Source organism: Methylovirgula ligni (assembly GCF_004135935.1).
Lineage (GTDB): Bacteria > Pseudomonadota > Alphaproteobacteria > Rhizobiales > Beijerinckiaceae > Methylovirgula > Methylovirgula ligni.
In genome coordinates this window covers 3137545-3247004 of the sequence record NZ_CP025086.1, presented here as the reverse complement: position 1 = coordinate 3247004, position 109460 = coordinate 3137545, and the positions used below count along the sequence as shown (strand labels likewise).

Sequence of the window (109460 nt, the reverse complement as noted above, 5' to 3'; positions counted from 1 at the left end):
CCTGAATCGTCGTTGCATCCCAAATGGGCGAAGCTCGAGATCGCGCTAGGGTTCCTGATCTCGGGGATAGATGTCCTGCTGATTGATTGCGACGCGGAAATCGCCCGCGATTGCCCACCCTTCACCGATGTTCTCGCGACATCGGCGGAGCACGATTTCTTTTTTGTCCGCGGCATCTCGGGGCGCGTGAACTCCGGCGTGCTCATCTTGCGCGGCGGCGCAGACAGGGCCTCCTCGGCGCTTCTGCGCGATTGTCTTGCCCATCGTCTGGATAAGGTGCCGCCGGAGGACTTCGTATCCGAAGAAGGCGAGAACGGCCACATAATCCATTTTGCCAAAAAAGAAGCCTACGCGCGGTTCGGCAAAGAGCTCGGGCTGGAATGGAACTGCTCAAACCCGGCCCGGGCGCGAGATGCGTTCATTCGGCATTATACCAATCGCCTTCGCGCGGCTCTCGAAGCCGGCGAATTCAGGCCGCCCGGGGATGAAGATCACATCGATCCACGTGGGCCCGAGCCTCGCCCGGCCGGCGCCGGACGAGGGTGATGGCTCCGCCGTTACGGCTTGGCGAAGGTCAGCGCCGGCGCCTCGGGCCGTGGCACCAGCGGCGCCGAGACGATGGCCGGCGCGTCGAGATTCTGGGTCTTGAGGTCGATGCTGCGCAAAACCTGATCGTCATAGGCTTTGACGTAATAGACGAGGTTGGTGAGATCGGCGACCGCCGACCATTCGGTGAACTCCCACTCGCTTTCGCCGCCGCTGTCCGGCCGAATCCAGCCCTTTGGAATGTCGAAATTGTTGAGGATATGTTCGGCGGCGCGCACGCTGGCAATGCCGTCGGGCTGGCGCTCCGCCGAGGCCGCATAGCCCAGCGCGCGGACGAAGCGGGAAGGGGGAGTCGGATCGCCGGGGATGCCGAGCAGACCAGAGCCCTGGCCGAACGATGCCACCGTCTGGCCGCCGATCTGCAGCGGCGGCGCATTGACCGGCGAAATCTTCACGTAGTTCCGAAGGTTCGTCACCTGCCAGTCGAAAGGCGGCGAATTGGTCATGACGCCGAAGGGATTGTCATAGACTTTCAGCGTGCCGTCGATCGGCTCGATCACCAGCGACCCGCCGGAGGCGTCGTGCAAGGTATAATGCACCGGCGGCGCGAAGCCGAGATGGATTTCCTTGATCCCGACCACCGCGATCCCGGACAGCGCCGCCTTAACCTCGGCGACGGTGGCGAAATTGGTCAGCGCCCAGGTCAGGAAATCCCAAGGGGCAAGCGACTTGGCAGGGTCTGTTTTCGAGGCGTCGGCGTAGCCCGCATAACCGGGGAAATAGAGTATGCCGCCGGCGAGGCCCTTCTCGTTCAATCCATCGACCAGGATCGGGTCGCCAACGCCATTGAGTCCAACAGCCGCATATTTGCTCGTCCACTTCATCGCGCCCGGTTTGCCGTCGGCGCCGGTGGAAGCGAGCGCAAGGTGGCGCGGAATAAGAAGCGCGGCAGATTTCAAGTCGAAGCCGAATTCCATCGTGCGCCCGTAAACGATGCCGCCGCTCTGGGTACGGATGACGAAGCTGGTGCAGGCTTGCGCACCTGTACCCAATGTGAGGGTCGCGGCCAGCAGGGCTGCCGTGCAGCGGCGGGAAATTTTGGAAAACAGATCTGCTTTCGAACGCATCGAATGTCTCCTGTGGCCCCCCGCCATGCGAGTTCCGCGGCCTTCTGGAGAACAGCAAACGTGCTCGCCATTATTCGAACAATGGGCGCGCATGCCTTAAGAGCGGCTGACTGGATCGGGCGCTGACCCGCAACCTGTTGCGATATCCCGATATTTCCTTAACTGGCGCTTTCGCGCTTAGGTCAAAACGATGGAATGAGAGAGCGGGACTTAAGAGCCGGCTGACGGCTTCGAACCCTCAAAGCGCACAACCGGGATAATCATTTGTTCAGCCTTTCTCCCTAGCGTGTGCCGATTATTGGCGAGGCCGGTTTAGGCACTTCCGCCGGCTTTTAAGTATCGAGATTTGAGATGGAAATTTACATCGTCGTATGTAAGCTCCGCTCGAAGCCTGTGTACGAGAGCTTTTGCGAGAGCATCAAGGCGCTCAGCGATGCCTGGTGGCATTGCGGTGAGCCCACTTGGCTCATCAGAAGCGCCCTTCATCCCCGGCAAATCAAAACGAAGCTCGCGGCGCATCTGCTGTCCGATGAGCAGCTCCTCATCCTCGCTTGCAAGGAAACAGCAGTCTGGGATGGGTTCGACGACGTTTCGGCTATGTGGCTGAAGGCAGCGTTCAAGCAAGCCTCCGCCGCAAGGTCAGGCCGCCAGTCTCCTCACTACGCCGCCGAATAATCGCCCCACCTGGATCAAACGGCAGATCATCCCGTCGACGAACTTCGTTGTTCCCTAACCGGCGCTTTCGCGATTGCATCAAAACGCGGGGAGGTCGCGCCGGTATCGCGAGCGGTGCGTTTATGTCGCCGCGGGCTCGACATCTGACATTCGCCGGCTTAGAGGCCGCGCGAATTATATTTGAGGGAGAAGTGATGCCGTCGGTCTTTTCCTGGCAGGTTTGGGCCGGGCTTTCGGCCTTTTTCGCCGCCCTGACGGCGATCCTGGCCAAGCTCGGCGTGGAAAACATCAATTCGAATTTTGCGACCTTCATTCGAACGGGGTTCGTGCTGCTTCTCACGCTGGCCGTCGTCAGCGTGGCGCGGCAATGGCAGCCGCTGAATTCGATCTCGGGCCGCAGTTTTCTCTTCCTGGCGCTCTCGGCGCTGGCGACGGGCGCGTCGTGGCTTTGCTATTTTCGCGCGCTCCAGCTTGGCGAGGCGGCCAAGGTCGCCCCGATCGATAAGCTCAGCGTCGTCCTCGTCGCGCTATTCGGCGTCGCGTTCTTGGGGGAGAGGCTCAGCTTCGCGAATTGGCTGGGCGTTGCCTTCATGGCGCTAGGGGCGATTCTGGTGGCTTTTAAGTTTTAAGACCCACCGGCAGGCGCCCGCGTGCGGGCGCGCCAGAGGGCGAGACGATTTTATCCCGTGCCAGCAAGCTTATCTGTTTATTGCCGAATTTCATTGTATATAAAAATTATAGACATAGTCGTTGACTTCGTTTCAGAAACTCGCTTCTTTTGGCGCTCGCGAAGCCGTGAACACAGCAGTCGGCGGTCGTTTTGGTGTCTCCTTGAAGGGGGTTTTATGCGTATTCCTGGTTTTAAGACATTGCTCGCGGTCGGCTTTGCAGGCGTTGCCCTGACTGCCGGCGGCTGGAGGGCTGCGCAAGGCGGCCAGTCCAATACTTTGCTCAATGTTTCCTATGATCCGACCCGCGAACTTTATGATGCGATCGACGACGCTTTCGCGGCCGATTACCTGAAGAAGACCGGTACGAAAGTCACGATTCAGCAGTCGCACGGCGGCTCTGGCAAGCAGGCGACGGCTGTCGTCAACGGCCTGCAGGCCGATGTGGTCACGCTCGGCCTTGCCCAGGATATTCTCGCGATCCAGAAGGCGGGGCTTATCAAGCCCGGCTGGCAGGCAAAATTCCCCTATAATTCCGCGCCTTATACGTCGGCCGTGGCCTTCCTCGTGCGCAAGGGCAACCCCAAGCACATCCATGATTGGAAGGATCTGCTGCAGCCGGGCGTGCAAGTGATCACCGCGAACCCGAAAACGAGCGCCGCCGGGCGCTGGGCTTTCCTCGGCTTCTGGGGCGCGACGGCCGGCGCCAAGACCTATGACCTTTCGACCAAGGAAGGTCTGGCGGCTTCGATCGCGGATGGGCAGGCGGCGAAGACCTTCCCCGTCTACGACAATGCGGCGGCGCGCGCGTCCATCGCCGACCTCTACAAGCATGTGCCGGTTCTCGACACCGGCGCGCGCGGCGCCACGATCACCTTCGCCCAAAAAGGCCTCGGCGACGTGCTGCTGAACTGGGAGAACGAGCTTTATCTCGCCACGGACGAATTCGGCAAAGACAAGTTCGAAATCGTCTATCCGTCGACCAGCGTTCTTGGCGAGCCGCCGGTCGCCGTCGTCGATTCAGTCGTCGACAAGAAGGGCACCCGCGATGTGGCGACGGCCTATCTCAAATATCTTTATACGCCGGAGGCGCAGGACATCATCGCGCAATGGCATTACCGGCCCCGCGACATCGACGTCTACAAGAAGTATATCGACTCCTTCCCGGCGCTGAAGCTGTTCACCGTGGATCAGACCTTCGGCGGCTGGCCGAAGACCAACAAGGCCTTTTTCGCCGACGGCGGCGTGTTCGACCAGATCTACAAGCCGACGAAATAGGGCTTGGAAATACAGCGTGCAGCCGGCCGGAGCCCAACCCCGGCCGGCTGCCGCGCGACGTGAAAGGATGTCTCTTGTAGCCGAGGGGCCTCGGATCATGCGGGGTGACGGCCCCCGGTTTTGGTGAGAGTTTGAGATATGGCTGTTACGCATCGAGTCGTTCCGGGATTCCGGCTGACGCTTGGCTATACGCTCTTCTATCTGTCGCTCCTCGTTTTGCTCCCGCTCGCCGGCCTTGTCCTAAAGACGTTTCAGCTCTCGTGGTCGCAATTCGTCGCGACGCTCACCGATCCGGTCGTCGTCGCCGCCTTTCAACTCACCTTTTCCGCCTCGGCCGCGGCGGCGATCATCAATGGCGTTTTCGGCCTGATCGTTGCCTGGGTGCTGGTCCGCGAGCCTTTCCCCGGCCGGCGCTTTTTCGACGCGCTCATCGATTTTCCCTTCGCGCTGCCGACGTCGGTCGCCGGCATCACCTTCTCCAACCTCTATCTCACCGATGGCTGGATCGGCGGATTCGGTGACCACACGGTGGCATTTCTCAACGGGCTCGCGGGCCATTTCGGCCACCCCGATCTGCTGCCGGACAGCGCGCTGTCCTGGCTCGATTTTCCGTTCAGCAACACCAATATCGGCATCGTCATCGTGCTGATCTTCGTCGGACTGCCGTTCGTCGTGCGGTCGGTGCAGCCGGTGTTGCAGGAATGGGACCCGGAATACGAGCAGGCGGCCTATAGCCTCGGCGCCGGCGGCGTGCTGACGTTCCGGCGCGTGATCTTTCCGGAGATTTTTCCGGCCTGGCTCAGCGGCGTTGCGTTGGCTTTTGCACGCGCCATCGGCGAATACGGCTCGGTGATCTTCATCGCCAGCAATATCCCGGGCAAGTCGCAAATCGTGCCATTGCAGATCGTCACCAAGCTCGACGAGTTCGAGCCGGCGCAGGCGACCGCGATCGGCGTCGTCCTGCTGTTCTTCTCGCTGTTGATTCTGCTGAGTATCAACGGCATCGAATATTGGTCGCGGCGGCGTTCGCTGGCGGCGGCTTGAGGGCTAATCCATGTCAAGCGTAGCCACGTTTCAAATCCCTGCCGCTCCGGCTTCGGCGCACAAGGTCAAACACTCCGCCGTCGGTCATCTGCTGGTCGCGATCACGATTCTCTTTCTCACCTTGTTCATCGTCCTGCCGGTTGCCAATGTCTTCAGCCAGGCCCTGTCGAATGGTTTTGCGGCCTATTGGCATGCGTTCTTTCCGCCGGCGGTCGATCCTGCCGCGCATCTGAGCGTATATGAGAAGCACCGGGTGGTTGCCGCGGTCGATCAAGCCGCGCGCACCTGGAGCGCGATCCGCTTGAGTTGCGGCATCGCCCTCATCGTCGTGCCGCTCAATATCGTCTTTGGGCTGGTGGCCGCTTGGGCGATCACCAAGTTTCGCTTCCACGGCCGCGTTTTCCTCCTGACCCTGATCGATCTGCCGTTCTCGATCTCGCCGGTCATTGCCGGCCTCGTTTTCGTGCTTTGGTTCGGCCGCGGCGGGATTTTGGGCGACTGGGGGACGAATGTCACCTGGCCCAATCCGACCTCGCTCGCCTGGCAGGGATTCTCCGGCCACTGGTGGCCGCTCACCTTCACCGACACTTATACCGGCATCATCTTCACGCCCCTGGCGATCGTGATCTCGACGGCCTTCGTCACCTTTCCCTTCGTAGCGCGCTCGCTCATTCCGCTGATGGACACGCAAGGCTCGGATGAGGAACTCGCCGCCTTGTCGCTCGGCGCTACCGGCTGGCGCACTTTTCGGAAGGTGACGCTGCCGAACATCAGATGGGGGCTGCTCTACGGGGCGATCCTCTGCACGGCGCGGACCTTTGGCGAATTCGGCGCCGTATCGGTCGTCTCCGGCCATATCGATTCCAACGATACGATCCCGCTCAGAGTCGAAAAGCTCTGGGACGGCTATAATATGCAGGGATCGTTCTCGGTCGCGACGCTGCTCGCGCTTCTCGCCGTCGTAACCTTGGTGATCAAGGGCGCGGTCGAATTCAAGACCAAACATGCCGAGGTGGGCACCACCGTGGCAAAAGAGGTGAAGCCCGGATGAGCATCGAAGTTCGTAAGATCAGCAAGACCTACAGCGCATTCCAGGCGCTGAAGGATGTGAATCTTAAGGTCGAGTCGGGCGAACTCGTCGCGTTGCTCGGGCCGAGCGGCTCGGGCAAGACGACGCTGCTGCGCATTATCGCCGGCATCGAGGCGGCTGACCTGGGCGGCGAGGTGCTGTTCGACGATGTCGATGTCTCCGATACCGACCTCGGCAAGCGCCGGATCGGCTTCGTCTTCCAGTCCTATGCTTTGTTTAAGCAGATGAGCGTGTTCGAGAATATCGCTTTCGGCCTGCGCGCCAAGCCCTGGCGCGAGCGTCCCTCGAACGCGCAGATCAAAGCCAAGGTGGAGGAGCTTTTGTCGCTCGTCCAGCTCAGCAATTTCGCGCAGCGTTATCCCTCGCAGCTTTCCGGTGGCCAGCGCCAGCGCGTCGCGCTCGCCCGCGCTCTTGCGGTCGAGCCGCGGGTGCTCTTGCTCGACGAGCCGTTCGGCGCACTCGATGCCACGGTGCGGCGCGAACTGCGCCGCTGGCTGCGCAAGTTGCACAACACGATCAAGATCACGACGATCCTCGTGACCCACGATCAGGAAGAGGCGCTTGAAGTCGCTGACCGCATCGCGGTTATGAACGGCGGGCATATCGAGCAATTTGATTCGCCGGAGGCGGTCTACGAGCGTCCGGCGAACCCCTTCGTCTTCCGCTTCCTCGGCAATTACAATCTGTTCCACGGCCGGCTGGCGGCACGCACGCCCGTGGAGGCGGCGCCCGAATCTGTGGTGGCGCAAGGCGAGAAGGCCGTCACCTTCGTGCGCCCGCACGATGTCGAAATCTCGCGCGCCAATGGCGGCGGATCGATCGCTGCCAAGGTCACCCATGTCGGCTTTGCCGGTGCGGCGGTGAATGTCGAGCTTGTCCGGCTCGACGATCAGCAGCTGATCGATGCCGAGTTGAGCACGCAGACCTACCGCGACCTGGCGCTGAAGGTGGAAGACCAGGTCTTCGTCCGCCTGCGCAATGCTCATTCCTTCGCGGACGATTACACGATCTGATTTCGGGGGCAGGGGCGTCCGCGAGAATTCGCTTGGCCTCGTCCGCAGCCTGGACTATATAACCAAGGTGTGGCGCGTGGCCGGTTGGCTCCGCGCCGCGACTTTTTTTGCCTGGGCGAACGCGGGCAGGGCGGCCTCAGCCCCTGACGCCGCCGATCCCCGGATAGGGCGAAAAAAACTTCAGTAAATCAGGTAGTTGAGCGACAATGGCTGATCCGTTGCAATTCATTCAGGAAGTTCGTCAGGAGGCCACGAAGGTCACCTGGCCGACCCGGCGCGAGACGATGATCACGACCGGTCTTGTTATTGTGATGGTCATTCTGGCGAGCCTGTTTTTCCTCGCCGTCGATGAAGTCTTGCAGTTGGTCGTCCGCTTCGTCCTCAATATCGGGCATTGAACCGCAGCGTTGATTTAGGAGCTTTCCGGATTCATCATGAGCACGCGCTGGTATATCGTTCACGCCTATTCCAATTTCGAGAAGAAGGTCGCCGAATCGATCCGCGAACAGGCGGCTCAGCGCAATCTCGCTGACAAGTTCGAGGAAATCCTCGTGCCGACCGAGCAGGTCGTCGAGGTGCGCAAAGGCCGCAAGGTAAGCTCGGAGCGGAAGTTCTTTCCGGGCTATGTCCTCGTCAAAACCGACCTCACGGATGAGATCTACCATCTCATCAAGAACACGCCCAAGGTGACGGGCTTCCTCGGCGCCGACAAGAAGCCGATGCCCATTTCCGACGCCGAGGCGGACCGGATCAAGGGTCAGGTCGCTGAGGGTGTCGAGCGGCCGAAGTCCACGATTACCTACGAGATCGGCGAGACGGTGCGCGTCGCCGATGGGCCGTTCGCTTCGTTCAACGGCACGGTCGAGGAGGTTGACGAGGCCCGCTCGCGGGTCAAGGTCGCGGTTTCGATCTTCGGCCGCGCGACCCCGGTCGAACTCGAATATTCGCAGGTCGAGAAGGTTTAAGCCCCGATTCGTGTCCGGCGGCGTGTCATCGCGCGCCGGTGGCTCTCTTTGTCCGGCAGCCGATCCCCGGCTCCGGCCGCACCCGGAAATTTTTGGATTGCTTCGTCGCTTCCCGCGCGCCATGAGGGCGGGGCGGCGAGAGGTTCGTCAACGTGTGAGACCCGCATGACCAAGAAGCTTCTGTTCCTTTTCGACACTGATCCCGTTGCCAGCGTCTTCGATACGGTCGTCGGCTATGACGGTGGGGCCGACAACGTTATCGGCTATGGCGGCGTGACGACGGAGAATGTCGGCGCCCTCGTGGACGGCTGCATCTATACGCGCGGCCCCAAGGAGAAGCAGAACACCGCGATTTTCGTCGGCGGCGGCTCGATGGTTTCGGGCGAAGCCGTGTTCAAGGCGGTGAAGAAGCGCTTTTTCTCCAATTTCCGCGTCTCGGTCATGCTCGATTCCAACGGCTCGAACACAACGGCCGCCGCGGGCGTTGCGCTGCTTGCCAAGGCGGCCAATCTCAAGGGCAAGAAGGCCGTCGTGCTTGCCGGCACCGGCCCGGTCGGCATGCGCGCCGCCGCCATGCTGAACATCGAGGGTGCTGAAGTCACGATCACCGCGCGCGATCAGGCCCGCGCCGACGCGGCCGCCAAGGCCATTCAGGAGCGCTTCGGCTTCACGCCCAAGGCGGTCGAGGCGAAGGACAATGCCGCCCGCGCCGCCGCCGTCAAAGGCGCGCAGGTTGTCTTTTCGGCAGGCGCCATCGGCGTCACGCTGCTCGACGAGGCCGATTGGCAGAACGATCCGACGATCGAACTCCTCGCCGACGCCAACGCCCAGCCGCCGCTCGGCATCGGCGGCCTTGAGGCCACCGACAAGGCCAAGGAGCGCCACGGCAAGATCGTCATCGGCGCGCTCGGCCTCGGCGGCCTTAAGCTGAAGCTGCATCGCGAATGCGTCAGCAAGCTCTTCGAGAGCGCCGACAAGGTGTTCGACTGCGAGAACATCTACGCTCTGGCGAAAGAGCTGGCCTGATGAGCGCGAAGACGGAAACGATCGGCAAATTTCTCGACGACCTCGCGAGCGAGGCTCCGACCCCCGGCGGCGGCGGTGCCGCTGCGCTCTCGGGCGCCCTCGGCGCGGCGCTGGTGTCGATGGTCTGCAATCTCACCATCGGCAAGAAGAACTATGAGGCGGTCTCCGAGGATCTGAAAAAGACCCTCGCCCGGGCAGAGGCCCTCCGCGCCGAGCTGACGAAAGGCATCGACGAGGATGTCGTCGCCTTCAACACGCTGATGGGCGCCTACGGCCTGCCGCGCGCGACCGACGAGGACAAGGCGGCCCGCTCTGCCGCGATCCAGGAGGCGCTGAAGGTTGCGACCCTGGCGCCGCTGCACACATGCAATATCTGTTACGAAGTGATCGCCCTGTCGAAGGATGCCGCCGACGAGGGCAATCTCAACGTCATCAGCGATGCCGGCGTCGCCGTGCTCGCGGCCAATGCCGGGCTGCGGAGCTGCGCGCTGAACGTCTTCATCAACGCCAAGTCGATCAAGGACCGCGACTTCGCCGAGAAGCGGCTTGCGGAGGTCAATGCGCTGCTCGCCAAGGCGGCGGCCGAGACCGAAGCGGTCTATGACGTCGTGCGCGGCAAGATCGGCTGACACCAAAGTTCGGCGGCTGGCGCATGAAACGCCTTGCCGCCGCAGACATTTCGGCGCTTGCGCCGAAACGGGCGATGCCTTAAGCACCGCCCTTCCGCTGTGGGAGAAAGGCCCGGTTGCCGCCGGGAGTCCCTTTCGCACCACGATCCGCAATAAACCGGGCTGTGAGGTCCGGCTTGTAGGAGTTTGAAATGGCAAAGAAAGTTGCCGGCTACATCAAATTGCAGGTGCCGGCCGGCGCCGCCAACCCGTCGCCGCCAATCGGCCCGGCGCTCGGCCAGCGCGGCCTCAACATCATGGAATTCTGCAAGGCTTTCAACGCGAAGACCGCGCAGATGGACAAGGGGACGCCGATCCCCGTCGTCATCACCGCCTATCAGGACCGCTCCTTCACTTTCGAGATGAAGCTGCCGCCGGTTTCCTTTTTCCTGAAGAAGGCGGCTGGTATTACCTCGGGCTCCAAGACCACTGGTCGTGGCTTTGTCGGCAGCGTGACGCGGGCGCAGATCAACGAGATCGCGACCAAGAAGCTGCCCGACCTCAACTGCGCGACGGTCGAAGCCGCCGCCAAGATGATCGAGGGCTCCGCCCGTTCGATCGGCCTCGAAGTGGTGGGGTGAAGCCATGACCCATATTGGAAAGCGCGTCGTCAAAACCCGCGAGGGCATTGAGCGGACCAAGCTCTACCCGATCGTCGAGGCGGTGAAGCTCGTCAAGGAACGGGCGAACGCCAAGTTCGACGAGACGGTCGAGATCGCCATGAATCTCGGCGTCGATCCCAAGCATGCCGACCAGATGGTCCGCGGTGTCGTCAACCTGCCGAACGGCACGGGCCGGACCCTGCGGGTCGCGGTTTTCGCCCGCGGTGCCAAGGCTGATGAGGCCAAGGCCGCCGGCGCCGACATTGTCGGGGCCGAGGATCTGGTGACCATCGTGCAGGGCGGTACGATCGATTTCGACCGCTGCATCGCCACCCCGGACCTGATGCCGCTCGTCGGCCGTCTCGGCAAGGTGCTGGGCCCGCGCGGCCTGATGCCGAACCCGAAGGTCGGCACGGTGACGACGGATGTCGCCGCGGCGGTAAAGGCCTCGAAAGGCGGCGCGGTCGAATTTCGTGTGGAAAAGGCCGGCATCATTCAGGGCAGCGTCGGCAAGGCTTCGTTCGACGAGGCCAAGCTTGTCGAGAACATCTCGGCCTTCGTGGATGCCGTGAACAAGGCCAAGCCTCAGGGCGCGAAAGGCACCTATATTCAACGGGTTGCCATTTCTTCCACGATGGGGCCGGGGGTCAAGGTCGATCCCGCCACGGTGCGCGTGTAAGACGGCCGGGACCGGCGTCCTTCGCGCCTGTCTTGACAAGTTGAAAAAAAGCGGAATCAGCCCTTGGCATTCCGGGGCCTTACCGTTAAATAGATAGACCGGGGTTGCGGCAAAAGCTGCAACCCCGAACCCATTTAGCTTCCGTGTCTGGAAATTACCGCAAGAGGCCTTGCCTCGACGGTGTGGAAGGACGCGGCGGATTGGCCGGTGAACCGGGCTTTGGCTTCCGCCACGGCGTGGTTCAGTTCGGCCAAGTCCTGTCCGAGACTGCCGGTGCCCGCGCGGGTCTGACCCGCAAAGGCTTAATGTCCAAGGCGCGTTTCCGGTTCCGGTGACGCGCGGCGGAGGCCAGCATAGACGGGGTCAGAGCGGAATACGAAGCGCAGGTGCGGCAGTTCCTGCAGCCTTTGATTTTGGTCGAATCCCTCTGTCCGGGGCCGATGCGTTCCGGAGGACAGGCGTAACGCCGTGCGATGAGCCGGCTGACGCAACCAGCGGGCAGAAATTGCCCGCGAGACAGAGAGAGTATTGTGGACAGAGCTGAAAAGAAAGCCAGTGTCGCCGCTCTGAGCGAGGTCTTTCGTACGACCTCGGTTGTGGTGGTGGCGCATTATTCCGGCTTGACGGTCGCCCAGATGCAAACTCTGCGCAAGCAGATGCGCGATGCTGGCGCCACGGTTCAAGTCGCCAAGAACCGCCTTGCCAAGATCGCCCTGGAAGGAACCGACACAGCCTCGATCTCGAGCCTGCTGAAGGGTCCGACGTTGCTTGCCTATTCGCAAGACCCGGTGGCGGCGGCCAAGGTTGCTGTCGGCTTTGCCAAGGATAACGAGAAGCTCGTCATCCTCGGCGGCGCGATGGGAAAAACCGCGCTCAATTCGGAGGCGATTAAGTCGCTCGCGACTCTGCCGTCTCTGGACGAATTGCGGGCCAAGCTCATCGGCCTCATCCAGGCGCCGGCGACAAAGCTCGCACAGCTCTCGACCGCGCCGGCCGCCAAGCTCGCGCGCGTCATTTCAGCCTATGCAAACAAGGATGCCGCCTGACGGCGCGTCCCGGACTTTCAGCAATTCACGACCAATTTCGAAGGAAGACATCACATGGCCAATCTGGAAAAAATCGTTGAAGACCTTTCGAGCCTGACGGTGCTCGAGGCGGCCGAGCTCGCCAAGCTGCTTGAAGACAAGTGGGGCGTTTCCGCCGCTGCGGCGGTGGCCGTTGCCGCTGGCCCGGCTGCCGGTGCTGCGGCTGCTCCGGCCGAAGAGAAGACCGAGTTCACTGTCGTCCTGGCTGCCGTCGGCGACAAGAAGATCGAAGTCATCAAGGAAGTCCGCGCCGTTACCGGCCTGGGCCTGAAGGAAGCCAAGGACCTCGTCGAAGGCGCGCCGAAGCCTGTCAAGGAAGGCGCGACCAAGGAAGAGGCCGAAAAGATCAAGGCGACCCTCGAGAAGGTCGGCGCCAAGGTCGAGCTCAAGTGAGTTTTGGCGGAATCGCTCGCGCGATTCCGTTTTCCCGATCGAACGGCTCCGAGGCTTTGCTTCGGGGCCGTTGAGCCGTTCCAATTCCGGCCGGTCAGTGACGCTTTTTGAAGGGGAAGGGCGCGAAACCCCCTGCGGCCGCTAGGCCGCGCAATGTTTCTGGGATGCAGGCGGCGTCCCGCGCAAACTAACCTGCGAGGAGCAAGATGGCCCAAGCCATAACGCAAACATTTTCTGGCCGGAAGCGGGTTCGCAAGTTTTTCGGGCAACTCCGCGAAGTGGCGGAGATGCCAAACCTCATTGAAGTTCAGAAGGCGTCCTACGATCAGTTCCTGCTCGTTGACGAGCCGGCGGGCGGCCGCCCGGACGAGGGCCTCGAAGCGGTGTTCCGCTCGGTCTTCCCGATCTCCGATTTTGCCAGCGTCTCTCTGCTCGAATTCGTCAAATATGTCTTCGAGCCGCCGAAATACGATGTCGACGAATGCCGCCAGCGCGGCATGACTTTTGCCGCACCGCTGAAGGTTACGCTGCGCCTTATCGTGTTCGACGTCGACCCTGAGACCGGGGCCAAGTCCGTCAAGGACATCAAGGAGCAGGACGTCTATATGGGCGACATGCCGTTCATGACCTCGAACGGTACCTTCGTCGTCAACGGCACCGAGCGCGTCATCGTCTCGCAGATGCATCGCTCGCCGGGCGTTTTCTTCGATCACGACAAGGGCAAGAGCCATTCGTCGGGCAAGCTGCTGTTTGCCGCGCGCATCATTCCCTATCGCGGCTCGTGGCTCGACATCGAGTTCGACGCCAAGGACATCGTCTATGCGCGTATCGACCGCCGCCGCAAGATTCCGGTGACGTCGCTGCTCTATGCGCTTGGCATGGACGGCGAGGAAATCCTCAGCACGTTCTACAACACCATCACCTATACGCGCGATGGTGAAGGCTGGCGTGTGCCCTTCGATCCGGAGCGGATGAAGGGCGTCAAGGTCAGCGAAGACCTGATCGATTCCGATACCGGCGAAGTCGCGGTCGAGGCGGGCAAGAAGCTCACGATCCGCTCGGCCCGGCAATTGGCCGAGAAGGGCCTGAAGGCGATCCGCGCCCAGGATGCGGACCTGAATGGCCAGTACATCGCCACCGATCTCTATGATCCCAACACAGGCGAAATCTTCGCCGAGGCGGGCGACGAGATCACGCCGAAGACCCTGCCGGCCTTGATCGAGGCAGGTTTCGCCGAATTGCCGATTCTCGACATCGACCACGTCAATATCGGGCCGTACATCCGCAACACGCTCGCGGTGGACAAGAATTCCTCGCGCGAGGAAGCTTTGTTCGACATCTATCGCGTGATGCGCCCCGGCGAGCCGCCGACGATCGATACGGCGGAAGCGATGTTCCATTCGCTGTTCTTCGATGCGGAGCGCTACGACCTTTCGGCTGTTGGCCGCGTCAAGATGAACATGCGCCTCGATCTCGATGCGCCCGATACGATGCGCGTGCTGCGCAAGGCCGACATCCTCGCGGTGGTGAAGGCGCTTGTTGATCTGCGTGACGGCCGCGGCGAGATCGATGACATCGATCACCTCGGCAACCGCCGTGTGCGCTCGGTCGGCGAATTGATGGAGAATCAATATCGCCTCGGCCTGCTGCGCATGGAGCGTGCGATCAAGGAGCGCATGTCCTCGGTCGATATCGACACGGTCATGCCGCAGGATCTCATCAACGCCAAGCCGGCGGCGGCTGCGGTGCGCGAGTTCTTCGGCTCGTCGCAGCTCTCGCAGTTCATGGACCAGACCAACCCGCTCTCCGAGATCACCCATAAGCGGCGTCTCTCGGCGCTCGGCCCGGGCGGTCTGACGCGCGAGCGCGCCGGCTTCGAGGTGCGTGACGTCCACCCGACGCATTACGGCCGCATCTGTCCGATCGAGACGCCGGAAGGCCCGAACATCGGCCTCATCAATTCGCTGGCGACCTTCGCCCGCGTCAACAAATACGGCTTCATCGAAGCGCCTTACCGGCGCGTGAAGGATGGCCAGGTGACCGATGAGGTCATCTATCTGTCGGCCATGGAAGAGTCGAAGCATTACGTCGCCCAGGCCAATGCGCCGATCGATGGCCAGCATCGTCTGACCGAAGACCTCGTCGTCTGCCGCCATGCCGGTGACGTGATCATGGTGCCGACCGAGCGCGTCGACTTCATGGATGTGTCGCCGAAGCAGCTCGTCTCGGTCGCCGCGGCGCTGATCCCGTTCCTTGAGAACGATGACGCCAACCGCGCGCTCATGGGCTCGAACATGCAGCGCCAGGCCGTGCCCCTCGTGAAGGCGGATGCGCCCTTCGTCGGCACGGGCATGGAAGCTGTCGTTGCCCGCGACTCGGGTGCTGCCATCGCGGCACGGCGCGCCGGCGTCGTCGATCAGATCGACGCGACCCGTATCGTCGTGCGTGCGACGGAGGAGCCCGATCCGAGCAAGCCCGGCGTCGATATTTACCGGCTGCTGAAATTCCAGCGCTCGAACCAATCGACCTGCATCAACCAGAAGCCGCTGGTGCGTGTCGGCGATTACGTCCGCAAGGGCGACATCCTTGCCGACGGTCCTTCGACCGACCTCGGTGATCTGGCGCTCGGCCGCAACGTGCTCGTCGCCTTCATGCCGTGGAATGGCTACAACTTCGAAGATTCGATCCTGCTCAACGAGAAGATCGTCAAGGACGACGTCTTCACCTCGATCCACATCGATGAATTCGAGGTGATGGCGCGCGACACCAAGCTCGGGCCGGAAGAAATCACGCGCGATATTCCGAACGTTTCGGAAGAGGCGCTGAAGAATCTCGATGAGGCCGGCATCGTCTATATCGGTGCGGAAGTGCAGGCGGGCGACATCCTGTGCGGCAAGATCACGCCGAAGGGCGAGAGCCCGATGACGCCGGAAGAAAAGCTGCTGCGCGCCATCTTCGGTGAGAAGGCGTCTGACGTGCGCGATACCTCGATGCGCGTGCCGCCGGGCGTCCAGGGCACGATCGTGGAAGTGCGCGTCTTCAATCGCCACGGCGTTGAGAAGGACGAACGCGCCCAGGCGATCGAGCGCGAGGAAATCGAGCGGCTCGCCAAGGACCGCGACGACGAACTCGCGATCCTCGACCGCAACGTCTACAGCCGCCTTTCGGAGCTTCTCATCGGCAAGACGGCGATCTCCGGTCCCAAAGGCTTCAAGAAGGACACGGTGCTGACGAAGGATGTCCTTGAGGGCTATCCGCGCTCGCAATGGTGGATCTTCGCGGTTGAGGACGACAAGCTCCTCGCCGAGACCGAGGCCATGCGCAAGCAATACGACGAAGCGAAGAAGGGGCTCGAGAGCCGCTTCCTCGACAAGGTTGAGAAGCTGCAGCGCGGCGACGAACTGCCGCCCGGCGTGATGAAGATGGTCAAGGTCTTCGTCGCGGTGAAGCGCAAGATTCAGCCGGGCGACAAGATGGCCGGCCGTCATGGCAACAAGGGTGTCGTCTCCAAGATCGTGCCGTCGGAGGACATGCCCTTCCTCGCGGACGGCACGCCGGTCGATATCGTGCTCAATCCGCTCGGCGTGCCGAGCCGCATGAATGTCGGCCAGATTCTTGAGACGCATCTCGGCTGGGCCTGCGCCGGTCTCGGCCGGCAGGTGAGTGAGGCGGTCAACGCCTATATGAGGACCAAGAATGCGGCGCCGCTTCGCGGCAAGCTCATCGAGATCTACGGCTCGAAGAAGGAGATCGACGCGCTGCCGGAAGAGACCCTGCTCGAGGTTGGCGAGAATCTGCGGCGCGGCGTTCCGATCGCGACGCCGGTCTTCGACGGTGCGCACGAGAAGGACATCGTCGAGATGCTGCACCAGGCCGGGCTCGACAGCTCCGGCCAGGTGACGCTGCACGACGGGCGCACGGGTGAAGCCTTCGACCGCAAGGTGACGGTTGGCTACATCTATATGCTGAAGCTGCATCACCTTGTGGACGACAAGATCCACGCGCGCTCGATCGGACCTTACAGCCTCGTCACCCAGCAGCCTTTGGGCGGCAAGGCGCAGTTCGGCGGCCAGCGTTTCGGCGAAATGGAGGTCTGGGCGCTCGAAGCCTATGGCGCTGCCTATACGTTGCAGGAAATGCTGACGGTGAAGTCGGACGACGTTGCGGGCCGCACCAAGGTCTACGAGTCGATCGTGCGCGGCGACGATGCGTTCGAATCCGGCATTCCGGAAAGCTTCAACGTGCTCGTCAAGGAGATGCGTTCGCTTGGCCTCAATGTCGAACTGACCATGACGCCGAAGCCAGAGCCGGAAGAGCTGCCGCCTGCCGAGGCGGCCGAATAGGCCATATCGTTGCGAACCAGGCGAAGCAATCCTGCGGTGGATTGCTTCGTCGCAAGGCTCCTCGCGGTGACGAGCCATGCAAGCGTTAAGCGTTGAAAGATATTCGCCCGCGGTCCGGTGACAGCCCGCGCGGGTAGATCAGGAGAAGACCATGAATCAAGAGGTCACGAATCTCTTCAGCCCGGTCGTGGCGCCCCAGGCGTTCGACCAGATCCAGATTTCGATCGCCAGCCCCGAGAAGATTCTGTCTTGGTCGTTTGGCGAAATCAAAAAGCCCGAGACCATCAACTACCGTACCTTCAAGCCGGAGCGTGACGGGCTGTTCTGCGCCCGCATCTTCGGCCCGATCAAGGACTACGAGTGCTTGTGCGGCAAGTACAAGCGGATGAAGTACAAGGGCGTCATCTGCGAGAAGTGCGGCGTCGAGGTCACCCTTTCGCGCGTGCGGCGCGAGCGCATGGGCAATATCTCGCTCGCGGCGCCGGTGGCGCATATCTGGTTCCTGAAGTCGCTGCCCTCGCGCATCGGCCTGCTGCTCGATATGGCGCTGAAGGATCTCGAGCGCATTCTTTATTTCGAGTCCTACATCGTCATCGATGCAGGTCTCACCCCGCTCAAGGAGCGCCAGCTCCTGAACGAGGACGAGTATCTGCGCGCGCAGGATGAGTATGGCCAGGATTCCTTCACCGCCCTGATCGGCGCCGAGGCGATCCGCGAGCTGCTGCGGTCGATGGACCTCGCCAAGATCGCCGAGCAGCTCAAGGTCGAGATCGCCGAATCGACGACCGAGCTGAAGCCGAAGAAGCTCGCCAAGCGGCTCAAGATCATCGAAGCGTTCATCCACTCCGGCAACAAGCCGGAATGGATGATCCTGACCGAGATTCCGGTCATCCCGCCGGATTTGCGCCCGCTTGTGCCGCTCGATGGCGGCCGCTTCGCGACCTCGGACCTGAACGATCTCTATCGCCGCGTCATCAACCGCAACAACCGTCTGAAGCGGCTGATCGAGCTGCGCGCCCCGGACATCATCATCCGCAACGAGAAGCGCATGCTTCAGGAAGCGGTCGATGCCTTGTTCGATAACGGGCGCCGCGGCCGCGTCATCACCGGCGCCAACAAGCGTCCGCTGAAGTCGCTCGCCGATATGCTGAAGGGCAAGCAGGGCCGGTTCCGCCAGAACCTGCTCGGCAAGCGCGTCGATTATTCCGGCCGTTCGGTCATCGTCGTGGGTCCCGAGCTCAAGCTGCATCAGTGCGGGCTACCGAAGAAGATGGCGCTCGAACTCTTCAAGCCGTTCATCTATTCGCGCCTCGACGCGAAGGGCTTCTCCGCCACGGTGAAGCAGGCGAAGAAGCTGGTCGAGAAGGAGAAGCCGGAGGTTTGGGATATCCTTGACGAGGTCATCCGCGAACATCCGGTGATGCTGAACCGCGCCCCGACGCTGCATCGTCTCGGCATTCAGGCTTTCGAGCCGAAGCTGATCGAGGGCAAGGCGATCCAGTTGCATCCGCTCGTCTGCGCGGCGTTCAACGCCGACTTCGACGGCGACCAGATGGCCGTGCACGTGCCGCTGTCGCTGGAGGCGCAGCTTGAGGCGCGCGTGCTGATGATGTCGACGAACAACATCCTGCATCCGGCCAATGGTCAGCCGATCATCGTGCCGAGCCAGGACATTGTTCTCGGCCTCTATTATTCGACGCTGATGCGCGACGGCGAGCCGGGGCAGGGCATGGCCTTCTCCGACATCGGCGAGATCGAGCACGCGCTCAACGCCAAGGCCGTGACGCTGCACACCAAGATCAAGGGCCGCGCCTGGACCTTCGACGAGGACGGCAAGCGCGTCTCGAAGATTTTCGAAACGACGCCGGGCCGGATGCTGCTTGGCCAGCTCGTGCCGGATCACAAGAAGATTCCCTTCGATGTCATCAACAAGCTGATGACGAAGAAGGAGATCTCCAACATGATCGATGTCGTCTACCGCAATTGCGGGCAGAAGGAGACGGTGATCTTCTGCGACAAGATCATGGCGCTCGGCTTCCGTGAGGCGTTCAAGGCGGGCATTTCGTTCGGTAAGGACGACATGGTCGTGCCGGAGACGAAGAAGAAGATCATCGAGCAGACCACGGCGCTCGCCAAGGAATATGAGCAGCAGTACAACGACGGCCTCATCACCCAGGGCGAGAAGTACAACAAGGTCGTCGATGCCTGGGCGAAATGTTCCGACAAGCTCGCCGAGGAGATGATGGCGCGCATCTCGGCCGTGCATAAGGACGACAACGGCCGCGATAAGCCGATCAACTCGATCTACATGATGAGCCACTCGGGCGCGCGCGGTTCGCCGACGCAGATGAAGCAGCTTGCCGCGATGCGCGGACTCATGGCCAAGCCCTCGGGCGAGATCATCGAGAGCCCGATCATCTCGAACTTCAAGGAGGGCCTGACCGTCCTTGAATACTTCAACTCGACCCACGGCGCCCGCAAGGGTCTTGCCGATACGGCGTTGAAGACGGCGAACTCCGGCTATCTGACGCGGCGTCTCGTCGACGTGGCGCAGGATTCGATCATCACCACGGTGGATTGCGGCTCGCAGAAGGGCATCCGCATGCGGGCGATCGTCGACGCCGGCCAGATCGTCGCTTCGCTCGCCACGCGTATCCTCGGCCGCACCGCGGCGGAAGACCTGAAATCGCTCGACGGCGAGATCATCGTTCCCGCCGGAACGATGATCGAAGAATGGCATATGGACAAGATCAACGCCGCCGGCATCCAGGAGGTGAAGATCCGTTCCGTCCTCGTCTGCGAGGCCAAGAACGGCGTCTGCGCCACCTGCTACGGACGCGATCTTGCCCGCGGCACGCCCGTCAACATGGGCGAGGCGGTCGGCGTTATCGCGGCGCAGTCGATCGGCGAGCCGGGCACCCAGCTCACCATGCGCACGTTCCACATCGGCGGCGCGGCGCAGATCGCTGACCAGTCGTTCCTCGAGTCGAATTTCGACGGCACGGTGAAAATCCGCAATCGTCACGTCGCGCGGAATTCGGAAGGCGATCTGATGGTCATGGCGCGCAACGTCGCTGTGGTCATCGAAGGGCCGGACGGTGTCGAGCGGGCGGTGCAGCGCGTGCAATATGGCGCGCGGCTCAAGGTCGACGAAGGCGACAAGATCAAGCGCGGCCAGCGGATTGCCGAATGGGATCCCTATACGCGCCCGATCCTCACCGAGGTCGACGGCGCCGTGGGCTTCGAGGATTTGGTCGAAGGCGCCTCGCTCTCGGAGACGGTCGACGAATCGACCGGTATCGCCAAGCGCGTGGTCGTCGATTGGCGGCTCAACCAGCGTTCAGCGACGCTGAAGCCGGCGATCGTGTTGAAGGGTGCTGACGGCAAGATTCTCAAGCTGCCGCGTGGCGGTGATGCCCGCTACACGCTGCCGGTGGAAGCGATCTTGAACGTCGATCCCGGCACCAAGATCAAGGCGGGCGACATCGTCGCGCGTATCTCGATGGAATCGGCCAAGACCCGCGACATCACCGGCGGTCTGCCGCGTGTTGCCGAACTCTTCGAGGCACGTCGGCCGAAGGATCATGCGATCATCGCCGAGGCTTCGGGCACGGTGCAGTTCGGCCGCGACTATAAGAACAAGACGCGGATTTCGATCGTTCCGAACGAGGAAGGTGCGGAGCCGATCGAATATCTGATCCCGAAGGGTAAGCACATCCACCTTCAGGATGGCGACATCGTCGAGAAGGGCGATTACATCGTCGACGGCAATCCGGCGCCGCACGACATCCTGGCCATCAAGGGCGTCGAGGAACTCGCCGCCTATCTCGTCAACGAGATCCAGGAGGTCTACCGGTTGCAGGGCGTCAACATCAACGACAAGCACATCGAGGTCATTGTCCGGCAGATGTTGCAGAAGGTCGATATCGTCGATCCGGGCGATACGGACTTCCTGTCCGGCGAGCAGGTCGATCAGCTTGAGATGGACGAGGCGAACGAAAAGGCGCTTGCCGAGGGTGGTAAACCCGCGACCGGCACCCCCGTTCTGCTCGGCATCACCAAGGCCTCGCTGCAGACGCGCTCGTTCATCTCCGCCGCCTCCTTCCAGGAGACGACGCGGGTGCTGACCGAGGCAGCGGTCAACGGCAAGACCGATACGCTTGAGGGCCTGAAGGAAAACGTCATCGTCGGCCGGCTGATCCCGGCCGGCACCGGCGCGGCCATGGCGAAACTGCGCCGAATCGCGACGACGCGCGACGAGCTCATCCTCGCCCACAAGGCGAGCGAAGTGCCGCTCGCCCTGCCGCCGGCGGAAGCCGCCAAGGAGGAAGTTGCCAAAGAGGCAGCCAAGTAAATTCGGGAGTCGCCCCTCTCTCGCTTGCGGGGGAGGGGCGACATCCGGTTTCCCACCGTGAAAATCCCTCGGAAAGGGGTTGACGCGTCTCGGGCGTATCATTAAGTTCCGCCCACTTCGACAGGTCGTAGGTTCTTTTGTTCGGGGCGTCGCGTCCTGAACCCAGTGGGCCTAAACGCTGTCGGTCTCATCGACTGACAAGTCACATCGGGTCCTGGCCGGCCCTCAGGTTGGCCGCAGACCTCCCGGAGGCAAGACCGAGGCTCCGCCACGGTCCTCTGCGATGTTCCAGCGCCGGAAGCCCCGTGGGGCCGAAGGCGCTGATTTGTTTGCGCGGATGCATGGCGCCTGAGGGTCCGGATTCGGGCCATACCAGATGCTGAAACAAGGGTTTAAGTGCCGCTCGCGCGGCGCGCTGTTGGGATTTGAAGGGCGAATATGCCGACGATCAGCCAGTTGATCCGCAAGCCGCGGCAGGAAAAGATCTATCGCGAGAAGGCGCGCCATCTGCAGGGTTGCCCGCAGAAGCGCGGCGTCTGCACCCGCGTCTATACGACGACCCCGAAGAAGCCGAACTCGGCGCTGCGTAAGGTCGCCAAGGTGCGCCTGACCAATGGCTTCGAGGTCATCGGCTACATCCCCGGCGAGGGCCATAACCTCCAGGAGCACTCGGTGGTCATGGTCCGCGGCGGTCGCGTCAAGGATTTGCCGGGCGTGCGCTATCACATCCTGCGCGGCGTGCTCGACACGCAAGGCGTCAAGAATCGCAAGCAGCGCCGTTCGAAATACGGCGCCAAGCGGCCCAAGTAAGACATTCGTCCGGGCGCGCGGAAGCGGGTCCGGGTTGGTTAAAGGCTTTAACGGATGGCCGGTGCGCCGGCCGACGCAGAGAGAGTGAAGCAATGTCGCGACGTCATCGCGCCGAGAAACGGGAAGTCATTCCGGATGCCAAGTTCGGCGATGTCGTTCTTGCCAAGTTCATGAATTCGATCATGTACGACGGCAAGAAATCGACCGCTGAAACGATCGTCTATGGGGCTTTTGACGCCATCGAGAACAAGCTGCGGGCCGAACCGTTGCCGGTTTTCCGCCAGGCGCTCGAGAATGTTGCGCCGGCGATCGAGGTGCGCTCCCGCCGCGTCGGCGGCGCCACCTATCAGGTGCCGGTCGAGGTTCGGACGGAGCGCCGTCAGGCGCTCGCGATTCGCTGGATCATCACGGCCGCCCGCGGCCGCAACGACAAGACCATGGTCGACCGCCTCTCGGCCGAGATCATGGACGCTGCAAACAACCGCGGCAATGCCGTGAAGAAGCGCGAAGATACGCACCGCATGGCGGAAGCGAACCGCGCCTTCTCTCATTATCGCTGGTAATTTTTCGAGTCTCCTAAGGAATCCGTCCGATGCCCCGCAGCCATAAAATCCAGGACTACCGAAACTTCGGTATTATGGCGCATATCGATGCGGGTAAGACCACGACGACCGAGCGCATTCTCTTCTATTCCGGCAAGTCGCATAAGATTGGCGAGGTCCATGAGGGCGCCGCCACGATGGACTGGATGGAGCAGGAGCAGGAGCGTGGCATCACGATCACCTCCGCCGCCACCACGACATTCTGGAACGGCTATCGTCTGAACATCATCGACACGCCCGGCCACGTCGATTTCACCATCGAGGTAGAGCGCTCGCTGCGTGTGCTCGACGGCGCGGTCTGCGTCCTCGACGGCAACCAGGGCGTTGAGCCGCAGACGGAAACCGTATGGCGTCAAGCCGACAAATATAACGTGCCACGCGTCGTCTTCGTCAACAAGATGGACAAGGTCGGCGCCGACTTCTTCCGCTGCGTCGAAGAAATCAAAACAAAGGTTGGCGGCCGTCCGGTTTGCATCCAGCTGCCGATTGGCTCGGAGTCGACCTTCAAGGGCATTATCGATCTCGTGCGTATGAAAGCCGTCGTCTGGGAAGACGAAGCTTTGGGCGCAAAATATCACGACGAAGAAATTCCCGCGGACCTGCGCGAGCAGGCTGAGAGCTATCGCGAGACGCTTGTCGAGGCGGCCGTCGAGCTCGACGATGATGTTATGTCCGCTTATCTCGACGGCACGCCGCCGGACGAAGCGACGCTGAAGCGGCTCATTCGTAAAGCGGTTCGGCATATTACCTTCATTCCGGTCCTCTGCGGCTCGGCGTTCAAGAACAAGGGCGTGCAGCCTTTGCTTGATGCTGTTGTCGATTATCTGCCGTCCCCGGTCGACCGCGAGGCGATCAAGGGCGTCAATCCCGACACCGGCGAGGAGATGGTTCGCATCGCCAGCGATGAAGAGCCGTTCTCCATGCTTGCGTTCAAGATCATGGACGATTCGTTCGTCGGTTCGCTGACCTTCGCGCGTATTTATTCGGGCAAGATCGAATCCGGCACGACCGTGCTCAATTCGACTAAGGACAAGCGCGAGCGTATCGGCCGCATGTTGCTGATGCACGCCAACAACCGCGAAGACATCAAAGAAGCCTACGCCGGCGATATTATCGCGCTTGCGGGTCTGAAAGAGACGCGCACCGGCGATACGCTTTGCGATCAGAACAAGCCGGTGATTTTGGAGCGGATGGAGTTCCCCGAGCCGGTCATCGAGATCGCGATCGAGCCGAAGTCCAAGGCCGATCAGGAGAAGCTTGGCGTTGCTTTGTCGAAGCTCGCTGCGGAAGATCCGTCGTTCCGCGTTTCGACCGATCAGGAATCCGGTCAGACGATCCTGAAAGGCATGGGTGAACTACATCTCGACATCAAGGTCGATATCTTGCGGCGCACCTATAAGGTCGATGCCAATATCGGCGCGCCGCAAGTTGCCTATCGCGAGAAGCTGACGCGGCGTGTCGAGAAAGAATATGTGCATAAGAAGCAGACCGGCGGTACGGGCCAGTTTGCGAAAGTGGTCATCATCTTCGAGCCGGCCGAGCCGGGTGCGGGATCGAGCTTCGAGTCGAAGATTGTCGGCGGCGCCGTTCCGAAGGAATTTATTCCCGGCGTCGAAAAGGGCATCAACAGCGTCATGGGTTCCGGCGTGCTTGCCGGCTTCCCGGTCGTCGATGTCAAGGCGACGTTGATTGACGGCGGCTTCCACGATGTCGATTCGTCGGTTCTTGCCTTCGAGATCGCGTCGCGCGCCGCCTTCCGCGAGGCGCTGCGTGAGGGCGGCTCCGTGCTGCTCGAGCCGATCATGAAGGTCGAGGTGACGACGCCGGAAGACTACACTGGGTCCGTGATGGGCGATCTGCTCGGCCGGCGCGGACAGGTGCAGGGCCAGGACATGCGCGGCAATGCGGTCGTCATCAATGCGATGGTGCCGCTCGCCAACATGTTTGGCTATGTCAATCAATTGCGGTCCTTCAGCCAGGGCCGCGCGAACTACACGATGCAATTCGATCACTACGAACAGGTGCCTGCGGCGGAAGCCGCCAAGGTACAGGCGAAGTTCGCCTAGAGACCGGGAAGGGTTAAAGGAGCCGAGTCATGGCCAAGGAAAAGTTTTCGCGCAACAAGCCGCATTGTAACATCGGAACGATCGGTCACGTCGATCATGGCAAGACGTCGCTTACGGCGGCGATTACCAAGGTCTTGGCAGAGACCGGCGGCGCGACGTTCACGGCCTATGACCAGATCGACAAGGCGCCGGAAGAGAAGGCGCGCGGCATCACCATCTCGACGGCGCATGTCGAGTATGAGACGAAGGCGCGCCATTACGCGCACGTCGATTGCCCCGGCCACGCCGACTATGTGAAGAACATGATCACCGGCGCCGCGCAGATGGACGGCGCGATCCTGGTCGTCTCGGCCGCCGACGGCCCGATGCCGCAGACCCGCGAGCACATCCTGCTTGCGCGTCAGGTCGGCGTGCCGGCGCTCGTCGTCTTCCTCAACAAAGTCGACATGGTCGATGATCCGGAATTGCTCGAACTCGTCGAGCTCGAAGTTCGCGAGCTTCTGTCGAAGTACGAGTTCCCCGGCGATGACATTCCGATCACCAAGGGTTCGGCCCTTTGTGCGCTCGAGAATCGCAGCCCCGAGATCGGCCACGACGCCGTCCTCGCGCTGATGCAGACGGTTGATGATTACATTCCGCAGCCGGAGCGTCCGATCGACCAGCCCTTCCTGATGCCGGTCGAAGACGTGTTCTCGATCTCCGGCCGTGGTACGGTCGTCACCGGCCGTGTCGAGCGCGGCATCATCAAGGTTGGCGAGGAAGTCGAGATCGTCGGCCTCAAGCCGACCGTGAAGACGACCGTTACCGGCGTCGAAATGTTCCGCAAGCTACTCGATCAGGGCCAGGCTGGCGACAACATCGGCGCGCTGCTCCGCGGCACGAAGCGTGAGGAAGTCGAGCGCGGCCAGGTGCTGTGCAAGCCCGGCTCGGTTAAGCCGCACACCAAGTTCAAGGCGGAGGCTTACATCCTCACCAAGGACGAAGGTGGCCGCCACACGCCGTTCTTCACCAATTACCGTCCGCAGTTCTATTTCCGCACGACCGACGTGACTGGCGTCGTGACGCTGCCGGAAGGCACGGAAATGGTTATGCCGGGCGACAACGTGACGATGAGCGTCGAGCTGATCGTGCCGATCGCGATGGAAGAAAAGCTGCGCTTCGCTATCCGTGAAGGTGGCCGCACCGTCGGTGCCGGCGTCGTCGCTTCGATTCAGGAATAAGGGCAAACCGGCCGGACGCGGGCTTTAAGTCCGCGTCCGATCGTCAGGGAAAAAAGAAGATGAACGGCCAAAACATTCGCATCCGCCTCAAAGCGTTCGATCACCGGATTCTCGACTCCTCGACCAAGGAGATCGTGTCGACGGCGAAGCGGACGGGTGCGCAGGTGCGCGGCCCGATCCCGTTGCCGACCAAGATCGAGAAATTCACGGTCAACCGCTCGCCGCACGTCGATAAGAAGTCGCGCGAGCAGTTCGAGATCAGAACCCACAAGCGGGTCCTCGATATTGTCGATCCGACGCCGCAGACGGTCGATGCTTTGATGAAGCTCGATCTTGCCGCCGGTGTCGACGTGGAGATCAAGCTCTAAAGCGTCGTTGCGGGAAGGGCGGAAGCCTCTCCAAGTTATGACGCGGAATAAGCATTGTCGTGTGACGGTGCTGTGAAAAGATGAACCGGGTCAGCGGCGCAAGCTCTGGCCTTGAAGGACGAAGAACATGCGGTCAGGTGTTATCGCACAGAAGCTGGGCATGACCCGCGTCTTTACAGACGGCGGTGAGCATGTGCCGGTCACGGTTTTGAAGCTCGACGGCTGCCAGGTCGTCGCGCAGCGGACCAAGGAAGTTAACGGCTACACCGCCGTGCAGCTCGGCATTGGCCGCGCCAAGGTGAAGAACGTGCCGAAGGCCGAGCGTGCCCGGTTCGCGATCGCCAAGGTGGAGCCGCGGCTGAAGCTCGCTGAGTTCCGCGTTGCGGAAACGGCGTTGCTGCCGGTGGGCGCGGAGATCACGGCGGACCATTTCATAGTCGGCCAGTTCGTCGACGTCACCGGCACGAGCATGGGTAAGGGCTTTGCCGGCGGTATGAAGCGCTGGAATTTCAGGGGTCTCCGCGCGACGCACGGTGTCTCGATCTCGCATCGTTCGTTGGGTTCGACCGGCGGCCGTCAGGACCCTGGCAAGACCTTCAAGAATAAGAAGATGGCCGGTCACATGGGTGTCGACCGTGTGACGACCTTGAATCTGCGTGTCGTGCAGACGGATGTCGAGCGTGGCCTCATCCTGGTCGAAGGCGCGGTGCCCGGCACCAAGGGCGGCTGGATTTATATCCGCGACGCGGTGAAGAAGGCTCTGCCGAAGGATGTGCCGCAGCCGGGCAAGTATCGCCTGGCGAACGAAGCACAGCCCGAGGCGCCTGCTCAAGTTTCCGCTGAGGCCCCCGCCACATCCACGGAAGGAGCCTCGTCGTGAAGATCGAGATTACCTCTCTCGACGGCAACAACGCCGGCGAAATTGAATTGAACGACGCGATCTTCGGTCTGGAGCCCCGCGCCGACATCATCGCGCGTATGGTACGCTATCAGCTTGCCAAGCGCCGCGCCGGCACGCATCAGACGCAAGGCCGCGCCGATGTCGCCCGCACCGGCAAGAAGCTGTACAAGCAGAAGGGCACAGGCAGCGCCCGTCACGGTGCGGCGCGCGCGCCGCAGTTCCGCGGCGGCGGTCGCGCCTTCGGTCCGGTGACGCGCTCGCATGCGCATGATCTGCCGAAAAAGGTGCGCGCGCTCGCGCTGAAGCACGCCTTGTCCGCGAAGGCCAAGGATGGCGGCATCATCGTCTGGGCGAATACTGATCTTGCCGATGGCAAGACGAAGGGGCTGCTGGCGCATTTCGCCAAGCTCGGCCTCACCAACGCGCTGATTATCGATGGTGCCAGCGTCGCCGAGAATTTCGGCCATGCCGCACGCAACATTCCTTCGATCGACGTTCTGCCGGTGCAGGGCATCAATGTTTACGACATCCTTCGCCGTGAGAAGCTCGTTCTCACCAAGGCGGCGGTCGATGCGCTGGAGGCGCGATTCGCATGAGCACGTCGAAAACTTTCGCCGACGCGCGCCACTACGATCTGATCGTCGCTCCGGTCATCACCGAGAAGGCGACGGCGGCGTCGGAGCATAACAAGGTGATCTTCAAGGTCCGCAAGGACGCGACCAAGCCGCAGATCAAGGCGGCGATCGAGAAGCTGTTCGACGTCAAGGTCGAGGCGGTGAACACGCTTGTCCGCAAGGGCAAGAAGAAGATCTTCCGCGGTGTGCGCGGCTCGCAGTCCGACGTCAAACAGGCGATCGTGACGCTGGCTGAAGGCCACAGCATCGACGTGACGACGGGGCTCTGAGGGTAGGATCATGGCACTCAAGACATTCAAGCCCATCACGCCCGGCCTTCGCCAATTGGTGATTGTCGATCGTTCGGAGCTCTACAAGGGCAAGCCGGTCAAGCAGCTCACCGAGGGTAAATCCTCGAGTGGCGGCCGCAACAACAATGGCCGCATCACGGTGCGGTTCCGCGGCGGCGGGCACAAGCAGTCCTATCGCATCATCGATTTCAAGCGCCGCAAGTTCGATGTCGCGGCGAAGGTCGAGCGGATCGAATATGATCCGAACCGCACCTCGTTCATCGCGCTGATCCGCTACGCCGATGGCGAGCAGGCCTATATCATCGCGCCGCAGCGCATCGGCGTCGGCGACGAGGTGATCTCCGGCCAGCAAGTCGACGTGAAGCCGGGCAATGCCATGCCGCTCGCCTCGATGCCGGTGGGCACGATCATCCACAATATCGAGCTGAAGATCGGCAAGGGCGCCGCTCTGGTGCGCTCGGCCGGCAATTTCGCGCAAATCGTCGGCCGCGATCAGGGCTATGTCATTGTCCGCCTCAATTCCGGCGAGCAGCGCCTGGTGCACGGCCAGTGCTTCGCGACGGTCGGCGCGGTGTCGAACCCGGACCACATGAATGCCTCGCTCGGCAAGGCGGGGCGCAAGCGCTGGCTCGGCCGCCGCCCGCATAACCGCGGCGTCACCATGAACCCGGTCGATCATCCGCATGGTGGTGGCGAGGGCCGCACCTCCGGCGGCCGTCATCCGGTTACGCCGTGGGGCAAGCCGACCAAGGGCAAGAAGACCCGCTCCAACAAATCCACCGACAAGTTCATCGTGACTTCGCGTCACAAGAGCAAGAAGAAGGCTTAAAGCGATGGCACGTTCGCTTTCCAAGGGTCCGTTCGTCGACGGCTATCTGCTCAAGAAGGCAGATGCAGCGCGTACCTCGGGCCGTAACGAAGTCATCAAGATCTGGAGCCGCCGCTCGACGATATTGCCGCAATTCGTCGGCCTGACGTTCGGCGTCCACAACGGTCACAAGCATATCCCCGTCTCGGTGAGCGAGGACATGATCGGCCACAAGTTCGGCGAGTTTTCGCCCACCCGCACGTTCCACGGACATGCGGGCGACAAGAAATCCAAGAGGGCCTGAGGCGCATCATGGGCAAGCAACAAACGCCGCGTGCGTTGAAGGACAATGAGGCCAAGGCGGTGACGCGGATGATCCGTGTCAGCCCGCAGAAGCTGAACCTCGTTGCGCAACTGATCCGCGGCAAGAAAGTGGAGCGGGCTCTGGCCGAGCTTCAATTCTCGCGCAAGCGTATCGCCGCCGACGTCAAGAAGACGTTGGAGAGCGCGATCGCGAATGCGGAAAACAATCACAGCCTCGATGTCGACGATCTTGTCGTCGCCGAGGCGTTCGTTGGCAAGGGCCTGGTGCTCAAGCGGTTCTCGCCGCGGGCGCGCGGTCGCGCCGGGCGGATCGAGAAGCCGTTTTCGAATTTGACGATTGTCGTGCGCGAAGTCGAAGCGCCGGCGCAGGCCGGGGCCTGAGGAGCGAGCAATGGGACAGAAAGTCAATCCAATCGGGCTGCGCCTCGGCATCAACCGGACGTGGGATTCGCGCTGGTACGCCAATAAGGGCGAATACGGCAAGCTGCTGCACGAGGACATCAAGATCCGTGAGCTTCTGCTCAAGCTGTTGAAGCAGGCGGCGGTGTCGAAGATCATCATCGAGCGGCCGCACAAGAAATGCCGCGTGACGATCTATTCGGCGCGCCCTGGCGTCGTCATCGGCAAGAAGGGCGCCGACATCGACAAGATCCGCAAGGCGGTGTCTAAGCTTACCGACTCGGAAGTCGTCATCAACATCGTCGAAGTGCGCAAGCCCGAGATCGATGCGACGTTGATCGCCGATTCGATCGCCCAGCAGCTCGAGCGCCGCGTGGCCTTCCGCCGCGCCATGAAGCGCGCCGTGCAATCGGCGATGCGTCTCGGCGCCGAGGGCATCCGCATCAACTGCTCCGGCCGTCTTGGCGGCGCGGAGATCGCGCGTCTCGAATGGTATCGTGAGGGCAGGGTGCCGCTGCATACGCTGCGCGCCGATGTCGACTATGGCACTGCGACGGCGCACACCGCTTATGGCACTTGTGGCATCAAGGTGTGGGTGTTCAAGGGCGAAATCCTTGAGCATGACCCGATGGCGCAGGATAAGAAGCTGGCCGAGCAGGATCATGGCGGCGGCGGTGGTGGCGGCGATCGTGGTCGCCGGCGCGACCGCGACGCGGCCTGAGACTTTGCGAAGAGAATTTTGAAAGACTGAACCATGTTGCAACCCAAGCGCACGAAGTTCCGCAAAGCTTTCAAGGGCCGTATCCACGGTGCCGCGAAGGCGGGCTTCAATCTCGACTTCGGCGAATACGGCCTGAAGGCGCTGGAGCCCGATCGCGTCACCGCGCGCCAGATCGAGGCGGCACGCCGCGCCATGACGCGCCATATGAAGCGCGCCGGGCGTGTCTGGATCCGCATCTTCCCCGATCTTCCGGTGTCGAAGAAGCCGGTCGAAGTGCGTATGGGTAAAGGCAAGGGCGCGCCGGAATTCTGGGCTGTGCGCGTCGCGCCGGGCCGGATCATGTTCGAAATCGGCGGCGTACCGACGGAACTCGCGCGCGAAGCCTTGACGCTGGCAGCGGCCAAGCTGCCGATCAAGACGCGCTTCGTGCAGCGTATCGCGGAATAGGAAGAGCGCAATGAAGAGCAAGCAACGCCTTTCGGACTTGCGCGTCATGTCCGACGATCAGCTGGAACAGGAAGCCTTGGGCCTCAAGAAGGAGCAGTTCAACCTGCGCTTTCAGCGGGCGACCGGGCAGCTTCAGGATACGACGCGGGTGCGCATCGTGCGTCGCGACATTGCGCGGGCGAAGACGATCGCTACCGAACGCGCCAAGAAAAAGGTTTGAGACTATGCCGAAACGCGTTCTCCAGGGCGTCGTCGTCAGCGACAAGCAGAATAAGACCGTTGTGGTGAAGGTCGAGCGTCGCTTCACCCACCCGCTGCTCAAGAAGACGGTGCGGCGGTCGAAGAATTATCACGCCCATGACGAGGCCAATAACTCGAAGGTCGGCGATACCGTGCTGATCGAGGAGACCCGGCCGATCTCGCGGCTCAAGCGCTGGATCATCGTCGATAGCGCGGCGGCTCCGACGAGTTAAGGCATGGTCCCGCAAGGGATCGTGTAAGGAATAAGGCAAACTCAGGCGAAGTCCGGTGACGGAAACCTGTCTGATAGGAAAGGCTGAAGGCCATGATACAGATGCAGACCAACCTCGACGTCGCCGATAATTCCGGCGCGCGCCGCGTGATGTGCATCAAGGTGCTTGGCGGTTCGAAGCGGAAATATGCTTCGGTGGGCGACATCATTGTCGTCTCCATCAAGGAGGCTATCCCGCGCGGCCGCGTCAAGAAGGGCGACGTCATGAAGGCGGTCGTCGTGCGCACCGCGAAGGACATCAAGCGGCCCGACGGTTCGGTCATCCGTTTTGATTCCAACGCGGCGGTACTGATCAACAATCAGTCCGAGCCGGTCGGCACCCGCATTTTCGGGCCCGTGCCGCGCGAGTTGCGCGCGAAGAACCACATGAAGATCATTTCGCTCGCGCCGGAGGTTCTGTAATGGCCGCGAAGATTAAAAAGGGCGACAAGGTCGTCGTGCTCGCTGGCCGCGACAAGGGCCGTGCGGGCGAGGTGCTGCAGGTGCTGCCGAAGGATGGCCGCGCGGTCGTGCGCGGCGTGAACATCGTCAAGCGCCACCAGCGCCAGACGCCGAGCCAGGAAGGTGGCATCATCTCCAAAGAGGCCACGATCCATTTGTCCAACCTCTCGATCGCCGATCCGAAGGACGGCAAGGCGACGCGGGTTGGTTTTAAAATTCTCGACGACGGCCGCAAGGTCCGCGTTGCCAAACGTTCGGGAGACCTGATCGATGGCTGAGCCGAAGACCGAAAAAGGCGCGCCGAAGGCCGCCAAGAAGGACGCCAAGAAAGACGTTAAGTCGGCCAAGGGCGGCGAGGGCGCGTCGGCGAAGGCGCGTGGCCGCGACGCAGCGCCGGCGCAGGATTTCGTTGCGCCGACGGATTATGTGCCGCGGCTCAAGAAGCATTATAACGAGGTCGTGCGCGACCAGCTCATCAAGGAATTCGGCTATAAGAATCCCCTTGAAGTGCCGGTGATCGACAAGATCGTGCTCAATATGGGCGTCGGCGAAGCGGTCAACGACACGAAGAAGGTTGCTTCCGCCGCAGCCGATCTTGGGTTGATCGCGGGCCAGAAGCCGATCGTGACCCACGCCCGCAAGGCGATCGCGACCTTCAAGGTGCGCGAGAACATGCCGATCGGCGCCAAGGTGACGTTGCGCAAGACGCGGATGTATGAATTTCTCGATCGTCTCGTCACGATCGCGTTGCCGCGGATACGCGATTTCCGCGGCTTGAACCCGAAGAGCTTCGACGGCCGCGGCAATTATGCGCTCGGCATCAAGGAGCATCTCGTGTTTCCGGAAATCGATTACGACAAGGCGGAGAGTCTTCTCGGTCTCGACGTCATCGTCTGCACGACCGCTAAAACCGACGAAGAGGCGCGCGCCCTTTTGCGCGCATTCAACTTCCCGTTCCGGCAGTGAGGCCAATTTCTCGTTTGACTGGCCTCAAACGCGGGACCAAGAGGTAGACCACATGGCTAAAAAGAGTTCGATTGAGAAGAACAAGCATCGCGAGAAGCTCGTCAAGCAATATGCGGCGCGCCGTAAGCGGCTGAAGACCCTGGCCGAGGATCAGACCCTCACCGCCGAGGAGCGTTTCGCCGCGCGGCTGAAGCTGGCGGAATTGCCGCGCAATTCGTCGGCGGTGCGCATTCGCAACCGTTGCGAAGTTTCCGGCCGTCCGCGTGGCTTCATCGGCAAGATGAAAATGTCGCGTATCGCGGTCAGGGATTTGGGCTCGCGTGGCCAGATCCCCGGTCTTGTGAAGTCGAGCTGGTAAGGAGCGCCGCATGTCTGTGAACGATCCGCTCGGCGATATGCTGACCCGCATCCGCAATGCGCAATTGCGCCGCAAGGGCAAGGTGAACACACCGGGCTCGCGGCTGCGCGCCCACGTGCTCGATGTGCTGACCCAAGAGGGCTATATCCGGGGCTATTCCTCGACGGAATATGGCAACGGCCGCACCGAGTTCGAAATTGAACTCAAGTATTACGATGGTGAACCGGTCATCAAGCAGCTTGATCGCGTCTCGAAGCCTGGCCGGCGCGTCTACGCGGCGGTGGCCGAGATGCCGCAGGTCGCCAACGGCCTCGGCATCACCATCGTCTCGACATCGAAGGGCGTGATGGCCGACCACTCGGCGCGCGATGCGCATGTGGGCGGCGAAGTGCTCTGCAAAGTCTTCTGATTAAGCTAGGATTGAGATCATGTCCCGCGTCGGAAAAAAGGCCGTGGTTCTACCGGCTGGCGTTACCGCCAAGGTCGAAGGCCAGACGATCGCCGTCAAGGGCGCGAAGGGTGAATTGCGCTTTGTGGCTCCGGGCGATGTCAACGTCAGCTTCGCTGATAATCAGATCACTGTTGACCCTCGCAACGAGACCAAGCGCGCCCGCGCGCTTTGGGGCACGACGCGCGCGCAGGTGAACAGCCTGGTCGTCGGCGTCACCAAGGGTTTCGAGAAGAAGCTCGAAATCAACGGCGTCGGCTACAAGGCTGCCGTCGCCGGCAAGAATCTGCAATTGTCGCTCGGCTACAGCCACGACGTGACCTATGCGATCCCGCAGGGCATCGCGATCACGACGCCGAAGCCGACCGAAATCACCATCGTCGGCATTGATAAGCGCCAGGTCGGGCAGGTCGCTGCGGAAATCCGTGCGTTCCGTCCGCCGGAACCCTATAAGGGCAAGGGCGTCAAATATTCCGACGAATTCATCTTCCGTAAGGAAGGCAAGAAGAAGTAAGGCAATTTTTCGCATGAGCCTGCCGGGGTCATGCGCGAGGAGCGGATTATGGCGAAGGATTTAAAGACAGAAGCGCGTCGCCGCGCCCGTGTCAGGCGTGCGGTGAAGGCACGGGCTTATGGTAAGCCCCGCCTGTCGGTGCATCGTTCGTCGAAACAGATCTATGCTCAGATCATCGATGACGGCGCCGGGCGCACGCTCGCTTCAGCCTCGACGCTGGAGAAGACCAATCGCGAGGCGCTGAAGACCGGGGCCTCGATCGAGGCGGCCCGCGAGGTCGGCAAGCAGATTGCGGCCCGCGCCCTCGAGGTGGGGGTCAAGGAGGTCGTCTTCGACCGCGGCGCTTACGTCTATCATGGCCGCGTGAAGGCGCTGGCCGAAGGCGCCCGCGAGGCAGGACTGACGATTTAATCCATTCGGAAGCGAGCGGCGGCATAGCGCCGGCCGCGCAAGTGACGAAAGAACGGAAAAGAATATGGCACGCGAAGGTGAAGGCGGCGGCCGCGGCCGCGAGCGGGATAGGGAAGACAGCGAATTCGTGGATCGTCTGGTCCATATCAATCGCGTCGCCAAGGTGGTGAAGGGCGGGCGTCGCTTTGGCTTCGCCGCGCTCGTCGTTGTCGGCGATCAGAAGGGCCGCGTCGGCTTCGGCCACGGCAAGGCGCGCGAGGTTCCGGAAGCGATTCGCAAGGCGACGGAAGCCGCCAAGCATTCGTTGATCCGCGTGCCGCTGCGCGAAGGCCGCACGCTGCATCATGATGTGACCGGCCGCCACGGCGCGGGCCGCGTCGTTCTGCGCGCCGCACCGGCCGGTACCGGTATCATTGCCGGCGGCCCGATGCGCGCCGTGTTCGAGACGCTCGGCATGCATGACGTCGTTGCCAAGTCGCAGGGTTCGTCCAATCCCTACAACATGGTCCGCGCGACCTTTGATGCGCTTCAGCACGAAGATTCGCCGCGTGCCGTCGCTGCCCGCCGCAGCCTGAAGGTTTCGACCTTGCAGGCACGCCGCGTGGGTGGCGAGGCCGAAGCCGCAGCCGAGGCGTAAGGAAGTTCGCTATGACCAACACTGCGAAATCAAAGCTCGTCGTCGAGCAGATCAAGAGCCCGATCGGCCGTCCCGCCGTGCAGCGCACGACGCTCATCAGCCTCGGCCTCAACAAGCTCGGCCGCCGCGCCGAACTCGCCGACACACCGGCGATCCGCGGCATGATCGATAAGGTCGCGCATCTCGTGCGCATCGTCGAGAACGCGTGAGGACAATCATGAAACTCAACGAAATCACCGACAATCCCGGCGCCACGAAAGCGCGGATTCGCGTCGGCCGCGGCATCGGCTCGGGCAAGGGCAAGACCGGTGGGCGCGGCGTCAAGGGCCAGAAGGCGCGGACCGGCGTCGCTATCAAGGGCTTTGAAGGCGGCCAGATGCCGTTGCATCGTCGCTTGCCGAAGCGCGGTTTCACACCGCCGTCCAGCAAGAATTATAACGAGGTCAACCTCGGCCGCATCCAGGAAGCGGTCTCCGCCGGCAAGCTCCCGGCGGATGCTGCGGTGACGATCGAAACGCTGCTCGCAGCGGGCGTCGTCACCAAGCGGCGCGACGGCGTGAGGATTCTTGGCGTCGGCGAAATCAGCGCCAAGCTCGCCTTCGAGGTTGCCGGAGCGTCGAAATCGGCTGTCGCCGCCATCGAAAAGGCGGGCGGTTCAGTCAAGCTTCTCAATGTCGTGGCTGAGGCCGCGGCTGAGGCCTAAGCGTCGGTTGCGGGGGAGCCTCGGGCTCCCCACATCTCGGGCTTAAGGTCATTCTCGGGATTGGGCGGCGCCGGGCGCGCCAGCGGAGTACCTCATGGCATCGGCCGCGGAACAGCTTGCAGCTAACGTCAATTGGGGCGCTTTCGCCAAAGCCGACGAACTGAAGAAGCGTATCTGGTTCACACTCGGCGCGCTGATCATCTACCGGCTCGGCACTTATATTCCGCTGCCGGGTATCGACCCCGAAGCTTTCGCGCGCGCCTTCAACGGCAATAGCCAGGGCGTCCTGCAGCTCTTCAACATGTTCTCGGGCGGCGCTGTGCAGCGCATGGCGATCTTCGCCCTGAACATCATGCCCTATATCTCCGCCTCGATCATCATCCAGCTTCTGACGAGCGTTTTTCCCTCGCTCGAATCGCTGAAGAAGGAGGGCGAGGCCGGGCGCAAGATTCTCAATCAATACACGCGCTATCTCACCGTGGTGCTGGCTGCCTTCCAGGCCTATGGCATCGCGGTCGGCTTGCAGGGGCAGGCCGGCATTGTCACCAATCCCGGCATCTTCTTCACGCTGTCGACGACGATCACGCTGACCGGCGGCACCCTGTTCCTGATGTGGCTTGGCGAACAGATCACCTCGCGCGGCATCGGCAACGGTTCCTCGCTCATCATCTTCTCGGGCATTGTCGCGGCTTTCCCGGCGGCGATCGTCCATACGCTCGAACTCGGGCGGCAGGGCCAGCTTTCGACCTTCTTGATCCTCGCTGTCCTGGTGGTGGCGATCGCGGTCATCGGCTTCATCGTCTTCATGGAGCGCGCGCAGCGGCGGCTCATCATCACGTATCCGAAGCGCCAGCAGGGCAATAAGACGTACGACCGGCAGACCTCGTTCTTGCCGCTGAAGCTCAATACGTCGGGTGTCATTCCGCCCATCTTCGCCTCTTCGCTGCTGCTGTTGCCGACGACGATCGCCAATTTCTCCAGCCACGGCGGCGCCGGCGGCGGAATCCTCGCGACGATCTCGCTTTATCTCGGCCACGGCCGGCCGCTCTATATGATCCTTTATGTCGTGCTGATCGTCTTCTTCGCGTTCTTCTACACGGCGATCGTCTTCAATCCGACCGAGACCGCCGAGAATCTGAAGAAACATTCCGGCTTTATCCCCGGCATCAGGCCCGGTGAGCGCACTGCACAATATATCGACAAGGTCTTGATGCGGATTACCGTTCTCGGCGCCGGCTATCTCTGCCTCATCTGTATCCTGCCGGAGCTTCTGGTCTCCTATGCCGCCATGCCGTTTTATTTCGGCGGCACCTCGCTCCTGATCGTCGTAAGCGTTATGATGGACACCGTGGCGCAGATCCACGGCCACCTTCAGGCGCATCAGTATGAAGGTCTGGTCAAGAAAGCCAGATTGAGAGGGAAGAAACGATGAGGCTGATTCTGCTCGGACCGCCCGGAGCAGGCAAGGGGACGCAGTCGGCACGCCTCGTAGAGAAATATTCCATCCCGCAACTTTCGACCGGTGACATGCTGCGTGCGGCTGTCGCGGCCGGTACGCCCATCGGCCTTAAGGCCAAGGCGGTGATGGATGCAGGTGGGCTCGTCTCCGACGATATCGTTCTCGGCATCATCGCCGACCGGATCGACCAGGCGGATGCGGCCAAGGGCTTCATCCTCGACGGGTTTCCGCGCACGGTGAAACAGGCCGAGGGACTGGACAGATTGCTCGCCGACAAGGGGCTACGGCTCGATGCCGTAGTCGAGCTCAAGGTCAACGAGGCCGAGCTTCTGGGCCGCATCGGCAAACGGGTCGAGGAAACGCTTGCGGCGGGCGGGAAAGTCCGCGCCGACGACAATCCCGAGGCCTTCAAGACACGGCTCGATGCCTATCGTGAGCTGACCGCGCCGGTCTCGGCCTATTATGCCAAACGGGGCGAGTTGAGAGCGGTCGATGGCATGGCGCCGATCGCGGCGGTCAGCGGGGCGATCGACGAAGCCATCGCGGCGAGCCAGAGGGTCTGAAGCGGTGCGAAATTGGCGGTTAAAGCGCTGATTTCGCCGCAATTTGGTGTTGACGGGGCGGTCGCGAGCCACTAGGTAGAGCGTTCCAAGCCGAAATGATCGGATCCGGTCCGCGTGGGCAACCATGCAAGGGCCGGTTTTGCATTATCAGCTTCCCCGCAAGGGCCGGCCTCCACCGGACGCGGGAATTTCCTTCGCCGCCATAGCGCGGCAGACATGGAGAACATTGTGGCACGTATTGCCGGCGTAAACATTCCGACGAACAAGCGCGTCGTCATCGCCCTTCAATATATTCACGGGATCGGTCCCAAGAAGGCGCAGGAAATCATCGAGAAGGTGCATATTTCGCCGGAGAGGCGCGTGCACGATCTGACCGATGCCGAAGTTCTGCAGATCCGCGAGACGATCGATCGCGATTATCAGGTCGAAGGCGATCTGCGTCGCGAAGTGTCGATGAACATCAAGCGGCTGACTGACCTTGGCGCCTATCGCGGCTTGCGTCATCGCCGCCAGTTGCCGGTCCGCGGCCAGCGCACGCATACCAACGCCCGCACCCGTAAGGGCAAGGCGAAGCCGATCGCCGGCAAGAAGAAGTAATCGCCACTTCGGCACGATCCCTCTCCGGGCCGGCATAGTGCTGTCCGGGGTTGCGTTGAAATTCTGACGTTTAAACCAAGAAGCCCTAGCGCCTGGCATTACGGGCGCGCTGGAAGGACAGAGAAATGGCAAAAGAAGCAAACACACGCGTCCGCCGCCGAGAGCGCAAGAACATCGTCTCAGGCGTGGCGCATGTGAATTCCTCGTTCAACAATACGATGATTACCATCAGCGATGCCCAGGGCAATACGATCTCCTGGTCGTCGGCGGGAACGATGGGGTTCAAGGGTTCGCGCAAGTCGACGCCCTACGCCGCGCAGATGGCGGCGGAGGACGCTGCACGCAAGGCGGCCGAGCATGGCATGCGCACGCTTGAAGTCGAAGTGTCCGGTCCCGGTTCCGGCCGTGAATCGGCGCTACGTGCGCTGCAGGCCGCGGGCTTCACCGTCACCTCGATCCGTGACGTGACGCCGATTCCGCACAACGGCTGCCGCCCGCGCAAGCGCCGCCGCGTTTAATTGTTTCAACTGTGCAAGGCCTCCGGCGCTGATTCAGCCGGGGGCTGTATATGCCCCCCAATGAGGATGCTCTCGTGATTCAGAAGAACTGGCAGGAGCTCATCAAGCCGAACAAGCTCGAAGTCGTCGCCGGCGACGATCCGAAGCGGCTTGCCACCATCATCGCCGAGCCGCTCGAACGCGGCTTCGGCGTTACCCTCGGCAATTCGCTGCGGCGGATTCTTTTGTCGTCGCTGCAGGGCGCGGCGATCACCTCGGTGCACATCGACGGCGTGCTGCACGAGTTCTCGTCGATCCCCGGCGTGCGCGAGGACGTGACCGACATCGTCCTCAACATCAAGGACATCGCGATCAAGATGCAGAGCGAGGGTCCGAAGCGCATGGTCTTGAAGAAGACCGGCCCGGGCAAGGTGACCGCCGGCGATATTTCGACGGTTGGCGATGTGCAGGTATTGAATCCCAATCTCGTCATCTGCACGCTCGACGAAGGCGCCGAGATTCGTATGGAATTCACGGTCAACACCGGGAAGGGCTATGTGACCGCGGATCGCAACCGCAGCGAGGATGCGCCGATCGGCCTCATCCCGGTCGACAGCCTTTATTCGCCGGTGCGCAAGGTGAGCTATCGCGTCGAGAACACCCGCGAAGGGCAGATCCTCGATTACGACAAGCTCACTCTGCAGATCGAGACCGACGGCTCGGTTTCGCCCGAGGATTCGGTCGCTTATGCGGCGCGCATTCTTCAGGACCAGCTCAATGTCTTCGTGAACTTCGAGGAGCCGCGCCGCGAGGAAGTGGCGCCGTCCATCCCCGAGCTCGCCTTCAACCCGGCGCTGCTCAAGAAGGTGGACGAGCTGGAGCTTTCGGTGCGTTCGGCCAATTGCCTGAAGAACGACAACATCATCTACATCGGCGATCTGATCCAGAAGACCGAGGCGGAGATGTTGCGGACGCCGAACTTCGGTCGCAAGTCCTTGAACGAGATCAAGGAAGTGCTCGCCCAGATGGGTCTGCACCTCGGCATGGAAGTCACCGGCTGGCCGCCGGAGAACATCGACGAACTCGCCAAAAGGTTCGAAGAGCATTATTGAGTAACAGAGCCCTCTTCCTCGGAAGAGGGCCGTTGATAACAACACCCGGCCGTACCTTGGCACGGCGGCCGCATAAGGAGACTGGCCATGTATCACGGTCGCGCAAAGCGCCGCTTTAACCGCACGCACGAACATCGCAAGGCGATGTTCGCCAATATGTCGCAAGCTCTTATCAAGCACGAGCAGATCGTCACGACGCTGCCGAAGGCGAAGGATCTTCGTCCGGTTGTCGAAAAGCTTGTCACGCTCGGCAAGCGCGGCGATCTGCACGCCCGCCGCCAGGCGATCTCGCAGATCAAGGATGTCGATCTCGTTCGCAAGCTCTTCGACGTGCTCGGCCCCCGCTACAAGGCCCGCAACGGCGGCTATACGCGCGTTTTGAAGGCCGGCTTCCGCAAGGGTGACAATGCGGCGCTCGCGGTGATCGAATTCGTCGATCGTGATGTCGAGGCCAAGGGCAAGGATTCCGGGCCGGTTCTGGAAGCGGCTGCCGCCGAGGCCTGAGCGCTTGGCGCAGTCGCCGGCGGTATGGGATGGCTTTTATTTAGAGGGGGCGGCGCTGAGTGTCAGCGCCGCCTTTTTCTATTGTCGCGACGGCGATACGAGTCTGGGCTGTATCGACCGCTGGAACATAATATCCGGCGCGAGAACGCCGGTCTGCGGGCTAGACGCTCAATGCGCGCGGGCGGTAACCGTATGCTCTTTCTTGATCGTAAGGTTCACGGGTGCGGGTGTGGTTAAGCTCACTGGAATCCATACCCCATTGACCAATTCCATCGGCCGCAACCCGGTGATGTTGTCGTTCGATCCCGCACCGAGCACATCGGTGACGCTCGGATAGGCCCCGGGCCCAAGGATCGCGGGTGTTTGGTTCAACGGATAAGGGTGTTCCCACATGTAGTCCTTGAAGAACTCCCAGTAGCCGTCGACGATATAGAACGAACTGATCGTGTCGTTGAACCCGCCATCCATGTTTTGCAGGTTTTCGCGGCCCTGGAAGATATGTTTGTGGTCGCCGAGAAAATCGGCATCTTTGAAAATAATGATGTGGGGCATAATTCGTGCTCCTTCGTAATTATGACGAGGTCTGTCCTCATCACGGTACGGATTGGGCCTCGCCCTTTCGAAAATGGCTGTGATAAAAATCACCGGGACTGCGGCGTCAGGCGCACATTTGAACCCTTGTGACGAAAGCTTTGCGGCAGGTAATTGGTTTCGCTTTAGTCTGTTCGCCGTCATCAGCGCCAGGATGGAGATCGCATGACAAAGATGTTTCGAATCGGGATCATGTTAACTGTAATGCTTGGCACGGCAGTCGTCGCAGCGCCTCTCGCGGCGGAGCCAGCCGTGCCGACCTCGGTAGCGGAGATCAACCTTTCGTTCGCACCGATCGTCAAGAAGGTCGCGCCGGCCGTCGTCAACGTCTATGCCTCGCGCACCGACTCCCAGCCGCGTAATCCGCTCTTCAACGACCCGATCTTCCGCCATTTCTTTGGCGACGGCGATTCCGAGGAAGGCCGTCCCGGCGGCCCGACTGCGCAATCGCTTGGCTCGGGCGTCTTGATCGATCCCAGCGGTCTCGTCGTCACCAATTATCATGTCATCGCAGGCATGACCGACGTAAAGGTGGCGCTCTCCGACCGGCGCGAGCTTGAAGCCACGATCGTCTTGCGTGATCAGCGGACCGATCTCGCCGTGTTGCGGCTGAAGGGAAAAGGGCCGTTCCCCTTTATGGAGTTTGACGATTCCGACAAGCTCGAAGTTGGCGATCTCGTGCTCGCCATCGGTGATCCCTTCGGCGTTGGCCAGACTGTGACTCAGGGCATCATCTCGGCGCTGGCGCGGACGGAGGAGGGCATCTCGCACTACGGCTTCTTCATCCAGACCGACGCAGCGATTAACCCGGGCAATTCCGGCGGCGCACTCGTCGATATGCGCGGCCGCCTCATCGGCATCAATTCGGCGATCGTGTCTCAGACCGGCAGTTCGGTCGGTATCGGCTTTGCGATCCCCTCCGATATGGTGAAGGTGGTTGTCGCCACGGCCAAGAGCGGCCGAACGGAAGTGCGGCGGCCGTGGCTCGGCGCCGGCCTGCAGAATGTGTCGCGGGAAATCGCCGATTCGCTCAATCTCGATCGGCCCGCCGGCACGCTCGTCACCGACGTCACGCCGAAGAGCCCCGCCGAGGCCGCCGGTCTAAAGCAGGGCGATTTGATCGTCTCCGTCGATGGCCAGCCGACGGATGATGTCGAAGCTTTCAGCTACCGCTTCGCGACCGCGCCGCTCGGCGGCAAAGTCACCTTGTCGATCGTTCGCGACAGCAAGCCGCTGACGCTGGTGCTCAATGCCGAACCGGCCCCGGATCTGCCGCGCGATCCGGTCAAGATCGCCGGCTCCTCGCCCTTCGCCGGCGCGACGGTTATCAATATCTCGCCGGCGGTCGCCGAGGAATATTCGCTGGATGCTGCCCGGCAGGGCGTTGTCATCAGCGATGTCGATGAAGAATCGCGCGCTGCGGCGCTGAACCTGCAAAAGGGCGACGTCATCATCACCGTCAACGACAAGAAGATCGAGACGACGCACGATCTCCAGCAGGCGACGACCGGCGATCATTACTTCTGGAAGATCAGCATCGGCCGCGGCAATCAGATCATCACCACGGTGATCGGCGGCTAGTCGTCGCTACGAGCAAATACGAAGCAATCCGGCGCAATTGGATTGCTTCTGCTCCCCAGCGATGAGCCGAGACGCGCTACGCCGCGCGGCGGGCGCCTTTTTCAGCGTGCTTGAGGCGGCTCAGACGCCGCTTCAGTGACGACCAAAGGTGGCGCACTTCCTCGGCGGCCTTGCCCTCGGTATCGATCTCGGTCACGCCCATGCCCTCGCGCGCGGCTTCCTGATAATCGACGCGGGCGACGACGAACGGGCGCAGCAGGCCACCCATCGCTTCGACAGCCGCGGCGCCGTCGCTGACGCGCTGGCTCTCCTGCAAAGGGGGGCACTGGTTGAGCACGAAGGCGTAGTCCTTGCTCAGGGTCTTGAGTTTGCCGCGTGTGGCTTCGCTCGCCCAGATGTCGAAAATGGTCGGCCGGGCAGGGATCAGGCAAAGGTCGGCGGCGCGCATGGCGGCATCGGCTGCGGGCGAGTCGGTGGCGGGCGTGTCGACGATGACGAGCGTGACGCGGCCGCGGGCGAGCGCCGCGATCGCCGCCTCAAGCTTGGCCGCCATCACCGCCTCGACCGGCATGTTCTTGTCCTGGCGGCGATGACCCCATTTGAGCAACGATTTCTGCGGGTCCATGTCGATGAGAAAGACGCGCTCGCCGGCTTCCTGCGCGGCGACGGCGAGGCAGGCAGCCAAAGTGCTCTTGCCGGACCCGCCCTTTTGGTTGACCAGTGCGACCACACGCATATTACGAAGCTCCCACGATTCGGTGAAATTATACTTGCTTTCAATTCTCATCGAAACGTTAACTGGCTGATAAAGATTTGCATTTGGCGCTCGCATCAGCGCGGGAATTATTCCGCGCGCGAGCCAATTTGCTCTTCATTTCCGGGGCTTTCGCGCCCAAATTGAAGCGATATGTCCGATCTTTTTGCTGCTGCTCATTTGTCCGATCAAGCGCCCCATCCGCTGGCTGACCGGCTACGCCCGCGCCACCTCGATGAGGTCGCGGGGCAGGATCACCTTTTGGGGCGAGACGGCGCGCTGACGCGGCTGATCCGCGCCGGCTCGCTTGGCAGCCTGATTTTCTGGGGACCGCCCGGCACCGGCAAGACAACGGTCGCCCGGCTGCTGGCGCAGGAGACGAAGCTCGCCTTCGTGCAGATCTCGGCCATCTTCTCCGGCATCGCCGAGCTCAAGAAGGTCTTCGAGGAAGCGCGCAAGCGCCGCGCCATCGGGCAAGGCACGCTTCTCTTCGTCGATGAAATCCATCGCTTCAACCGCACGCAGCAGGACAGTTTCCTGCCCGTCATGGAAGACGGCACGATCACTTTGATCGGCGCCACGACCGAGAATCCGAGCTTCGAGCTCAACGCCGCGCTGCTTTCGCGGGCGAGGGTGCTGACTTTCCGCGCCTTGGACGAGGCGGCGCTTGAAAAGCTGCTGGTTCGGGCGGAGACGGTCGAGGGCAAGCCTCTGCCGCTGACCCCTGAAGCGCGCGAGACCTTGCTGCGCATGGCCGATGGCGACGGCCGCGCCGTACTGACGCTCGCCGAGGAAATCTGGCGGGCCGCGCCCCCGGAACCGCTCGATGTTGCCGCTTTGACCGAGATCGTGCAGCGCCGCGCGCCTATTTACGACAAGGCGCAGGAGGGCCATTACAACCTCATCAGCGCGCTGCATAAATGCGTGCGCGGCTCCGACCCCGATGCGGCGCTCTATTACCTCGCGCGAATGCTCGACGCCGGCGAGGCGCCGCTGTTTATCGCCCGCCGTATCGTCCGCATGGCGATCGAGGACATCGGAATGGCCGATCCGCAGGCGCTCGTCGTCGCCAATGCGGCCAAGGACGCCTATGACTTTCTCGGCTCGCCGGAGGGCGAACTGGCGCTCGCCAACGCGCTGATCTATGTCGCGACCGCGCCGAAATCGAACGCCGCTTATCGCGCCTATGGTGCCGCCAACCGTCTCGCCAAGGAACATGGCTCGCTGATGCCGCCGAAGGTGATCCTCAATGCGCCGACGAAATTGATGAAGTCGGAAGGCTATGGCTCGGGCTATGAATACGACCATGATTCGCCCGAAGCCTTCTCGGGCCAGGATTATTGGCCGGAAAAGCTCGGCCGGCAGAACATTTACAAGCCGGTCGAACGCGGCTTCGAGCGCGAGATCAAGAAGCGACTCGAGTATTGGGAAAAGCTGAGGAAGGAACGGGAGAGGTCGTGAGTCAAAAACAAGCGCCATTGCGAGCGAAGCGAAGCAATCCGGAAGCAAAGGCTGGATCGCTTCGGAGCGATGCGCCTCGCGATGACGCGATTCATGGCTCTGTCCAAACCCTGCAAGTCACCGAAGACGAAGAGGGCATGCGGCTCGACCGCTGGTTCAAGCGGCGCCTGCCGACTCTCTCGCTGTCGCATCTGAACAAGATCGTCCGCACCGGCCAGGTGCGCGTCGATGGCGGCCGGGTCAAGACGGCGACGCGGCTCGCCGCTGGCCAGAAGGTCCGCGTGCCGCCGGTCGACGTGGCGCCGCCGCCAGCGAAACTGCAGGTGATCTCGGAAGCCGATCGCCGCGCCATCCGCGATATGATCCTTTACGAAGACAAGGATCTGATGGTCCTCAACAAGCCCTTTGGCCTCGCGGTGCAGGGCGGCTCGGGGACCAAGCGCCATATCGACGGCATGCTGGCCTCGCTCGCCGATGAAAAGGGTGAGCGTCCGGTGCTGGTTCACCGGCTCGACCGTGACACGTCGGGCGTCTTGCTTGTCGCCAAATCGCGCGGCATCGCCGCCAAGCTCGGCGAGATTTTCCGTTCACGTCAGGCGCAGAAAATCTATTGGGCGCTCGTCGAAGGCGTGCCGAAGCCGGCGCAGGGGCGCATCTCGCTTTTTCTGGCCAAGGGCGAGGGCATGGGCGATGCACGGGCCGACGCGAAAGCCCAGAAGGATCGCAGCGGTTTGGAGAAAATGCGCATCGCCAAACATGGCGATGAGGATGCGCAGCATTCCGTCACTTATTATGCCGTGGTCGACAAAGTCACGCCGCGGCTCGCCTGGCTGTCGATGAAGCCGATCACCGGCCGCACGCATCAATTGCGCGCCCATGCCGAGGCGATCGGCCATCCGATCATCGGCGACCCGAAATATTCCGGCGCTGCGAATGATCCGCGCCGGCACGATCCCGCGCGGCAAATCCCCGACGCCGTCGAGCACAAGCTGCATCTTCTCGCGCGCCGGCTCGTATTGCCGCACCCGCGCGGCGGCACGCTTGACGTGACGGCGCCGCTGCCGCCGCATATGCAAAAGAGCTTCGAGCTCTTCGGCCTCGACGTGAAGCAGTACGACCCGATCGAGAATGCGCCGGAATAGTCAGACCGCGAAGGCGGGATAGACCGGCTTATAGGCGCAGGCGCGGATATGGGTGGAGATGTCGGCGGGGCGTGGCACGCCGGCGAGATCGTGATCATAAATATATTCCGCGACGCGCGTGGCGACATGCAGTGAGGCTTCGAGGATTTTGCTCTGCGGCGGATAGATCAGCCCATCCGCGAGATTCTTCTCTGTCACCTGTTCGGCGACCGCCTTGGCCGCGACGATGAACATCTCCTCCGTCACGCGCTTCGCCTCGGTGGCGAATATGGCCATGCCCATCGCCGGGAAGATATAGACATTGTTGCCCTGGCCGGGCGTGAAGCTCTGGCCTTCGATCTCGACCGGCGGAAACGGACTGCCGCTGGCGAAAATGGCGCGGCCCTGCGACCAGCGATAGGCTTCCTCCGCCGTGCATTCCGAGCGCGAGGTCGGGTTGGAATAAGGAAAGATGATCGGTCGCTTATTGATGTCGGCCATCGTCTCGATGACGGACTGATTGAACAGTTTCGGCACGGTGCTGACGCCGATGATGCCGGTCGGCCGCAGCTCCTTGATCGCATAGACGAATTTCGTGATCGGTGCATGTTCGAGCGCGAACGGACGCTGAAAATCGGCGAGGTCGTTGCGCGAGCGGACGACGAGCCCGTTGATGTCGAAGAGCACGTTGCGCGCCCGCGCCGCCTTGAGGTCGAGCCCCTCCAGCGCCATCGCCTGGCTGATGAGCTCGGCGATGCCCGTCGCGGCCGAGCCGCCGCCGAGGAAGAGGAAACGCTGCTCGGTCAGCTTCTGCTTTGAAATCCGCAGCGCCGCGAAGACGCCGGCCAGCGCCACGGCCGCTGTGCCTTGAATATCGTCGTTATACGTGCAGATCTTGTCGCGATAGAGCTCGAGGATCGGCACGGCGTTGAAATTGGCGAAATCCTCCCATTGGATGCAGCACTTGGGATAGAGCTCCTGCACCGCCTGAACGAATTCATCGATGAAGGCGGCATAGTCCGCGCCGCGCACGCGCTTCTGGTTGAGGCCGAGATAGAGCGGGTCTTCGAGCAATTCGGGATTGTTGGTGCCGACATCGAGCGTGATCGGCAGGCAATATTGCGGCGGAATGCCCGCGCAGGCCGTGTAGAGCGAGAGCTTGCCGATCGGAATGCCCATGCCGCCGACGCCGAGATCGCCGAGGCCGAGGATTCGTTCGCCATCGGTGACGACGATGAAGCGCACATCCTTCTGCGGCCAATGGCTGAGCAGTTCTTTGAGCCGCCCGAGCGCCGTGATCGGCAGATAGAGGCCACGCGGAATGCGAAAAATCTGGTCGAACTTCTGGCAGGCTTCGCCAACCGTTGGCGTGTAGACGATCGGCATGAAGGTCGCCGGGTCCGACATCAGGATCGCGTAATAGAGCGTCTCGTTACGCGCCTGAAGGTCTGACAGAAACATGTATTTCTGCAGATTGTTGTCGAGGTTGGAGAGCTCTGCGTGGATGCGGGCCATCTGCAATTCGAGTGTCACCGGCCGCGGCGGCAGCAGCCCTTCGAGATGATAGGCGCGGCGCTCGGCTTCGGTGAAGGCGGTGCCTTTGTTGAGCCGCGGCGTGCGGAGCAGCTCATAGCCGACGGTTGCAGGTTCCGTGGACATTGTTCAGTTCCAAATTCGTTCGCATTGAATCGATCGGCGAGATGAGGTTACGGATTTATCATCTTTTTCGGATCGACCACACGATCAAAATCCTGACCGCTGATATAGCCAAGATGCAGAGCTGCGTCCTTAAGACTTAAGTCGTGCTCGGCCGCGTAATGGGCAATCTCTGCCGCCTTGTCGTAGCCGATCACCGGGCTCAGCACCGTCACGAGCATCAGCGAGTTCGCGACATATTCATCGATCTTCTTGCGGTTCGGCTTGGTGCCTTCGATGAGATATTTGCGGAAATTGGTGCAGCCGTCGGCGAGCAGGATGATCGACTGCATGAGATTGGCGATGATCAGCGGCTTATAGGCATTCATCTCGAGATGGCCGCCGGCGCCGCCGAAGCCCACCGCAACATCATTGGCCATCACCTGTACCGCGATCATGGTCAGCGCTTCGGCCTGGGTCGGGTTCACCTTGCCGGGCATGATCGAGGAGCCGGGCTCGTTCTCGGGCAGGATGAGTTCGGCAAAACCCGCGCGGGGTCCGCAGGCGAGAAGCCTTATATCATTGGCGATCTTGTAAAGCGAAACGGCGAGGGTGCGCAAAGTGCCGGAGAGCTGGACGAGCGCATCATGCGCGCCTTGCGCCGCGAATTTGTTCGGCGCGGTGGAAAAGGGCAGGCCGGTGAGGCGGGCGATCTCGGCCGCGGCCGCCGCCGCGAATGTCCGCGTGGCGTTGAGTCCGGTGCCGACCGCGGTGCCCCCGAGCGCCAGGGGATAGACGCCTTTCAACGCATCGTCGAGGCGAACGAGATCTTCGCTCAGCGCATGGGCATAACCTGACCATTCCTGGCCAAGCGTCAGCGGCGTCGCGTCTTGCAGATGGGTGCGGCCGATCTTGACGATGTCGCGCCACGCGCCTGCCTTGGTGGCGATGGCGTCGCGAAGCGCCGCGACGGCCGGCACGAGCCGGCTCTTCACATTGACGACAGCGGCAATATGCATCGCCGTGGGAAAGGCATCATTCGAGGATTGCGAGAGGTTGACGTGATCGTTGGGGTGGACCGGGTCCTTGCCGCCGAGCGGCTTGCCGGCGATCTCGGCGGCGCGGTTGGCGATCACTTCGTTGACGTTCATGTTGAACTGGGTGCCGCTGCCCGTCATCCAGACGTGCAGCGGGAACATATCGGCATGTTCGCCGGCGAGGATTTCGTCGCAGACCGCGACGATGCGCTTCGCCGTTTCGCTATCGAGCCGCCTCTCCGCCGCATTCACCGTCGCGGCCGCGCGCTTGATCAAGGCGAAGGCCGGGATGAGTTCCGGCGGCATGAGATCGCGGCCAATACTGAAATAAGCCAGCGACCTCTGCGTTTGCGCGCCCCAGAGCTTGTCGGCGGGGACATCGACCTCGCCGAGACTGTCTCTTTCGCGCCGGACCTCGCTCATGCCGTCCTCCGGCGGCATACGTTAGCCGCTGTTGCGCAGACCGGCGGAGATGCCGTTGATCGTGATCTGCACCGCGCGCAGGATCGATTCGTCCTGATTGTCCGCCGCGCGATGCAGCTTGAGCAATTCGACCTGCACATGGTTCAGCGGATCGAGATAGGGAATGCGCATCTTGAGCGAAGCGTCGAGCGCCGGATTGTCCTGCAGCAATTCCTTCTGGCCGGTGATTTTCAGCAGCGCATCGATCGAGGCCAGCCATTCGGCGCGGATGGCCTGGAAAATCTTGTCGCGTACCTTGCGGTCGGGAACCAGCTCGGCATAGCGCGAGGCAATGCCGATGTTGCTCTTGGCCAGCACCATTTCCATGTTGGAGAGCATGGTGCGGAAGAAGCCCCATTCCCGATACATGTCCTGCAGGAACGTGAGGCCGGTGTCCGGGTGCTTCTTGATCCAGGCCTTGAAGGCGGAGCCGAAGCCGAACCAGCCCGGCAGCATCAGGCGGCATTGCGCCCAGGAGAATACCCAGGGAATGGCGCGCAGGTGCTCGATCTTCCGTGTCTTGGTGCGCGAGGCCGGCCGGCTGCCGATGTTGAGCGTCGCGATCTCGGTGATGACGGTCGATCCCCAGAAATAAGCCTCGAACTCCGGGGTGTCGTAAACCAACGCCCGATAGGCGTTGAAGGCAGAGCCTGAAAGCTCTTCCATCGCGTCGAGATATTCCTCGCGCGGGGCGTGCGCCTCCGGCATCAGCAACGACGCCTCGAAGGTCGCGGCGACGAAGGTTTCGAGATTGCGCCGGCCGACATCGGGATTGGAATATTTCGATGAAATGATTTCGCCCTGTTCGGTGACGCGAATCTGGCCGCCCACCGCGCCGCTCGGTTGGGCGAGGATCGCCTCATAGGCCGGGCCGCCGCCGCGGCCGACCGAGCCGCCGCGGCCGTGGAAGAGGCGCATCTTCACCTTATGCCGCTTGAAAGTTTCGACCAGACCGATCTCGGCTTTGTACAATTCCCAGCCCGAGGTGACGAAGCCGCCATCCTTGTTGCTGTCCGAATAGCCGAGCATGATCTCCTGCGTATCGCCGCGGCTTTCGACAAGGCGGCGGTAGGCCGGCTGGCTGAAGGCCCTTTCCATGACAGCGGCGCAATTGCGCAGATCCTCGATCGTCTCGAACAGAGGCACGATGTCGATCTTGCTCTTGCCGTCCGGCGCGACGAGGCCGACTTCCTTGAGAATGACCGCGAGTTCGAGCATGTCGGAGACCGATTCCGCCTTCGAGATGATGCTCGTGCGGATTGCCTCGGTGCCGTAGATCGCGCGCGCCTCGACGGCGGCCTGGAAGATCGCAAGTTCCTTGCGGGTTTCATCCGAATAGGAAAAGAACGGCGAGATCAGCGGACGGACTTCGTTCAGTTCCTTGACGAGGAGGGCGACCCGCTCGTCCTCGCTGCGGGACGTATAGTCTGTGCCGGGCGCCACGGCGTCGAGCAATTCCGCAATCATGCGCTCATGCACATCGGAATTCTGGCGCAGATCGAGCGTGGTGAGATGGAAGCCGAAACAGCTTGCCGCGCGCCGCAGCGCGCGCAGGCGTCCCCGCGTCAGAAGCTTCGAGCCATGCAGCTTCAGCGATTGATCGATGATGTGCAGGTCGCGGCGGAATTCGTCGGCATTGTGATAGGCGGGCATGGCCTCGCCGGCGCGCTTGACCGGATAATGCTCGTCGATCGCGCTGATATTGGCCGCGATCCGGCCGCGGATGGCGGTTACAGCGCGGCGATAGGGCTCCGCCATCCGGTGCGGGGAGGAGTCGGGTGAACTCGCGGCGAGTTCGCGCAATTCGTCAGTCACCTCGACAATCTCGGCGCTCACCGAAAGCTCGGTGCCGAGTTTGTCGAGCTCGTCGAGATAGAAGGCAAGGATGCGCTCGCCATGCATGCGCGTGGTCGCGCGCACGACCTCCGCATCGACATAAGGATTGCCATCGCGGTCGCCGCCGATCCAACTGCCGAGCCGCAGGAAGGAGCCGATCGGCGCCTCTTCCAGCGAGGCATCATAAGCACGGACCTGCCGCTCGACCTGCTGATAGAGCCGCGGCACTTCCCGGAGGAAGGTATAGTCGTAGTAGGCCAAGCCGTTGGAGACTTCGTCGCGGACATTGAGCTTGGTGCGGCGCAGCAGGCTCGTCTGCCAGAGAATGAGGACGGCGCGGCGGATCTTGTCCTCGATCTCGGTTTCCTCGTCCGGCGACCATTCCTGGCGGTCGCGACGCTCGAGAAGATGTGCAATCGCCATCTCGCGCGACATGGTGCTCTTGCGCCGCACCTCCGTCGGATGGGCGGTGAGGACCGGGACCATAAAGGCGTTGTCGAAGAAATCCTGCAATTGCGGGGCGGTGATGCCGGCCTCGTGCGCACTGGCGAGGGCGCGGGCCAATGTGCCGGGCTTTGCCGGCTGGTTGGCGATAGCGTCGCGCCGCATCCGGCGGATCTGGTTCTGATCCTCGGCGATGTTCGAGAGGTGCGAGAAGTAGGAATAGGCGCGCACGATCTGCACGGATTGTGCGGGCGTCAGCGATTCGAGGATGGATTCGAGCTTACGCCGCGCCCCTTCGTCGCCGTCGCGATGGAAGCGCACAGAATTCTGGCGAATGGCCTCGACGAGGTCGAAGATATCCTCCCCCTGCTGTTCGCGCACCGTGTCGCCAAGGATACGGCCGAGGAGGCGGATATCGTTTTTGAGCGCGCGATCGGGTTCGCGGTCCGCGGAAAATTGGGTCCTGGCGGTTTCCTTGTTCATCGTTCGCTCCCGTCGTTCCCGTGGTTCTGGCCCCATCTATAGCCTCTGGCGCAGGGCCATGCTGGCTATTTTTCGCCGCCGTAGCGCGACATTTCACCCCCGGCCATTCTGCGTTAAAGAACGTCTATGCGTGAGGACCTTACCACCCCCCCGGCTGAGCCGAGCGACCCGATCGCGCTGGCCCGCCGCGATATGCAAAAACCGCTGCCGCAACGTTTCTACAAGGAAGTGGGCATCGCCCCCTCTGGGACCGGCTTCGCTCTCGTCCTCGACGGCCGCGTGGCCAAGACCCCGGCCAAGAGCGAGCTGGTTCTGCCTAGCGCGGCACTTGCTGAGGCGGTCGCTGGCGAATGGCGCGCGCAGGGCGACAAGATCGATTTCGCCACGATGCCGCTGACCCGGCTTGCCTTCACCGCCATCGACGGCGTCGCGCATCAAATGGACGCGGTGATCGACGAAATCGCCAAATATGCCGAAACCGATCTCGTTTGCTACCGTGCCGCGGAGCCCGCGAGTCTTGCCGAGGCTCAGGCGGCGGCGTGGGACCCGGTTCTGGATTTTGCTGCGGCGCAACTCGGCGCACGGTTCTTTTGCGCCGAGGGCGTGGTTTTCGTCGCCCAGCCACCCGAGGCGAGGGCGGCGGTCAGGGCGCGGATCGCCGAGATTGCCGCCGGGCCGGCGGCACCGTTTCTTCTAGCCAGCCTTTCTGTGATGACGGCGCTGGCCGGCTCCATTCTCATCGCCCTGGCGCTGGCGGAGGGGTCTCATAGCCTCGACCAAGCCTGGGCCGCCGCCCATGTGGACGAGGACTTCCAGGTCCGGCAATGGGGAACGGACAGCGAGGCTACGGCCCGGCGTAGCCGGCGTTTCGCCGATATGGCGGCGGCGGAGACCGTCTGGAAGCTGAGTCAGGCGCCTCACTAATCAAGCGCTCTGCTAACCACGTGCCTGCCTTGGCGGCGTAAAAAGGGCGGGAAATGCGCGCTATCCTTGTTTTCGCCCAGCTAGGGGCTTAGGTTCCGGCCAGAGTGAAAATGGAGATCCGCAATGGGATCGTTATCGATTTGGCACTGGCTGATACTCGGTGCCGTCGTGCTTCTGCTGTTTGGCGGCAAGGGCAAGATTTCCGACCTGATGGGCGATTTCGCCAAGGGCATTAAATCCTTCAAGAAGGGTCTCGCCGACGAGGAGACGCCGCCGACTGCGGCGCCGCAATCGCTCGACCATCGCCCTTCTGTCGAGGCGACTCCGGCGTCCCAGTCGCAGAAGGCGAGTTGATCTCTTCAGGCAATTGGACAGCTTTCGGACGGAAAACCGGTTTCCACTTTTCCTGAAGGCGGTCTCGAGGAATGTGAGCGAAAGCCCCGATGTTTGAATTCGACGCCGGTAAGCTGATCATCATCGCGATCGCGGCGCTTATTTTCATCGGCCCGAAGGATTTACCGCGCGTTATGCGGCAGGCGGGGCAGGCGCTCGCCAAGCTGCGCCGCATGGGAGCCGAATTCCAGGCTCAGTTCATGACGGCGATGAATGAGGCCGGCGCCGAGGATTTGAAAGCTGACGTCAACAAATTGACCGAGAGCGCCAAGATAGACCTCGGTTTCGATCCGTTGCAAACGGCCAACAGCGAAATCGCAAGTGTCATGCGGCAGGTCGAGGCGCCGGTCAAAACCGTTCCTGTGGAAGTCGCGGCGCTTCCGGTCGCTGCCGTTTCCGCGCCTGAGATTAACGAAGCTGCACCCGAGACTGCGCCTGTGGCCCGCGCCGCCAATGAATGATCTGCGTTGAGCCCCTCCATGACCGACGCCGATATCGAGGCGACACGCGCCCCGCTGATTGACCATCTGATTGAATTGCGTGCGCGTCTCATCAGGGCGCTTCTCGTCTTCGTCGTGATGTTTATCGTCTGCTTCTTCTTCGCCAAGGGCATCTACAACATCCTGCTCATTCCTTATGAGCGCGTGGCGGGGCCCGGCGCGAAGCTCATCTACACGTCGCCGCCGGAATATTTTTTCACGCAGGTCAGGGTGGCTTTCTTCGCTGCCGCTTTTCTTGCCTGTCCGGTGATCCTGGCGCAGATCTATGCTTTCGTCGCGCCTGGCCTCTACAAGCAGGAGCGGCGGGCTTTCGCGCCTTATCTTTTTGCGACGCCGGTCTTCTTTCTGCTCGGCGCTTTGCTCGTCTATTTCGTTGTCCTGCCAAATCTGCTGACCTTCTTCCTCGGCATGCAGCAGGCGGCGCAGCCGGGGCGGGCGCAGATCGAACTGTTGCCGCGCGTCAGTGAATATCTATCGCTGATCATGACGCTGATCTTCGGCTTCGGCGTGGTGTTCCAATTGCCGGTGGTGCTGACGTTGCTCGGCCGCGTCGGCCTCGTCGATGCTCCTTTCCTGCGCCGCCAGCGCCGCTATGCCGCCGTGCTCGTCTTCGCCGCCGCCGCGATCCTGACGCCGCCCGATGTCTTCTCCATGTTGGCCCTTGCCGTTCCGGGCCTGCTCCTCTACGAGCTTTCGATCGTCTCGGTCGCCTTCATCGAGAGGCGGCGCGCCGAGGAGGCGGCCAAGGCGGCGGCCGGCACCTGATTTTCGAGTTCATTCATGCACGACATCAAATGGATTCGCGAGAATTCGGAAGCCTTCGACACTGGCCTGATGCGCCGCGGCGCGGAGCCATTGTCTGCGAAGCTGCTCGCGCTCGACGACAAGCGCCGCGCCGCCATCGCCAGGGCGCAGGCCGCGCAGGAGCGCCGCAATGCGGCCTCGAAGGAAATCGGTGCGGCGATGAAGGCGGGCGATGCCGCCAGGGCCGAAGTCCTGAAGCAGGAGGTCGCCGATCTCAAGGCCGCGCTGCCGGGCTTCGAGGAGGAGGAACGTCAGGCGATCAAGGAGCTTGAAGACACGCTCGCCTGGGTTCCCAATATTCCGCTCGCCGAGGTTCCTTTCGGCAAGGACGAGAACGACAATCCCGAGTTGCGCGCCGTTGGCAAGCAGCCAGAATTTTCCTTCACGCCGAGAGAGCATTTCGAGATTGGCGAGGCGCTTGGCCTCATGGATTTCGACACCGCCGCGAAGCTCTCCGGCGCGCGCTTCGTCGTCTTGAAAGGCGCGTTGGCGCGGCTCGAACGCGCGCTCGGCCAGTTCATGCTCGATCTGCACACCGGCGAGCACGGCTATGCGGAGGTCAACCCGCCGCTTCTGGTCCGCGATGAGGCGATGTTCGGCACGGCGCAATTGCCGAAGTTCCGGGAGGATCAGTTCCCGACCTTTCTGGAGCCGATCGCGCGACTTGAGGCAATGAAAGAATACGAGCAGCAGCGCGCCGAAAAGAAAGACGCGATCGAGGCGGAAGCGGAAGCGCGCGCGGAGAAATTTGTCGAAGATTATATCCGCGACGTGAAAGGCCGCGGCCTTGACGAGCGCTATGCCCGAAATCAGGTGCTGCGCGATGCGAGGAATGATCTTTTTGCTCAATTCGATCTGAAATATTGGAACGAACATCTCACCAAGCGGACGCTTTGGCTCATCCCCACCGCCGAAGTGCCGCTGACCAATCTGGTGCGTGAAAAAATCCTCGACGAAAAAGACCTGCCGATCCGAGTCACCGCCTCGACGCCATGCTTCCGCGCCGAGGCCGGCGCGGCGGGCCGCGATACGCGCGGCATGATCCGCCAGCATCAGTTTCCCAAGGTCGAACTCGTCTCCGTCACGACACCGGAGCAGTCGCTCGCCGAACACGAGCGCCTGCTGAATTGTGCTGAAGAAGTGTTGAAACGGCTTGGCCTCGCTTATCGCGTCGTCACGCTCTGCACCGGCGATATGGGCTTTGCCTCGCAGAAGACCTATGACATCGAGGTCTGGCTGCCGGGGCAGGGGCGTTATCGCGAGATTTCCTCGTGCTCGGTCTGCGGCGATTTCCAGGCGCGGCGGATGGAAGCGCGCTACCGGCCCGAGGGCGGCAAGACGACACGCTTCGTCCATACGCTCAACGGCTCCGGCGTCGCGGTCGGGCGGGCGCTGGTCGCCGTCCTCGAAAATTACCAGAACGAAGACGGTTCCGTGACGGTGCCTGATGTTTTGCTGCCATATATGGGCGGTATCACGCGACTCACGAAAGCGGCCTGAAGAGAATCGCCCCTCCCATGCGCATCCTGGTCACCAACGACGACGGCATTCACGCTCCGGGGCTGGAAGTCCTTGAGCGGATCGCGGCGCGGCTCTCCGACGACATCTTCGTCGTCGCGCCGGAGCACGATCAAAGCGGCGTCTCGCATTCGCTCTCGCTCAACGACCCGCTGCGGCTGCGCAAGATTTCCGAGCGCCGCTTCGCGGTAAAGGGCACGCCGACGGATTGCGTCATCATGGGCGTGCGCGAGATTTTGCGCGCACATCAACCCGATCTCATTCTCTCCGGCGTCAACCGAGGCTCCAATATCGCCGACGATGTGACCTATTCGGGCACGATCGCCGCGGCGATCGAAGGCACCATCCTCGGCATCACCTCAATTGCTCTGTCGCAGACCTATCATCCGGACGATCACAACGTGCTCGACTGGGATTGTGCCGAGGTCCACGCGCCGCGCATCATCAAGGCGCTGCTGGCGGAGGGCATCGACCGCGACGTTCTGATCAACGTGAACTTTCCCGGCTGCCCGGCGCAGGATGTGAAGGGCGTTTCCGTCGCCATACAGGGGCGCCGCGATATGCAACTGGTCCGGCTTGAGCGTCGCAATGACGGCCGCGGCAATCCCTATTATTGGATCGCCTTCGAGCGTGACATCACCGAGCGTCGTCCCGGCACCGATATTGAAGCAATCGGCAACAATCGCATATCGGTGACGCCGCTGAAGCTCGACATGACCGATGAGGTTTCGGTGACGCGCTATGCGCGGCTGTTCGATCGCGCGGAATTCGCATCTTCGCAGAAAGAGCGCGCAGAATAGTGTTGGCAGCGGCGCGACCTGCTTTTGGCTCGACACAATTCGTGAAATCGTCAATCTTCACCTGATTCGGCCGCTGGCGCTTTCGAAGCGGCCGGCGCCGGGGAAGCGCGGAACGTGACGAGGATCGGATCGCTGGCTGTCGCGGAAGAGGATGCCGCCACCGCGCGCGGGGAGGAGAAGGCCGCCTTCCTGTTGCGCCTGCGTTCAAGCGGCATTCGCGATCTCGATCTTCTGCGTGCGCTCGAGAAAGTCCCGCGTGAGATGTTCGTGCCCCACCGTTTCGTGGATCTTGCGCGGCGCGATCTCGCTTTGCCGATCGGTTGCGGCCAGACATTGTCCGAGCCTTCGCTTGTCGCGCGGATGATCGCGGCGCTCGGCGTAACGCGCGAACAGCGTGTGCTCGAAATCGGCACCGGCTCTGGCTACGCGACGGCTATCCTTGCCGAGATCGGCGCGCAAGTTGTCTCCATCGAGCGGTTTCAGACTCTGGCGATCGCCGCGCGCTTGCGGCTCGAGCGGCTGGGCAGGCAAAATGTCGAGGTCATCTTCGCCGACGGTTTGGGCGTTCCCGCGGCGGCCGGCCCGTTCGACCGCATCTTGATCCATGCCCGGCTCGATGAACTTCCGCCCGATCTCGTCGCACTTTTGGTGTCGGATGGCCGCATTGTCGTCGCGCGGCCAGACCGCGAGGTTGCCTGGCGGCAAGTGCTTGTCGAATTGCGCCGCGATGCAGCAGGTGCGCTTGTTGAGACGCAGATCGGCCCTTGCCGTTTGCAGGCGTTGCTCCCCGGTATCGCGCAGGTTTTGTGAGACGGCCCGCGTTAAGTTTACATTAAGCTAAAACGCGATGGAATTAGGTGAAGGCGCGTTCATCTTAAACGCTCCCTTAACTCGCTTGCTCCCTTAATGCGACCCAGAGTTTTTCGTCTGTGGGTTGCGTCATGGCCAGTTTCGCGTCGGTATTGAGTTCCGGTCTCACTATTCGCCTTCTCATGATCGGTTGCTGCGCCGGCTTGCTTGCCGGATGCGCTGATTCCCAGCGTCTGACGGATCCCTTCTCCGATCCCTTCCGCGGCGATGTCGACCACACGCCCACCGGCAGCATTTCCGAGCCGCAGCCGCAGCCCTATGCGCCGACGCAGCCGGTCGAATCGCGGCCGCTGACGCCGCCGCCCGCAGCCTCCTATTCGACCCCGGCTTACAGGAGCCCGCACGTCGCTTCTGCCGGCTGGAGCGGCAGCGATACAGCCTCGCGCAGCGTTCATCCGAGCACCGCGGGCTGGACGGCGGAAGGCGGCATGCCGGTCGTCGTGGCGCAGGGTGAGACGGCGGAGGTCATCGCCCGCCGCTATGGCATTCCGACCGACGCTTTGGTGCATGCCAACGGCTATTCTTATGCGGGGCAAGTCCGCCCCGGCGCGCGGATCGTGATCCCGACCTATAACGCGGCACTGGCGGCTTCGAGCGGCCTGCGCTTTTCGACGGCCCGCAACGAGCAGCGCCGGACGCAGGAACGCATCCACGAGGCGCGGATTCACGACACGCATCTGCATTTCGTCCGTGGCCCGGCATCGGCCGAGGATCGTCACGCCCGCGCCGCGGAGATCAAGGCGCAAAAGCGTGCCGAAAAATTGGCCCGCGAAAAGCATGAAGGCGCTCCGCTCGCCAGCGCCCGGACACTCAAGTCGCACCCGCGCCCGGAGGCGAATGCAGCGCCGGTGGGTCACGTTTATGCCCACGCGACGCCGGCGGCCCCGATCGATCATATGCCGACGGCCAGTCTCGAGCCCGCGCCGGATCAGTCCGCCGACGCTGCGCCAGCATTCCGCTGGCCGGCCCGCGGCCGGATCACTGAGGGCTATCACCGGGGCGTCAACGACGGCATCAATATCGCTTTGCCGGAGGGCACATCGGTTAAGGCGGCGGAGGCGGGGCTTGTCGTCTACGCCGGCAACGAAGTGCGCGGCTATGGCAACCTTGTGCTTATCCGCCATCCCAATGGCTTCGTCACCGCTTATGCCGATAACGGCGAACTCAACGTCAAGCGTGGTGAGACAGTTCGGCGCGGGCAGGTGATCGCCAAGTCCGGCGAAACCGGCAATGCGACGTCGCCGCAGCTTCACTTCGAAGTCCGCAAGGGTTCAACGCCGGTCGACCCCACTCAATATCTCGCCGGGCTTTGATCCAGACGCGTTGGTGTGAAGGTGCTTTTGCGCCGCTCAAAACCGCGCGGCGAAGACCAGATAGGTCGTCACTTCGGCGACCTGCTGCGCGGCGCCGGCGACGTCCCCCGTTTGGCCGCTGTACAGCCGCCGCGCCAACAGCGTGACTCCGTAGACTGCCACGGCGCTGCAGGCCAGCGCGTTGAATACACGCCATAGACTCGCGCCGGCGAGCAGGGGGAGCAAGCTCAGCGCTAACGCGAAGAGCGCGGTCACTCGCAGTGGCGGCTGATCGCTCGTTGCGGAAAAGCCCGCGCCCTCGGTGCGCGCCGGAGGCAGAAGCACAAGCGGCAGCAATCCCAAGGTGCGCGAAACGCCGCCGGTTGCAATCAGGACCAGACTGGCCAACCCGAGATTGTGCCGCGCGAATATCCACAAGCTCAAGACGCGCAACAGCACGCTGCCGATCAGGGCGATAGTCCCAAAAGTACCGATCCGGCTGTCCTTGAGGATTTCGAGGCGCGTTTCGCGCGTCGTGCCGCCAATCGAATCCGCGAAATCTGCGAGACCGTCCTCGTGAAAGGCCCCGGTGACGGCGATAAGGCACAATATCGCGAGCGTTGCCGCCAGTGGAAGCGCCAGGCCGAGAGCTTTGCTGGACAGGAGGGCGAGCGCTCCGAAGGCGCCGATCAGCGCACCGGCGAATGGCAACATTCTCATACGCGCCGTGATCCCGGAGCCGTAAGGATTTTTCTCAAATTCGAACGGCGGAATTGGCAACCGTGAATAAAATCGCAGACAAGCTAGGAGGTCTGCCACAAATTCGCTGGCAACACGTCTCACCGTGCTCAAGTATGATTCCATTTTCCATCTCTTGGTTGCTTGCTTAGTTCTACTGCCAAGCTGGACTGACGAATGTAGGCATGTCACCTGTGCGCCAACTCACGCTGTTGTTCGTCGAATGACCGAGATGATCAAAGCCGGCCCCCTTTTGGCTGCGGCGACCGCCACCGAGCCGACGCCCAAGCGCGCACTTGCCGACGCGCTCTTGCCGATGGTCAGCTTTATCGTCGTCAATTACAATTACGGGCGGTTTTTGCGCCAATGTATCGACACGATCTTCTCCCAGACCTACCCGGCGATCGAATGTATTCTCGTCGACAATAAATCGACCGACGAATCCGCCGCAATTATTGCAGACCTCAAGCTGTCATATCCGCAGCTTCAAGTCATCTACGAACAATCCAATCTCGGCCAGAGCGCGGCATGTCTTGATGGCTACCGCAAGTCGCGCGGACCCTATGTCGTGTTCGTCGATGCCGACGATTATTATTTCAATACTTTTGCCGAGACGCATGTGCTCGTGCATCTCTCGCTGCGCCATGCGACGGGATTTACGTCCAGCGACATGACGCAGGTCGTCGATGGTGCGGTCGTCCTAGGGACTACATTTCAAGCGCGCGGGCGTGCCGCCGCACGCCAATTTCTGGAAGTGGCGCTCAACACGCCGCGGCACTTCCCCGAAGCGGCCGCTGGCGGCTTCCACTTTTCGGCCGATGTCAAGGATCTGCCGCTCAAGGCGATCTCCACGTCCGCCGTTGAATGGGTTTGGGCGCCGACGTCGGGAACGATGTATCGGCGGGATGCACTCGCTATGTTCATCGACGCGCCGCAGTTTCCGACGCTGCGAAGCGCGACGGACGCGTTTTTCAATTTTGCCATCAACGCTTTCGTCGGCAGCGTCCTTATCGAAAGGCCGCTGGGCGCCTATCGCATCCATGGCGGCAATACGTTCACCAGGCATCCGTCGCTCAACAACATCAGAGGTTACGAGAGCGAAAGCGATATGGCGCCCCGGGCAGCCAAGGCCGCACTCGACCATGTCCTGAACAATTTCGATGTTTTCGACAGGCAGATGATGGGACCGTGGCAGTTGTTCCGCGCGATCAGTTGCCTGGACGGCAAGACAAAGTCCCGAGGCTGGCAGGGATTTCACAGCTTGCGCGTGGCGGTCGCGCGGCTCCGCTGGCTTCTCAAACGCCGAACGCGGGAAAACTGACATTCCCCTGCGCCGCGGTTTCCCTGAAACGTGAATATTCTACCAAACGCCGGCTGACCTTTAGCGCGGCAATGGTATAGTCGTGGACGGCGACCGGACTAAGGTCAGAGTCCCATGGGAGCTTCGTCGAGACGCGAAGAAACCGAACCGGACGTCAAAAAAGCCGCAGAGAATTTGCGGCGCAAAGACCAAGGGGAGGACTTCCATATGCCCGCCGACATTCAATCCATAGAACGAAATCCGAAGTTCAGGGAGCTGGTCGAGGCCCGAAAATTGTTGGGCGGATCGCTGACCCTGCTCATCATCATCATCTACTTTGGCTTCATTCTTCTGATCGCGTTCGATCCGAAACTGCTCGGCACACCGATCTCCGGCGTCATCACGCTCGGCATTCCCGTGGGTCTTTTCGTCATCGTCGCGGCTTTCGTCCTGACCGGCATTTACGTCTTGCGCGCCAATGCGACCTACGATGTCTTGACCAAAGAGATCATCGAGGAGAGCAAGTGATGTCGCGCCTCAAGACTCTCGCTGCGGCGATCACTCTCGCGGCTTTCGCGGCACCCTCGCTGGCTCTGGCCGATGCGCTGACCGCGCCAGCCGTGAAACAGCCAACCAATTGGGTCGCCATCGGCATGTTCGTCGCGTTCGTCGCCCTGACCTTGGCGATCACCAAATGGGCGGCTGATAGAACCCGCACCGCGGCGCATTTCTATTCGGCCGGCGGCAGCGTCACCGGCCTGCAAAACGGCCTTGCCATTGCCGGCGACTTCATGTCGGCAGCGTCCTTCCTCGGTATTTCGGGCCTCGTCTATCTTTCGGGCTATGATGGGCTGATTTATTCGGTGGGCTTTCTTGTCGGCTGGCCGATCGTCACCTTCCTCATCGCCGAGCCGTTACGCAATCTCGGCCGCTATACCTTCGGCGATGTTGCCTCGTTCCGCTTCGAGCAGGCGCCGATCCGGGTGCTCGCCGCCTGCGGCACGCTGGTGACGGTCGCTTTCTATCTGATTGCCCAGATGGTCGGCGCGGGATCGCTTATCAAACTGCTGTTTGGCCTCGACTATTGGGTCGCCGTGGTGATCGTCGGCGTGCTGATGATTGTCTATGTCACCTTCGGCGGCATGGTGGCGACGACCTGGGTGCAGATCATCAAGGCGGCCCTGTTGCTCGCCGGCGCCACCTTCATGGCGTTCATGGTGCTTGCGCATTTCGGCTTTAGCGCCGAGGCGCTATTTGCCAGGGCGGTGGAGGTGCATCCGAAGAAGCAGGCGATCATGGCGCCAGGCTCCTTCGTGACCAATCCAATCTCCGCCGTTTCGCTCGGCATCGCGCTGATGTTCGGCACTGCCGGGCTGCCGCATATTCTCATGCGCTTCTTTACCGTCGCCGACGCCAAAGAGGCGCGCAAGTCGGTGTTCTATGCGACCGGCTTCATCGGCTATTTCTACATTCTGACCTTCATCATCGGCTTCGGCGCCATTGCGCTCGTCTCGACCAATCCGGAATATCTGACCAATCCGGCCAAAGGTCTCGCGGCGATCAAGGGCGGCTCGAATATGGCGGCGATCCACCTCGCCTCAGCGGTTGGCGGCAATGTGTTTCTCGGCTTCATCTCGGCCGTTGCCTTCGCCACGATCCTCGCGGTCGTATCCGGGCTCACCCTCTCGGGCGCTTCCGCCATCAGCCACGATCTTTATGCCACCGTGCTCAAAGGCGGCCGGGCCAACGAAAAGGACGAAATCTGGGTCTCGAAGGTTGCAACCGTCGTGCTGGGCATCATCGCCATCCTTCTCGGCATTGTCTTCGAGAAGCAGAACGTTGCCTTCATGGTCGGCCTCGCTTTCGCGATCGCGGCCTCCTGCAACTTCCCGGTTCTGCTGACGTCGCTTCTGTGGCGCGGGATGACCACGCGCGGCGCTGTCATCGGCGGGTTTCTAGGCCTCATCACCGGCTTGGTCGGCGTCATCCTGTCGCCGAGCGTGTGGGAATTGGTCCTGGGCCACCCCAAAGGCTCGGCGCCGTTCCCCTACAGCAATCCGGCGCTGTTTTCGATGACGCTCGCCTTCATCGGCATCTATGTGTTTTCGAAGCTCGATACCAGCGCCAGGGCGGCCAAGGACAAGGCCGGCTTCGACGCGCAATTCGTGCGGGCGGAGACGGGCATCGGTGCCTCTGGCGCGGCCGTGCATTGAGGCGATGCTGCAAGGCAAAAAGCGGTGCGGCGGTTTCCGCCGCGCCGCTTTTTTGACACATCGTCGGGCTTGGCCTGTGGCTTCGATGTCCTAGCGGGCGTCCAGCCGGTCAGCCATACTGTCAAGTTAAGATCAGCAATGAGACCGGGGTGTGGAATGCTCAAAAAGATTGCGCTTGCGCTTCTCGTGCTCGGGCTTGCCGGATGTGGGCCGCTCGGGCTCCCGTCGCCGTCCGCATCATCATCGTCGTCGGCATCGCCTAAGCCACTGAATGATTTTTCCGCTATGCGCTGCGGCGACGCGACGGGGCCGACGACAGGATGCTGATGATATTATTTGGCGACCGCCGTTTCGGGTAGGTCGGCATAATCTTCGGCGCGCGTTTCGTCCCGTGCGGTATTCGGCAGCAATGCCGAAAGGATGACGGCGACCAGCACATTGGCGACGAAAGCCGTGACGCCGTTATAGATGGCAAAGCTGGAACCGAAGACGGTGTGGACCGGCACCCAGGCCGTCGGCGTCCATGCGAGCCAGGTGCCGAGCACCATGCCGCTGGCCCAACCAGCGAGCAGACCCCAGCCGTTGAACCAGCGCGTATAGAGCCCGAAAATCACCGCCGGGAAGACCTGCGCCATCCACATGCCGCCGAGCAATTGCAGATCGAGCGCGAACTTGGTCGGTACGAACAGGATAAAGGCGAGCGCGCCCACTTTGACGATCAGCGACATCAGCTTGGCGAGCACGGCCTCTTCCTGTGGGCTCATCGCCGGATGGATGAAGGGCTTCCAGATATTACGGGTGAACGTATTGGCGGCGCCGATCGACATGATTGCGGCGGGGACGAGCGCGCCAATCGCGATGGCCGCGAAGCAGAAGCCGACGAACCAATCCGGAAAGACCGCGAGGATCAGATGCGGCACGGCGTCCTGCGGGTTTGTCACATGCACGCCGACCGCCAGCGCCATGTAGCCCATGAGCGCGATCAGCGCGAGCATCACCGAATAGGCGGGCAGGGCGATGGCGTTCACGCGGATCGTGTTGCCGCTGCGCGCCGAGAGCAAGCCGGTCACCGAGTGCGGATACATCAGCAAGGCCAGACCCGAGCCGATGGCGAGCGAGACGAAGGGAAACATCTGCTTCGGCGACAGCAGCAGCCCGGCGGCGATCTTGCCGCCGCTCGCCGCCGCTTTTTTGGCAAGCGCCGCGCCAGCCGCGTCGAAGATCGCGCCGTAGCCGCCAAGTTTCATCGGGACGATGACGACCGCCGCGATCACGAAGATATAGATCATGATGTCTTTGACAAAGGCGATCATGGCCGGTGCGCGCAGGCCGCTACGATAGGTGTAGAGCGCCAGGATGACGAAGGCGATGGTGAGCGGCAGATGGCTCATCAGGCCGTGCCCCTCGAAGCCCAGAGCATCGATCACCCGCTCCATGCCGACGAGTTGCAGCGCGATATAGGGCATGGTCGCGAAAATGCCGGTGAAGGCCACCGCAAGTTCCAGCCATCTGTTGCCATAGCGCCCGAGGATATAATCGCTGGCCGTCAGATAATTCTTGCGATGCGAGACTGCCCAGAGCCGTGGAAAGGTCAGATAGAGCAGGGGGTAGATGATGATCGTATAGGGCACGGCGAAGAAGCCATAGGCGCCGACCGCATAAAGCACCGACGGCACGGCGATCACGGTATAGGCCGTATAGATGTCGCCGCCGATCAGGAACCAGGAGATCCAGGCACCGAAACGCCGGCCGCCCAGGCCCCATTCGTTGAGGTCGTTAAGGTCCCCGCGCTTCCAGTGCGCCGCGACGAAGCCGAGCACGGTGACAAGCAGGAAAAAGCCGAGAAAGATCGCGGCGGCGGTCCAGTTCAAATGGTCGATCACCGCTTCTCCCCCTTATAGACGATATACGTCACAAGGCTGGAGAACGGGATCAGGACGATCAGAAACCAGTAGAAAAACGGGAAGCCGAAGAGCCGCGGTTCGGTGACATTGTAAAACGGCACCAGAAAGCTCGCCAAAGACGGCAGCACCAGCAGCAGATATTTCATCTTCCCCCCGTGCGCTATCCCGCAACGCGGAACAGGTGCCGCCTGTATTCGGCGGTCAGGAAGACTTAACGAACCGGGTGGCAGCGATCAAGCCCGGGCTTGCGGCGCCTATCTGGCAACCACTTCCACGTCCTGGTCGTGCGTGGATTCCACCTTGAAAGTCGCCTGATAGGTCTTATCGCCATGACGCGCGATGGCGACATATTCGCCCTCGGACAGCACGAGCGAGGGGAAGGCGCCGATCAATTCACGGATCACGTCGCCGCCGGGGGTGAGGATGGTGAAGGCGGAATTGGCCAAAGCCTCGCCGCCCGGCGCGTTGACGAGTTTCAAGGTCATCACCGCGGCGCGGTGGCGCAGCGTGGCGTCGGTCAGCTTGCCAGCCTGCACGTGCAGATCGGCGTTGACGACGGAGTTTGTCGCGTTGGCGATGCCGTTTTGCGCCAGCGAGCCGACGCCGGTCGTATCGAGCAGGGTCGAGACGACATGATAATTGCCTTCCGGAAGACCGATGATGTCACCGGCACGGGCCTTGGCGACGACCAGCTTCGCCTCGGAATTGTTATGCTCGGGCACATAGATGGAGATGATCAGCTTGGATGGATTGATCGGCTCGTCGCCAAGCATGGGGACAATGCGCAGGCCCCCGGCATTGAGTACAAGCCGTTCGCTCATCGGCGCGCCAGCCATGCTGACGCGCTGGGTCATGCTGGCGAGTCCCATGGCGCAATGCACGATGTAATTGCCATCCGGAAGCGAAAGCGACGGGGTCGCCTCGCTCGACTCGGCAACGAGCCGATGCGAGCCATCGGTCTCGGTGGCTTCGTCGAACACGCGCCATTTGAGCCCCGAGCCGATGGGGCGCAGGTCGGTCGCGCTCAGAAGAGCCGATAGCAGCAAAGGATTGTGCGGCACGCTCGGCTGCGTATCGTGGCGCGGCCCCATTAGGCCGCCGGGCGGGATGATCGGCGCGATCACGTCAGCATTGCCGTCTTGCGCGAGTCTCTCTTGCGCGTGAGCAATTCCAGGCGCGCCAAGGACGCACGCGAAGATCAAAACGGCGGCGAATTGGACGTGGGGGTGGCGCAGGGCTGCAAAGTCCATAGGCGGCTTTTTGCCGTAAAATTCGGCTTTGTGATGGCTCGGTATCTGGGAAGGGGCCGAAAACACGTGCGGCTTGGAATATTCCATGCCATTGAGCCTACACGATATTCAGGAATTGGAGGCGATGAACTTGAGCAATGCGACGATCGAACTTCTGCGCACACGCCGTTCCGCGCCGCCGGTGGCGCTCGCCGGACAGGGCCCGACGGCGGAAGAGCGCGAACTTCTGCTGACGCTCGCCGCGCGGGTGCCGGACCACGGCAAGCTTGTCCCCTTTCGCTTCATCGTTTTCGAGGGTCCGGGGCGCGACAAGGCGGGCGAAATCATCGCCGAAGTCTTCGCGGCCGCGCATCCCGAGGCGAGCGCCGCCGATCTCGCCAAGGAGCGCAAGCGCCTCGCGCAGGCGCCGCTGGTGGTCGCTGTGGTTTCCCGCGTGGCGTCGCATGTCAAAGTTCCGGAATGGGAGCAGGTGCTGTGCGCCGGCGCCGTCTGCTTCAATCTGGAGATCGCCGCCAACGCGCTTGGCTTCGCCAGCATCTGGCTCACCGAATGGTTTGCCTACGACCGCACAGTGTTGGCGCGTTTCGGTCTTGCGGAGCATGAAAAGATCGCGGGCTTCATTCACATCGGTCACAATGCCGGTCCGCGCGAGGATCGCGTGCGCCCGCAATTTTCCGAGATCGTGACCCAATTCGGAATCTGATGGGGCCGAATGTTTTACGCACCGGAACATCGCGACAAGAGCTTGCTGCCGCATGATCCGTTCAAGGCGCTGATCGCGCCGCGGCCGATTGGCTGGGTCTCGACCAAAAGCAAAAGCGGCGCGATCAATCTCGCGCCCTATTCCTTCTTCAACGCGGTCGCGGAAAAGCCGCCGATCCTTATGCTGTCCTCGTCGGGCTGGAAGGATTCCGCGACTTTCGCGAGCGAGACGCGCGAATTCGTCTGGAACATGGCGACCTATGATCTGCACGAAAAGATGAACCTGACGGCGGCGAACCTGCCACGCGGCGAGAGCGAGTTCGCCTTCGCCGGCCTCGAGCCGGCGCCGTCGCGTTTCGTCGCGCCGCCACGTGTCGCGCTGAGTCCCGCCGCGTTGGAATGCAAGGTCGTCAATATCCTGTCCTTGCAGGACATGGACGGCGGGCTGACGGGCAACATCCTCATCTTCGGTCAGGTCGTCGGCGTCTATATCGACGATGCCTTCATCAGGGATGGGCGGGTCGATGCGGCGGCCATGCGGCCGCTCGCGCGGTGCGGCTACATGGACTATGCCGTCGCCGATCATTTGTTCGAGATGCTGCGGCCGCCGAGGATTTGAAGAGCGTCAGCGTGCGGCGCGTATCGCGGCGATGGCGTCCGCCCGTGCCGTGACGATCCCGTCGAAAGCCGCCTGCTTCGCCTGTTGACTGAATATCGTCAAATCCATCGCGCCGTTTTCCACGAGGAGGGCCGAAACCCCGGCGGCTTTGGCCGCGAACAAGGTGAGATTGCGGGCGAGAGTTAGAGGCGCGCCGGGCGCGTCATCATTCGTGCCGAGAGATGCCGCGAGCGCGCTTGCGTCGAAGGCGAGCGCCACAAGCCTCGCGCTGGCACCGGCGAAGCTCGGCAATTGGAAAATCGCGCCGGGTGTGGCGCCGGCAAGCGCGATGATCCGCATCGCTCTGTCCGCGATACCGAGTTCCGCCTCCCGGACCGCGAGCTTGACGCCGAGATGCTGAACATCGGCGCCGCCCCGTGCCGGCAACACGATCCCGTCCGGCGCCGCAGGCATAAGCGCGTCGAGTTCTGCCTCGATCGGGCCGTCGAGGCCGCTTACACGGACGTAGAGCCTTAGTCCCGCCCCGACGCGCCGTGCGGCGCGAACAAATTCCGCTGCTGCAGCCGGGTCCCCGTCGAGCCAAAGCGCATCGGCGCGATGCTTCAGCGCCGTCTCGGGCGTCCCGGAGGCCGGAACCGAAAGATGAACGAGCATGAGCACTGCCTTAAGGGTACGTTTACCATGATCGCGGATGGTGAACAGGAGCTTAAGACGCCGATGCTTCGGGGCGGCGCGGCAGGAAGATACAATGATTGTGCGTCGATTCATGCATTGGGCGCGGACCGCCGGCGCGGCACAGCGGGCGGAAGCAGCCGCGGCCCTGGCCCGGGTTTATCTCATCACCGATCTCGATCCCGCCGAGCACGAGGAAGCCGAACTCGCCCTCACAGGGCTCCTCGACGATCCTTCGCCGCTGGTACGCCGGGCGCTCGCCGAGGTCTTTGCCAGCGCGCCGAATGCGCCGCATCATCTCGTGCTCGGCCTCGCCGACGACCAGTCGGATGTTTCCTCGATCATTCTCGGCCGTTCGCCCGTCCTCTCGGATTCCGATCTCATCGACTGCGCCGCGATCGGCGATGCCATTGCGCAATCTGCCATCGCCTTGCGCCCGAATGTTTCGCCGGCGGTGGCCGCTGCGCTGGCCGAAGTCGGGGCCCGCGAGGCGCTGATCTCACTCGCCATCAATCCCGGCGCCGAGGTGCCGGAATTTTCCCTGCGCCGAATGGTCGAGCGGTTTGGTGCCGATGGCGAGATGCGTGAAGCCCTTCTCATGCGGCCCGGCTTGCCGACGGCGCTACGGGCCGACCTCGTCGCCGCGATGGCCGACGCGCTTCGCGCCTTCGTCATCGAACGCGAATGGATGTCCGGCGAGCGGGCGCAGCGCGTGACGCGCGATGCCTGCGAACAAGCACGAGTGATCATCGCCGCGACGAGCGAGGAGGGCGAGAATGGCGCGGCGGCGCTGATCGCGCATTTGCGCGCCTGTGGCCAGTTGACCGCGAGCCTTCTCCTGCGCGCTCTGCTCAGCGGCAATGCGAGCCTTCTCGAAGCCGCGCTGACGGAACTGTCCGGCCTGCCGCCGCTGCGCGTGAAGGGCCTGACCCGCGACTGGCGCGGCTCGGGGTTTGCCGCACTTTATCGCCGGGCCGGCCTGCCGGACGCGCTATTGCCGGCATTTCGGGCCGCGATCGAAGCCTTGAGCAACGGCGAAGTCGGCGACACCTCCGGCGCGAGCCTGTCGCGCCAGCGGGTCGAGCGCGTGCTGACCGCTTGCAAGGCCGAAAATACCGGCGAACTCGACTCGCTGCTCGCGGTTCTGCGGCGCTTCGCGGCCGAGGCCGCGCGCGATGAGGCCCGGCAATTCTCGGCGGCGCTGCCCGACAGGATGGAAGGCGTCGAACGCCTCGTCGCGAGCGAGGAAATACCGGCTCTCCCTTTGCCGGAAGAACCGCCGCTGCGGCTCAGCGATGAGGAAGTGGCCGAAGCCGCCCCGGCCGGGATTACCATCGATCTCGCCGCTATCGAGGCCGAACTGGCAGCGGCCTAGCGCTCCAGCAGCCGGTGCAGCACGGCGTAATGGATGAGCAGGATCGTCTTGGCGTCCTCGATCTCGCCGCGCGTGATCATGTCGAGCGCCTCCTCGAGCGTCGGCTCGAGGATTTCGATGTCCTCGTTTTCGTCGTCGAGTCCGCCGCCATCCGCGACCCGATCCTGCGGCGTGTAGGGCGCGGTGAAGAAGCTGATCTTCTCCGCATAGACGCCGGGGCTCATGAAGGCGGAAAAGAGATAGGTCGGCCTTTCGATCTTGAAGCCCGTCTCTTCCAGAACTTCGGTGACGATGCGGTCGGCCGCCGCCGCGCCCTCGAGCTTGCCGGCGCAGGTCTCGATCAGGCTGTCGCGCCCCTCGACGAGATAGGCGGCCGGGCGAAACTGCCGCACGAGGACAATGCGCCTGCGCTCCGGATCGTAGAGCAGGATCGTGGCGCCCGGCCCGCTGTCATAGAATTCGCGCGTGAACTCCCGCGGCGCGCCGTTGAACTTGCGCCGCCAGAAGGTGACACGTTCGAGCAGGCCGAAGCCGCGCGAGACGATCTCGCGCCGAAGGATCTTAATGGCGTCGTTCATCTTCAAAGCCGAATTGTTCGCGCAGAATCCGCTCGTCCAGCGAATGGCCGGGATCATGCAGAATGACGAGGTTCGTCGCATGATCCATGGCGATTTCGACTTTCACGACGTCGCGGAATTCGAAATGGTCGGCGACGGCCGCGACCGGGCGCTTCTCGGCCTCCAGCACGTCCAGCGTGACTTGCGCCGTGTCGGGCAGAAGCGCGCCGCGCCAGCGCCGGGGGCGGAAGGCGGAAATGGGCGTCAGTGCCATCAGCGGCGAATTGAGCGGCAGGATCGGCCCGTCGACTGAGAGATTATAGGCGGAGGAGCCGGCGGGCGTCGCCAACAGCACGCCGTCGGCCACAAGCTCGGCGAGCCGTTCCTTGCCGTCGATCGAGATGCGGATTTTTGCCGCCTGATAGGATTGCCGCAGCACCGAAACCTCGTTGACCGCCATCGCGGTCGCGACCTTGCCGCGAACATCCGTGGCGATCATCGCCAGCGGATGCACCACCGAGGATTCGGCATCCTCCAGGCGCTGAAGCAGGTTTTCTTCGCGGTATTCGTTCATCAGAAAGCCGACCGAGCCACGGTTCATGCCGTAGATCGGCTTGCCGGTGCGCATGAAGCGGTGCAGCGTCTGGAGCATCAGCCCGTCGCCGCCGAGCGCGACAATGACATCCGCCGCCGTCGGATCGCCGTCGCCGTAGAGCTGGACGAGGCGGACGCGCGCGGCCTCGGCCTCGGGCGTCGCGGCGCTGAGGAAGGCGAGGCGCTTCACCTGCGGGTTCTTCTCGCTCGTCATCGGGTCTCGATCCATCGCCGTTCGCAAGGCTGGGCTTGAGGGACACCGCCGAAAGCGGCGCCCGGCTCAATAGGCGGCATAGCTTTTTTCTTCGACGATCGGGCTTAACAGGAGGGTATTGATCTCGCGTTTCAGTGCCGCCCGGCGGTCGTTGGTCTGATAGACCGAGCGGGCGAGGGCGATGAATTCCGGGCCGAAATCCTTGATTCGTTCACGTTCGCGGATATCGTCCTCGATATGCCAGAGTTCCTGATTGGCGTCCTTCAGGGCGGCGGTGAGTTCGGCGAGTCTGTCGCTCGGCGGCACATGTGTCTGGAAGACCGCGCTCAATTGCTCGTATTCGCGGCGGACGTTGGCGCGCTTTCCAGCCTCGCCGATCCGATCGAGCTTGATCTCGAGAATGGTCATCTTGTCGATGAGTTCGCCGGCGGCGATCTCGACGAGAATGGGCATGGCGGCCCCCTTGTTAGCTAGGTGCCGGTCTTAAACATTCGGGCGGCGCGCGGCAATACATTGAAATGCCGGCCGCCCGCCTATAGAAGCGCCTCGCGCCCCCGGCCATTGTGAAACCCATGCCCGATTTTCTGCTTGAGCTCTTTTCCGAGGAAATTCCCGCCCGCATGCAGGCGCAGGCGGCGCAGGATTTGAAAAAGCTCGTCACCGACGCCCTGGCCGAACGCAATCTCTTCGGCGAATCCGCCGGCAGTTTCGCAACGCCGCGCCGCCTCGCGCTGCATATCGAGGGGCTGCCCACCCGTCAGCACGACACCAGGGAGGTTCGTAAAGGCCCCCGCACCGATGCACCGGCGGCGGCGATCAACGGCTTTCTGAAAAGCGCGGGCCTTGCCAGCGTTGCGGACGCGCAGATCGAAACCGATCCGAAAAAGGGCGATTTCTATGTCGCCACCATCGCGCGGCCGGGGCAGGCGACCGAGGCGGTGCTGGCGGAAATCCTGCCGCCCATCCTCGCCAATTTCCCGTGGCCGAAGTCGATGCGCTGGGGCGCCGATTCGGTGAAGCCCGATGCCTTCCGCTGGGTGCGCCCTCTGCATGCGATCCTTGCCACTTTCGGGCCGGAGACGGAAGAGCCGGAGGTCGTCCATTTTTCAGTCGCCGGGATCGCGGCTGGCAATGTCACCTATGGCCATCGTTTTTTGGCACCGGAGGCGATCCGGGTGCGCCGCTTCGACGATTATGTGACCTCGCTCGAAAAGGCGAAGGTAGTGCTGGACCCGGCCCGGCGGCGCGACATCATCCTTTATGACGCGCGCAATCTGGCCCATGCTCAGGGGCTGGAGCTTGTCGAGGACGCGGGCCTGCTCGATGAGGTCGCGGGACTGGTCGAATGGCCGGTGGTGCTCATCGGCAGTTTCGACCCCGAATTTCTGGCGCTGCCGCCGGAAGTGATCCGGGCGACGATCCGCGCCAACCAGAAATGCTTCGTGTTGCGCAGCGCGGGGACGGGGGCTCTTGCCGGCAAATTCGCGCTGGTCGCCAATATCGCGGCGCCGGACGGCGGCGCGGCCATCGTCGCGGGCAATTCCCGCGTCGTCCGCGCGCGGCTCTCGGATGCCAAGTTCTTCTACGACACCGATCTTCAAGTGAAACTTGAAGATCGGCTGCCAAAGTTAGAAAATATCGTCTTTCACGCCAAGCTCGGGACGCAGGCCGCGCGGGTCGCGCGCCTGATCGAGCTCGCTCGCTGGCTGGCGCCGCAGGTCGGCGCCGATCCTGAACACGCAGCACGGGCGGCAAAACTCGCCAAGGCCGATCTCGTCACCGAAATGGTCGGCGAGTTTCCTGAGCTTCAGGGCTTGATGGGGCAATATTACGCCCGCGCGCATGGCGAGCCGGCCGAGGTCGCCGCCGCCATCGGCGAACATTACCGCCCGCAAGGGCCTTCGGACTCGATCCCGGTTGCGCCGGTTTCGGTCGCCGTGGCTTTGGCCGACAAGCTCGATACGCTCGTGGGCTTCTTCGCCATCGACGAAAAGCCGACCGGCAGCAAGGACCCCTATGCGCTGCGTCGTGCGGCGCTGGGCATCATCAGGCTCATCCTCGAAAACGATCTGCGTTTGCGGCTCGTGGCGGCGGTGCAGGCCGCGCGCACCGGCTATGCGGGCCTCAAAGGCGTGCCGGACGATCTTCCGCAACAGGTGCTTGGTTTCTTCGCCGACCGGCTGAAGGTCTATCTGCGCGACAAGGGCGCGCGGCATGATCTTATCGATGCTGTGTTCGCATTGCCCGGCCAGGATGACCTGCTGCTCGTTGTCCGCCGGGTCGATGCACTTGGCGCCTTTCTCGAAGGCGATGATGGCAAGAATCTCCTCGCTGGCTATCGCCGCGCCGCCAACATTCTCCGCGCCGAGGAGAAGAAGGCACCGGCTGAGGCAAAAAGCTATTCTGAGCCTTTCGCGCGCGACAAGCTTGAATTGCCGGAAGAGATCGCTTTGGCCGATGGCCTGACCGCAGCCGTCGCGGGCGCTGGTGTGGCTATCGGCGGCGAATATTTTGCCGCCGCCATGCGGGCGCTCTCGCATCTGCGCGCACCAGTCGATGCCTTTTTCGACAAGGTGACGGTCAATGCCGAGGATCCGGCGCTGCGGCTGAACCGGCTGCGGCTGCTCAATGCTTTGCGCGAGGCAGTCCACAAAGTTGCCGATTTCTCCAGGATCGCCGGATAGGCATTTTTGCCGGCGCTTATATGCCGCGCCTGGCTTTCGGCTATGCGGCTTTTATATCGCCGCGTTTCGAGACCTCTCGAATCTATATGCTCTCTTCATCAGATTCCGTTCGCTGCCGAGGTTTCGGCGTTGGAGAGGAAGATGAAATCGAGAGCACGTGTTCGCCGCGCGGAATTGACGCCCGACATCATCATCCGGCCCGAGGGTTCTGTTTGCCGGCGCGATCGCTTGCGTCATCGTTTTCTGCATGATCGTTCGTGCCGTCGATTTTCTTGCGGCCCATTGATCCCGAACATGTCATCGGAAGACCAGCGCGCAGCGGCGCCCAACTCCCTGCATTTCGTCGTCGGACGCGATACCGAGGCTCATTGGATCGTCGTCGAAACCCACGGACTCTGCGGCGGCCTTTTCCGCGACCAGGCCGCAGCTTTGCATTACGCCGAGGAAGAGTGCCAGGCGCAGGCGGGCGATCTTGAAATCGCCTGCGAGCCGATCCGCCTGATATTCCGTTAGCTTAGGTTCCTCTCGACTTTCTCCGCCGATCCGCTACCAAAGCGGAATCGGTGGAGATCGCGCTCGGGTGAAAGAGGAAAAGGCCAGGAAACTCAGACCTTCGGGCATGACGCTCCGCGGCGGCGCTTTCGTGCTTCGGGGCCGCGAGGCGCGCAAGCTCGATTGGCGCGATCCTTATCATCTGGCTCTGGCGATGAGCTGGCCGCGTTTCGTCATCTCGCTTCTCACGATCGATCTGTCGCTGAACTTCATCTTCGCGCTGCTCTATCTGGCGCAGCCGGGCAGCGTGGCCAATGCTCATCCCGGCTCGCTGAGCGATGCTTTCTTCTTCAGCCTCGAGACGCTGGCGACCGTCGGCTATGGCGTGATGGCGCCGGCGACTCTCTACGGCCATATCGTCGCGACCGTCGAGATTTTCGCCGGCATGACGTTTATGACGATCATGACCGGCCTCGTCTTCGTGCGTTTTTCACGCCCTCGCGCGCGGATCGTCTACGCGGGAAACGCCGTCGTCGGCCATTTCAACGGCCAGCGCACGCTGATGATCCGCATCGGCAACGGCCGCGCCCATGCGATGGCCGAGACGAAGGCGCAGCTTTCCGCCCTTATCAACGAATGGACGACGGAAGGGCAGTTCTTCCGCCGCATCTACGACCTGCGATTGTCGCGTGCGCATATTCCGGTCTTTCCACTGACCTGGACCTTGATGCATCCGATCGACGCCGAGAGTCCGCTCTATAATTACGACGCGGAAAACTTCTCGAAATTCGTGTCGCGGCTCTTTCTATCGATCGAGGCGCGCGATCCGATGCTCTCCGCGCATGTCTACGACGGCAAGGATTACGCTCCGGAAGAGATATTGTTCGGCCAGCGCTATGCCGACGCCGTCGCTATCGACGATCAAGGCCGCACGATCGCCGATTTGTCGCGGATTGGTTGGACGGAAAACGAAAACGCCCCGGAGGAGACGGACTGATCTAGTCCACGTCGAGCGGCGTGGTGCCGGTCGGCGTGCCATCGGCGCCGAGGGTGATCTTCTGGATTCTCTGTTCGGCGCTCTTGAGCAGGGCTTCGCACCGCGCCTTCAACGCCTCGCCGCGCGCATAGATCGCGATCGATTCCTCAAGCTCGACATTGCCCTTCTCGAGCCGGTCGACAATCGATTCGAGCTGCTTCATCGCGCTTTCGAAGGAAAGGGTAGCGATATCGTCGTTGGTCTCGGTCAAGAGGCGGGTCCGTTATTCGTTGGCTGCGGGCTTATATCACGTTTGCGCATTTATCATGTTTGACGTCGCGCGGCGTCCGAGGCTTGTCGCATCAATAAAGCTCCAGCGCGAAAGGCTCAGCTTCGAAGCACTCGGCGCCGCGGCCGATTTCCCGGATCGCCGTGATCATGCGGCCATCACGGCCAAGGGCCTGGTCGGCAAGGCTTACGAGATGGATGTTCGGCGTCGCGGTGGGGGAGGCGCGCCGCATCCGTCGCGCGATCTCCGCTTCATTGACCTGCGGGTTCAGCGTGCAGGCGGCGATGAAGGCGCCCGCCGTCGAACGGCTGACGCCGGCGAAACAATGGATCACGAGCGGCTCGGCCTGGTCCCAGGCGCGAACGAAATCGATCAGGCTCTGGATATGTCCGCTGTCGGCCAGAATATGTCCCTCCGTTTCCTCGCAGACGTCGGAAATCGCGACCTGTAAATGCCGTTCGGGCGCGATGGCTGGCGGCCGATCGACATAAATGCCTTGATTGATGACGGTGATGAGCGATCTGGCGCCGGTCGCCGCCGTCACATCGGCAATCTGAAAAAGCGAGCAGACGTGAATGCGCGGCACCCGGCGGCTCCCCTTACTGAACTCCCCGGCGGTGCAGGAATCACGGCCGGTCCGGCTATTCTAATCACGCCATTGCCTTTGCGGCGAGGGCATCATGCCGCGCTGCGATCACAGATGGCCAAGGCGATCTAAGTCAATGATTTCTCGTGTTTCTTCCGGCCCGGTTGAGAGCTTGTCTGGATCAGCGCGCGCAATTCGGCCAGAAAGCGCTCCGCCGCCACCTGCGGCGGCCAGGGCTCAAAAGCCGTGCCACCGTAGAGCGGCAGCAACGGGTCCTTGGTCAGCGGCTCGTAGGGAATGCGCAGCACGCGTTGCACTTCCTCCTCGGTCCAGCCGACGACGCGCACCGCTTCGGTGGCCGCCGCGACGCGATCGGCTTCCTTGTGGATGCGCTTTTCCTTCACCGTCCAGGCCGGCAGTCCATAACGCACGCAGATGGCATTTTGCAGACGTTCGACGAGTTGGTGATAAGCTTCGCCGAGGAAGGGCTTGAGCGGCGAGATCGAATCGAAGCCGAGGAGGCCCTCATCGGCATCGTGGAGCAATTCGCGCAGGTCCGCGCGGGCGTCTTTCAATTCGGGCGAGCGGAGCCGGCGCAATTGCAGCACGAAGAGCGAATGCTGCGCCACCGAGAGCGGTAGCGGCCACGCCGAATGTCCGCCCCAGCGATAAGTGCGGGCGAGGCCGACGGCGAGATCCTCGTCCTCCCAATCGAAGGGTGTCGGATTGAGGAGATCAAGCCGCTTGCCCGAGAGCAGGCGGACCCAGGCGCGCGCCGCGGCCATGTCAGCGGCCCTTGCCCGGGTGCGCGCTGAGCACGGCGCAGGCTTCGTGCCGCCAGCAGGGCACGACATGGTCGTTGACCATGCCGACCGCCTGCATGAACGCATAGACGATGGTCGGGCCGCAGAATTTGAAGCCGCGCTGCTTCAGGTCCTTGGAGATTTTGAGCGAAAGCGGCGTTTCAGTGGGAATCTGCTCATGGCCGCGGAACGTGTTCTGGATCGGCGCGCCATCGACGAAATTCCACAGGTAATGGCTGAAACCGTCACCCTCCTGCAGCGCGAGATAGGCTTGCGCCGAGGCGACTGCGCCTTCGATCTTGGCGCGGTTGCGGATGATGCCTTCATTCTGCATCAGCGCGGCGAGTTTCGCCGGCTTGTAGCGCGCGATCTTCGCCGGCTCGAAATGGTCGAAGGCTTTGCGGAAATTCTCGCGTTTGCGCAGGATGGTGATCCACGAAAGCCCGGCCTGAAACCCGTCGAGGACGAATTTCTCGAACAGCGCCCGGTCGTCGAATTCCGGCACGCCCCATTCCTCGTCATGGTAGGCGAGATAGAGCGCGTCGCTGCCGGCCCAGCGGCAGCGCGTCTTTCCATCGGAGTGCGGGTGCTCGTGCGTCATTGCGGCGGCGCCGGCGTGACATCGAGCGCGGCCGTGCCGGCGATAAGCGGCGTGCCCGCGGCCTTGGCATCCTCGATCCGGTCGAGCCGCAACATGGCGAGCCCGGTCGCTCCGGCGACGGAGCCGATACGGCCGATATTGATGTCGCCCATCTTCACCTCGGCGCCCGGGGCGGGCGGCGGCCCGTCGAAGCGCACTTTCAAAATACGCTTGCGCGCCGATTTGCGGAAATGCACGCGGGCGACGACCTCCTGGCCGGGGTAGCAGCCCTTTTTGAAATCGACGCCGTTCAGCCAGTCGAGATCGGCGTCATGAACGAATGTATCGCCATAGGCGAAGTCGATTCCGCCTTTCGGCACGCCGAGCGCGGTGCGATGCTCTTCATAGTAGATCTGGGGCGTCGTCGCGAAGGCGAGCGCTTCGGGCGGCGCGATCAGCCGGGTGCCGAGCGCCTCGGCGCGGGGATCGGCGAAAGCGATCCCTGAAAAGTCAGCGGGGACCGGAATGCCCCAGACTGCGGCCACGGCCAGGCTTTCGCTCGCATCCTCGATCGTCACGGGCGCACGGAGCTTGTGCAGATTGAGCTTTTTGACGAGGTCCGGAATCTGCTCGCGCAGACAATCGAGCAGGCAGCCCGCTTGCGGGCCTTCCGGGAGTGGCGTGACGAAGAAATCGTAGAGCAGCTTGCCCTGGCCGGAGAGCAAAGCGGCGTAGCGGGCCTCGCCCGGTTTGAGATCGAGCAGGCTGTTGGTGACGAGCCGGTGCAGGAAGTCGAGTGTCTCCGCGCCCGAAATTTTGACGATGCCGCGGTCGGCAAGAATGCTTGCGCCCTTGTCCATGAAATTGGTTCCAGCTTGCGTTGCGGCCCATTCGTATTTAATCGGCCCGGAGAGAGACGCAAGCCGCGCAATTCCGCCGTCCGTCCGCCGAGGGAGCCATGGCCCGCACGTTCGATCTCATCCTCAAGGGCGGCACTCTGGTCAATCAGGACGGGATCGGCCAGCGCGATGTCGGCGTCAGCGGCGGCCGGATCGCGGAGATCGGCGATCTCTCGCAGGCCTCGGCCGGCGAGATTCTGGACGCGAAGGGCCTGCACATCCTGCCGGGCGTGATCGACACACAAGTGCATTTCCGCGAGCCGGGCGCGACGCATAAAGAGGATTTGGAGACGGGCTCCCGCGCCGCGGCTCTCGGCGGCGTCACTGCCGTCTTCGAAATGCCCAACACCAATCCGCTGACGACCGGCGCCGCCGAACTCGAGGACAAGGTGCGCCGCGCGCATCACCGGATGCATTGCGATTTCGCCTTCTGGGTCGGCGGCACGCATGAGAATGTGAAGCAGATTCCCGAGCTGGAGCGGCTGCCGGGCGCGGCGGGCATCAAGGTCTTCATGGGCTCGTCCACCGGCTCGCTGCTGGTCGCCGATGATGAAGGCGTCGCGGCGATTCTGGGCCAGACGCGACGCCGCGCGGCTTTCCATTCCGAGGACGAATATCGGCTCGAAGAGCGCAAGGGGCTGCGGGTCGCGGGCGATCCGTCCTCGCATCCCATCTGGCGCGACGAACAGGCGGCGCTCGGTTCCACACAGCGGCTCGTCCGCATCGCCCGCGCGCAACATGCGGCGATCCATGTGCTGCATGTCTCGACGGCGGAAGAGATCGACTTTCTGGCGCAGCATAAGGACATCGCCAGTGTCGAGGTGACGCCGCAGCATCTGACCTTGAGCGCTGACGATTATGCGCGGCTCGGGACGCGCTTGCAGATGAATCCGCCGATCCGTGCGCCGCGTCATCGCGATCGCATCTGGTATGGATTGCATCAAGGCATCGCGGACATTCTCGGCTCGGATCACGCGCCGCATACGTTGGAGGAAAAGGCCAAGCCCTATCCGCAAAGTCCCTCGGGCATGACCGGCGTGCAGACGCTTGTGCCGATCATGCTCGATCATGTGAACGCCGGGCGGCTTTCGCTCGAACGCTTCGTTGACATGACGAGTGCCGGGCCGGCGCGGCTCTTCGGCATCGCCGGCAAGGGGCGTGTCGCCGTCGGCTATGACGCCGATTTCACGCTTGTCGATCTCAAGCGCCGCGAGACGATTACCGACGCCTGGAGCGCCTCGCGCAGCGGCTGGACGCCTTACGATGGCGTGACAGTGACCGGCTGGCCGGTCGGCACCGTCGTGCGCGGCCAGCGCGTGATGTGGCAGGGCGAACTCGTGACGCCGGGGCAGGGCGAGGCGGTGCGGTTTACCGGCGGCCTGTAATCGCCTCTACGATGTTCCGTAGCGATGCGCGACATCGCGGGCGATCTTGCCGGATTCATCGAGGAAGCGGGTGATGATCGTCTGCGCATTCGGCGTGCATTCGCGGTAATTCAGTTCATAGCCGTTGAAGCCGCGATTGTAGGCACCCGCGAGCCGCGAGCGGCGCAGCGGATTCTGTGTCTCGGCGTCCATGAGTGCCGTCATCTTGTCGCGCCAGATCTGCCCATTCTGGCCGCCGCAAAGATTTTGCAGATAGGTCAGCGCGCCAAGCAATTCCGAGAGGCGCAGAAGCTGCGGCTCGTAGGGCGGTGGCGGCTCGTCGGGAATTGCCGCCGGCGTAGCGGGCTTGGCGCCCGGCGCGCCGGGCTTGGGCAGATTGGCAAGGGGGTGCGGGGGGTGCGGATGCGGGTGCGGGTGATGCGGCACGATGCGCGGGCGCTGTGGCTCGAATTCTTGCGGCCGATATTGCGGCGGCGGCCCGAAGAGGTTGCCGAAAAACCCTTGCGCCTGCGCCGTTGACGGAGCGGCGGCGCAGATCGCGCAGAGAAGGATCACGACCTTTCGTTTGACCACAGGATCAGTCCGGCAAGGTTTTGCGAGCTAACACTTTCTGCGCGTTCGTAACGACTTCGATGAGATAGGGCGATGTCTTTAATAGGGCGATCTGCTTCGGATCGGCCCACAGAATTTCGCCAGCCTCGGGGCCGGGCGAGCCGTCGCCCGACGTCCAGATGCCGACGAAGGAGAGGATGATGAAATGGCGGCTGATGCCGCTCGCGTTCGGCGGCGTGACCGTTTCGACATATTGGTTGAAGCCGACGAGCTTGGCCTTGACGCCGGTTTCCTCCTGCAATTCGCGAAGCGCGGCATAGGAGGCGGTTTCGCCTGATTCGATGTGGCCGCCCGGCAAGGTGAACATGCCGACGTAGGGCGGCTGCGTGCGCGTCGTGAGCAGAACCCGTCCTTCGCGGAAGACGGCGATGCTGACGCCGACATGCGGATTGGCCGTGTCGAAGCGTTGGGGCGCGGCACGCAACGTCATGGATAAAGCCGCTGCTTCTGCCAGCCGTCCGTGAGCGCGGCGCGGGTAAAGGCGATCCGGTCATGCAGCCGGAAGGCGCCGTCCGACCAGAATTCGATCGCGAGCGGCTGAATCCGGTAGCCGATCCAATAGGCCGGCCGCGGCACCGACGTGAGTGCGAATTTGGCGGCATATTTCGCAACTGCTGTCTCGAGCGCGAAGCGGCTCTCGAGCGGGCGCGATTGCCGGCTGGCCCAGGCACCGATGCGGCTCTGCAACGCCCGGTTGGAAAAATAAGCGTCGGCTTCGCTGTCGCTAACTTTTTCGACAGGTCCGCGCAGGCGCACCTGGCGACGCAGCGATTTCCAATGGAACAGCGCCGCCGCTTTCATGTTGGCGGCGAGTTCGCGGCCCTTGGCGCTTTCAGAATTACTATAGAAAACAAAGCCGCCAGGGTCGAAACCTTTGAGCAGCACCATGCGCACATCGGGCAGGCCATCGCCATCCGCCGTGGCGAGCGCCATCGCATTCGGGTCGTTTGGCTCGGTCTTTTCGGCCTCGGCAAGCCAGGTGGAAAAGAGCGCGAAAGGGTCTTCAGCTTCGGTAAAGTCACGCACGATTAATTCATTCGCCCTAGACTTCTCGCGTCGTTGATGATGAGTTCGGTTATCCGCCGGAGGGGGTGTGCTGGATGCCTTATAGTGGAACCAGGGGCGGTCTGACGAGGGCTTATGCGCTGCCCTTGCTGGGCTTGGCGCTGGCCGCCGGCACCGCTTTGGGCGGCTGCTCGATGTCGATGCCTATGGGCTCGCTGCTCGGCGACGATGACAGCACCGGTGCGATCGCGAAGTCGCAATTCGACGGCCTTGTCGGTGAGGATTGGCGCCGCGCTAAAGCCGCGCTCGCCCAGGCGCTTGGCGCGGGCGACGACAAAATCTCCGTCGCCTGGACCAACCCTGATTCGGGGGCAAAGGGCTCGTTCCAGCCTGTCGGCGCCGCCTATACGACAGCTTCGGGCACCTGCCGCAGCTTTGCCGCGGCCGTCGACAGAAACGAAGTTGACGATTCCCTGCAGGGCACGGCCTGCGCCGGCAAGCCCGGCGATTGGCAAGTCACCGACGTGCGGCCGGTCAGCAAGAGCTGACCTGGCGATTCGGGCCTTCAATAGTGCCCGCAGAAATTTCTTCTCGTGTCTTCGATACCGGCGGCTTTGGCGTTGCCAGCGAGATAGCGTCGCATTTTCTCGCGGCGCAAAGGCTGTTATCAGGATTGACAGCAGGGCGAGTCCTGCTGCCGGGGAAGTGAAAATGCAAAAATCGATGTCGGTGCTCACGCGTCCGCTCTGGTTCGCCACGCTGCTCGTTGCGGGCATCGGCACCAGCCTCGGCTTCGCTTGCGCCGTGCCGCTGGCGGCTCTGGCGGCGCTCGGCACGTTGACCCTGGGCCGGGGCACCGCGCTCGCGCTTGTCGTTGTGGTGGTTGCGGCCAATCAGGCTGTCGGCTTTGGGCTTTTGCACTATCCACATGATCCGGTGACGATCGCTTGGGGCGGCGCCTTCCTGCTCGTCGGTGTTCTGGCGGTTTTCGCTGCGGATTTCATTGAGGCGCGCGGCCCGGCCCTGCCACAGGCGGCGCTCTATGCGCTGGCCTTCGTCGCGGCCTTCACGGCTTACGAGGGCGGCCTCTTCCTGCTGTCGCTGGCGACGCATGGCGGGCTTTATCCCTACGAGCCGGCCATCGTCCTGCGGGTTCTGGCCATCAACGCGGTGACCTTCGCGGGTCTGCTCGCCGCCGGCCGGCTGGCGGTCGGGGCCGGGTTTTCGGATGGCGTACGGCTCAGCCGCGAGGCCGCCTGAAACCGCTCTAAGTCTTGCGTCCAGCGCCTGAAACCCCCAAGTTGGCGCTGAGACATTGCGCTCGCGCCAATGCCGGGCGGGCGCTCTAACGGGCTCGAAAATGCGTGATCCTTATACAGTCCTGGGCGTGGCGAAGACGGCCGATCTTGCCGAAATCAAAAAGGCATATCGAAAGCTCGCCAAGAAATTTCATCCCGATCAGAGCAAGGACCCCAAGGCGAAGGACAAATTCGCCGAGGTGAGTTCGGCCTACGAGATTCTCGGCGACGAGGCGAAGCGCGGCCAGTTCGATCGCGGCGAGATCGATGCCGAGGGCAAGCCGCGCTTCCAGGGTTTCGAGGGCTTTGGCGCCGGCGCTGGGCCAGGCGGCTTCTCCCGCCGCGCGCCGGGCGGCGGCTTCGAGCAGTACGAGTTCCGCGCCGGACCTGGCGGCGGCGGCTTCGACGCGAGCGACATCTTCAGCGAATTGTTCGGCGCGGCGCGGCGTGGCGGCGCGGGCGCGGGTCCGAGTCCGGGCGCGCAGGGGCGGGCGAGCCCGCCGCGCGGCGAGGATGTCACTGCCCAGATTTCCGTGAACCTGCGCGAGGCTGTCCACGGCGGCAAGAACCGGGTCACTCTGCCGACCGGCCGTACATTGGAAGTCACGGTTCCGGCCGGGATCGAGGACGGCCAGACGATCCGCCTCAAGGGGCAGGGCCATGCCAGCCCCTATGGCGGCGAGGCCGGTGATGCGCTGGTGACGGTGAAGATCGCCAAGCATCCCTATTTCCGCGTCGAAAACCGCGATCTGCGGCTTGATCTGCCGCTGACTCTCTACGAGGCCGTGCTGGGGGCCAAGGTGAATGTGCCGACGCTCGATGGCAAGGTGGAACTCACCGTTCCCGCCGGGTCGAACGGCGGCCGCACGTTGCGGCTGCGCGGCAAGGGCCTGCCCAATCCGAGCGGCACGCCGGGCGACCTGCTTGTCACTCTGCGGATCGTGCTGCCCGAGGGCAGCGACCCGGACCTCACGGCGCTCGCGGAGAAGTGGCAGAAACAGCGGCCCTACGATCCGCGGCAGGATCTCGCCTGAGTCTCGATCCATCGCATCCGATCACGGTTCGCACCTCGCTTGTAACCGTTCGCAAGCCGGCGTGATCGGGAACGGGCAAAACGTCGCGAATAACGCAGGCTGCACCGCGAATAGGTGGGTTTGACTGCCATACGCGGCTACATGGGCTTGGCCAATCGTCATAAACCGGGTTAAAGGCTTCTACCTAGCCGGCGTTGCCGGCGGCAGCCCCACATCATTGCCTCAGGACGAAGAATGACGCAGCCGGAGCGCCTTTCCGCAGAAGTGATAGCCCCTGGAATTCTGGCCGGTAAGCGCGGCCTCGTGCTGGGTGCCGCCAACAATCGCTCGATCGCGTGGGGCATCGCCAAGGCCGCGCGCGCCGCGGGCGCAGAACTCGCTTTCACCTATCAGGGCGAGTCCCTGGAGAAGCGGGTGCGTCCGCTTGCCGAAGAGCTGAACGCGGCCGTTGTCGGCCATTGCGATGTCACCGACGAATCCTCCATCGACGCCGTCTTCGCGACAGTCGAGAAGCTCTGGGGCAGGCTCGATTTCGTCGTCCATTGCGTCGCCTTTTCCGACAAGGACCAGCTCACTGGCCGTTATGTCGAGACGACGGCGGAGAATTTCACCAATACGCTGCTTATCTCCTGCTATTCCTTCACCGCGATCGCAAAGCGCGCCGAGAAGCTGATGACGGACGGCGGCTCGCTGCTGACGCTCACCTATTACGGCGCCGAGAAGTGGATGCCGCATTACAACGTCATGGGCGTCGCCAAGGCGGCGCTCGAAGCGTCCGTGCGCTATCTCGCCGCCGACCTCGGCCAGAAGAACATTCGCGTCAATGCGATCTCGGCCGGCCCGATCAAGACTCTTGCGGCCTCGGGCATCGGCGACTTCCGCTACATCCTCAAGTGGAACGAATATAATGCGCCGCTGCGCCGCTCGGTGACGATCGACGAAGTGGGCGAGAGCGCCGCGTTTCTGCTGTCGCCGCTGTCGCGCGGCATCACCGGCGAAATCCTGCATGTCGATGCCGGCTATCACATCGTCGGGATGAAGAATCCCGCCGCGCCGGACATATCGGCGTTGATCAGGGAGTAGCGCGAGCGCTCTCCCGCCATGTCCCACAACACTTTCGGCCATCTGTTCCGCGTCACGACCTTCGGCGAAAGTCATGGGCCGGCGATCGGCTGCGTGGTCGATGGCTGCCCGCCCGGCATTGCGCTGACCGAAGCGGACATTCAAACCTATCTCGATGAGCGGCGCCCCGGCACCTCACGCTTCACCACGCAGCGCCAGGAAGCCGATAGAGTCAAAATTCTTTCCGGCGTCTTCGAGGGCCGCACGACCGGCACGCCGATCGCTCTCTTGATCGAGAACGAGGATCAGCGCTCGAAGGACTACGACGCGATCAAGGACAAGTTCCGTCCCGGCCATGCCGACTTCACCTATGAGGCGAAATACGGCATCCGCGATTATCGCGGCGGCGGCCGGTCGTCGGCGCGCGAGACAGCGACCCGCGTCGCCGCCGGCGCCATCGCGCGCAAGGTCATCGGCAATGTCCGCGTGCGCGGCGCGCTCGTGGCGATCGGCGACGATTGGATCGACCGCACAAAATGGGATTGGGCGGAGACGCGGCGCAACGCCTTCTTCTCGCCCGATGCCGACAAGGCGCGCGAGTTCGAGGCTAAGCTCGACGCCGTTCGCAAATCCGGTTCCTCCATCGGCGCGGTCATCGAGATCGTCGCCGAGAATGTGCCGGCGGGCTGGGGCGCGCCGATTTATGGCAAGCTCGACGCGGAGCTTGCAGCGGCGCTGATGTCGATCAATGCCGTCAAAGGCGTCGAGATCGGCGATGGCTTCGCCGCCGCGGCTTTGTCGGGAGAAGAGAACGCCGACGAAATACGCATCGGCAATGACGGCCAGCCGGTTTTCTCCAGCAACCACGCGGGCGGTATTCTCGGCGGTATTTCGACGGGGCAGGCGATAATCGCGCGCTTCGCGGTAAAGCCGACCTCTTCAATATTGTCGCCGCGCAAGACGATCGATCGTCTCGGCGCGGAAACCGAGATCGTCACGAAGGGCCGTCACGATCCCTGCGTCGGCATCCGCGCTGTGCCGGTCGGCGAGGCGATGGTCGCCTGCGTGCTCGCCGACCAATTCCTGCGCCACCGCGGACAGATCGGTTAGCGCTCGGCTTTGTCCACGACCCCGACGATGGGGCCGAGCGGCAGCAGCGTGTCGTCACGGCCGAAGTCCGGCGCGTAAAGGCTCGAGACCGAACCGTCGAGAAACAGCGCGTTGGGGCATTGCAGTCGGTCGCGGAACAAGGTCGCGAAGCGATAGAAGGTCACCGGTTCGTCCGAGATCGCGAAGATCACGATATGGCCATCGCGCACGCCGACGCCGTTGCGGATTTTCTCGGACGTGCCCGTGGCCTCGATTTTGGGATGCAGGGCGCCGTCGATGACGAGCATGGGGCCGGATTGGGTCGCATATTCGGGATGCAGTCCGGCCTTGAGAAAACGGCCCGTCTCCATGATCCCGGCGCCCGCGTTGCCGAAATAGAAGATTCCGTTCGGCATCATGTGGAAATTGCCGGAGCCCCGGCGCGTGTTGGCGGCGCGGAGCTGACGGCCGCGCTCGACATAAAGCCCGACAGGGCGAAAATCTGTCCCGAACATCCCGGCGTTCATCGCGAAGGCGAGCGAATCGCCTTGCGATTTCACCGCCTCGGCGATGGCTTGAAAACCGCCATAGGGCTTGCCGTCGGCGCTGGCGAGAAATAGCCGCAGCCGGTCCTTGCGTGCGTCGAAGACGCAAATCGTGTATTGGCGATCCGCCTCGGTGACCGCTTCACAGGGCGGTTTCTCGGCCGGCCGCGCCGAGGGCAGCGAGATGAAAAGCCCCAAGGCACCGAGGGCGATGCGCAGCAGCGTTCCGGGGCCGGCGTTCTGCAGCATTGTTCGACCGCGCAATGTTTCCTATCTACCAAACTTATCAGGATTCGGAGTTTCCAGCATGCATCATACCGTGACAGAGGCGATCGAGGCCATCGCGCGCGGCGAGATCGTAATCGTCACGGACGATGACGACCGCGAGAACGAAGGCGACCTGATCTGCGCCGCCTCGCTCTGCACGCCGGAGAAGATGGGCTTCATCATCCGCCATACGAGCGGCATCGTCTGCGCTCCGCTGACGGCGGCGGATGCGCGCCGGCTGAACCTTCAGCCGATGGTCGCGACGAACGATGCGCCGCTGGGGACCGCTTTCACTGTATCCGTCGATGTCCGGCACGGGCTGACCACCGGCATTTCCGGTGAGCAGCGGACCAATACGGTGCGCGCTCTCGCCAACGGCAATATGGGCGCCGACGATTTCGTGCGCCCCGGCCACGTCTTTCCGCTCATCGCCCGCGAGGGCGGCGTGCTGACGCGCTCGGGCCATACCGAGGCGGCTGTCGATCTTTGCCGTCTGGCTGGCTTGCCGGCCGTCGGCGTCATCTGCGAGCTCGCCAATGACGACGGCAGCGTCATGGCCGGAAAGCAAATCCAGGCCTTCGCCGATCAGCACAAGTTGAAGCGGATTTCCGTCGCCCAGCTCATCGCCTACCGCCAGGAGCGCGAAAAGCTGGTCGAACGGGTCCGGGTCTTTCCGGTCGAGGGGCCGAGCGGGCCGTTGACCTGCTATGCCTATCAGACGCCTTTCGATCCGGTGCATCATTTTGCCTTTGTCCAGGGCGAGATCGGCGACGGCCGCAACATGCCCGCGCGTCTGCATCGCGTCGATCTCATCGCTGATGTTGTCACTGGCAGCGCGCTCATTCCCGAGACGTTCGCGCGCTTCAAGAAGGAGGGGCGGGGCGTTCTCGTCCTGCTGCGCGACGGCACCGCCGGCGTGCCCGCGCTCTCGGAAGTGAATGAAAAGGCCTCGGAGGCCATGCGGACCAAGGAATGGCGGGAGATCGGCATCGGCGCGCAAATCCTGCGCGATCTCGGTATTTCCTCGATCCGGCTGCGGACGTCTTCGCCCTTGAACTATGTCGGCCTGTCGGGCTTCGGTATCGGGATCATCGCCTATGAGGGAGTCGAAGGCGAGAAATAGGAAAGGCCCATCAACGCGGCGACATGCGCCGCGGCCGAGGCGCCCAGCCCCTCGAGATCGTAGCCGCCTTCAAGAACCGAGATGATGCGGCCGCCGCTGCTGCGCGCCGCAACCTCCATGATTTCGGCGGTGATCCAGGCAAAATCCATCTCGGTCAGGTTCAGGTTGGCGAGAGGATCGCGCCAATGGGCGTCGAAGCCGGCCGAAATGATGATGGCATCCGGCGCGAAGCCGATGAGTCGCGGCAGGATGACGGATTCGCAGGCTTCCCGGAAGATCGTACCGTCGGAGGCCGGCGCGAGCGGGGCATTGACGATCGTGCCATAGGTGCCGGTTTCCGACGCCGCGCCGGTGCCTGGAAAAAGCGGCATCTCATGGGTCGAGCAATAGAGCACGCTGGCATCGGCCCAGAAAATCGCCTGCGTGCCGTTGCCGTGATGGACGTCGAAATCGACGATCGCGACCCGCTCGGCACCATAGGCGGCCTGGGCGTGGCGTGCGGCGATAGCCGCATTGTTGAAGAGGCAAAAGCCCATCGGCACTGTCCGGCTGGCATGATGGCCGGGCGGCCGCGTCATCACAAAGGCATTGCTGGCCTCGCCCCGCATGACCGAATCGACCGCGGCGACGGCGCCGCCAGCGGCATGGAGCATCGCCTCCCATGAGCCGCGGCTGATCGGCGTGTCGTCATCAATGTAGGAGAGACCTTCGTCGGGCACGGCGGCTTCGAGCGCGGCGACATAGCCCGTGGGGTGGACCCGCAGAATCGGCGCGGACTCGCTACGCGGCGAGCGCCGCCGGTCGAGGTCACGGAATGTATCGACGGCCAGCGCATCCGTGATCGCAACGAGACGCGCGGGCGATTCGGGATGATAGGGCCCGGTATCGTGACCGAGGCCGGCCGGATGATCGAAGAGCAGGGTTGCCACGGAACCTTAGCCGTCCGGAAACGATTCGCCTTTACCTTAGCATTGCCGTGCGACAGGCCGAGCATGCCGTGCGGCGGTCGTTGCATGCGTCACAGCCTGCACAAATGTTTCTTTTGCGCCACAGGTTTTCATCTTCTCGCACTCTCATGGCGTTCCATCTGCTCGTAACGGTAGCGAGACCAGCATCGATGCGTTATTTCGTTCAGTAGACGTGGGGATAAGCGATGAGATTTTCCAAGATAACCTGGGCATTGCCGTTTTTCGCATTGTTGTTGGCCGGGTGCGAGGGCGACGGACTGGCGACGCCGGATCCGAGCCTTTCGGGCCGCGACCAGGAATTCCTTGCGCTTGCGCCGAAAGCCGACATTCCTTCCCAGTTCCAACGCTATGAGGTCGCCGATCCGACGGGCGAAAAGCCCGGCACCGTGATCGTCGATACCAAGCATATGTATCTCTATTACATCCTGCCGGGCGGCAAGGCGATGCGCTACGGCATCGCGGCGGGCTCGGAAGCAGCGGGCTGGACCGGTACGGCCACCATCGGCCGGAAGGAAGAATGGCCGCACTGGATGCCGCCGTCCGACATGCTGAAGCGCTGGCCGCACCTGCAGCCGACGGCTGATGCCGGTGGCCTTCCGGGCGGTCCCGGTAATCCGCTCGGCTCGCGGGCGATGTATCTGTTCCAGGGCAACAAGGACACGCTCTACCGCATCCACGGCACCAATGAGCCGGAGCAGATCGGCCAGGCGGTGTCCTCGGGCTGCATCCGGATGTCGAACATCGACGCGATCGACCTCTACGACCGCGTAAAGGTCGGCACCAAAGTCATTGTTGAATAAGCAATAATCAAGGTCTGAGATTTAACGCCTGCATCCCCGGATGCGGGCGTTTTTTTTGGCGCGTTGCTAAGCCAGGGCGGAATCGGCGCCGATCGTGACAAGCACGATTTCCGGCGGCCGGAACAGCCGGATGGGCGCGATCGACGTGCCGAGTCCCGCCGAGATGATCATGTGACGGTTGCCGTCGACAATATGGCCGTAGACCTGCCGCATCCCGAATTGCGACTCGGTGAACAGTTCGGTGATGATTGGCAGATTGACCTGGCCGCCGTGGGTGTGGCCGCAAAGCGTGAGCGAGACGCGCTCGGGCACGCGGCGGAAGACGAAAGGCTCGTGCGCCAGCAGGAGCACCGGCGCCCCGTCCGTCACTTGCGCCAGGGTGCCATTGAGATCGTCGAACCCCTGAAAGCTGTTTGGTCCTTGCGGATAGGCGAGCTGATCGCCCAGTCCCGCGACCCAGAAGCTCATCCCGTCCTTGACGAGAGGGACGGCAGCATTCTCCAGAACCTTGAAATCCGCGTGCTGCAACGCGCGGCGGACGCTTTCGCCATCGTCGCTGCGCATCCGCACAAGCGCGCCGTGCCACCAGTCGTGATTGCCGAGAATGGCATAGGTGCCGAGCGGCGCATCGAGAACGGAGAGCGCCTCGGCCCATTGTTCGGGGAAGACCGGGCCGGTCACGAACCGATGGCCGGCATTGAAATCGCCGAGCAGGAAGACGACGTCGGGATTGAGCGCGTTCGTGGCCTCGGCGATGCGCCGGATTCGCGCCGCCGACATTTGCGGCTCGCAGGCATGGATGTCGGCGATCAGCGCCGCCTTGACCTGCAGACCGGGGGTCCAGTGCGGCGGCGTGATGCGATAGGTCGTGATGTCGAGAAGAAAGCCCGGCTCGATCGCGCAGGCGTAGGTTCCGAGGCCGGCCGTTGCCAAAGTGAAAGCGCTGGCGCCTTGGATGAAATGCCGGCGCGTCAAGAGGGCCATCAGGAAACCGATCCGAGGGGGCAGGCCGGCGCCCACCTGCAGCCTGCGTGCGCCCCGGCATTTGCCGAGGCGGCGTTTTGCTAAACTGACTTAGAGGCCGAATTTTGTCCAGCAGGTCAATGGCTAAGCGGCTTTGCCGCCGAACCGGCGTTGCGGCTGGCGCTGGGCGTCCTGGCTCTCCGCGTCCTTGGGCTTCGGCGCGGTGGCCTGCAATGCCGCCGCGACGGCGGAAATGCCGATTTCACGATAGAGGCGAGCGAGGATATCGCGGGCATCGCCCGGCGTTTGGCTGGAATGGAAATTTACGTCGCGGTCCTGCATGGGGTTTTCCTTGCTGCCTGCATTGGCGTGCTGTGCGTGCGGGCAGCTTCCAGCCGGGCGGTAAACATAACCTTGCCAATTTAAGTTAATAGCGTGGGAATGTTCCGGCCGCCGGAGATTGCACGCAGGTGTGTCTCGTGCTCAACATCCATCGACATTCGAGCGGCATACGGGTTGGCTCATGCGGCATTTGATTATCGAGGAGCCGTTCTCGGAGAGTGCGATCTGGTCCCGGCGGCTCGCTGTCTTCGCGGCGGCGGTCGTGGCGATGGGCCTCGTTCTCGCGCGGCTTGGCCTCGATGCGCCAGCGGTTCTGGCGGTCGTCGGCTCGGCGATCGTGCTCGCCTGTCTCGCCGTTCTTTGCGCTGGCGTCGCGACGGTCGAGATCTGGCAGACCGGACGCAAGGGTCTCGGCTTGCTTCTCGGCGGTGCGGTGCTGGCGGCGCTGCTTCTGGCCTATCCCGCCTATCTCGCCGTGCAGGCGGTGCGGCTGCCGGTGTTGAACGATATTTCGACCGATACCGACGATCCCCCGGCCTATTCGCTGTCGCGCAAGGCGCTGGCCGCGCGGCATGGTTGGGTGCCGCCGTCGATCCCGGCGGCGTCCCGCGAAGCGCAAGCGACCGCCTATCCCGATGTCGAGCCGATCTATCTCGATCTCGACGGCGGCGAAACCTATCAGACGGTGCTGAGCGCCGCCGCGGCGCGGCACTGGAAAATCATCGACGCTGTTCCGCCCGGCGGCCGGCTCGGCTACGGCCATGTCGATGCCATCGCGCATGGCCTCATCCTCGGCTTCGCCGATGACATTACGATCCGCATCTGGCCTTTGGCGGGAGAAACACGGGTCGATGTCCGCTCCGCCTCGCGCATCGGCCGGCATGATTTCGGCGGCAATGCCGCTCGGATCGAAGCTTTCGCGGACGAACTGAATACCGAGGCCGAGGCGAAATAATCGCCGCGCAGATTACCCGCGCGTGTAAACGGCGTCGCGGCCTGCCGCGCCGTCGCTGTGCACCAAACCGCGCTCGGACAAATCCTGCAAATGCGCGAGAACTGAGAGGCCCGCCGCGCCGACGAGGCGCGGATCGAGGCCGCGATAGAGGGCGCTGACCAGCGTCGGAATGTGTGCCGGACCCTTGCCGAGTTCGGCGAGAATGGCCGCTTCGCGCAGGCGGCGGTGATGGATGAGCGCGCGGACCATCCGCTGGGGTGTTGCGACCCCGCCGCCGTGGCCGGGCCAGTAATGCGTGTCGGCGCGGCCCGCGAGCTTTTCGAGCGAAGCCATATAGTCGCCCATCCTGCCGTCGGGCGGAATGACGACGGACGTCGACCAGGCCATGACATGATCGCCGGAGAACAGGGCGCGTTCCGCTGCCAGCGCAAAGACGAGGTGATTGGCGGTATGGCCGGGGGTCGCGAGCGTTTCGAGCGTGTAAGCCGGCCCGGCGACGACGTCGCCCTCGCGTAAAATTGTGTCCGGGCGATAGGTGCGGTCGTGCGCCGCGTCCGTCCCCGCACCATCTTCGCCGGTCGCGGCGGGATAGGGTGCGCAGCCGAGGATATCCGCGCCGGTCGCGGCTTTCAGGGCTGCCGCGCCGGCCGCATGGTCGCGATGCGTATGGGTGACGAGAATGTGCCGCACCCGCTCCGTGCCGAGGCTTTCCAGCAATGCAGCGAGATGCGCGGGCGAGTTGGGCCCCGGGTCGATAACCGCCACCTCGCCTTCGCCGACGACATAGGTGCAAGTGCCGGTGAAGGTCATCGGGCCGGGATTATCAGCGATGATCCGACGGACCTTCGGCGACAGCCGGACAAGCCTCTCCGCCGCGCCGGGCGGCGTCTGGTCGAAGGGAATGTCCTGGTCCTCGTCGCTCATTCCGGCTCTTGTATGGGGGTCTCGCCGGCGTTCTTCAGGAACACCGCCGCCAGGGCGTGATAGATGCTGTCCTTGCAGATTGATTTCGAAACCGCATCGGCGATAACCGCCGCAAGCATCAGCGGAATGATCATCGTGCGGTTCTCCGTCATCTCCGAGACGATGACGAAAGACGTGATCGGCGTCTGCACCACGCCCGTGAGATAGGAGACCATGCCGAGGAGCGCCAGAGCGCCGAGCGGGACATCCTGAAAGAGCGTGTGCAGATTTGCCGCAAGCCCGGCGCCGACGGCGAGGGACGGCGCGAACAGGCCGCCGGGGATGCCGCCGATCGCGGAGAACAGGGTCGCAAGGAACTTCATAAGTCCGAAGATCGCGCAGGCGGGCGCCGCGCCGTGCACGATCGCACGTGCTTCATCATAGCCCGTGCCGTAGCTCGTATCCTGCGAGAGAAGGCCGGTGAGGGCGACACCGAGGCCGCACAGCATGGCGAAGACGATCGGGTGACGGGCGATCAGTCGGCCGAGAGCGCCCGGGAGGCCACGCGCGAATGTGATGACGATGCGGCTGAAGAGGCCGCCGAACAGGCCGCCGAGGACGGCGCAGATCGGCAGCACCAGCCAGGCGCGGCCCAGCGGCAGCACCGCATTGGTGGAACCGAAATAGGCATAATTGCCGACAAGGCTGAGCGAGGTGAGGCCCGCGGCGATGATCGCGCCGAGGACGAGGCCGCTCGTCCGCGACTCGAAGGAGCGGCTCAGTTCCTCGATGCCGAAGACGATGCCGGCGAGCGGCGTGTTGAAGGCCGCGGCAATGCCCGCGGCGGCGCCCGCGAGCAACAGGCCGCGTTGATATTCGATCGCGCCGCGGCCCACCGCATTCATCAGCGCGGCGCCGACTTGCACGGTCGGACCTTCGCGGCCGATCGAGGCGCCGCAGAGCAGACCAAGCGTGACGGAGACGATTTTCCCGATGGCGACACGCAGCGAAACCAGCGACGTGCGGGTCGGGCCGTCCGGCAACTCGCGCGCGGCGATCACCTGCGGAATGCCGCTGCCCTGCGAATTCGGGAAGACCTTCAGCGTCAGGAATACGATGGCGCCAAACCCGAGCGGCGTCAGTGCGAGCGAGAGATAGCGCGATATTCCGAGCAGGCGATGGAAATCGCGCTGGGCGAAGTCGGCCAGCGCGGCCATGAGGATTGCCGCCGCGCCGACGAGCAAACCGCCGATGACAAAGAGCGTTCGGCGCCCCCAGCGCTGGAGAGTCTCGCGGGAAAGATTTTCGAGGTAGGGGAGGCGATCGCGAAAGGTCATGGGCGCGGTCTACAATGGCTCGGCCGCCTGCGCAGAAGAAAACCGCGTTTCCGGTGCGCAAGGGTAACGCTCACGGTAAAATCTCCGCGAGTTTTTCAAAGGCGGCGGCGTTGGTCGCGGCATGGCTCCGCGGCGCGGCTGGCTCATGTCGGAGAGCAACAACAGGGCCGTGCCAGAAATGGCCGAGACTTTCCTGCGTCGCCGCGATTGACACCGTCGAGCCTGTGGTCTCGTTGAGAACAAGGGCGGCGATCTTGAGCCCGCGTTTCTCAGCGACTTCGATCGCCGTCAGCGTGTGGCTAAGGCTGCCGAGATAAGTTCCGGCGACGAGAATCAGAGGAATGTTCAAGGCGCCGATCAGGTCGCAGATCGTATGCCTGGCGTCGAGCGGCACCATGAGGCCGCCGATCCCTTCGACGATGACGACATCTTCCGCGCTCGCGATGGAGTCAGCGTAAAAGCGGCGCACCGCCGCCACGTCGATCGTCCGGCCTTCCAGCGCAGCGGCCTGGTCCGGCGAGAGCGGCGCGGCGAAGCGCCAGGGCGAGATTTTCGCGATGGCATCGAGAGTGGGCTTTTGCCCGCAGGCCGCAAGCAGAGCGGCCGGATCGCTGGCGACGAAATTCTGTGCGTCGAAACCCGAGACGACCGGCTTGAGCGCGATGATCTTTCGTCCGCGCCGGCGCAAAGTGGCGATGAGGCCAGCGGCGACATAGGTCTTGCCGATATCGGTTCCGGTGGCGGTGATGAAGAACGCGGACATGGCGGCGCCCGTCACGCCTGCACGCGCATATCGAGCCGCGTCGTGACGACATCGGCGAGACGTGCAACATCCGCGTCGCTGTGCGCGGCGGAAAAGGCAAAGCGCAGCCGCGCCGATCCTTCCGCGACGGTCGGCGGCCGGATCGCGACGACGAGAAAGCCTTCGTCCTGCAAAAGCCGCGAGGCTTCGAGCGCCGCTTCCGCGCTGCCGAGCACCAGCGGCACGATGGGGCTTTGCGCATCGGGCAGGCCAAGCCGCTGCGTGAAGGCACGCGCCTTGGTGAGCGGGCGCGCAGTGAGCGCCGGATCGGCGGCGATGATATCGAGCGCGGCGATGGCCGCAGCGGCGGCCGCTGGCGGCAGGCCGGTCGAATAGACGACCGTGCGCGCGCGCGACGTCATGAGATCGACGACCGGAAGCGAGGCGCAGAGATAACCGCCATAGCTGCCGAGTACTTTCGACAATGTGCCCATCTGCAAAGGCGCGCGTACATCGCCCGGCGCCAGCACGCCGAGCCCATGCGCATCGTCGCTCATCAGCCAGACATCGTGTGCGGCACAAATTCCGGCCAGCGCCGCGAGTGGCGCGCGATCGCCGTCCATCGAAAACACGGTTTCGGTGATGAGCAGCACATTGCGATATTTGCCGCGCTCGGCTTTGAGAATGTCTTCCGCATGTTCCGCGTCGTTGTGGCGGAAGGTCAGCAGGGTCGCGGCCGACAATTGGCTGCCCGCGAAGATACAGGCGTGGGATAATTCATCGGCGAGGATGAGATCGCCTTCGCCCGCCAGCGCCGGAATAACGCCAAGATTGGTCAGATAACCGGAGCCGAAGACGCGCGCCGCAGGCGCCTGTTTCAGTTTCGCCAGCCGGGCTTCGAGTTCGACGAGCAGGGGATGATTGCCGGTGACGAGGCGCGAGGCGCCGGCGCCTGTACCGTATGTCTCGATCGCCGCGAGGGCGGCGGCTTTCACATGCGGATGCTGCGACAGGCCGAGATAATCGTTGCAGGAAAACGAAACGAATTGCCGCCCGCCGCGATAGACCATCGCGCCATCGGTGCGCGTCGTCACCGTCAATGCGCGCCGCAGCGCGTGCTGCTCCAATTGCGCCAGCTTCGATTCGGCAAAGGCGTCGAGAGACGTCACAGGCTTCCCTTTATCGCCATTGCGGTTTAACCCTGACGCGCGGCTCTGGCAATAAGGCGGCATGGTGACGGACGGGACGGGCTGGCAAGAGGATTGGCGCGAACACATCTGGCTGCCATACGCACAGATGAAACACATCGCGCCGCCGCTGCCCGTCGTGGCGACGAACGGAACGCGCATCAGGCTCGCCGACGGCCGCGAACTCGTCGATGGTATCGCGAGCTGGTGGACCGCCTGTCACGGCTATAATCATCCGCATATTCGCGCCGCGGTGACACGCCAGATTGAGGTGATGCCGCATGTGATGTTCGGCGGCCTGGTGCATGAGCCGGCGGTGCGGCTCGCGACACGGCTTGCGGCGCTGCTGCCCGGCGATCTCGATCGTGTGTTCTTTTCCGACAGCGGCTCAGTCTCTGTCGAAGTCGCGATGAAAATGGCCGTGCAATATTGGCTCAATCGCGGCATTCGCGGCCGGACCAAGATGCTCGCTTTCCGCGGCGCCTATCATGGCGACACATTCGCCACGATGGCGGTGTGCGATCCCGACGAAGGCATGCACAAGCATTTTGCCGGCATTCTGCATGAGAACATTATCGCCGATCTGCCGCATGACGACGAAAACGCCGCGACGCTCGACGCGCTCGTTGCGCGCCACGCAAATGAGATCGCCGCGATCATCGTCGAGCCGCTGGTGCAGGGCGCGGGCGGGATGCTGTTTCATGAGCCCGAGGTCTTGCGGCGGCTGCGTGCGCTTGCGGATAAATATGACCTGCTTTTGATCTTCGACGAGGTCTTCACCGGCTTTGGCCGCACGGGGACGATGTTCGCTTGCGAGGCGGCACAGGTCGTGCCTGATATCATCTGTTTTTCTAAGGCCCTGACCGGCGGCACGATGGCGCTCGCCGCGACCGTCGCGCGCGAAAAAGTGTTCGAGGCTTTCTGGTCGGATGATCCGGCGCGGGCGCTGATGCACGGACCGACCTTTATGGCCAACGCCTTGGCCTGCGCCGCCGCCAATGCCTCGCTCGATCTTTTCGAGAGCGAGCCGCGGCTTGAGCAAGTCGCCAGGATCGAGGCTGCGTTGCAGGCAGGGCTCGAAGCCTGCCGCGGGACGCCGGGCGTTCGCGATGTGCGCGTGCGCGGTGCGATTGGCGTCGTGGAGCTCGAAAAGATCGATGATCTTGCGGCGCTGAAGCGCCGCTTTGTCGCACGTGGCGTCTTCATCCGGCCGTTCGGGAAAATCGTTTATCTGACCCCAGCCCTGACGATAGATAATATCGATTTGAAACGGTTAACGGATGCGGTCGTCCATGTCGTTCGGCAGATACCTGACTGACGGGCAAGCTTGGCAATTGCGAAGCCACTTCCGAAGCCACCTGCAAAGCCACTTGCCAAATTCGCGCTTGCCGCACATATAGGGGCCTCGCTTTTGGACTGATTTCTGAATCGCTTCGTCTGGACTGCCGGCGCACGTTTCAGCCTTGTCTGCCAAATTCGACTGTGAAATGGGCGGCCGCGACGATGCGACCGCTAAACTAGTGGCTAGAAAGGACGACCGATGCCGGTAGGTACTGTCAAGTTTTTCAACGATCAAAAGGGTTATGGTTTCATCCAGCCGGACGACGGCAGCAAGGATGTTTTCGTTCATGTGACGGCCGTTGAGCGCTCCGGCCTCAATGGCCTCGTCGAAGGCCAGAAGGTGCGGTTCGAGGTCGAAACCGATCGCCGCTCCGGCAAGCCGTCGGCTGTGAACCTGCAAGCCGCTTGATTGTAGAAGCTTAATCTTCAGAGAACCGCCGCTCCTTCGAGCGGCGGTTTTTTGTTACGTCAAAAGCTCAATGGAAATTGCGGCCTTTCGGCATGACGCGATGAATATCGTCGCGAGCATCGATCGGCGCCGGCGCAGCCTTCGTTTCGAACAGGCCTGGTTCCGTCAGTCGCATCTGGTCTCGCGGATGCCGATACGGATTTTTGATCGGATGGGCGAGGCCGTTGGTCTCCGGCCGTGACAGCAGCCCGAGCAGGGGTGTCATATCGTCGATCCGTTCGGCGATGACATGGATGACGCCCGATTCCGATTGCAGCCGGCCGGTGACGGCGATGAAGCGCGCGGCGATGACGACGGGCCGATAGGCTTCGAAGACCTTTGGCCAGACGATCGCATTGGCGATGCCGGTCTCGTCTTCGAGCGTGAGGAAGATGACACCGCTGGCCGTGCCGGGCCTTTGCCGGATCAGCACCAGGCCGGCGGTGCGCACGCGCTGGCCCGAGGGCGTGATGGCGAGATCCTGTGTGCGCACGATTTTCTCCGTCTTGAGATGCGGCCGCAGGAAGCTGACGGGATGCGCCTTCAGTGACAAGGAGAGATGGCGGTAATCCTCGACGACATGTTCGCCGAGCGACATCGGCGGCAGATGTGCTTCCGGCTCCAGCGCGCGGAAACTCAAATCCTTCAGCAGGGGCAGATCATCCTTGTCGCCGGCGCGGTTGAGGCCGCGCACGGCCCAGAGCGCATCGCGCCGGTCGAGGCCCAGCGAGCGGAAGGCGTCGGCCTCGGCCAGCGCGGCAAGTGTGCCGGGCGCAAGGCCCGTGCGCAGCCAGAGATCGCGGATCGAATCATAGCCTTTGCCGCGCTTGTCGACGAGCGTGGCCATGTCCGTCTCTGCGATACCTTGAACCTGACGAAAGCCGAGCCGGATTTTGTGGGTCGAACGGATTTCGTTCTGCATCGAGACATGACGCGGATGGAGCCTGTCTTTTACGCCGTCATGGTCCAGCTCGTTATCCGTCTCCAACGTGCAATCCCATTGCGAGAAATTCACATCCACCTCTTCGATCGCGATGCTGTGTTCGCGTGCGTCACGGACGATTTGCGCCGGCGCGTAAAAGCCCATCGGCTGCGCATTGAGCAGCGCGCAGGCGAAGACGTCGGGATAACGGCATTTGATCCAGGACGAGGCATAGACGAGCAGGGCGAAAGAAGCTGCATGGCTCTCGGGAAAGCCGTAGGAGCCGAAACCCTCGATCTGTTTGAAGCAGCGTTCGGCGAAGTCGCGCGGGTAATGGCGCTCCACCATGCCTTCGACCATTTTGGTGCGGAATGTCTCAATGATGCCAACGCGCTTGAAGGTCGCCATGGCTCGGCGCAATCTGTCGGCCTCGGCCGGGGTAAAGCCTGCAGCGACGATGGCGATCTTCATCGCCTGTTCCTGGAACAAAGGCACACCGAGAGTTTTGCTCAGCACCTCTTCAAGCTCTTGACGGTGATAATTGACGGGATCGAGACCCTGCCGGCGGCGCAGATAGGGATGCACCATATCGCCCTGGATGGGGCCCGGCCGGACGATGGCGACCTCGATGACGAGATCGTAAAACGTGTTCGGCCGCAGCCGCGGCAGCATCGACATTTGCGCGCGGCTCTCGATCTGGAACACGCCGATCGTGTCCGCGCGAGAAATCATCGCATAGACGGCGCGTTCTTCCGCTGGAATGTCTTTGACCTTGTAGTCGAGCCCATAATGATTTCGCAGAAGGTCGAAACCCCTGCGCAGGCAGGTAAGCATCCCGAGGGCGAGAACATCGATCTTCAACAGGCCGAGCGCGTCGAGATCGTCCTTGTCCCATTCGACTGTCGTGCGCTCGTCCATCGCCGCATGGGCGATGGGCACGGTTTCATCGAGCCGGTCGCGGGTGATGACGAAGCCGCCGGTATGCTGCGAGAGATGGCGCGGAAAGCCGACAAGCTCCTGCGCCAAAGCCAGGGTCTGTGCCAGCCGGTCTTCTTGCGGATCGAGACCGAGGCGGCGAACCTGCTGCGCCTGCGGGCCTTGTGAAGCGCCGCCCCAGAGCGAGCTCGACAGGGCCGCGATGACATCCTCGGAGAGGCCGAAGACCTTGCCGACATCGCGCAGGGCGGAGCGGCTGCGATAGGTGATGACAGTGGCGGTGAGTCCGGCGCGGGCACGGCCGTAGCGATTGTAGATATATTGCATCACCTTTTCGCGCCGCTCGTGCTCGAAATCGACATCGATGTCCGGCGGCTCGCCGCGGTCTTTCGAGATGAAACGCTCAAAGAGCAAGGAGGCTCGCGCCGGATCGACATCGGTGATGCCGAGGCAATAGCAGATCGTCGAATTGGCGGCCGAGCCGCGCCCCTGGCACAAGATCTTTTCGCTGCGCGCATAACGCACGATGTCATGCACGGTGAGAAAGTATGGCGCGTAATTCATCTCCTTAACGAGGGCGAGTTCATAAGCGAGCGTGTGTTTTACTTTCTCAGGAACTCCGCCCTTGTCTTCATAACGCTCGGTAGCACCGGCATAAGCAAAAGCTTCAAGCGCCTCTTGCGGCGTCGCATAGCCGGCGCGCAATTCCTCTGGATATTGGTTCTTGAGATCGGCGAGCGAGAAGGTGAGACCTTCGAGAAAGCGCAGGCTTTCATCGATGGCCTCCGGCGCCTCAGTGAACAGCCGGGCCATTTCGGCGCCGCTTTTCAGATGCCTCTCGGCATTGGCCTGCAGCTTCCGGCCAATCGCGTCGAGCGTGGTGCGATGGCGGATGGCAGTCAGCACATCCTGCAAGGGGCGTCGCGCCGCATCGTGCATCAGCACGTCATTGGTCGCGAGCAGCGGCAGGCCGAGGCGACGTGACAGCGCGGCACATTCGGCCAGCGCCCGGCGCATTTGCGCTCCATAGGTCATGCTTGCGGCGAGCCAGACGCGGCCGGGCGCGACCTCGCGAATCCGGTGCAGGAATGTTTCATCGCCGGGCGGCAATTGCCTTTGCTCCAGAGGCAGGGCGGGCGTCGCGGCCTCACCGCCCGCGAAATCTTCATAGACCTTGCCCGGCTTGGCGGCGGCGTCCTCAGGCTCCCAGGTACTGTGTGGCAGGATAGCGAGTTGAAGACCTTCGGCGGCTTCGAGAAGGTTAGTCGCCGTGAGCCGGCAGAGGCCCTTCTGGCCTTTCATATTACCGCGCGTGATGAGGCGCGTGAGCCGCGCATAGGCGGCGCGATCCTGCGGATAGGCGAGAATGTCCGGCGTGCCGTCGCAGAAGACGAGGCGGCAGCCGGTGACGACGCGCAAAGTCCCGGGCGCGATCTCGTTCAGGCGGGCGAAGCTATAGGCGCGCACCACACCGGCGAGCGAATTGCGGTCGGCGATGCCGATGGCTTTGAGGCCAAGCTCACGAGCCTGTGCGACGAACTCTTCAGGTTGTGAGGCGCCGCGCAGAAAAGAAAAATTCGTCGTTACGCCGAATTCGGCGAAGAGGACGATGGTTTTTTCTGCCGCGGTTTCGTCATTGCGAGGCGCAAAGCGCCGAAGCAATCCAGGTTTCGCTTCTGGATTGCTTCGCTGCGCTCGCAATGAGGGGCTCTTGTCGCCGCTCACGCGAACAGTCCGTGCAGGAACCAGCGCGGCTGCGCGGTCTCGGTCTCGTAGAGTCCTTCGCGGAACAGCCAGAACCTGCGGCCCTCGCTGTCTTCGGCGCGGAAATAATCGCGCGTTAGAGCGGAATGTTTCCACCATTCCGGCGCGATCCGCTCCGGCCCCTCGATGGCGGCGACCACATGCAGCACGCGCCGCCAGCGGAAGCGCACCGGCGGCCCGTCCGGCACGCTGGCGATGGCCTCGATCGGCTCGGGCTGGGTGAGAAGGCGGATGGGGCGGGTGGAGAGCACGCTTTGTGCTTGCACGTCATGCCCGGCCTTGTGCCGGGCATCCATGCCATGCCGATGGGTCGAAGACGCGGAGAAGGGCACAGCCGTCACCGCGAACTCCGGCCAATGCGTATCGCTGAGATCCAGCCGCGTGACGCGCCGCAGGCCGAGCCGCGCGCCCAGCCGGTCGACGAGATCGGCGAGATCGTCCTGCGTGGCTGCTCCCAGCCAATGGGCCTGATCTTCATCCTGCCGCTCGACCGCCTCGGCCGCGAGCCGCACGACATCGAAGCCGAAGCCGGCATCGAGCGGATCGCGCTCGTCTATGTTGCCGGCGGCCTCGATCTTTTCGCGAAAGAGCCGCGCGATCATCGCCGGATCGCGCAAGGGCCGGCTGGTGCCGGCGCGCAGATGCCGCACGCGCCCGTCGACGCCGAAGAGGCTCACGTCGAGCTGCCGCGCGCCTTCACCCTGCCGCACGAGCAGCAGCGCCAGTTCCTGCGCCAAAGCGCGGATCGTCGCTTCGATCGTTTCGCGCTGGACAATCGGCTCGGCAAAGCGCCGCTCGGCGAGATAGGCCGGCGCCTCGAAGCGCGGCGTGATGGGCGTCTTGGCATGGCCGAGCAGCGCATCGAGCCGGACAAAGAGCTGCTTGCCGAACCGCGCGGCAAGCGGCGCGCGAGGACGCAGGATGAGATCGCCGATGCGGCGCAGACCCGCCTGCGCCAGATCGGCAAGAGTCTTCGCGTCGAGGCGGAGGGCGGCGAGCGGCAGCGCGCCGAGGCGGCGGCGCAGATCCTCTTCGCGATCCCCCTCCGGGATTACGCGCGCTTCGCCGAACCGTGCCAGGGCCCAGGCGGCCTCCGGTGTTGGCGCGATCGCGGCGCGGGCAGCCAAGCCTTGCGTGGCAAGGCGCGCCTCGATCTCATCGAGCAGTTTCGCCTCGCCGCCGAAGAGATGCGCCGCGCCGGTGATGTCGAGCATGGCACCGTCCGGCGGATCGAGCGCCGCGAGCGGCGTGAAGCGGCGGCACCAATCGGTGATCGCGGCGAGCGTCGCCGCCTCCGCCGCCTCATCCACCGCGCAGCAGGCGAGTTCCGGCAGAATGGCGCGGGCATCGGCCAGCGCGAGGCCCGGTTTCAAGCCGTGCCGGGCGGCGGCGCGGTTCACGGCGGCGAGGCGCTGTGCGCTCCTCACCTTGGCGATGGTGGCAAGCGGTGCTTCACGCGCTGCGGCGCTGTGGCGGCTGATCCGGTCCGTCGCCAGCGATGGCAGCCAGAGGGAGAGATAACGCGTCACGGAACAAGACCTCTCGGTGGCTCCAGAAAACGGGATGGAATTTTTCGCGATCGATGGAAAAAGCGGCCGGTCCGGCGCGCGCCTTGGCGATGCGCACATCGAAGGCGGCGGGGCCGGGCAGGGGCGTGCGGCCGCCGGCGGAAGCTGCATGTGGACTTGATCGGGCGCGGACTTCGAAGCGGGTTTCGGCGCCGCTCGAAAGTGCCTCGGCGCGCACCGGCCCGGCGAGGCAGAGCAGGCCGGTCGTGCCCTGTTTCTGCGCGGCGAGGACAAGCCGGCGCGAGGCGGTGAGGTCATAGAGCTTGGCGGAATAGATTTCGCCGATCACGGCGGCGGGCGTCCGGCATTTCAGCGCCTCTTCCATCGCCCAGAGGGCATCCTTTGCATTCGCCGCATGGACAAGGACGAGGCGGGCCGGGTCGATGCCGTGCAGGGCGAGGCCAGGGCCATAGAGCGAGCCCTGTTCGAGGCTGGCGAAATCCTCGCCGATCCAGATGAGCGGCGCGTTGCGGGCGGCGGCGCACCGCGCGGCGAGTGCCAGGACGAAGCCCGCCGCAGCCGGCGTATCGCCCGGCGCGGCGGCTGTGATCTCATGCAGCGCGCCGGTGACGAGGCCACCCGCGAGCAGCCTGTCGAGCCGCGCCGCGCCAAGGGAGACGTGCGCCCGCGCGACAATGGCCGGCGGGGCCGTGGCAATTCCGGCCATTTCTCGGCGCAAAAGGCTGATCTGCTGCGCCTTTCCGCTTCCTTGCATGCCGCTCCCATGCGGAAGGGTCTGGCGAAGCCGTAAAGGCTCCCCGGTCATCTCTCTCGATCCAATGTTCCATATTTGTTCTAGTCATCTGACTTTTTGGGGAGGGAGTCAAGCAACCTCGTCCTTCGAGACGGCCGCTTCGCGGCCTCCTCAGGATGAGGAATTCTTCAATGTCAGCGTGTTGCGATCCGTCGCCCTTCGAGGCTCGCATTCAAAGTCGCGAAATTGGTGCTCGCATCTCAGGGTGAGGGTTGGCTTTCTTCTCCGCCCACCTCATGCTGAGGAGGCCGCGAAGCGGCCGTCTCGAAGCATCGAAGTCACGTGATCCATGGATGGCGCGTCGATCTATATTCTGCGCTGTGCGGACGGTAGTTATTATACCGGCATCACACGCCGCTCTGTCGATGAGCGCGTGAGCGAGCACGGGCAAACGCCTGATCGACGGCTATACCGCACGGCGTCTGCCTGTCGAGCTTGTCTTCAGCGAGTATTATCCCCGCATCGACGAGGCCATTGCGGCAGAACGCCGGATCAAGGGCTGGTCGCGTGCGAAAAAGGAAGCCTATATACGCGGCGATTTCGTACGACTCTCGGAGTTAGCGCGCCGAAAGTCCATCGAGCCCTCATCCTGAGGAGCGACGTAGGCGCCTCAGGATGAGGGATTTCTCAATCAGAGATCAGCGATTCCTCGCCCTTCGAGGCTCACTTCGTTCGCACCTCAGGGTGAGGGATCATAGTTTCCGATCAGTGCGCCCTCTATTTCTTCGCGTAATAGTTCACCGTGCCGTCGATCCAGTCCTGCCGCTGCGGCGAGAAAATGTCGATGTCGATCGTGTCTTCGGTGAAATGGAATTCGTGCGGCACGTTCGGCGGGATGATGAACAGGCTGCCGGCACGCAACAGATATTTTTTCCCCTGCGAATAGACCTCGCAAGCGCCTTCGGTGATCCAGGTAATCTGCTCGTTGATGTGATGGTGCAGCGGCACGATGGCGCCCTTCTTCATCCGCCATTTGACGAAGGTCGAATGCGCGCCGTGCAGATATTGCCGCGAGATGAGCGCGGACATTTCCTCGACCGGCTGCGCGTCCAGTTCATAAAGATTGGGGAGCGCCGCGATATGGCCGCTGATATTGGGATCGATGCCGCGGCCGGGCGCGTCGGTGACATCGGGCGGCGAGAGCAGTGACGGCGCGAGCGAAAATTCCTTGGTCATGTTTCCCCCTTTTGAGGTCCGAACATAGCAACCTTATTCGGCGATGGCAGTGCCTTTGCGGCGTAGCGCGACGGTGAGGAAATTCGCGCCCAGGCCGATGGCAATGCCCGGCGCGGCCTCGTTGAGGAAGGCGCCGAAACCGGAAAGCTTCCACAGCGCGGCGGCGGCAAAGCCGGCAATGATGGACAGCGGCACGGACAGGTTCGTGCGCCGCCAGTCGAGCACGCGCACCATCATCGCCGGAGCGAGCCCGGCGCCGAGCAGCGAGATCGAGGAGAGGACGAGGCTCACGACAGAACGGTCGAGCCGTGCCGAGATCGCCATCGAGATGAGTCCGAGCAGAAGGACGATCGGCCACAGCGGCGGCACGCGCGGCGTCAGCACTTCGATGACATCGAACTTCACCGTCTGCGCCATGGCGACGAGCAGGCTGTTCGAGGTGGCGGCGATGGTCGCGAAAATATCGGCGACGATCAGACCCGTGAGCACTGGCCCCATATTGGTGCGGAAGAACAGGCTCAGCCCCGCTTCCGGGTCGGCGATCGCCGGCATCACGCCGCGCAGCACGACCCCGAAAATCGTCATGGCGATCCAGGTGAATTGGATGAAGCCGATGAAAATCCACCAGGCGCTGCGCGTCTCGGCCGGGCTGCGGCCGGCAAGATAGCGCGAGGTCATCTGCGGCTGGCCAAGGCCGAAGCCGAAAGCGGCGGCGGCGAAACCGAGCATGAACAGGAGCGCGGCGGGAAGGCCGTGCGGCAGCAGCACGAAAAACTGCGTTCCCGCGACCGCGGTATTTTCCCAAAAACCCGCAGAATTTCTCCAGGCCACGACAATCACCGCACCGAGCGCGAGGCTTGTGCCGAAGATGCGGATCACGGCCTGCAGCGTGTCGGCATAGACGGAGCCGCGAAAGCCGCCGATGCCGGTGTAGAGCACGATCAACGTCGCGAAGAGAAGCAGCGACAGGAGATGCGGAAAGCCGAACGCGCCTTCGAGAAATTTCTGCCCCGCGATCCATTGCGCGGAAATATAGCCGGTGAGGCAGATCAGGATGAGTGCCGCGGCAAGCAGTTTTACGCGACGCCGGGCGACGGCCGGCAAGCCGCTGGCAATCACGTCGGTCAGCGTCGCGGCTTTGGTTTTGCGGCCGAGGCGGTTGATCCCGTCGGGGAAGAAGGTCCAGAACGCGATATCGCCAAACAGCCAGCCGAAGGGCAGCAGCAGCGCCTGCAGGCCGAGCGTATAGCCAAGGCCGACGACACCGGTGACGATGAAGGCGCTGTTGCCCGTGGCGCCGGCGCTGAGGCCGACGAGCCATTTGCTCAGCTTCTGATCGGCGAGCGCATCCGAATTGAGCTGGCGTGTATGCGCGCGGCCCAGAAACGAGGCGGCGAAGGTCGCGGCGAGCGTGACAAGAAAGATGAGGACCGATAAATCGTCGGCGCGGTGCATTGACAGGTCCGTGCGGGAGATCGCGCGGCACCATAGAATGTGTGCCCGTGCGCCGAAAGACCGGAGCCAACGATGCCTTTCAGCTTCTGGCACTCAGACCAAAATGCCGAACCGCTGTTTATTCCCGCCATCGGCCTGGAGCTGCGCGTGCGTCTGCCGGGCGCGGCCTCGGGCGGCGAAATGACCCTTATCGAAACGCAGAACGCGCCGGGCTTCGGGCCGCCGCTGCATCGTCATCGCGAGGTGGAAGTGTTTCGCGTTCTGGCCGGGCGCTATCTCTATGTGGTGGACGGTGCGCGCTTTTACGCGGAGACCGACGATGTGGTCAGCGTGCCGGGCGGCGCCGGGCATACGTTCGTCAATGTCGCCGACACGCCCGGACGGCAGTTGATCGCGATCCTGCCGGCTCTGGACGCGGCCGCCTTCTTCACAGAGCTCGGCGGCGTCATGAAAGACGGCGTGCCGGACAAAGCGGCGCTCAACATTTTCGGCCAGAAATGGGGCGTCGAATTTTTGGGACCGCCCCTGAAGAAGCCCTGAGCCGCGGCAGCACATAAAAATGCCGGCAGGATCGCTGCCGGCATTGGGATGAATAGGCACCGAAAATCGTGTCGGCTTCGGCGCGTCAGATGCGATCAGCGACGATGCCCGCCGCCGCGATGTCCGCCACCGCCCCGGTGACCACCACCGCCGCGATGTCCGCCACCCCGATGACCGCCACCGTGATGACCGCCGCCACGATGTCCGCCGCCATGGTGTCCGCCGCCATGGTGTCCGCCACCGTGATGACCGCCGCCACGATGTCCGCCACCGTGATGTCCGCCACCGCGATGCCCACCGCCCCGGTGTCCGCCACCGCCATGCCAGCCGCCATGATGACCGCCGCCACGCCAATGACCGCTGCGACTCCAATAGCGCCCGCTGTGCCAGGACCAGCCGCGCCAGCCAAAGCCGCCGCCCCAGCCGAGGCCGCTGCGCCAGGCATAGCCACACCAATACCAGCCGGGGCCGCGCCAGCCATTGTCGTACCAGCAATAGTTCTGGCCGCCCCAGACATATTGGGTTTTTTCGATGCCGGTCAGGTCAATCGCGGATTGCGTGACGGCCGTCTGGTCTGCGATAGGCGCGGCTTCCGCCGCGGAACTTAAGGGGCTCGCGGCAAACAGGCCCGCGGCCAACATGGATAGAAAGTAGCGCATTCCATCTCCCCATTTTGAATTCATGACCGATTCAAATTCATGACCGCGGCCGCCCGGACGCTGCGGGCCGAGACGTGCCGGACTTTAGATTAGGAACGGCCACATGAATGGAAGGTGAAACAGCACCGCAGGAGGACGCATCACAGTTTAAGCAAATGATCGTGATGTTGCGGTGCATGGTTTTCTGTCGGTGACAGTGCGAGCGCTCGTGAAGTGTGAAGATTAAATGTCGAACTTCTGCCGCCGAGGGGACGGCGGGCCGTCAGCGTGACAGTGAAGCCAATGCCAAGCCCGCGGCCAATGCCAGAAAGGAGAGCACGGTCATCACAGGTATGGGCGGTGATGGAACGCGATCCGATCCCATTTGCATAGGGGCTTTTTCCTGCGCCATATCCTTCATTGAAGCGTGGTCCATCTGCGCAGGTGAATCCGCAGTTGGCGCTGCGCGGCGAACGGTCATCATGCCATGCTTGAGATGGTTGGCCACAAGCCACCAGTTCATCGGATAGGCGAAGATGAAACCGACGAGCAGGCCCATCGACATCACGAACCAGAATCGCGGCGACGCCGGATCGCCCGAATATTGAATGTGCTTGCGGAGCAGCATCGCGGTCGGAACCATTCCGGCCATGAGCAGATTCATCGACAGGAGTTCCGGGATAAAAGTGCTTTTCAGCGCGGCGGAATACGATCCGCCGGCCGTGCTGCGCATGAAAAGCGATTGAAAGATCGTCCAGCCGAAAGCAAAGCCGAGAACATATTCGAGGGCGACCTCGGCCAGGCCCGTAAGGCTGAGCACTGTCGAAAGCACGGCGCCTGCGAGAATACCGACGCCATCGCCCGCGACGCAATGCATGGTCGAACCAAGCGTCTGTCGCCACCGCGTCGCGATGAAGCGCTCATGGGTGCCGGACAGAGGCTCCCGGCAACCCAAAACGTAAAGGAAGGCGCCGAACACCCCGGTATATGCGGTCAGTAATATGAAACCCCATTTGAGCACCGGCGATTCCGGTGTTGACCGGATGTCGATCACGACAAACAGCACCGAGATCGCGCTCAGGATAAACCAAAGCAATATTATGCCGTCCAGCATCAGACGCCTCCGACGAATGGCGTGCCGAATACGACCGTCACGGACTCACCGCCTCATGCGATGAACGTGCATTTGATAAACGTGTAAACGTCCCCAACCCCACCGTGTTGTGCATCCGCCATCGGTGCGGGCTGCGCAGCCTATCACGGCCTGCACGTTCCGGCTCCGGTCTCGTCGTGATCATCTTGCTTGGAATCACCGGCACAGAACCCGCCGGCGGGTGAACTTGCTGCTTGCCAATCGGGCGCCGTTCATTCTAGAAGCGCCTTCCGAACAGCGGCCGGGACGCCGGTCCCAATCTGCGCCGCGCCCATTCGGATGGCTGCTGGTTCCTTCGAAGCGGCC

General features: G+C 62.8%; 117 protein-coding genes and 1 pseudogene (1 of these 118 running past the window's edge). 81 read left to right on the top strand and 37 right to left on the bottom strand.

All coding sequences use genetic code 11. From position 1 onward, the window contains the following. Positions 1-546, top strand: partial view of a hypothetical protein gene (locus CWB41_RS15770; protein ID WP_129396527.1) — the 3' portion only. It extends 150 nt beyond the left edge of the window; 546 of the gene's 696 nt are visible here — the last part of the coding sequence; the start codon falls outside the window, past its left edge; its stop codon occupies positions 544-546. A gap of 11 nt (positions 547-557) precedes the next feature. On the opposite strand, the gene CWB41_RS15765 is transcribed toward CWB41_RS15770, so the two are convergent. Next, positions 558-1673, bottom strand: coding sequence for a linear amide C-N hydrolase (locus tag CWB41_RS15765; RefSeq protein ID WP_115836046.1), 1116 nt, complete (start codon positions 1671-1673; stop codon positions 558-560). Between the two features lie 351 nt (positions 1674-2024). Here CWB41_RS15765 and CWB41_RS15760 point away from each other — a divergent pair, with 351 nt between their 5' ends. The 47 genes from CWB41_RS15760 to rplQ all read left to right on the top strand — a co-directional run bounded on the left by CWB41_RS15760 (position 2025) and on the right by rplQ (position 40889). After that, positions 2025-2348 (top strand): hypothetical protein, encoded by a 324-nt coding sequence (locus CWB41_RS15760; RefSeq protein WP_115836047.1) that lies wholly within the window; start codon positions 2025-2027, stop codon positions 2346-2348. Between the two features lie 194 nt (positions 2349-2542). Further along, entirely contained in the window at positions 2543-2977 is a 435-nt protein-coding gene (locus CWB41_RS15755) for an EamA family transporter (RefSeq protein ID WP_115836048.1), read from the top strand. A gap of 216 nt (positions 2978-3193) precedes the next feature. Continuing rightward, on the top strand, positions 3194-4294 hold the full coding sequence (locus CWB41_RS15750; protein ID WP_115836049.1) for a sulfate ABC transporter substrate-binding protein: 1101 nt from the start codon (positions 3194-3196) through the stop codon (positions 4292-4294). Positions 4295-4432: 138 nt separating this feature from the next. Then, positions 4433-5338 (top strand): ABC transporter permease, encoded by a 906-nt coding sequence (locus CWB41_RS15745; protein ID WP_115836050.1) that lies wholly within the window; start codon positions 4433-4435, stop codon positions 5336-5338. 10 nt (positions 5339-5348) lie between these two features. Continuing rightward, on the top strand, positions 5349-6389 hold the full coding sequence (locus CWB41_RS15740) for a sulfate ABC transporter permease (protein ID WP_115836051.1): 1041 nt from the start codon (positions 5349-5351) through the stop codon (positions 6387-6389). Next, the gene (locus tag CWB41_RS15735; protein ID WP_115836052.1) at positions 6386-7441 is read left to right on the top strand and encodes a sulfate/molybdate ABC transporter ATP-binding protein; all 1056 of its coding nucleotides are present in this window, start codon (positions 6386-6388) and stop codon (positions 7439-7441) included. The genes CWB41_RS15740 and CWB41_RS15735 overlap by 4 nt, the downstream gene beginning before the upstream one ends. 206 nt (positions 7442-7647) lie before the next feature. Next, positions 7648-7839 (top strand): preprotein translocase subunit SecE, encoded by a 192-nt coding sequence (gene secE / locus CWB41_RS15730; protein WP_115836053.1) that lies wholly within the window; start codon positions 7648-7650, stop codon positions 7837-7839. Between the two features lie 36 nt (positions 7840-7875). Next, a complete protein-coding gene (gene nusG / locus CWB41_RS15725; RefSeq protein ID WP_115836054.1) occupies positions 7876-8406 on the top strand; it encodes a transcription termination/antitermination protein NusG in 531 nt (176 codons plus the stop codon). Between the two features lie 165 nt (positions 8407-8571). Next, complete coding sequence (locus tag CWB41_RS15720) at positions 8572-9432, top strand: NAD(P)-dependent methylenetetrahydromethanopterin dehydrogenase (protein WP_115836055.1); 861 nt, start codon at positions 8572-8574, stop codon at positions 9430-9432. After that, the gene (fchA, locus tag CWB41_RS15715; protein WP_115836056.1) at positions 9432-10061 is read left to right on the top strand and encodes a methenyltetrahydrofolate cyclohydrolase; all 630 of its coding nucleotides are present in this window, start codon (positions 9432-9434) and stop codon (positions 10059-10061) included. The genes CWB41_RS15720 and fchA overlap by 1 nt, the downstream gene beginning before the upstream one ends. A 191-nt stretch (positions 10062-10252) precedes the next feature. After that, positions 10253-10681, top strand: a complete 429-nt coding sequence (gene rplK, locus CWB41_RS15710; RefSeq protein ID WP_115836057.1) for a 50S ribosomal protein L11 — start codon at positions 10253-10255, stop codon at positions 10679-10681. 4 nt (positions 10682-10685) lie between these two features. Further along, a complete protein-coding gene (rplA, locus tag CWB41_RS15705) occupies positions 10686-11381 on the top strand; it encodes a 50S ribosomal protein L1 (RefSeq protein ID WP_115836058.1) in 696 nt (231 codons plus the stop codon). A 530-nt stretch (positions 11382-11911) separates the two neighbouring features. Beyond that, a complete protein-coding gene (gene rplJ / locus CWB41_RS15700; protein ID WP_115836059.1) occupies positions 11912-12427 on the top strand; it encodes a 50S ribosomal protein L10 in 516 nt (171 codons plus the stop codon). 54 nt (positions 12428-12481) lie between these two features. Further along, complete coding sequence (rplL, locus tag CWB41_RS15695) at positions 12482-12859, top strand: 50S ribosomal protein L7/L12 (protein ID WP_115836060.1); 378 nt, start codon at positions 12482-12484, stop codon at positions 12857-12859. Positions 12860-13065: 206 nt separating this feature from the next. After that, positions 13066-17202 carry a DNA-directed RNA polymerase subunit beta gene (rpoB, locus tag CWB41_RS15690; protein WP_115836061.1) on the top strand — a complete coding sequence of 1379 codons (4137 nt, stop codon included), beginning with the start codon at positions 13066-13068 and terminating at the stop codon, positions 17200-17202. 151 nt (positions 17203-17353) lie between these two features. After that, complete coding sequence (gene rpoC, locus CWB41_RS15685) at positions 17354-21556, top strand: DNA-directed RNA polymerase subunit beta' (protein WP_115836062.1); 4203 nt, start codon at positions 17354-17356, stop codon at positions 21554-21556. A 438-nt stretch (positions 21557-21994) separates the two neighbouring features. Next, a complete protein-coding gene (gene rpsL / locus CWB41_RS15680; protein ID WP_115836063.1) occupies positions 21995-22366 on the top strand; it encodes a 30S ribosomal protein S12 in 372 nt (123 codons plus the stop codon). Positions 22367-22458: 92 nt separating this feature from the next. Next, positions 22459-22929 (top strand): 30S ribosomal protein S7, encoded by a 471-nt coding sequence (gene rpsG, locus CWB41_RS15675; RefSeq protein ID WP_115836064.1) that lies wholly within the window; start codon positions 22459-22461, stop codon positions 22927-22929. Positions 22930-22958: 29 nt separating this feature from the next. Next, a complete protein-coding gene (gene fusA, locus CWB41_RS15670; protein ID WP_115836065.1) occupies positions 22959-25034 on the top strand; it encodes an elongation factor G in 2076 nt (691 codons plus the stop codon). 29 nt (positions 25035-25063) lie between these two features. Beyond that, positions 25064-26254 carry an elongation factor Tu gene (gene tuf, locus CWB41_RS15665; RefSeq protein WP_115836066.1) on the top strand — a complete coding sequence of 397 codons (1191 nt, stop codon included), beginning with the start codon at positions 25064-25066 and terminating at the stop codon, positions 26252-26254. A 59-nt stretch (positions 26255-26313) separates the two neighbouring features. Next, the gene (gene rpsJ, locus CWB41_RS15660) at positions 26314-26622 is read left to right on the top strand and encodes a 30S ribosomal protein S10 (RefSeq protein ID WP_026606368.1); all 309 of its coding nucleotides are present in this window, start codon (positions 26314-26316) and stop codon (positions 26620-26622) included. A gap of 127 nt (positions 26623-26749) precedes the next feature. Continuing rightward, positions 26750-27502, top strand: coding sequence for a 50S ribosomal protein L3 (gene rplC / locus CWB41_RS15655; RefSeq protein ID WP_115836067.1), 753 nt, complete (start codon positions 26750-26752; stop codon positions 27500-27502). Further along, positions 27499-28119 carry a 50S ribosomal protein L4 gene (gene rplD, locus CWB41_RS15650; RefSeq protein WP_115836068.1) on the top strand — a complete coding sequence of 207 codons (621 nt, stop codon included), beginning with the start codon at positions 27499-27501 and terminating at the stop codon, positions 28117-28119. Before rplC ends, rplD begins: the two co-directional genes overlap by 4 nt. Beyond that, positions 28116-28427, top strand: coding sequence for a 50S ribosomal protein L23 (locus CWB41_RS15645; protein WP_115836069.1), 312 nt, complete (start codon positions 28116-28118; stop codon positions 28425-28427). The genes rplD and CWB41_RS15645 overlap by 4 nt, the downstream gene beginning before the upstream one ends. Positions 28428-28437: 10 nt before the next feature. Further along, the gene (gene rplB, locus CWB41_RS15640) at positions 28438-29277 is read left to right on the top strand and encodes a 50S ribosomal protein L2 (RefSeq protein WP_115836070.1); all 840 of its coding nucleotides are present in this window, start codon (positions 28438-28440) and stop codon (positions 29275-29277) included. A gap of 4 nt (positions 29278-29281) precedes the next feature. Beyond that, the gene (rpsS, locus tag CWB41_RS15635) at positions 29282-29560 is read left to right on the top strand and encodes a 30S ribosomal protein S19 (RefSeq protein ID WP_115836071.1); all 279 of its coding nucleotides are present in this window, start codon (positions 29282-29284) and stop codon (positions 29558-29560) included. An 8-nt stretch (positions 29561-29568) separates the two neighbouring features. Then, positions 29569-29961 (top strand): 50S ribosomal protein L22, encoded by a 393-nt coding sequence (rplV, locus tag CWB41_RS15630; protein WP_115836072.1) that lies wholly within the window; start codon positions 29569-29571, stop codon positions 29959-29961. Positions 29962-29971: 10 nt separating this feature from the next. Continuing rightward, positions 29972-30700, top strand: a complete 729-nt coding sequence (gene rpsC, locus CWB41_RS15625; RefSeq protein WP_115836073.1) for a 30S ribosomal protein S3 — start codon at positions 29972-29974, stop codon at positions 30698-30700. A 33-nt stretch (positions 30701-30733) separates the two neighbouring features. Next, positions 30734-31147: a 50S ribosomal protein L16 gene (gene rplP, locus CWB41_RS15620; protein ID WP_115836074.1), complete on the top strand. Its 414-nt coding sequence runs from the start codon at positions 30734-30736 to the stop codon at positions 31145-31147. 10 nt (positions 31148-31157) lie between these two features. Then, positions 31158-31367 (top strand): 50S ribosomal protein L29, encoded by a 210-nt coding sequence (gene rpmC, locus CWB41_RS15615; RefSeq protein WP_115836075.1) that lies wholly within the window; start codon positions 31158-31160, stop codon positions 31365-31367. 4 nt (positions 31368-31371) lie between these two features. After that, on the top strand, positions 31372-31620 hold the full coding sequence (rpsQ, locus tag CWB41_RS15610) for a 30S ribosomal protein S17 (RefSeq protein WP_115836076.1): 249 nt from the start codon (positions 31372-31374) through the stop codon (positions 31618-31620). Positions 31621-31712: 92 nt separating this feature from the next. Next, positions 31713-32081 carry a 50S ribosomal protein L14 gene (gene rplN, locus CWB41_RS15605; protein ID WP_115836077.1) on the top strand — a complete coding sequence of 123 codons (369 nt, stop codon included), beginning with the start codon at positions 31713-31715 and terminating at the stop codon, positions 32079-32081. Continuing rightward, positions 32081-32398: a 50S ribosomal protein L24 gene (gene rplX / locus CWB41_RS15600; protein WP_115836078.1), complete on the top strand. Its 318-nt coding sequence runs from the start codon at positions 32081-32083 to the stop codon at positions 32396-32398. The genes rplN and rplX overlap by 1 nt, the downstream gene beginning before the upstream one ends. Further along, a complete protein-coding gene (gene rplE, locus CWB41_RS15595; RefSeq protein WP_115836079.1) occupies positions 32391-33086 on the top strand; it encodes a 50S ribosomal protein L5 in 696 nt (231 codons plus the stop codon). Before rplX ends, rplE begins: the two co-directional genes overlap by 8 nt. A gap of 52 nt (positions 33087-33138) precedes the next feature. Continuing rightward, a complete protein-coding gene (gene rpsN, locus CWB41_RS15590; protein WP_115836080.1) occupies positions 33139-33444 on the top strand; it encodes a 30S ribosomal protein S14 in 306 nt (101 codons plus the stop codon). 10 nt (positions 33445-33454) lie between these two features. Beyond that, the gene (rpsH, locus tag CWB41_RS15585; protein WP_115836081.1) at positions 33455-33853 is read left to right on the top strand and encodes a 30S ribosomal protein S8; all 399 of its coding nucleotides are present in this window, start codon (positions 33455-33457) and stop codon (positions 33851-33853) included. A 19-nt stretch (positions 33854-33872) separates the two neighbouring features. Then, positions 33873-34406 (top strand): 50S ribosomal protein L6, encoded by a 534-nt coding sequence (rplF, locus tag CWB41_RS15580; RefSeq protein WP_115836082.1) that lies wholly within the window; start codon positions 33873-33875, stop codon positions 34404-34406. Between the two features lie 48 nt (positions 34407-34454). Continuing rightward, complete coding sequence (rplR, locus tag CWB41_RS15575) at positions 34455-34817, top strand: 50S ribosomal protein L18 (protein WP_115836386.1); 363 nt, start codon at positions 34455-34457, stop codon at positions 34815-34817. 64 nt (positions 34818-34881) lie between these two features. Continuing rightward, positions 34882-35454: a 30S ribosomal protein S5 gene (gene rpsE, locus CWB41_RS15570; protein ID WP_115836083.1), complete on the top strand. Its 573-nt coding sequence runs from the start codon at positions 34882-34884 to the stop codon at positions 35452-35454. 11 nt (positions 35455-35465) lie between these two features. Continuing rightward, positions 35466-35663, top strand: coding sequence for a 50S ribosomal protein L30 (gene rpmD / locus CWB41_RS15565; RefSeq protein ID WP_115836084.1), 198 nt, complete (start codon positions 35466-35468; stop codon positions 35661-35663). Positions 35664-35671: 8 nt separating this feature from the next. Further along, positions 35672-36157: a 50S ribosomal protein L15 gene (rplO, locus tag CWB41_RS15560; RefSeq protein WP_115836085.1), complete on the top strand. Its 486-nt coding sequence runs from the start codon at positions 35672-35674 to the stop codon at positions 36155-36157. Between the two features lie 94 nt (positions 36158-36251). Further along, positions 36252-37589 carry a preprotein translocase subunit SecY gene (gene secY, locus CWB41_RS15555; RefSeq protein WP_115836086.1) on the top strand — a complete coding sequence of 446 codons (1338 nt, stop codon included), beginning with the start codon at positions 36252-36254 and terminating at the stop codon, positions 37587-37589. Beyond that, positions 37586-38179: an adenylate kinase gene (locus CWB41_RS15550; RefSeq protein WP_115836087.1), complete on the top strand. Its 594-nt coding sequence runs from the start codon at positions 37586-37588 to the stop codon at positions 38177-38179. The genes secY and CWB41_RS15550 overlap by 4 nt, the downstream gene beginning before the upstream one ends. A 228-nt stretch (positions 38180-38407) precedes the next feature. Further along, the gene (gene rpsM / locus CWB41_RS15545; protein ID WP_115836387.1) at positions 38408-38776 is read left to right on the top strand and encodes a 30S ribosomal protein S13; all 369 of its coding nucleotides are present in this window, start codon (positions 38408-38410) and stop codon (positions 38774-38776) included. A gap of 125 nt (positions 38777-38901) precedes the next feature. Continuing rightward, on the top strand, positions 38902-39294 hold the full coding sequence (rpsK, locus tag CWB41_RS15540) for a 30S ribosomal protein S11 (RefSeq protein ID WP_115836088.1): 393 nt from the start codon (positions 38902-38904) through the stop codon (positions 39292-39294). Positions 39295-39344: 50 nt separating this feature from the next. After that, a complete protein-coding gene (locus CWB41_RS15535; RefSeq protein ID WP_115836089.1) occupies positions 39345-40385 on the top strand; it encodes a DNA-directed RNA polymerase subunit alpha in 1041 nt (346 codons plus the stop codon). Positions 40386-40472: 87 nt separating this feature from the next. Further along, positions 40473-40889: a 50S ribosomal protein L17 gene (gene rplQ, locus CWB41_RS15530; protein WP_115836090.1), complete on the top strand. Its 417-nt coding sequence runs from the start codon at positions 40473-40475 to the stop codon at positions 40887-40889. Between the two features lie 168 nt (positions 40890-41057). On the opposite strand, the gene CWB41_RS15525 is transcribed toward rplQ, so the two are convergent. After that, on the bottom strand, positions 41058-41441 hold the full coding sequence (locus CWB41_RS15525; RefSeq protein ID WP_165204408.1) for a beta/gamma crystallin-related protein: 384 nt from the start codon (positions 41439-41441) through the stop codon (positions 41058-41060). Positions 41442-41654: 213 nt separating this feature from the next. On the opposite strand from CWB41_RS15525, the gene CWB41_RS15520 reads away from it, so the two are divergent. Beyond that, positions 41655-43061 carry a DegQ family serine endoprotease gene (locus CWB41_RS15520; RefSeq protein WP_425373455.1) on the top strand — a complete coding sequence of 469 codons (1407 nt, stop codon included), beginning with the start codon at positions 41655-41657 and terminating at the stop codon, positions 43059-43061. A gap of 76 nt (positions 43062-43137) precedes the next feature. On the opposite strand, the gene CWB41_RS15515 is transcribed toward CWB41_RS15520, so the two are convergent. Continuing rightward, positions 43138-43797, bottom strand: coding sequence for a ParA family protein (locus CWB41_RS15515; RefSeq protein WP_115836092.1), 660 nt, complete (start codon positions 43795-43797; stop codon positions 43138-43140). 171 nt (positions 43798-43968) lie between these two features. Here CWB41_RS15515 and CWB41_RS15510 point away from each other — a divergent pair, with 171 nt between their 5' ends. Both CWB41_RS15510 and CWB41_RS15505 read left to right on the top strand, forming a co-directional pair. Continuing rightward, positions 43969-45276, top strand: coding sequence for a replication-associated recombination protein A (locus tag CWB41_RS15510; RefSeq protein ID WP_115836093.1), 1308 nt, complete (start codon positions 43969-43971; stop codon positions 45274-45276). 137 nt (positions 45277-45413) lie between these two features. After that, the gene (locus CWB41_RS15505) at positions 45414-46418 is read left to right on the top strand and encodes an RluA family pseudouridine synthase (protein ID WP_115836389.1); all 1005 of its coding nucleotides are present in this window, start codon (positions 45414-45416) and stop codon (positions 46416-46418) included. Here the strand turns inward: CWB41_RS15505 and CWB41_RS15500 are convergent, their stop codons facing one another. Genes CWB41_RS15500 through ppc form a run of 3 tightly spaced genes read right to left on the bottom strand, consistent with a single transcriptional unit; the run spans position 46419 to position 52294 of the window. Beyond that, positions 46419-48056: an NAD-dependent malic enzyme gene (locus CWB41_RS15500; RefSeq protein ID WP_115836094.1), complete on the bottom strand. Its 1638-nt coding sequence runs from the start codon at positions 48054-48056 to the stop codon at positions 46419-46421. 47 nt (positions 48057-48103) lie between these two features. Next, positions 48104-49492, bottom strand: coding sequence for a class II fumarate hydratase (fumC, locus tag CWB41_RS15495; protein ID WP_115836390.1), 1389 nt, complete (start codon positions 49490-49492; stop codon positions 48104-48106). Positions 49493-49513: 21 nt separating this feature from the next. Then, positions 49514-52294, bottom strand: coding sequence for a phosphoenolpyruvate carboxylase (gene ppc, locus CWB41_RS15490; RefSeq protein ID WP_115836095.1), 2781 nt, complete (start codon positions 52292-52294; stop codon positions 49514-49516). A 126-nt stretch (positions 52295-52420) separates the two neighbouring features. Here ppc and CWB41_RS15485 point away from each other — a divergent pair, with 126 nt between their 5' ends. The 8 genes from CWB41_RS15485 to CWB41_RS15450 all read left to right on the top strand — a co-directional run bounded on the left by CWB41_RS15485 (position 52421) and on the right by CWB41_RS15450 (position 59416). Continuing rightward, positions 52421-53218: an ATP12 family chaperone protein gene (locus tag CWB41_RS15485; protein ID WP_115836096.1), complete on the top strand. Its 798-nt coding sequence runs from the start codon at positions 52421-52423 to the stop codon at positions 53216-53218. 123 nt (positions 53219-53341) lie between these two features. Further along, a complete protein-coding gene (locus CWB41_RS15480; protein ID WP_115836097.1) occupies positions 53342-53572 on the top strand; it encodes a twin-arginine translocase TatA/TatE family subunit in 231 nt (76 codons plus the stop codon). Between the two features lie 89 nt (positions 53573-53661). Continuing rightward, on the top strand, positions 53662-54072 hold the full coding sequence (locus CWB41_RS15475; RefSeq protein WP_115836098.1) for a Sec-independent protein translocase subunit TatA/TatB: 411 nt from the start codon (positions 53662-53664) through the stop codon (positions 54070-54072). Positions 54073-54090: 18 nt separating this feature from the next. Then, positions 54091-54876, top strand: a complete 786-nt coding sequence (gene tatC / locus CWB41_RS15470) for a twin-arginine translocase subunit TatC (RefSeq protein ID WP_115836099.1) — start codon at positions 54091-54093, stop codon at positions 54874-54876. A 15-nt stretch (positions 54877-54891) separates the two neighbouring features. Further along, positions 54892-56415 (top strand): serine--tRNA ligase, encoded by a 1524-nt coding sequence (gene serS, locus CWB41_RS15465; protein ID WP_115836100.1) that lies wholly within the window; start codon positions 54892-54894, stop codon positions 56413-56415. Positions 56416-56432: 17 nt separating this feature from the next. Further along, positions 56433-57233 carry a 5'/3'-nucleotidase SurE gene (surE, locus tag CWB41_RS15460; RefSeq protein ID WP_115836101.1) on the top strand — a complete coding sequence of 267 codons (801 nt, stop codon included), beginning with the start codon at positions 56433-56435 and terminating at the stop codon, positions 57231-57233. 114 nt (positions 57234-57347) lie between these two features. Continuing rightward, positions 57348-58043 (top strand): protein-L-isoaspartate(D-aspartate) O-methyltransferase, encoded by a 696-nt coding sequence (locus CWB41_RS15455; RefSeq protein WP_245411219.1) that lies wholly within the window; start codon positions 57348-57350, stop codon positions 58041-58043. A 131-nt stretch (positions 58044-58174) separates the two neighbouring features. Then, positions 58175-59416, top strand: a complete 1242-nt coding sequence (locus CWB41_RS15450) for a M23 family metallopeptidase (RefSeq protein WP_115836102.1) — start codon at positions 58175-58177, stop codon at positions 59414-59416. Positions 59417-59452: 36 nt separating this feature from the next. On the opposite strand, the gene cobS is transcribed toward CWB41_RS15450, so the two are convergent. Then, entirely contained in the window at positions 59453-60259 is an 807-nt protein-coding gene (gene cobS, locus CWB41_RS15445; protein ID WP_115836103.1) for an adenosylcobinamide-GDP ribazoletransferase, read from the bottom strand. Positions 60260-60356: 97 nt separating this feature from the next. Here cobS and CWB41_RS15440 point away from each other — a divergent pair, with 97 nt between their 5' ends. The 3 genes from CWB41_RS15440 (at position 60357) to CWB41_RS15430 (ending at position 63646) form a co-directional block, all read left to right on the top strand. Continuing rightward, positions 60357-61454, top strand: coding sequence for a glycosyltransferase family 2 protein (locus tag CWB41_RS15440; protein WP_115836104.1), 1098 nt, complete (start codon positions 60357-60359; stop codon positions 61452-61454). 207 nt (positions 61455-61661) lie between these two features. After that, positions 61662-61961, top strand: a complete 300-nt coding sequence (locus tag CWB41_RS15435; protein WP_115836105.1) for a DUF485 domain-containing protein — start codon at positions 61662-61664, stop codon at positions 61959-61961. Then, positions 61961-63646 carry a cation acetate symporter gene (locus CWB41_RS15430; protein WP_115836106.1) on the top strand — a complete coding sequence of 562 codons (1686 nt, stop codon included), beginning with the start codon at positions 61961-61963 and terminating at the stop codon, positions 63644-63646. Before CWB41_RS15435 ends, CWB41_RS15430 begins: the two co-directional genes overlap by 1 nt. 332 nt (positions 63647-63978) lie before the next feature. Here CWB41_RS15430 and mctP read toward each other — a convergent pair whose 3' ends face one another. From mctP to CWB41_RS15415, 3 genes are all read right to left on the bottom strand, one after another. After that, the gene (gene mctP, locus CWB41_RS15425; RefSeq protein WP_115836107.1) at positions 63979-65529 is read right to left on the bottom strand and encodes a monocarboxylate uptake permease MctP; all 1551 of its coding nucleotides are present in this window, start codon (positions 65527-65529) and stop codon (positions 63979-63981) included. Beyond that, a complete protein-coding gene (locus CWB41_RS15420; RefSeq protein ID WP_115836108.1) occupies positions 65526-65696 on the bottom strand; it encodes a DUF3311 domain-containing protein in 171 nt (56 codons plus the stop codon). The genes mctP and CWB41_RS15420 overlap by 4 nt, the downstream gene beginning before the upstream one ends. 108 nt (positions 65697-65804) lie before the next feature. After that, a complete protein-coding gene (locus CWB41_RS15415) occupies positions 65805-66800 on the bottom strand; it encodes a hypothetical protein (RefSeq protein ID WP_115836392.1) in 996 nt (331 codons plus the stop codon). 85 nt (positions 66801-66885) lie between these two features. Here CWB41_RS15415 and CWB41_RS15410 point away from each other — a divergent pair, with 85 nt between their 5' ends. Together CWB41_RS15410 and CWB41_RS15405 are read left to right on the top strand one after the other, a co-directional pair. After that, positions 66886-67503: a nitroreductase family protein gene (locus CWB41_RS15410; protein WP_245411220.1), complete on the top strand. Its 618-nt coding sequence runs from the start codon at positions 66886-66888 to the stop codon at positions 67501-67503. A gap of 9 nt (positions 67504-67512) precedes the next feature. Further along, positions 67513-68121 (top strand): flavin reductase family protein, encoded by a 609-nt coding sequence (locus CWB41_RS15405; RefSeq protein WP_115836109.1) that lies wholly within the window; start codon positions 67513-67515, stop codon positions 68119-68121. A 6-nt stretch (positions 68122-68127) separates the two neighbouring features. On the opposite strand, the gene CWB41_RS15400 is transcribed toward CWB41_RS15405, so the two are convergent. Then, positions 68128-68775, bottom strand: a complete 648-nt coding sequence (locus tag CWB41_RS15400; protein WP_165204405.1) for an aldolase/citrate lyase family protein — start codon at positions 68773-68775, stop codon at positions 68128-68130. A gap of 94 nt (positions 68776-68869) precedes the next feature. Here CWB41_RS15400 and CWB41_RS15395 point away from each other — a divergent pair, with 94 nt between their 5' ends. Then, entirely contained in the window at positions 68870-70168 is a 1299-nt protein-coding gene (locus tag CWB41_RS15395) for a DUF2336 domain-containing protein (protein ID WP_115836111.1), read from the top strand. On the opposite strand, the gene CWB41_RS15390 is transcribed toward CWB41_RS15395, so the two are convergent. The 3 genes from CWB41_RS15390 to CWB41_RS15380 all read right to left on the bottom strand — a co-directional run bounded on the left by CWB41_RS15390 (position 70165) and on the right by CWB41_RS15380 (position 71986). Then, the gene (locus CWB41_RS15390; protein ID WP_115836112.1) at positions 70165-70746 is read right to left on the bottom strand and encodes an NUDIX hydrolase; all 582 of its coding nucleotides are present in this window, start codon (positions 70744-70746) and stop codon (positions 70165-70167) included. The genes CWB41_RS15395 and CWB41_RS15390 overlap by 4 nt on opposite strands. Beyond that, positions 70730-71533: an NAD kinase gene (locus CWB41_RS15385; protein WP_115836113.1), complete on the bottom strand. Its 804-nt coding sequence runs from the start codon at positions 71531-71533 to the stop codon at positions 70730-70732. Before CWB41_RS15385 ends, CWB41_RS15390 begins: the two co-directional genes overlap by 17 nt. Before the next feature lie 66 nt (positions 71534-71599). Then, complete coding sequence (locus CWB41_RS15380; protein WP_115836114.1) at positions 71600-71986, bottom strand: DUF6165 family protein; 387 nt, start codon at positions 71984-71986, stop codon at positions 71600-71602. A 119-nt stretch (positions 71987-72105) separates the two neighbouring features. On the opposite strand from CWB41_RS15380, the gene glyS reads away from it, so the two are divergent. The 3 genes from glyS to CWB41_RS15365 all read left to right on the top strand — a co-directional run bounded on the left by glyS (position 72106) and on the right by CWB41_RS15365 (position 75706). Next, positions 72106-74217: a glycine--tRNA ligase subunit beta gene (glyS, locus tag CWB41_RS15375; protein ID WP_115836115.1), complete on the top strand. Its 2112-nt coding sequence runs from the start codon at positions 72106-72108 to the stop codon at positions 74215-74217. A 294-nt stretch (positions 74218-74511) separates the two neighbouring features. Continuing rightward, positions 74512-74730 carry a hypothetical protein gene (locus CWB41_RS15370; RefSeq protein ID WP_129396526.1) on the top strand — a complete coding sequence of 73 codons (219 nt, stop codon included), beginning with the start codon at positions 74512-74514 and terminating at the stop codon, positions 74728-74730. 106 nt (positions 74731-74836) lie between these two features. Further along, positions 74837-75706: an ion channel gene (locus tag CWB41_RS15365; protein ID WP_115836117.1), complete on the top strand. Its 870-nt coding sequence runs from the start codon at positions 74837-74839 to the stop codon at positions 75704-75706. A gap of 1 nt (position 75707) precedes the next feature. On the opposite strand, the gene CWB41_RS15360 is transcribed toward CWB41_RS15365, so the two are convergent. The 5 genes from CWB41_RS15360 to ygfZ form a co-directional block, all read right to left on the bottom strand. Beyond that, entirely contained in the window at positions 75708-75908 is a 201-nt protein-coding gene (locus CWB41_RS15360) for an exodeoxyribonuclease VII small subunit (RefSeq protein WP_181902961.1), read from the bottom strand. A gap of 139 nt (positions 75909-76047) precedes the next feature. Next, positions 76048-76560 (bottom strand): tyrosine phosphatase family protein, encoded by a 513-nt coding sequence (locus tag CWB41_RS15355; RefSeq protein WP_115836119.1) that lies wholly within the window; start codon positions 76558-76560, stop codon positions 76048-76050. Between the two features lie 128 nt (positions 76561-76688). Continuing rightward, a complete protein-coding gene (locus CWB41_RS15350) occupies positions 76689-77345 on the bottom strand; it encodes a PLP-dependent aminotransferase family protein (protein WP_115836120.1) in 657 nt (218 codons plus the stop codon). A 1-nt stretch (position 77346) separates the two neighbouring features. Further along, positions 77347-77964 (bottom strand): DNA-3-methyladenine glycosylase I, encoded by a 618-nt coding sequence (locus CWB41_RS15345; RefSeq protein ID WP_115836121.1) that lies wholly within the window; start codon positions 77962-77964, stop codon positions 77347-77349. Then, complete coding sequence (gene ygfZ / locus CWB41_RS15340) at positions 77961-78803, bottom strand: CAF17-like 4Fe-4S cluster assembly/insertion protein YgfZ (protein ID WP_115836122.1); 843 nt, start codon at positions 78801-78803, stop codon at positions 77961-77963. Before ygfZ ends, CWB41_RS15345 begins: the two co-directional genes overlap by 4 nt. Before the next feature lie 98 nt (positions 78804-78901). On the opposite strand from ygfZ, the gene CWB41_RS15335 reads away from it, so the two are divergent. After that, the gene (locus CWB41_RS15335; protein ID WP_115836123.1) at positions 78902-80227 is read left to right on the top strand and encodes a dihydroorotase; all 1326 of its coding nucleotides are present in this window, start codon (positions 78902-78904) and stop codon (positions 80225-80227) included. Positions 80228-80233: 6 nt separating this feature from the next. Here the strand turns inward: CWB41_RS15335 and CWB41_RS15330 are convergent, their stop codons facing one another. Genes CWB41_RS15330 through pdxH form a run of 3 tightly spaced genes read right to left on the bottom strand, consistent with a single transcriptional unit; the run spans position 80234 to position 81865 of the window. After that, entirely contained in the window at positions 80234-80782 is a 549-nt protein-coding gene (locus CWB41_RS15330; protein WP_165204402.1) for a TIGR02301 family protein, read from the bottom strand. Between the two features lie 22 nt (positions 80783-80804). Further along, positions 80805-81269 (bottom strand): NUDIX hydrolase, encoded by a 465-nt coding sequence (locus CWB41_RS15325; protein ID WP_115836124.1) that lies wholly within the window; start codon positions 81267-81269, stop codon positions 80805-80807. Continuing rightward, on the bottom strand, positions 81266-81865 hold the full coding sequence (pdxH, locus tag CWB41_RS15320; RefSeq protein ID WP_115836125.1) for a pyridoxamine 5'-phosphate oxidase: 600 nt from the start codon (positions 81863-81865) through the stop codon (positions 81266-81268). Before pdxH ends, CWB41_RS15325 begins: the two co-directional genes overlap by 4 nt. Before the next feature lie 74 nt (positions 81866-81939). Between pdxH and CWB41_RS15315 the strand changes: the two genes are divergently transcribed. From CWB41_RS15315 to aroC, 5 genes are all read left to right on the top strand, one after another. Further along, positions 81940-82392 (top strand): RT0821/Lpp0805 family surface protein, encoded by a 453-nt coding sequence (locus CWB41_RS15315; protein ID WP_115836126.1) that lies wholly within the window; start codon positions 81940-81942, stop codon positions 82390-82392. 163 nt (positions 82393-82555) lie between these two features. Continuing rightward, positions 82556-83104, top strand: a complete 549-nt coding sequence (locus CWB41_RS15310; RefSeq protein WP_129396525.1) for a hypothetical protein — start codon at positions 82556-82558, stop codon at positions 83102-83104. 100 nt (positions 83105-83204) lie between these two features. Further along, entirely contained in the window at positions 83205-84176 is a 972-nt protein-coding gene (locus tag CWB41_RS15305; protein ID WP_115836128.1) for a DnaJ C-terminal domain-containing protein, read from the top strand. A gap of 234 nt (positions 84177-84410) precedes the next feature. Beyond that, positions 84411-85259, top strand: a complete 849-nt coding sequence (gene fabI, locus CWB41_RS15300) for an enoyl-ACP reductase FabI (RefSeq protein WP_115836129.1) — start codon at positions 84411-84413, stop codon at positions 85257-85259. Positions 85260-85277: 18 nt separating this feature from the next. Next, a complete protein-coding gene (gene aroC / locus CWB41_RS15295) occupies positions 85278-86348 on the top strand; it encodes a chorismate synthase (protein WP_115836130.1) in 1071 nt (356 codons plus the stop codon). On the opposite strand, the gene CWB41_RS15290 is transcribed toward aroC, so the two are convergent. After that, on the bottom strand, positions 86345-87121 hold the full coding sequence (locus tag CWB41_RS15290) for a phosphodiester glycosidase family protein (RefSeq protein WP_115836131.1): 777 nt from the start codon (positions 87119-87121) through the stop codon (positions 86345-86347). The two genes, aroC and CWB41_RS15290, sit on opposite strands and share 4 nt — an antisense overlap. Positions 87122-87179: 58 nt before the next feature. On the opposite strand from CWB41_RS15290, the gene ribB reads away from it, so the two are divergent. Then, positions 87180-88262 carry a 3,4-dihydroxy-2-butanone-4-phosphate synthase gene (gene ribB, locus CWB41_RS15285; RefSeq protein WP_115836132.1) on the top strand — a complete coding sequence of 361 codons (1083 nt, stop codon included), beginning with the start codon at positions 87180-87182 and terminating at the stop codon, positions 88260-88262. Here the strand turns inward: ribB and CWB41_RS15280 are convergent. After that, on the bottom strand, positions 88235-89191 hold the full coding sequence (locus CWB41_RS15280) for a histone deacetylase family protein (protein ID WP_115836133.1): 957 nt from the start codon (positions 89189-89191) through the stop codon (positions 88235-88237). The two genes, ribB and CWB41_RS15280, sit on opposite strands and share 28 nt — an antisense overlap. A 224-nt stretch (positions 89192-89415) precedes the next feature. Between CWB41_RS15280 and CWB41_RS15275 the strand changes: the two genes are divergently transcribed. Next, positions 89416-90030: a L,D-transpeptidase gene (locus tag CWB41_RS15275; RefSeq protein WP_115836134.1), complete on the top strand. Its 615-nt coding sequence runs from the start codon at positions 89416-89418 to the stop codon at positions 90028-90030. 66 nt (positions 90031-90096) lie between these two features. On the opposite strand, the gene CWB41_RS15270 is transcribed toward CWB41_RS15275, so the two are convergent. Both CWB41_RS15270 and CWB41_RS15265 read right to left on the bottom strand, forming a co-directional pair. Continuing rightward, a complete protein-coding gene (locus CWB41_RS15270) occupies positions 90097-91014 on the bottom strand; it encodes a metallophosphoesterase (RefSeq protein ID WP_115836135.1) in 918 nt (305 codons plus the stop codon). A 123-nt stretch (positions 91015-91137) separates the two neighbouring features. Beyond that, the gene (locus CWB41_RS15265) at positions 91138-91335 is read right to left on the bottom strand and encodes a hypothetical protein (RefSeq protein WP_115836136.1); all 198 of its coding nucleotides are present in this window, start codon (positions 91333-91335) and stop codon (positions 91138-91140) included. Positions 91336-91516: 181 nt separating this feature from the next. Here CWB41_RS15265 and CWB41_RS15260 point away from each other — a divergent pair, with 181 nt between their 5' ends. Further along, positions 91517-92290 (top strand): DUF1499 domain-containing protein, encoded by a 774-nt coding sequence (locus tag CWB41_RS15260; protein ID WP_115836137.1) that lies wholly within the window; start codon positions 91517-91519, stop codon positions 92288-92290. A 12-nt stretch (positions 92291-92302) separates the two neighbouring features. Here the strand turns inward: CWB41_RS15260 and CWB41_RS15255 are convergent, their stop codons facing one another. The 4 genes from CWB41_RS15255 to CWB41_RS15240 all read right to left on the bottom strand — a co-directional run bounded on the left by CWB41_RS15255 (position 92303) and on the right by CWB41_RS15240 (position 96504). After that, entirely contained in the window at positions 92303-93214 is a 912-nt protein-coding gene (locus tag CWB41_RS15255) for an MBL fold metallo-hydrolase (RefSeq protein WP_115836138.1), read from the bottom strand. Then, positions 93211-94530 carry a chloride channel protein gene (locus CWB41_RS15250; RefSeq protein ID WP_115836139.1) on the bottom strand — a complete coding sequence of 440 codons (1320 nt, stop codon included), beginning with the start codon at positions 94528-94530 and terminating at the stop codon, positions 93211-93213. The genes CWB41_RS15255 and CWB41_RS15250 overlap by 4 nt, the downstream gene beginning before the upstream one ends. Before the next feature lie 70 nt (positions 94531-94600). Continuing rightward, positions 94601-95293: a dethiobiotin synthase gene (gene bioD, locus CWB41_RS15245; RefSeq protein WP_115836395.1), complete on the bottom strand. Its 693-nt coding sequence runs from the start codon at positions 95291-95293 to the stop codon at positions 94601-94603. An 11-nt stretch (positions 95294-95304) separates the two neighbouring features. Then, complete coding sequence (locus tag CWB41_RS15240) at positions 95305-96504, bottom strand: aminotransferase class I/II-fold pyridoxal phosphate-dependent enzyme (protein WP_115836140.1); 1200 nt, start codon at positions 96502-96504, stop codon at positions 95305-95307. Positions 96505-96568: 64 nt separating this feature from the next. Between CWB41_RS15240 and CWB41_RS15235 the strand changes: the two genes are divergently transcribed. Then, positions 96569-97777: an adenosylmethionine--8-amino-7-oxononanoate transaminase gene (locus CWB41_RS15235; RefSeq protein WP_245411250.1), complete on the top strand. Its 1209-nt coding sequence runs from the start codon at positions 96569-96571 to the stop codon at positions 97775-97777. A gap of 222 nt (positions 97778-97999) precedes the next feature. After that, positions 98000-98209: a cold-shock protein gene (locus CWB41_RS15230; RefSeq protein WP_115836142.1), complete on the top strand. Its 210-nt coding sequence runs from the start codon at positions 98000-98002 to the stop codon at positions 98207-98209. Between the two features lie 67 nt (positions 98210-98276). On the opposite strand, the gene CWB41_RS15225 is transcribed toward CWB41_RS15230, so the two are convergent. From CWB41_RS15225 to CWB41_RS16440, 3 genes are read right to left on the bottom strand one after another with little or no spacing between them, the layout of a single operon-like run. After that, positions 98277-101768 carry an error-prone DNA polymerase gene (locus tag CWB41_RS15225; RefSeq protein ID WP_425373451.1) on the bottom strand — a complete coding sequence of 1164 codons (3492 nt, stop codon included), beginning with the start codon at positions 101766-101768 and terminating at the stop codon, positions 98277-98279. Positions 101769-101827: 59 nt separating this feature from the next. Next, positions 101828-103399: a Y-family DNA polymerase gene (locus CWB41_RS15220; protein WP_245411222.1), complete on the bottom strand. Its 1572-nt coding sequence runs from the start codon at positions 103397-103399 to the stop codon at positions 101828-101830. Then, the gene (locus CWB41_RS16440) at positions 103323-104153 is read right to left on the bottom strand and encodes an ImuA family protein (protein ID WP_245411223.1); all 831 of its coding nucleotides are present in this window, start codon (positions 104151-104153) and stop codon (positions 103323-103325) included. The genes CWB41_RS15220 and CWB41_RS16440 overlap by 77 nt, the downstream gene beginning before the upstream one ends. A gap of 328 nt (positions 104154-104481) precedes the next feature. On the opposite strand from CWB41_RS16440, the pseudogene CWB41_RS16435 reads away from it, so the two are divergent. After that, a pseudogene (locus tag CWB41_RS16435) lies at positions 104482-104785 on the top strand (GIY-YIG nuclease family protein). Positions 104786-104909: 124 nt separating this feature from the next. Here CWB41_RS16435 and CWB41_RS15210 read toward each other — a convergent pair. Both CWB41_RS15210 and CWB41_RS15205 read right to left on the bottom strand, forming a co-directional pair. Then, positions 104910-105368, bottom strand: coding sequence for a cupin domain-containing protein (locus CWB41_RS15210; RefSeq protein ID WP_115836144.1), 459 nt, complete (start codon positions 105366-105368; stop codon positions 104910-104912). A 33-nt stretch (positions 105369-105401) separates the two neighbouring features. Further along, positions 105402-106823 (bottom strand): sodium:solute symporter family protein, encoded by a 1422-nt coding sequence (locus CWB41_RS15205; protein WP_115836145.1) that lies wholly within the window; start codon positions 106821-106823, stop codon positions 105402-105404. Positions 106824-106895: 72 nt separating this feature from the next. Between CWB41_RS15205 and CWB41_RS15200 the strand changes: the two genes are divergently transcribed. After that, positions 106896-107363, top strand: coding sequence for a cupin domain-containing protein (locus CWB41_RS15200; RefSeq protein ID WP_115836146.1), 468 nt, complete (start codon positions 106896-106898; stop codon positions 107361-107363). Positions 107364-107448: 85 nt separating this feature from the next. Here CWB41_RS15200 and CWB41_RS16240 read toward each other — a convergent pair whose 3' ends face one another. Then, entirely contained in the window at positions 107449-107712 is a 264-nt protein-coding gene (locus CWB41_RS16240) for a hypothetical protein (protein WP_165204396.1), read from the bottom strand. A 572-nt stretch (positions 107713-108284) separates the two neighbouring features. Continuing rightward, a complete protein-coding gene (locus CWB41_RS15190; RefSeq protein ID WP_115836147.1) occupies positions 108285-109115 on the bottom strand; it encodes a DUF4396 domain-containing protein in 831 nt (276 codons plus the stop codon). Positions 109116-109460: the final 345 nt, after the last annotated feature.

Coding starts and splice junctions, on each gene's coding strand:
- CWB41_RS15765 (WP_115836046.1), bottom strand. CDS start 1,673: ATGCGTTCGAAAGCAGATCTGTTTTCCAAAATTTCCCGCCGCTGCACG.
- CWB41_RS15760 (WP_115836047.1), top strand. CDS start 2,025: ATGGAAATTTACATCGTCGTATGTAAGCTCCGCTCGAAGCCTGTGTAC.
- CWB41_RS15755 (WP_115836048.1), top strand. CDS start 2,543: ATGCCGTCGGTCTTTTCCTGGCAGGTTTGGGCCGGGCTTTCGGCCTTT.
- CWB41_RS15750 (WP_115836049.1), top strand. CDS start 3,194: ATGCGTATTCCTGGTTTTAAGACATTGCTCGCGGTCGGCTTTGCAGGC.
- CWB41_RS15745 (WP_115836050.1), top strand. CDS start 4,433: ATGGCTGTTACGCATCGAGTCGTTCCGGGATTCCGGCTGACGCTTGGC.
- CWB41_RS15740 (WP_115836051.1), top strand. CDS start 5,349: ATGTCAAGCGTAGCCACGTTTCAAATCCCTGCCGCTCCGGCTTCGGCG.
- CWB41_RS15735 (WP_115836052.1), top strand. CDS start 6,386: ATGAGCATCGAAGTTCGTAAGATCAGCAAGACCTACAGCGCATTCCAG.
- secE (WP_115836053.1), top strand. CDS start 7,648: ATGGCTGATCCGTTGCAATTCATTCAGGAAGTTCGTCAGGAGGCCACG.
- nusG (WP_115836054.1), top strand. CDS start 7,876: ATGAGCACGCGCTGGTATATCGTTCACGCCTATTCCAATTTCGAGAAG.
- CWB41_RS15720 (WP_115836055.1), top strand. CDS start 8,572: ATGACCAAGAAGCTTCTGTTCCTTTTCGACACTGATCCCGTTGCCAGC.
- fchA (WP_115836056.1), top strand. CDS start 9,432: ATGAGCGCGAAGACGGAAACGATCGGCAAATTTCTCGACGACCTCGCG.
- rplK (WP_115836057.1), top strand. CDS start 10,253: ATGGCAAAGAAAGTTGCCGGCTACATCAAATTGCAGGTGCCGGCCGGC.
- rplA (WP_115836058.1), top strand. CDS start 10,686: ATGACCCATATTGGAAAGCGCGTCGTCAAAACCCGCGAGGGCATTGAG.
- rplL (WP_115836060.1), top strand. CDS start 12,482: ATGGCCAATCTGGAAAAAATCGTTGAAGACCTTTCGAGCCTGACGGTG.
- rpoB (WP_115836061.1), top strand. CDS start 13,066: ATGGCCCAAGCCATAACGCAAACATTTTCTGGCCGGAAGCGGGTTCGC.
- rpoC (WP_115836062.1), top strand. CDS start 17,354: ATGAATCAAGAGGTCACGAATCTCTTCAGCCCGGTCGTGGCGCCCCAG.
- rpsL (WP_115836063.1), top strand. CDS start 21,995: ATGCCGACGATCAGCCAGTTGATCCGCAAGCCGCGGCAGGAAAAGATC.
- rpsG (WP_115836064.1), top strand. CDS start 22,459: ATGTCGCGACGTCATCGCGCCGAGAAACGGGAAGTCATTCCGGATGCC.
- fusA (WP_115836065.1), top strand. CDS start 22,959: ATGCCCCGCAGCCATAAAATCCAGGACTACCGAAACTTCGGTATTATG.
- tuf (WP_115836066.1), top strand. CDS start 25,064: ATGGCCAAGGAAAAGTTTTCGCGCAACAAGCCGCATTGTAACATCGGA.
- rpsJ (WP_026606368.1), top strand. CDS start 26,314: ATGAACGGCCAAAACATTCGCATCCGCCTCAAAGCGTTCGATCACCGG.
- rplC (WP_115836067.1), top strand. CDS start 26,750: ATGCGGTCAGGTGTTATCGCACAGAAGCTGGGCATGACCCGCGTCTTT.
- CWB41_RS15645 (WP_115836069.1), top strand. CDS start 28,116: ATGAGCACGTCGAAAACTTTCGCCGACGCGCGCCACTACGATCTGATC.
- rplB (WP_115836070.1), top strand. CDS start 28,438: ATGGCACTCAAGACATTCAAGCCCATCACGCCCGGCCTTCGCCAATTG.
- rpsS (WP_115836071.1), top strand. CDS start 29,282: ATGGCACGTTCGCTTTCCAAGGGTCCGTTCGTCGACGGCTATCTGCTC.
- rplV (WP_115836072.1), top strand. CDS start 29,569: ATGGGCAAGCAACAAACGCCGCGTGCGTTGAAGGACAATGAGGCCAAG.
- rpsC (WP_115836073.1), top strand. CDS start 29,972: ATGGGACAGAAAGTCAATCCAATCGGGCTGCGCCTCGGCATCAACCGG.
- rplP (WP_115836074.1), top strand. CDS start 30,734: ATGTTGCAACCCAAGCGCACGAAGTTCCGCAAAGCTTTCAAGGGCCGT.
- rpmC (WP_115836075.1), top strand. CDS start 31,158: ATGAAGAGCAAGCAACGCCTTTCGGACTTGCGCGTCATGTCCGACGAT.
- rpsQ (WP_115836076.1), top strand. CDS start 31,372: ATGCCGAAACGCGTTCTCCAGGGCGTCGTCGTCAGCGACAAGCAGAAT.
- rplN (WP_115836077.1), top strand. CDS start 31,713: ATGATACAGATGCAGACCAACCTCGACGTCGCCGATAATTCCGGCGCG.
- rplX (WP_115836078.1), top strand. CDS start 32,081: ATGGCCGCGAAGATTAAAAAGGGCGACAAGGTCGTCGTGCTCGCTGGC.
- rplE (WP_115836079.1), top strand. CDS start 32,391: ATGGCTGAGCCGAAGACCGAAAAAGGCGCGCCGAAGGCCGCCAAGAAG.
- rpsN (WP_115836080.1), top strand. CDS start 33,139: ATGGCTAAAAAGAGTTCGATTGAGAAGAACAAGCATCGCGAGAAGCTC.
- rpsH (WP_115836081.1), top strand. CDS start 33,455: ATGTCTGTGAACGATCCGCTCGGCGATATGCTGACCCGCATCCGCAAT.
- rplF (WP_115836082.1), top strand. CDS start 33,873: ATGTCCCGCGTCGGAAAAAAGGCCGTGGTTCTACCGGCTGGCGTTACC.
- rplR (WP_115836386.1), top strand. CDS start 34,455: ATGGCGAAGGATTTAAAGACAGAAGCGCGTCGCCGCGCCCGTGTCAGG.
- rpsE (WP_115836083.1), top strand. CDS start 34,882: ATGGCACGCGAAGGTGAAGGCGGCGGCCGCGGCCGCGAGCGGGATAGG.
- rpmD (WP_115836084.1), top strand. CDS start 35,466: ATGACCAACACTGCGAAATCAAAGCTCGTCGTCGAGCAGATCAAGAGC.
- rplO (WP_115836085.1), top strand. CDS start 35,672: ATGAAACTCAACGAAATCACCGACAATCCCGGCGCCACGAAAGCGCGG.
- secY (WP_115836086.1), top strand. CDS start 36,252: ATGGCATCGGCCGCGGAACAGCTTGCAGCTAACGTCAATTGGGGCGCT.
- CWB41_RS15550 (WP_115836087.1), top strand. CDS start 37,586: ATGAGGCTGATTCTGCTCGGACCGCCCGGAGCAGGCAAGGGGACGCAG.
- rpsK (WP_115836088.1), top strand. CDS start 38,902: ATGGCAAAAGAAGCAAACACACGCGTCCGCCGCCGAGAGCGCAAGAAC.
- CWB41_RS15535 (WP_115836089.1), top strand. CDS start 39,345: ATGCCCCCCAATGAGGATGCTCTCGTGATTCAGAAGAACTGGCAGGAG.
- rplQ (WP_115836090.1), top strand. CDS start 40,473: ATGTATCACGGTCGCGCAAAGCGCCGCTTTAACCGCACGCACGAACAT.
- CWB41_RS15525 (WP_165204408.1), bottom strand. CDS start 41,441: ATGCCCCACATCATTATTTTCAAAGATGCCGATTTTCTCGGCGACCAC.
- CWB41_RS15520 (WP_425373455.1), top strand. CDS start 41,655: ATGTTTCGAATCGGGATCATGTTAACTGTAATGCTTGGCACGGCAGTC.
- CWB41_RS15515 (WP_115836092.1), bottom strand. CDS start 43,797: ATGCGTGTGGTCGCACTGGTCAACCAAAAGGGCGGGTCCGGCAAGAGC.
- CWB41_RS15510 (WP_115836093.1), top strand. CDS start 43,969: ATGTCCGATCTTTTTGCTGCTGCTCATTTGTCCGATCAAGCGCCCCAT.
- CWB41_RS15505 (WP_115836389.1), top strand. CDS start 45,414: ATGCGGCTCGACCGCTGGTTCAAGCGGCGCCTGCCGACTCTCTCGCTG.
- CWB41_RS15500 (WP_115836094.1), bottom strand. CDS start 48,056: ATGTCCACGGAACCTGCAACCGTCGGCTATGAGCTGCTCCGCACGCCG.
- fumC (WP_115836390.1), bottom strand. CDS start 49,492: ATGAGCGAGGTCCGGCGCGAAAGAGACAGTCTCGGCGAGGTCGATGTC.
- ppc (WP_115836095.1), bottom strand. CDS start 52,294: ATGAACAAGGAAACCGCCAGGACCCAATTTTCCGCGGACCGCGAACCC.
- CWB41_RS15485 (WP_115836096.1), top strand. CDS start 52,421: ATGCGTGAGGACCTTACCACCCCCCCGGCTGAGCCGAGCGACCCGATC.
- CWB41_RS15480 (WP_115836097.1), top strand. CDS start 53,342: ATGGGATCGTTATCGATTTGGCACTGGCTGATACTCGGTGCCGTCGTG.
- CWB41_RS15475 (WP_115836098.1), top strand. CDS start 53,662: ATGTTTGAATTCGACGCCGGTAAGCTGATCATCATCGCGATCGCGGCG.
- tatC (WP_115836099.1), top strand. CDS start 54,091: ATGACCGACGCCGATATCGAGGCGACACGCGCCCCGCTGATTGACCAT.
- serS (WP_115836100.1), top strand. CDS start 54,892: ATGCACGACATCAAATGGATTCGCGAGAATTCGGAAGCCTTCGACACT.
- surE (WP_115836101.1), top strand. CDS start 56,433: ATGCGCATCCTGGTCACCAACGACGACGGCATTCACGCTCCGGGGCTG.
- CWB41_RS15450 (WP_115836102.1), top strand. CDS start 58,175: ATGGCCAGTTTCGCGTCGGTATTGAGTTCCGGTCTCACTATTCGCCTT.
- cobS (WP_115836103.1), bottom strand. CDS start 60,259: ATGGAATCATACTTGAGCACGGTGAGACGTGTTGCCAGCGAATTTGTG.
- CWB41_RS15440 (WP_115836104.1), top strand. CDS start 60,357: ATGACCGAGATGATCAAAGCCGGCCCCCTTTTGGCTGCGGCGACCGCC.
- CWB41_RS15435 (WP_115836105.1), top strand. CDS start 61,662: ATGCCCGCCGACATTCAATCCATAGAACGAAATCCGAAGTTCAGGGAG.
- CWB41_RS15430 (WP_115836106.1), top strand. CDS start 61,961: ATGTCGCGCCTCAAGACTCTCGCTGCGGCGATCACTCTCGCGGCTTTC.
- CWB41_RS15420 (WP_115836108.1), bottom strand. CDS start 65,696: ATGAAATATCTGCTGCTGGTGCTGCCGTCTTTGGCGAGCTTTCTGGTG.
- CWB41_RS15415 (WP_115836392.1), bottom strand. CDS start 66,800: ATGGACTTTGCAGCCCTGCGCCACCCCCACGTCCAATTCGCCGCCGTT.
- CWB41_RS15410 (WP_245411220.1), top strand. CDS start 66,886: ATGCCATTGAGCCTACACGATATTCAGGAATTGGAGGCGATGAACTTG.
- CWB41_RS15405 (WP_115836109.1), top strand. CDS start 67,513: ATGTTTTACGCACCGGAACATCGCGACAAGAGCTTGCTGCCGCATGAT.
- CWB41_RS15400 (WP_165204405.1), bottom strand. CDS start 68,775: ATGCTCGTTCATCTTTCGGTTCCGGCCTCCGGGACGCCCGAGACGGCG.
- CWB41_RS15395 (WP_115836111.1), top strand. CDS start 68,870: ATGATTGTGCGTCGATTCATGCATTGGGCGCGGACCGCCGGCGCGGCA.
- CWB41_RS15390 (WP_115836112.1), bottom strand. CDS start 70,746: ATGAACGACGCCATTAAGATCCTTCGGCGCGAGATCGTCTCGCGCGGC.
- CWB41_RS15385 (WP_115836113.1), bottom strand. CDS start 71,533: ATGACGAGCGAGAAGAACCCGCAGGTGAAGCGCCTCGCCTTCCTCAGC.
- CWB41_RS15380 (WP_115836114.1), bottom strand. CDS start 71,986: ATGCCCATTCTCGTCGAGATCGCCGCCGGCGAACTCATCGACAAGATG.
- glyS (WP_115836115.1), top strand. CDS start 72,106: ATGCCCGATTTTCTGCTTGAGCTCTTTTCCGAGGAAATTCCCGCCCGC.
- CWB41_RS15370 (WP_129396526.1), top strand. CDS start 74,512: ATGTCATCGGAAGACCAGCGCGCAGCGGCGCCCAACTCCCTGCATTTC.
- CWB41_RS15365 (WP_115836117.1), top strand. CDS start 74,837: ATGACGCTCCGCGGCGGCGCTTTCGTGCTTCGGGGCCGCGAGGCGCGC.
- CWB41_RS15360 (WP_181902961.1), bottom strand. CDS start 75,908: ATGAAGCAGCTCGAATCGATTGTCGACCGGCTCGAGAAGGGCAATGTC.
- CWB41_RS15350 (WP_115836120.1), bottom strand. CDS start 77,345: ATGGCCGCGGCGCGCGCCTGGGTCCGCCTGCTCTCGGGCAAGCGGCTT.
- CWB41_RS15345 (WP_115836121.1), bottom strand. CDS start 77,964: ATGACGCACGAGCACCCGCACTCCGATGGAAAGACGCGCTGCCGCTGG.
- ygfZ (WP_115836122.1), bottom strand. CDS start 78,803: ATGGACAAGGGCGCAAGCATTCTTGCCGACCGCGGCATCGTCAAAATT.
- CWB41_RS15335 (WP_115836123.1), top strand. CDS start 78,902: ATGGCCCGCACGTTCGATCTCATCCTCAAGGGCGGCACTCTGGTCAAT.
- CWB41_RS15325 (WP_115836124.1), bottom strand. CDS start 81,269: ATGACGTTGCGTGCCGCGCCCCAACGCTTCGACACGGCCAATCCGCAT.
- CWB41_RS15315 (WP_115836126.1), top strand. CDS start 81,940: ATGCCTTATAGTGGAACCAGGGGCGGTCTGACGAGGGCTTATGCGCTG.
- CWB41_RS15310 (WP_129396525.1), top strand. CDS start 82,556: ATGCAAAAATCGATGTCGGTGCTCACGCGTCCGCTCTGGTTCGCCACG.
- CWB41_RS15305 (WP_115836128.1), top strand. CDS start 83,205: ATGCGTGATCCTTATACAGTCCTGGGCGTGGCGAAGACGGCCGATCTT.
- fabI (WP_115836129.1), top strand. CDS start 84,411: ATGACGCAGCCGGAGCGCCTTTCCGCAGAAGTGATAGCCCCTGGAATT.
- aroC (WP_115836130.1), top strand. CDS start 85,278: ATGTCCCACAACACTTTCGGCCATCTGTTCCGCGTCACGACCTTCGGC.
- CWB41_RS15290 (WP_115836131.1), bottom strand. CDS start 87,121: ATGCTGCAGAACGCCGGCCCCGGAACGCTGCTGCGCATCGCCCTCGGT.
- ribB (WP_115836132.1), top strand. CDS start 87,180: ATGCATCATACCGTGACAGAGGCGATCGAGGCCATCGCGCGCGGCGAG.
- CWB41_RS15275 (WP_115836134.1), top strand. CDS start 89,416: ATGAGATTTTCCAAGATAACCTGGGCATTGCCGTTTTTCGCATTGTTG.
- CWB41_RS15270 (WP_115836135.1), bottom strand. CDS start 91,014: ATGGCCCTCTTGACGCGCCGGCATTTCATCCAAGGCGCCAGCGCTTTC.
- CWB41_RS15265 (WP_115836136.1), bottom strand. CDS start 91,335: ATGCAGGACCGCGACGTAAATTTCCATTCCAGCCAAACGCCGGGCGAT.
- CWB41_RS15260 (WP_115836137.1), top strand. CDS start 91,517: ATGCGGCATTTGATTATCGAGGAGCCGTTCTCGGAGAGTGCGATCTGG.
- CWB41_RS15255 (WP_115836138.1), bottom strand. CDS start 93,214: ATGAGCGACGAGGACCAGGACATTCCCTTCGACCAGACGCCGCCCGGC.
- CWB41_RS15250 (WP_115836139.1), bottom strand. CDS start 94,530: ATGACCTTTCGCGATCGCCTCCCCTACCTCGAAAATCTTTCCCGCGAG.
- bioD (WP_115836395.1), bottom strand. CDS start 95,293: ATGTCCGCGTTCTTCATCACCGCCACCGGAACCGATATCGGCAAGACC.
- CWB41_RS15240 (WP_115836140.1), bottom strand. CDS start 96,504: ATGCCGCCTTATTGCCAGAGCCGCGCGTCAGGGTTAAACCGCAATGGC.
- CWB41_RS15235 (WP_245411250.1), top strand. CDS start 96,569: ATGAAACACATCGCGCCGCCGCTGCCCGTCGTGGCGACGAACGGAACG.
- CWB41_RS15230 (WP_115836142.1), top strand. CDS start 98,000: ATGCCGGTAGGTACTGTCAAGTTTTTCAACGATCAAAAGGGTTATGGT.
- CWB41_RS16440 (WP_245411223.1), bottom strand. CDS start 104,153: ATGCAAGGAAGCGGAAAGGCGCAGCAGATCAGCCTTTTGCGCCGAGAA.
- CWB41_RS15210 (WP_115836144.1), bottom strand. CDS start 105,368: ATGACCAAGGAATTTTCGCTCGCGCCGTCACTGCTCTCGCCGCCCGAT.
- CWB41_RS15205 (WP_115836145.1), bottom strand. CDS start 106,823: ATGCACCGCGCCGACGATTTATCGGTCCTCATCTTTCTTGTCACGCTC.
- CWB41_RS15200 (WP_115836146.1), top strand. CDS start 106,896: ATGCCTTTCAGCTTCTGGCACTCAGACCAAAATGCCGAACCGCTGTTT.
- CWB41_RS15190 (WP_115836147.1), bottom strand. CDS start 109,115: ATGCTGGACGGCATAATATTGCTTTGGTTTATCCTGAGCGCGATCTCG.